A 109347-nucleotide genomic window follows, 5' to 3' on the forward strand; every position below is an offset into this window, starting at 1 on the left:
CGCGGCGCGCAGGGCATCGCCGGCGACATCGGCCACATCCCCGTCTCGCGAGGTGCGGGCATCGCCTGCCGCTGCGGCAACACCGGCTGCCTCGAGGCCGTCGCCTCCGGGCCGGCGATCGCCGCCGGTCTGCGTCGCGAGGGCGTCGAGGCGGCATCCGGATCCGACGTGATCGAACTCGTCCGCGGCGGCGACATCGACGCCGTGCGGGCCGTCCGGCAGGCAGGGCGCGACATCGGCGAGGTACTCACGACCTGCGTCAGCCTCATCAACCCGTCGGTGATCGCCATCGGGGGGTCGATGGCGGAGGCCGGCGAGCATCTGCTCGCGGGGGTCCGCGAAGTCGTCTACTCGCGCTCGATGCCGCTCTCGACCGAACACCTCACCATCGTGGCCTCGCGGGCGGGCGACGACTCCGCGATCCTCGGCGCCAGCATGCTGGCCATTCACTACGCGCTGTCGCCGTCCGGCCTCGACACGCTCGCCGCCTCCTCCTGAATCTGCCCCTCGATCGCCTTTCGTCGAGAGACAATGGTCGGGTGACCCTCGTTCAGCCGACCCTCTCCCTGTGGGACGAACCGGCTGAGCCCACCCTCAACCACAGGCAACGCGTGCTCGCCGACTCGACCGATCGCGTCGCGTGGCTCCGGGCTCGGAGCCGCGGCATCACCGCCACCGACGTGGCCCGGCTGTCGAGCGCGGCAGCCGTCCAGGCCGTCGTGCTCGACAAGCTCTACGGCAACGGCTTCCGCGGCAACGACTACACCGACCACGGTCGGGCCCGTGAGCCCGTGATCGCTCGCTGGGTGAGCCGCAACCACGCCATCGAGCCGAGCAGCCTCCTCTTCCATGCGCAGGGCCAGAAGCTCCATCTGGCCACACCCGACGGCGTCGCCGAGCGTTCCGACGGCACCGTGGTGCTCTGCGAGATCAAGACGACGTCGAAGGCCTGGCGAAGCATCCCGCGCTCGTACCTCCGTCAGGTCTGGTGGCAGCAGTACGTCCTCGGTGCCGAGCGCACCCTCGTCGTGTGGGAACAGCACGTCGACTTCGTCCCACTCGCCGGCCCGCCGGAGTGCCAGTGGGTCGAGCGCGACGACAACGAGATCCACCAGCTGGTGAACCTCGCCGATCAGGTGCTGGAGACGCTCGCCCGCTCCTGACGAGGCAGGTCGGAGTCGGGGCGCAGGATCCGCAGGCGGCTGACCCAGATCACGAGCGCCGACATTCCGACGACGAACGCCGTGATCGCGATGCAGTAGAGCGTCACGGAGCCGGCGCCGATCGTGACGACGTTCAAGAACGGGTACGGCACGAAGTCCTGGCCCCGGAGCAGGATCACGATGAGCCAGATCACCGGGTAGATCAGGAAGTACCAGAGCCTCTTCCACGCGATCGACGAGCGGTCTCCGAACAGGATCCACTGGAGGACGGCCACGACGGGGATCACGCGGTGGAGGATGTTGTTCGACCAGGCCACGTTGAAATCGCCGAGCGGGCCGTTGGCCAGCAGGAGGTTGTAGACCACTCCGGTCGTCGCGATGTACGTGATGGTCGCGGCGTGGGCGACGGTCAGCCATCCCGGCTGCGAGCGGGAACGCAGCCCATACGCCGCCGCGACGAGGAAGACCGCGCCGACGAAGATGTTGCTCTGGATCGTGAAATACCCGAAGAAGTTCACGAAGCGGTAGCCGGGATCGTTCTGGCTCTCGATCCACTGGGCCGTGATGGCCACGATGATTGCCACGGCCGCAGCCACGCGGAGAAGTGCGAAGAGTTGTCTCACACGCCCGAGGGTACCGAGCAGATGGATAGTTTCCCGAGCAGTGACACCCCTGAAACACAGCGGACTCATCGTCCGCCTTTACTGAGAGGAGCAAAGGCGCCTGACCCGACAGCCGCACGAATCGACGATGGAGAGCTCGATGACGACGACGACCGAAAGTCCGGCGATGACCAGCACGATGCGCGCCGTGGTGATCACCGAGAACGGCGGCCCGGACGTCCTGACGCCGGCGGACATCCCGACGCCGGGGCGCCAGGGCTCCGAGGTCCTCATCCGGGTGGTCGCCGCCGGCGTGAACCCGTTCGATGTCGAGGCGCGCAAGGGCCTGGCAGGACGATGCGGCTCACCGGAGCTACCGGCGGTCCTGGGTTGCGACTTCAGCGGAGTCGTCGTCGAGAGCCCGTATGCGGCTCACCCGCTGAAGCCGGGATACGAGGTCTACGGCGTCGCCTCCGTCCCGCGATCACCCGGCGCCTACGCGGAATACGTCAGTGTCCCGGCGCTCCAGGTGGCTCGCAAGCCGAAGTCCCTCTCGCACCTGGAGGCCGCCGGTGTGCCCCTCGCCGCCCTCACCGCGTGGGGTCTCGTCGTCGACGTCGCGAAAGCGCACGAGGGCCAGCGCATCCTGATCCAGGCGGGTGCCGGCGGCGTGGGCCACTTCGCCGTCCAGTTCGCCGCCTACTTCGGAGCGCACGTCATCACGACCGGATCACCGCGCAACGCCAGCTGGCTGCGGCAACTCGGTGCGACCCAGGTGATCGATCACACCACGCACCGCTTCGAGAGCGAGGTCTCGCAGGTCGACGTGGTGATCAACCTCGTCGACGATGCCGACGTCGCGAGCCGTTCGCTCGACGTGATCCGCCCGGGCGGCCTGCTGGTGCACGTGCCCGTCGGAGACATGGCCGGACTCGACGACAGCGCGACGGCCGCGGGCGTCCGGTTCACCGACTACGCGATGGCGCCGGATGCCACGTGCCTGGCCATCATCGCCCGACTGCTCGACTCCGGCGACGTCAGCGTGTACGTCGACGACGTCTACGACCTCGAAGACGTCGCGGATGCGCACCGCCTTCTCGAGCGCGGACACACCCGGGGAAAGCTGGTGCTCAAGATCGCCGAGGACTGATCGCCGGATCGGCAGTCTTCGGGGACGACGAAGGGCCCGCACCTCGTGAGGTGCGGGCCCTTCGTGCAAGCCTTGAGGCCCACCCGAGCGCCGCCGTCGAACGGTGGCGCCTACCGGAGGCTACAGAGCGTTGACGTCGAGGGGGATGCCAGGACCGAAGGTGGTCGAGACGGTGCCCTTGGTGATGTAGCGGCCCTTGGAGGAGGACGGCTTGAGGCGCGTGACCTCGTCGAGAGCGGTGTCGAGGTTGGCGTTGAGCTGCTCTTCGGAGAAGCCGGCCTTTCCGATGACGAAGTGCACGTTGGCGTGCTTGTCGACGCGGAACTCGATCTTGCCGCCCTTGATGTCGTTCACGGCCTGAGCGACGTTCGGGGTGACGGTGCCGGTCTTCGGGTTCGGCATGAGGCCGCGGGGGCCGAGAACCTTACCGAGACGACCGACCTTGCCCATGAGCTCGGGCGTCGAGACGGCCGAGTCGAACGACGTGTAGCCGCCGGCGACCTTCTCGATGAGCTCGTCGCCGCCGACCTCGTCGGCGCCGGCAGCGATGGCGGCCTCGGCCGCAGCGCCCGTCGCGAAGACGATGACGCGAGCGGTCTTGCCGGTGCCGTGGGGCAGGATGACGGTGCCGCGCACCATCTGGTCGGCCTTGCGCGGGTCGACGCCGAGCTTCAGCGCGACCTCGACGGTCGAGTCGAACTTCTTGGAACCGGTCTCACGAGCGACGGCGACGGCCTCGCTGGTGCTGTAGAACTTGCCTGCCTCGATCTTCTCGGCAGCGGCGCGGTACGCCTTTGACTTCTGAGCCATGTGAAATCTCCTGATTTCGAGAGCGTGGTAACGAGCCTGGCCGGCTCTCCCACTGGATGTCTTGGGGGGTGTCGTGCGAGTGGGCGGTGAGGCCTACGCGTCGACGGTGATGCCCATGGAACGAGCGGTGCCGGCGATGATCTTCGCCGCAGCGTCGATGTCGTTGGCGTTGAGGTCGGCCTGCTTGGCGGTGGCGATCTCGCGGACCTGCTCCTGCGTCAGCTTGCCCACCTTGACGGTGTGCGGCGTGGCGGAACCCTTGGCGAGACCGGCGGCCTTCTTGATGAGCTCGGCGGCCGGGGGCGTCTTGAGGATGAACGTGAACGAACGGTCTTCGTAGACGGTGATCTCGACGGGGACGACGTTGCCGCGCTGCGACTCGGTCGCGGCGTTGTACGCCTTGCAGAACTCCATGATGTTCACGCCGTGCTGACCCAGGGCCGGGCCGATGGGCGGGGCGGGGTTCGCGGCGCCGGCGTTGATCTGAAGCTTGATCAGACCCGTGACCTTCTTTTTCGGTGCCATGTTGTTTTCCTTCTTTATGGGTTCGAACTCGTTGCGGTTGCAACGTGCTCTCCCGGACTGGGATGACCCGAAATCCGGTGGTGTGAAAAGCTGTGGTGCGGCCCGGCGGGAACCGGTCGCAATCGGCTCAGAGCTTGGTGACCTGGTCGAAGCTCAGCTCGACCGGCGTCTCGCGCTCGAACAGCGAAACGAGCACCGTGAGCTTACCCGATTCGGGCTTGATCTCGTTGATCGTTCCGGGAAGTCCTGCGAACGAGCCCTCCTTGATCGTGATCGTCTCGCCGATCTCGAAGTCGACCTCTGCGGGGATGACCCGCTGGGCGGCCTTGCCACCCTTCGCTCCGCCCTTGGCGGCCGGTGCGGCCTCCTGCACCTGGACGAGGCTCTTCAGCATGTTGAAGGCCTCCTCGAAGCGCAGCGGCGTCGGGTTGTGGGCGTTGCCCACGAAGCCGGTGACACCGGGGGTGTGACGGACGACCGACCAGCTGTCTTCGTTGAGGTCCATGCGGACGAGGACGTAACCGGGGATGCGAACGCGCGTGACGAGCTTGCGCTGACCGTTCTTGATCTCGACGACGTCCTCCATCGGGACCTCGACCTGGTAGATGAAGTCTTCCATCGTGAGCGAGACCATGCGGTTCTCGATGTTCTGCTTCACGCGACGCTCGAACCCGGCGTAGGAGTGGATGACGTACCACTTGCCCGGCTTGCCGCGGAGCTCGTAGCGGAAGGCCTCGTACGGGTCGACCTCGGTCTCTTCTTCTTCTTCGGCATCGGCCGCGTCGGTCTCGGCGGCCTCGATGTCGGAGACGGCGTCGAACGCGCCCGCGGCGTCGCCCTCGGCCTGGAGGTCTTCTGCCACCTCTTCGGCTTCGTCTTCGGTCGCCTCGACGGCCGCTTCGGCCTCGTCGCTGGAGTCGATGTCGAGAGCATCGTCGACGACCGCGTCGGCCTGCTCGTCTTTCGCCTCGTCGAGACTGTCGAGCAGCTCGTCGAGGTTGACGACGTCGGACGCACCGGACTCGTCGTCGACCTCGAGGGCCTCGTGCTCGGCGGAGTCGACGGACAGCTCGTCGGCCGTCTGCGTCGAGCCCTCTTGGACCTCTTCGACCTCGGAGGACTGCTCGGCGGCGGTGGCGAGATCGATGTCGTCGCGCTCGTTCTTCGGCAAGGGTTCTTCTTTCGGTGGAATGGGGCGGGTCGCCTCGTGGAGTGGGACGCCCGGGGTCGTGATCGGGTGGGCAGGTGGGTCAGGCCGCGAGGAAGGCGACCGACAGCTCACTAGCTCGCATTGACGCCGTTACCGAACACGTACTGGACGAGGAAGCCGAACAGCGTGTCGAGGCCGAACACGAGCGCCATCATGATGACGACGAAGACCAACACGACGAGCGTGTAGCTGACCAGCTCTTTGCGGGTCGGGGTGACGACCTTCTTGAGCTCGTTGATGACCTGGCGCAGGAAGAGCGCGATGCGCGCAAAACGACCGCGGCGCGCTGCACCGTCGGCTCTCGCGATCGCGACGACGTCCTCGCTGGGAACGTCTACGTCTTTTCTCGCCACTGTCGTACTTACCTTCCGAGCTTCGGCCTGGAGTTCTGTTGAGCGCCAGGGCCTTCGTCCAATTCGTACGTCTGCACGAAGCGGGCTGCAGGGCGGACAGGACTTGAACCTGCAACCTGCGGTTTTGGAGACCGCTGCTCTACCAATTGAGCCACCGCCCTTTGGATACCGGAACCCCCGGCCTTTCGGCACGAACTTCGCCCCGCTACCTTCGCAGGGCAGAGAAAAGCTTGGTGGATTCCACCACCGCAGACAAGTGTAGGTGACCCACCTGGGCAAGTAAAGTTGGGCGCCGGGCTCGGCATGTCGCCCCGTGTCACACGGCGAAGCCTCCCGTTAGGCTGTGCGGGTGAACAGCGCCGACTCCCGTGTCCGTCTTCCCCGCCTCTCCACTCGCATCGCCGCGATTGCGGAATCGGCGACGCTCAAGGTCGATGCGAAGGCGAAGGCTCTCCAGGCCGAAGGCAAGCACGTCATCAGCTACGCCGCGGGCGAACCGAACTTCGCCACGCCCGAGCACATCGTCGAAGCGGCGGTCGTCGCCGCTCGCGACCCGAAGAACCATCGCTACACGCCGGCCGCCGGACTCCCCGACCTCCGCGAGGCGATCGCGCAGAAGACCCTGCGCGACAGCGGCACCCACGTGACGGCGTCGCAGGTCATCGTCACCAACGGCGGCAAGCAGGCCGTCTACCAGTCGTTCGCCGCGATCGTCGACGACGGCGACGAGGTGATCCTGCCCACCCCGTACTGGACCACGTACCCCGAGGCCGTGAAGCTCGCCGGCGGCGTCCCCGTCGACGTCTTCGCCGGCGCCGACCAGGGCTACCTCGTCACGGTCGACCAGCTCGAGGCCGCGCGCACGGCCCGCACGAAGGTCCTGCTGTTCGTCTCGCCGTCGAACCCGACCGGCGCCGTCTACTCCGAAGAGCAGACCCGCGCCATCGGCGAGTGGGCGCTGGAGCACGGCATCTGGGTGATCACCGACGAGATCTACCAGAACCTCGTCTACGACGGCGTCAAGGCCGTCTCGATCACGCAGGCCGTTCCCGAGCTGCTCGACACCGCGATCCTGGTCAACGGCGTCGCCAAGACCTACGCCATGACCGGCTGGCGGGTCGGCTGGATGGTGGCGCCCGCCGACGTCACCAAAGCGGCGTCGAACCTCCAGTCGCACCTCTCGTCGAACGTGTCGAACATCTCGCAGCGCGCTGCCCTCGCCGCGTTGACCGGCCCACAAGACTCGGTCGAGACCATGCGTCAGGCCTTCGACGCACGCCGCAAGACCATCGTGGCCGAGCTCAACACGATCCCCGGCGTCGTGACGCCGACACCCCAGGGCGCCTTCTACGTCTACCCCGACGTCACCGGCCTCCTGGGCCGGGAGTGGGGTGGGGTCACCCCCACGACGAGCCTCGAACTCGCCGACCTCATCCTCGACCAGGCCGAGGTCGCGACGGTGCCCGGGGAGGCCTTCGGGCCGAGCGGCTACCTGCGGCTGTCGTATGCGCTGGGTGACGACGCGCTCCTCGAAGGCGTCCACCGCCTCCAACGCCTCTTCGCCTAGCGCGGCGCCCGGGGGCGCGATCTGCCATGACGCCGCACCGCGCTCCCCGCTCAGCGCGGCGCCCGGAGGCGTGAGCTGCAAGGCGGAGGACGCCGCGCATGGCGGAGCCATTCGCAAGGACGACAACGCCGCAGACCGCCCCACCGCTCAGCGCGGCGCCCGGAGGCGTGAGCTGCAAGGCGGAGGACGCCGCGTATGGCGGAGCCATTCGCAAGGACGACAACGCCGCAGACCGCCCCACCGCTCAGCGCGGCGCCCGGAGGCGTGAGCTGCAAGGCGGAGGACGCCGCGTATGGCGGAGCCATTCGCAAGGACGACAACGCCGCAGACCGCCCCACCGCTCAGCGCGGCGCCCGGAGGCGTGAGCTGCAAGGCGGAGGACGCCGCGTATGGCGGAGCCATTCGCAAGGACGACAACGCCGCAGATCGCCCCACCGCTCAGCGCGGCGCCCGGAGGCGTGAGCTGCCAGGCGGAGGACGCCGCGTATGGCGGAGCCATTCGCAAGGACGACAACGCCGCAGATCGCGCCCCCGGGCGCCGCGCTCAGAGGGTGAGGCCGAGGAGGATCGGTTCGGGGTGAAGGACCACACCGAACTCCGCCGCCACCCGGCTCTGCACGTAGCGGGCCAGTTCGGCGACCTCGTCGGCCGTGGCGCCGCCCCGGTTCGTGATGGCGAGGGTGTGCTTGGTCGAGATCGCCGCGCCCGAGCCGGGCAGGTGGAACCCGCGCGCGATGCCGGCGTGCTCGATGAGCCAAGCGGCACTGAGCTTCACCGGCCCGGGGGTGAAGGTGGGCGGAGGCGCGGGTTTCTCGCCCAGCGGGACCACGCGATCCTGCGGTTCCGCCTGGGTCTCCCACCGCGGTGCGTCGGCCGGGACTCCTTCGAGGGCTTCGCGAGGCACGATCGGATTGGTGAAGAACGAGCCGCTCGAGGCGGTGTCGCGATCGGCAGGATCGAGGACCATTCCTTTCGACGCGCGCAGGTCGAGCACGCGGGCGCGCACGTCGGCGAGCGCCACCCGGGCGCCGAGCGGCACGTCGAGGGCGGTGGCGAGCTGCCCGAAGGCCACCGGGGCCGACACTCCCCGCCGTCGGCGAGGAGGAACTCGACGGCCGTGATGACCCCGAGGCGCGCAGGATCCGTGAGCCCCGGCTTGAACACGCTGGTCCGGTAGTCGAGGCCCAGGTTCGCGCGCGGGATGCGGAGGAACTCTGCCGTGTCGGCGTCGAGGAAGTCGACGCTGACGACGGTCTCGGAGACCTCCTGGCCGTACGCGCCGATGTTCTGGACCGGGGCCGCCCCGACGGAACCGGGGATGCCGCTCAGCGCTTCGATGCCCGACCAGCCGCGGGAGACGGTGAGCGCGACCAGTTCGTCCCACGGTTCGCCCGCGGCGACGCGGAGGCGCACCTCGCCCTCGGCCGCGTCGAGGACGTCGACCCCTCGGGTCGCGACGTGGATCACCGTGCCGGGGAAGCCCTCGTCGGATGCGACGAGGTTGGACCCTCCGCCGAGGACGAACCAGGGCTCTTCGGCGACGAACGCCTCGCGGGCCAGGGTGAGGAGCTCGTCGTGCGTCGTGGCCTCCACGAGGCGGGCAGGCGTTCCGCCGACCTGCATCGTGGTGAGCTCGGAGAGCTTCGTCACGCCCAGGCCACGCGCACCTGAGCCTTGCCCAGGACGGTCGCGCCTTCGAAGGTCACGGTGAGGTCGACGCGGGCCGTGTTCGCCTCGGGGTCGACCTGGCCGACCTTCGCGGTGACGGTCAGGACGGCGCCGTGAGCAGGATCGACGACGACCGGTCGCGTGAACCGCACCTGGTAGTCGGAGACCCACCCTCCGGCGGGGACGGCGTCGCCCTCGAGCCAGGAGACGACCGGCTGCACCGCCGTGCCCATGGTCAACATGCCGTGGGCGAGCACCCCGGGGAGGCCGACCGAGGCGGCGACGTCGTCGCGGTAGTGGATCGGGTTGAAGTCGCCCGAGGCTCCGGCGTAGCGCACGAGCGAGTCGCGCGTCAGCGTGAAGTCCTGCTCCGCGACGATCTGCCCGACCTCGAGGCCGGCGACCGCGGCGCTCATTCGTCGCCCCGGACGACGAGGGTCGAGGTGGTCGTGACGACGTGCTCGCCCTCACCGTCGACCATGACCGACTCGGCGGTGACCATCGAGTGGCCGCCCAGCGACTTGACGCTCGCCACGGTCAGGGTCGCGGTCAGTTCGTCGCCTGCGACGATCGGCCGCGAGTAGCTGAACCGCTGGTCGCCGTGCACGACGCGCGCGAAGTCGATGCCGGCGTCGGGAGCGGCGAGGAGCTGCTGGAGGGTGGCCTCCTGCACGACGATCGCGAACGTCGGCGGAGCCACGACATCGCGGAAGCCGGCGGCGCGCGCGGCCTCCGGATCGAGGGACAGGCGGCTCGTCGACGACGTCGCGCGAGCGAACTCGCGGATCTTCTCGCGACCGACGAGATAGGGACTCACGGACGGGAAGGACCGCCCCTGGAGCTCGGGGTTCACAGACACGCGGGCAAGTCTAGGACGTGGTGATCGTGACGCCGGAAATCGGCGGGAATCGAACGGGGCGACCCCTTCTCAGGAGACATTTCACGGCGTAGTATCGCGCTCACGTCTGGGATGGTAACTCGACGTGAGTGCCCGTTCAGATGACGCCGAAGAACGACCCTGGTTCTGATCCGCCGAGGATGCCTACGAGCATCCAAGGGTGCGGCGCCGTCCGGGTACCAGGTGTGCTCCGCCCGAGCGACTCGGTCGGGGCACACCGCCTCGTTAACGGCACGTCGGTGCGTTCGCGCCCCGCCCACCCCTGGGGCGTGTCTCTCGATTGACCGCAGGCGAGTCGAGAGACACGCCCTAGGCTGGGACGATGCTGAACAGAGCCCGGTATCTCGCGCTCTCGTCGCACCCTGGGCCGACGCTCGCTGTCACCGTCCTGTCGGGGCTGCTGGCGGCCTCCCTCGGGTACCCGGTCGCGCGGATCCTGGTGATCGCCCTCGCGATCCTGCTCGGTCAGCTCTCGATCGGATTCTCCAACGACTGGATCGACGCGGGGCGCGACTCCGCCACGGGGCGCACCGACAAGCCGGTCGCGCAGGGCCTCGTTCCGGTGGCGGATGTGCGGCGCGCCGCCGTCTCGACCCTCGTGATCGGACTCGCCGTCTCGATCGCCCTCGGGCCCGCCGCGGCGATCGCGCACGCCGTGCTGATCCTCTCCGGCTGGGCCTACAACGTGGGCCTCAAACGGACGCCGGCGTCCGTGCTGCCGTTCATCGTGAGCTTCGGGCTGCTCCCCGCCGTCATCACCCTCGCCGGTCAGGAGGGCGTGCCGCCCGCGCCGTGGGCGGTGCTCGTCGGCGCCGTGTTCGGGGTGTCGATCCACTTCACGAACGTCCTGCCCGACCTGGCCGACGACGCAGCGACCTCCGTGAGGGGCCTGCCCCACCGACTCGGCGCCCGGATCTCGGGCCTGGTCGCCTTCGGAGCTCTCGTCGTCGCCGCGCTCCTCGTCCTCGTCGGGCCGCTCGTGGCACATCCGGGGACGACCGTGACGCTCGCGTCGGTGATCGGCCTCGTCGTGTCGCTGGCCATTGCAGCGTGGGGCGTGTGGCTCGTCTCGACCCGCCCTCCCGGGAGACTGCTGTTCCGTCTCGTGATCCTGGCCTCGCTCGTGATCGCGGTCGAGCTGGTGCTCAGCGGAACCCGCCTGGCGTCGTAGCGGCCCCTTCGACGAGCAGGATCAGCTCCAGGTCATCGAATAGGACCGAGCCAGCAGGCGCTTGGCCGGGGTCGCCAGCACGAGTCCGAACCCGGCGTCGCGAGTCGCCCGGCGGATGCTGCCCGCGGGTCGCCCCATCGCCATGTTCGCCTCGGCCTGCCGCGCTGCTCGCTTGGCCACGCGCATCCGGCGGACCTCGAAGTCGTCGAGGGCTTTCCTGTCGATGCGATCGCGACCGACGGCCCCGGTGAGGAGCGGCGCCAGCTCGGCGGCGTCGAGCCAGCCCAAGTTCATGCCCTGTCCACCGATCGGGCTGATCTCGTGCGCGGAATCGCCGATCAGGATCACGCGGCCGACCACCATCCGCTCGGCCAGTCGCCGACGGGTGACGAACGCGCTCAGCATCGAGTTGCTCGTGGGATCGACCCGGCTCCCGATCCTCCCGCCGATCAGTTCGGCGAGCATGTCGGCGGTCGGACGCACCATCGGCTCACCGGTGTGCACGACGAAACGCCGCAGGCCACCGGGCAGCGGGAACGACTCGACCACTCCCCGGCCTCGAGGTGGATCACGGCGTCGTCCGCGTCGCCCGTGTCGTCGCGGAAGTCGCCCATCACGAAGGGGTCGTCGTAGATCTTCAGGGTCGCCGGGATCCGCAGCAGGGAGCGAACCGCGCTGCGAGCGCCGTCGGCTCCGACCACGAAGCGCGCCAGCTCGAACACGTCGTGCCCTCCGGAGCGTCCGTGGAGCCGGACGTGGCCGGGGTCGACGTCGTCGATCCCCCGCAGTTCGACGCCACGCTGCAGAGCCTGCGGGTTCAGGGCCTCGAGCCGGGCGCTGATGATGGCCTCGGTGCGGTGCTGAGGGAGGGACGCCACGAAGGGGAACTCCGCCGAGACTCCTGCGAACGACACGGCGCCGAGGGTGCGGCCGGCGCTCTTCGCGACGCCGCGGCTGATGTGCACCGCCTCCCCCACCACGTCGTCGGCGACACCGACGCGCGAGAACGCCTCCAGGGCGGGCGGATGGACGCCGATGGCGCGCGACAGCGCCGAGGGCGAGACGCGCTTCTCCCAGACGGCGACGTCGAGACCCCGCTCGGCGAGCAGAGCCGCGAGGAACATGCCCACCGGCCCGCCGCCGACGATGACGACGTCACGCACGAGCGCCCCCGGGAGTCTCACCGGATTCGTGGGTGAGCAGCAGCCGGAACGGCCACTGCGGCACCACCAGCCACCCGCTCGGCACGGCGGCGGCGAGCTCGGACCGACGATAGCTGCGCCGGATCGACAGGAGACCGTCGTGGTGGATGAACGAGCCCCGGAACGTCGCCGCCGTCGCCACCCCGTACGCCGCGTAGGCGACCCGCCCGCGCGCGATGTCGTTGTGGAGCACGAGCTTCCGGGCAAGACGTTCACTGTCGTGCAGCAGCGCGCCGAACGCCTCGGGGTCGAGGTGGTGGAGCACGTGGTTCGACACGACGAGGTCGAAGGTTCGCCCGGCTTCGACGAGCGTGCGACTCGCCGTCCGCTCGAAGGTCACCTGGGGCACCTGCGGCCGTCCGGACGCGTAGTCGAAGGCGCGGGGGTCCGGGTCGATCGCCGTGATCTGCAGGGGGTGGCCGTCGGCCGCCGACCACCCGGCCAGGGCTCGGGCGACGTCACCGCCGCCCGAGCCGACGTCGAGCACGGTCAGGGGTTCGCGCGAGGCCTTCGCGAGGGGCAGGATCCTGCGCCGGTAGACCGTGCGCCAGCCCGCGACGAGACGGTTGACGAGGTCGAAGTGGCCGTAGGTGGCTTCGAGGGCGCTCTGATCGCACTCCGGGTCGTCCATCAGCTCGAGGCTGGTCGTCTCGCGTCGACGCAGATCGACGCGTCCTCGCGCGGGAGGGGCTTTCTTGCCGTCGACCGGGGCGGTCACGACGTCGGCTGGCGGACGGGCTGACGGTGGACGGCCGGACGTCGCGGTGCGGCGATCGTCGCGGGCTGGCGCCTCAGGGTCATCAGCGCCGACTCGACGGTGAGTCCGGGGCCGAAGGCGAGAGCCGCGACGCGCTCGGGGCCGTCGACGGCCCCCAGCAGAATGCGGCGCAGGACGAACAGGATCGTGGCGCTCGACATGTTGCCGTACTCGCGGAGGACGTCGCGCGAGTCGGCGAGCTGCCCCTCCGAGAGCTCGAGCGCCGTCTGCACCCGGTCGAGGATGCTGCGGCCGCCCGGGTGGACGGCCCAGCGGTCGACCGATGCGGGTGCGCGACCGTCGAGGCGCGCATCGCGCGCGAGCAGGGGCTTCAGGATCTCGCCGATGTTCTGCTCCAGGAGCCTCGGCACGTAGGTGGAGAGCACCATGTCGAACCCCTGGTCGCCGATGGTCCAGGCCATCTCGCTCTCGCCCTCGGGGACCAGCGCGCTCTCGAAGGCGTCGAGCTCCAGAAGGGGTGTTCCGACCGGAGCCGGGCGGGCCGTCACGAGGGCGGCCGCGGCTCCGTCGGCGAACACCGAGTTCGCGACGATGGTGTCGGTGTCGTCGGTGACGTGGAGATGCAGCGAGCACAGCTCGACGCAGACGACGAGGACGACCGCGGCGGGGTCGGCGAGACAGAACTGCTGAGCGGCTCGAAGAGCCGGGAAGGCGGCGTAGCAGCCCATGAAGCCCAGGTGCAGACGCTGCGTCGATGGGGCGAGACGGAGACCCTGCGCGACGGCCAGGTCGACGCCGGGCGCCGAGAAGCCGGTGCACGAGACGGTGATGACGTGCGTGACGTCTTGCGCGGTGAGATCCTGCGCCCCGCTGCTCGCCAAGGTCTTTCGAGCCGCCTCGAGGGCGAGCGGCCCGGCGTGAGCGACGTACGCCGCGTTCCGGGCGCCGGTGCCCGGGGCGGCTGCACCCGGTTCGAGGAACGCAGGATGCTCGGGGCCGGCACCGGGAACGAGCTCGTCGAGCACGGTGTGACGGGTCTCGATGGCCGACGCGTCGAAGGCGGCGGTGACGAGGCGCTTGCCCAGGCGGCCGAAAGCGGGCTGGGAGGCGAACAGATCGCGGAGCGCGTCTTGGCGGACGACGTTCTGCGGGACCGCGGTCTCGAGGGAACGGATGGCGACCATGCGTCATGCTAGCGCCGGGCGCCGACGGGGGCTCAGGAACGGGCAAAAGGCCCTCTGACACGCTCCGAAGACGCGTGAACGGAGGGCCTTTCTCGCTTCCCACCGTCGAACCGGAATCAGACCTCGTCGAAAGTGGGGGGACGGGCTGTCGCTCTCGGGAGAGTTGAGTCAGCCTTTGGGAAGTAGTTTCCCTCCGTTCGGGCGGCTTCGCAAGGGGCGTCTGCCGCCCGGTCCGCCGTGGGCGTTTTGTCGTAGCCATGCTGGCTATTCCTGAGGACCCGCAGCCACTCGCTTGCCGCCGTCGCGAGCGGCACATGGGTTTCGACCCCGCTCGAATCTGCACGGAGGAGCTTCCCGTCCGTAATTCGGCCTTTGTCAAAGAACCCGTTTTGCACCTGCCGGAGCGCCTCGACCGTGCCTCTTTCACGACGGTCGTTCAGGCGTGAGAGGTGTGTGCAGCGGTCGCGCGGCGCAGCGCCAGGACACCGAGCGGGATGAGGCCAAGGACGACCATGACCAGGCCGATCACTTCAGGCGCGGTGACCCCGAGGGGGCCGTCGAGGGCTTCGCTCTCGAGCCACGACGCGATCGCAGTCCCGCCGTTGAACGCTGCCACCGAAAGGGCCGCGGCAAGGGTCGGAGCCGATGGAGCGAACCGAACAGCGAGCCCGGTGGCCACCGGAGGGACGGCCATCCCTACGATGCCGAGCAGGATTACGAGCACAATCGTCGGAACAACGAAGACGGAGAGCCCGAACAGGAGACCCAGCACGGCTGCGACTCCGACGGCCGCCGACACCAAGGTCGTAAGGGGGCGTCGGTCGGCGAAGCGTCCGGCCAGGTTCGTACCGATGACCGCGCCGATACCGAAGCAGACCAGCACGATCGGCACCGACCGCTCGGGAAGCCCCGTGCGTTCCGTCGCCAGCGGGGTCAGGTAGCTGAAGGCGCCCATGTAGGCGCCGGTGATCAGGACAGTGGCGGCGACGAGCAGCCAGGTCTTCCCGTGGGCCAGCGCCTGAAGTTCGGCCACGGCCGATTGCGGTGCACGGTCTTCATCGGCGGGCGCGAAGCGGTGGATGATGACCGCGGCGACAGCTGCCAGAACGGCGAGGCCCCAGAACGCGCCGCGCCAGCCGATCAGCTGGCCGGCGAGTGGCCCGAGGGGAACCCCGGCGACGGTTGCGAGTCCGACACCGCTCATCATCACGCCGAGCGCTCGCGAGCTCCTGGTGGGACCGGCGGCGGTGGTCGCGACGACCGAGGCCACCGACCAGAACGCCCCGGTCGCGACCGCGGTCAGCACGCGAGCGACCAGCACGATCGCAAAGCTCGCACTGAGGGCAGCGATTACATGCCCGAGGGCGAAGACCACGAGCGCGATCACCAGTGTCGACCGGCGCGGCAGGCGCAGGGTGGCGACCGCCATGACAGGCGCACCGACGACCATCCCGATCGCGAACGCCGTGATCAGCAGCCCCACTTGCGCCACGTTGACGTCGAGCCCGGTTGAGATCTGCTGCAGGAGCCCCGCGACGATGTACGCACTCGTGCACATCAAAAACGTCCCGACGGCGAGGAGCGGCACCACGAAGGGCAGGCGCTCCTTCGCCGGCGCGGACGTCGAGCTGGTCGCGGCGGTCGAGGTCACGAGGCGGGTGCCGCCGTGTTGACCTGGGCGAGCGCGTTGAGGGTGCGCGGGTAGCCGATGGAGGGCACGAGCACGGTCAGCACGTCGAGCAGGTCGCCGCGGGTGTTGCCGACGTTCAGGTTGGCGATGACGTGTCCCTTGACCTGGTCGTCCGCGCCGCCGAGGGCGGCGAGCAGGGCGAAGGTGATGAGTTCGCGCTTCTTCACGTCGAAGCCCGTTCGCGTGTAATAGTCGCCGAAGCAGTTGCCCGAAAGGAACTCCTGGAAATGCAGGGCGTCAGCAGGAGCGTTCGCGTACATGCCGTCGACGGCCTCGTTTCCGACGATCTCCTTCTGCCTCGCCGTGCCTACCTCGAGGCGGGTCTCACGCGTCGTGCTCGACTGGCCGGCCAGCGGCAGCTCGACGCCGCGCGCAGTCAGCACCTCGTTGGTGGCCGTCAGGAAGTCGGACACGCGGGCGAAGCCGACATAGGCAACCGCCTGGTAGACGAGTTCCTTCGCCTGGATGGGGGCCACACCGGTATCGAGCGCTGCACCTAACAACGCGTGGAACTCGGTGACGGCGCCGACCGCGATCGTCGCAGCGAGCCGGTAGACGTGGCGGTCTCGGGGTTCGAGTGACGAATGGCTCAGCGTCTCGCGTTCGGCGAAGTTCTCGTAGAAGGCGGCGAATTCCGGGTCGGTGTCGGTGAGGGGCCGCATCAGAATCGCACCAGGGCCTTGATCGCGCGGCGCTCGTCCATGGCCTTATAGCCGTCGGCGATGTCGTCGAGAGACACCTCGAGGTCGAAGACCTTGCCGGGGTTGATCTTGTCGGTCCAGATGAGATCGATCAGCTCGGGAAGGTACTGCCGGACGGGGGCAGGTCCGCCGTGCAGGTGCACGCCCGACATGAACAGCAGGTCTCCCGAGAGCGACACGTCGTGGGAGACGCCGACGAAGCCGACGTGGCCGCCCGCGCGGGTCGAGTTGAGGGCCTGGAGCATCGACTCTTGCGTGCCGACCGCTTCGACGACCGAGTGCGCACCGAGCCCGTCGGTGAGTTCTTTGATCTTCACCACGCCCTCGTCGCCGCGCTCCGTGACGATGTCGGTCGCGCCGAACTCGCGGGCCAGCTTCTGTCGTGATTCGTGGCGGCTCATGGCGATGATCCGGGAGGCACCGAGCTGCGACGCCGCGAGGACGGCGAGCAGCCCCACGGCTCCGTCGCCCACGACGACGACTGTCTTGCCGGGGCCGGCTTCCGCCGCGACCGCGCCGTACCAGCCGGTACCGAGCACGTCCGAGGCGGCCATCAGCGACGGGATCTTGTCAGGCGCCGGCATCTCGGGCGTCGCGACGAGGGTGCCGTCGGCGAGCGGGATGCGGGCGTATTCGGCCTGCGTGCCGATGGTGCCCATCAGGGTGCGGTGCACGCAGTGCGACTGGTAGCCGGCCTGACAGATCTCGCAGGTGTTGTCGGACGACCAGAACGACCCGACGACGAAGTCGCCGACCTTGACGTTCGTGACCTCGGAGCCGATCTCATCGACGACGCCGACGTATTCGTGACCCATCGGCATCGGCTGGTCAGAGGTTTCGACGCCGCGCCAGGGCCAGAGGTCGGACCCGCAGACGCAGGTCGCGGAGAGCCTGATGATCGCGTCGGACGGTTCTTGGAGGGTGGGGCGGTCGCGGTCTTCGACGCGGACGTCGCCGGGGGCATGCAGTACTGCTCCTCGCACGGAGGTGTTCCTTTCACAGGGGCGCGACGATAGAGCCGGCGCAGAATGCACGAGGCATCCCCGCCTGCTTCGTCGCGTGATCGAGAGGGTGGGTTACTTACGGGCGGCGGTACTCGTCGTCGGTGACGGGCTCGAGCCAGGTCGTCGCGGTCGACGGGTCGTCGGGGATGTCCATCATGACGAGGTGCTCCATGAAGGCGTCCGGGCTGGCGCCGTGCCAGTGTTCTTCGCCCGGGGCCGTGTAGACGGTCTGGCCGGGGTGGACCTCGAGGATTTCTCCGCCGCGTGCCTGGATCCAGGCGATGCCTTCGGTGACGTGGATCGTCTGACCGAGGCCGTGGGAGTGCCAGTTGCTGCGGGCTCCGGGTGAGAAGTGCACTCGTGCGGTGCTCGCGCGCTGACCGTCGTCTTGAGGAACGCCGATCATGTCGACCCAGACGTCACCGGTGAACTGCGTGGCGGGGTTCTTGGCGGTGGGTTTCATCGGTTGGAGTTTCATGAGTTATTTTCATTCGTGAGGTCGGCCGCCGCGGAGGCGGCGGAAGTGGGCGGCGTCGCTGCCCACGACGCCAGCAGGCTCAGAGCCTCGGCGGTCGGGGTGCCTGGCGCGGCGGTGTAGATCATGAGGTTGAGGCCGGGGTCGGCGACCAGTTCCGTGCCTTCGAAGATCATGTCCAGCGGCCCGACGAGTGGGTGGATGAAGTGCTTCATCCCGCTCGCGTGACGGCGGACGTCGTGCACGCCCCAACGGGCACGAAACGCGTCGCTGCGGGTCGACAGCTCGCCGATCAGATCTTGCAGGTCTTTGTCGTACGGGTCCTTGCCTGCTTCGGTGCGGAGGATCGCAACGGTCTGGTCGGCGGCGATACCCCAGTCGGGGTAGAAGCGGTCGGCGCGGTCGGGGTCGAGGAAGCAGTGCCGGGCGAGGTTCATGGGCTTGCCGGGCAAGGTCGCCTCGGCACTGTCGTAGAGGTCCGCGTAGACGGCTTTCCCGAGCGCGTTCGAGGCCAGGATGTCGAGCCGCCCGTTTCGCACGAAGGCGGGGCCTCCCGTGATGGCGTCGAGGATGAACTGCAGGCTCGGACGCACGTTCTGCGCCTTCGCGGCGCGACGCTTGGAAGAGATCGGTGACGCGTTCGCCGTCTTGGCCAGGTCGAATAGGTGCGCCCGCTCGTCGTCGTTCAGCAGCAGGGCCTGCGCCAGAGAGTGCAGGACGCCGTCGGAGGCGCCGGCGAGGCTGCCCCGCTCGAGACGGGAGTAGTACTCGACGCTGACACCGGCGAGCAGTGCTACTTCGGTACGCCGAAGGCCGGGCACGCGCCGGTTCGGCCCGCTCGGCAGCTCTACCTGCGCAGGAGTCACGTTCGCCCTGCGGGTCGTGAGGAACTCGCGCACCTCGTCGGAATTGTCCATGGCTCGAGCGTACGAGCGCGCCGTCGCTGGTGGAATGCCCTGCCAGTACACCCTTCGTCAGGGCACCCTTCCGGGAAAAATCCGGGTCATGCTGGCGGCATGACTTTCACGACGACGGCTTCGACGACGCGCGCGGGCCGCACCCTGGCGCTTGCGTCGCTTGGGTTCTTCCTTATCACGCTCGACATTCTCATCGTGAACGTCGCACTGACCAGGATCGGCCGTGACCTCGGCGGCAGCACCTCCGGCCTGCAGTGGGTCATCGACGCCTACACGCTGATGTTCGCCTCGTTGCTGCTCTTCGCGGGAAACCTCTCCGACCGGATCGGGGCGAAGAGGGCGCTCGGGTGGGGTATCGCGGGGTTTCTTACCGCGTCCATCGGGTGCGCAGTCGCACCGTTCCTCGGTGTCCTCATCTTTGCCCGTGTCGTGCAGGGCTCGGCGGCCGCGATCATGCTTCCGGCCTCGATGGCGCTCATCCGCGAGGCCTACCAGGACCCGAAGGAACGGGCACACGCCCTTGGTATCTGGGCCGTCGGCGGTGCTGTCGCCGGAGCCGTCGGGCCTGTGCTGGGTGGCGCCCTTACCACGATCGACTGGCGACTGGTCTTCGCCATCAACCTGCCGGTCTGCGTCGTCATGCTCGTTCTCCTGCGCTCGGTCCAGAAGTCCGCCGCTCGCCCGACCCGATTCGACTGGGGCGGCCAGATCGCCGCCCTCGCGACCCTAAGCGGTCTCGTCTTCGGTCTCATCGAAGGTGGCTCTCTCGGGTTCGCCTCTCCCGTGGTGATTGGCGCGTTCGCGGTGGCTGCCGTTGGCCTGGTGGCGTTTCTCGCGATTCAAGCGCGTATCCGGAACCCGATGATGCCTTTGCCACTCTTCCGCCCCCGGGGCATGCGCATCGCGCTGCTCGTCGGCTTCGCCTTCATGGTCGGCAACTTCGGCACCGTCTTCGTGAACAGCCTGTTTTTACAGCAGCACCTCGGCATGTCGCCCCTCCTCGCGGGCCTCGTGTTCCTGCCGTCCGCGGCTTTCAGCGTCTGCGGCAACATGATCAGCGGCACCCTTGCCAACCGTCATGGCGCCCGCGTGCCCATCGTCTTCGGCCTGCTCACGATGGTCATGGGTCTCGTCATCCTGATCCTCACGGCCCCGCTCGGGTCTCCGTGGGCGGTCCTCATCGGGTCGATCTTCACCGGAGCCGGCGGCTCCGTGGCCATGCCGCCCGTCACCTCCGTCGTCCTCGCCAGCGTCCCAGCCGAACGGTCCGGCACGGCCAGTGCCGTCTTAAACACCTTCCGCCAGGTCGGCGGCGCCGTAGCCATCGCCGTCTTCGGCGTCCTCATCGCCAACCGGACGCACTTCGTCAGCGGCGCGCAAACCAGCTTCATCGTCGCGGGAGCAGTCATCCTCGTAGCCGCGGTCGCCGCGATCTTCATCCGACCGCCGGTCGAGAGCACCGCAGCGGTCGCGTGACGGGTGCCCTGGCAGGGCATCCCCGTCAGCAAGCCCACGGGGTTCGTTTGAAGTCAGACAGATCGAGCGCTCCGTGGTGCTGGGGATGGACGTCGCCTTCACGATCGAGGCAATCGGACCCGATCGACCCGCCGACTCTGACCTGACTGTCGGTGGCGCCGGCAATGGTGTGCGGGCTCCTCCTGTTGGGACTTCCCGTAAGCACGCTCGTTTTCGCTGCCCTTGGGGCCGCTACCGGCCTGCTGGAGGCCGCAACGCCCTGTCTGCACGCCGCTGACGCCGAACCGGCTCGACAGCCTCGCTCGTCATCGCACTCGAGTCGTTCTTGGACAACTCTGAACACCTCCACGATCGAGGTGTTGCGACGACCAGTTGAATCCGCCCTCGCGCGGCTTCACCGGTCCTTCCATCGCCGTTGTCCGGCGACCAGACCGGACGGAGCCACCCGCCAACGAAGCCGTCGTAGTCGACGGTGCCAACATGGCGTCGGAGATGTTGCTGGGCCCGCTGCGCGTCATTCAAGTCGAGCACCGTATCGAGCGGCTTCACTTCGCAGCGCTCGTCGGCCTCGCCACCGATGACGGCGACTGGGAGCGCGACGACCCTCAGGAGACCCACCGCATCGCAGATGACTTCCAGCTGTGCGTCGAAGCCGAAGCCGTTGTCGTGACCGGCCAGATCATGGAGCGGCGCCACCGCGCTTGATCCGCGCGCGTTCTTCGACCGCCCGTCAACGACAAGACCCCTTTCACCCTCACGGGTGTCGGGGGTCTGTCTTTTCGCCAGACCCGCGAGGCGGACTCGTTCAGGAGGCGAACGACTCCAGCGCTCGCGCAATGTCGTCTACCTCAAGGGCACCGGTTGCGGCGTCGACCACGAAGTCGTACGCCGCGTCGACGTCGAAGCCCGGATCAAGCGTCACGCCGTTGACACCGAGGAACACCCACGCCGCCGCCCACGCCGTGCGCTTGTTGCCGTCGACGAGAGCGTGATTGCGTGCCAACGAGTGCAGCAACGCGGCGGCCTTCAGCCAGAGGTCCGCATACGCGTCGATGCCGAAGACGCTCGTGCGCGGCCGAGCCACCGCGGCGTCGAGAAGCCCGAAGTCGCGGACGGCCAATGTGCCACCGAAGGCCGCCGAGCCAGCGGTCAGCACATCGTCGCGGTCAAGGAAGTACGTCGTCACGCGAGACGTGCGTTCAGCTCCGCGGACGTAGCCGCGACCTGCTGCGCCAGCTGAGCCACCAGAGCCTTGCGATTCCGCGCGGCGCTCAGGGCCTGGTCGTGCACGTAGGACTTCAGGGATGTCTCAGCCGAAGCTGTGCGGATCTCTTCGAGCTCGGCTTCTGTGAACGTGACGTTGAGCGAAGGCATGACAGGAGTCTAGAACGCTGGTACCTAATTTGGTACCGCGGGGACGGTACTCAGAGCTCGACCAGCCCCCTTCACCCTCACGGGGGCGCGGCTCTTATCTCAGCACGCCCGGCTAGACGAGCCGCTTCGTCTGCACAGGAACCTCGTCGCCGTCTTCGAACTCGCGGAAGCTCACGACGCGCACTGCGCCGTCGCTCCTATCGGCGAGATCCTCCAGCGCCTCGAACACCTCAGCGTCGATGCTCGCCGCCACCACCGTGAGGACCTGCCGCTAGTTGGCGTCGCCGGGTGCTTCACGCCCGAACATGGAGCCGAAGAGTTCGTCGAGCGTGAAGTCGTCGCGGTAGCCGGCGAAGATGCTCCGGAGTCAGCGGTTTGAGGAGTCATCGATGAGCGCACCAGAGCTTTCACGAAGGCTTGAGCGTCGTTCTGAGCGACAAAGACAGAGCATCTCAACAAGAGAAGGCCCTCCGCCTGGAGAAACCCCAGGTCAGAGGGCCTTACATGTAGCGAAAGCGGGACTCGACTCCCCACCGAGCCGCCGCACCATGCCTCCGCTTCGCTCCGGCAAGCCGCGGACTGCCCGGCGTGGGCCCACGAGCGGCTTCTCGATCCGCCCACCCGACAGACGACGAAACGGCCCGGCCCTGGAGGGCCGAGCCGTTTCGACGTCTGTAGCGAGGGCGGGACTCGAACCCGCGACACCACGATTATCGGCGCTCCTATATCGGGAGTTTCCGCTGACTGCCCGCACCTACCGCTTACGTCTGGATCAAGGGAATGCTGTTTCCTAGGTGGTCCAGCTTGTTCCTCTGAATCTGCGGGGTTTATGCGGGTTTTTCTGAGGGTCGCAAGACGGTTAGCCTCGTTCGACTTCGGCGCGAATCTCACGAACGACTTGATTGACCGCGAGCTGCGTCTCGATCGCGTCCTTAATATAGGCCGGATTGTCGGGAGACTCGGGGGCGTCGAGTTTGGCCTGTAGGCCCGCGTCGTCGTGGGCAATGCGTCGATCCCACTGCCGCGGGAGTCGGTCTCGACCAATCAGGCCGATAAGTGTGAGGGCCTCTGCGCCGAGGCGTTTGCTCTCGGCCGGGTCGGTGCTACCTCCCCGGTTATTGTTCTCCAGCAGCCCGGCAAGAGCGTCCAGCTCGAACATGAGGCGCGCCTGACTCAGTGCGGAAGCCCGATCCTTGACGGCAATGTCGCGGCTGTTCTTGCGCTCGCGGCGCGAGACCTCCAGAGCCACAATCGACGCCCCGACGGCTACGACGACGGCTATGGCCTGAATCCAGAGAGTGACGTCTTGATTAGTCATGGGCACACCCTATGAGATGCCAGCGCGGCGAGCGTCGAACTGTCATTATCGGCTAGTGGCCTTCCAGTTCATCCTCATTGCCCTTGCGACCGGGGGTCTAGTTCTTCCCGTTACGGGTGCCGTGCGCGCCTACCATTCTGGCCGGAGAGCCATTAAGAAAGCTCGCCACGACTCTGAGCGTATCGCCGCGATCCGAGAGAGTTGGGCGAATGAGCAAGGGCAAGAGCGTGCCCGCCTCGGCCAGGATTACGACGGCGAGGTCGTGAATGAAAAATATGCTCGGCTCTTCTTGGCGGAGGAGTTGGTAGTACCGAATTGGGACTATTCGTCTCGCAACGCGGCGGGCGACCTCACGATTGTCCGCGTGCTGGAACTGATCGTCGAGTCGAATCTGAGCAACGTCGGTCTCATCTTCCTCGGGGCAGTCTGCTCATATGTGGCGACCCTCCTCGCGATTCTCTACTCATGAACGCCGACAACGTGTCAGTCGGGGAGTTCTTCTCTAGGGTCAGACGCCCTCGCCGTGAGTGGCCGCGTCAATGACGACCGTGAGCAGTTCGTATGCCTCATCGAGTGCCGCCGAGAGCGTGCGGAAGTCGAGAGTGATGCTCGGGACCGTGAGTACCCCGGCGTAGCGGAATCCAGTGCCGCCGTTATCGAGGGCAGCGAGTAACTTCAGGGTCTCGGCGACGGGCTCGGGGATGACCTCCAGCCTCAAGGCAGCGATGTGCTCGTCGTGCTCTGCGATTAGGCCCGCCATGTTGTGGCCCAGCTTGAACTGGAGACGCTTGTCGACGGTCTTACGCCAGAGTCTCTCGTCGGTCTCGCCCTGCTCGCGTCGCAACGTTGCGAGGTCTCGAATGTTTGCCTTGATCTGGATTTCGATCGCTTGTCGCCACACGAACAGAAACGGCAGGAGCATGACGTCGTCCCATGGTTCGTCGTTGAAGGAGGCTTCGAGGCGATGGGCAGCATCGGCGTAGCCGGTACCTACGAGCCGTTCGCTCGTCCAATGCTCGCGGTACTGGATTTGGTTCGCGAGGCCAGCGTTCGCGTGCGCGGTGAAGAGTGTCTCGTCGGGTTTGCTCACGTCCCAATGATGTCTCTCAGTACGCCGAAACGCGTAGCAAACACGTTCGGGCTGAAATAGCTATCCATCGGACGACCGCGGCCGACGCGATAGCGTCGGGTCATGGTCCTGACTGATTCGCTCGTCGCCCAGCTCAGCGTCGAGGCGCGCGTAACGTGTGATCCGACGGGCCGTGATGGAGTCGTTGCGGTTGCAGGCGATGTGCATGTCGGGACTTTGGCGGCGATCGTGTTGGACCACGCGGCCGAGGTGGTTATGGCGGCTCGGTACTTGGGCACGGTGGCCGCGCCGGGTCGTGCTGCGACACCGCACGAAATCGCGGCGGAGTTGCGTCGTCAGGCCGACGTCTACCGCGTCGGCATTGAATGAGTCGGTTTGGTGCCCGTTAGCGGGTGGCGATAGCGGCTGTCAGGGCGCTGAGTTCTGCGAGGAACGTGGCACGGGCGTCGACTTCCCAGCGGAGAGCCGTGGCGAGGCTTGTGCGCCACTCTGCGAGGTCGGTAGAGGTGCTGTTGAGGTAGCGGTCGAGGTCAGCGTGGACGCGGGCGACGTGGGCCTCGACGGTGGCGGCGAAGACGTGCCGCCCGCTGGTGTCGATGACGACGGCCCGCCCGCTGACGGTGACGGTGGTGTCGAATCCGCCGATGTAGTGCAGCGAGGGGCGGCTCGTGAGCAGGCCCGGCGATCCGGTGAAGGGCACGGTCGTGAGGACGCGCATGCCGGGCACGGGTGTGCTGCGGCGCTCGCCCGGCGACGGGTTAGCGAGGCGTTCGACGACGGTGGCCTCATCAGCTCTCGTCGTCGTCGACTCCCAATCGAAGACGGGCACGACAAGGCCCGCCTGCGCGGCGAGGTCGGCGGCGGGGTCGCGTGGCGTGCCGTCCTCTAGCGGTGCCCACGCTCGGGCGGGCAGGTTCGCGGCGGAGGTGAGAAGCTTGCCGGTGGTGTCGTCCAGGACGTGGGCGAGGGGCGGGCCAGTGAAGAGGCGGCGAGGGCTCATGAGGGGCCTTTCAGAGCGGATCGGTGGGCGGCGTGATTCGTTTGCGGAGCGCTATCAGGGCAGCTCTGGCCCGGTCGCGCTCCGCGACCGTCCAGGACGTGCTCCAGTCGCGCTCTTGGCGCTCCGCCCTGGCAACGGCGGAGACGGCACGACGGAGGCTCAATTCCGCTGTCTTGCGGCAACGCGTGGAGCAGTAGCGGCGGGGCCGGCCGATTCGAGCGGCCGTCTGGATCGGGGTGTTGCAAGTCAGGCAGATGGTCATTTCTCCCCTGTTTCAAGTCCCAGACTCTCGCGCGGAGAGAGATGCAGACCGCGCAGCGATCTATGTATAGGTACCGGGGGCGGGTGGGGCGGCCCCGTGCGTGGTTCCCGTGGTGGTCCTGGCCTTGCTGTGGTCGGCGTGTAGCTGTGTGCGGTTCGACGATGCCCGCCCGCGGGTGTCAGGGCGGGTTCCTGTCGCCTGTGTGAGGCGGTGGTGACCTCGGCGCTGGGGTCGGTCGTGGTGTGGGTGACCGGGTATCCGCTGACCAACGACTAAGTGAGGGCGGATACCCGGTCCGAGTGTCCGTCACCCTGGGACCGGAAGGCTCCCGTGGTGACGGACGGCGGGTGTCGTTCACATCCCACCCAGGATGTGAGACCGACTTGCGGCTGACCAGGCCACCCGCGGTTTGGTGCAGGGGTGGTTAGCCGCCTGCCTTGATCTTGATAATCGCCTCGGGCTGGGGGAAGCCGAAGCCGACGCGGGCGACGCCGCGGATGGCGACGCGGTCGGAGGTGAAGAGTACGGAACTGTCGATCGTGATCGAGGTGTCCTCACGCAGGATCGTGAAGGCGCGCGACTTGGGGATGCCCCACGCGGTACCAGGGAGGACGAACGGCGACACGATGTAGGGCACGCCGTGGATGGTTCGGAGGGTGCCGTTGTTGGCCGTAGGCGACAGGAGAGGCTGGTTGGACCCGTCCGACGACTTCATCTTGGCCAGGGCGGTACCGGTCTGCGGGTCGACCACGAACACGTCGATGGCGACGCCGAGGCCGTCCGCGATGGACATGGCGTCCACGTACGGGTCAAGGCTCGCTGTCGGGTCGGCCACGAGGATCGAGTGAGCGGCGGACTCCAGGCCTCCCTGCTGCACGGGGCTGTCGACGGGTGCCGCTCCGAAGAACGCGAGGTCGATCTTCCGGGCGATGTCGCGGCCGATGCCGTCACCGACGGCTTGGAGAGCCTGCGGGTCGGAGTCGTTGGCCAGCTCGTTGCTCGTGCTCGACAGGGCTGCGATTTTGGTGGGGGTGACGATGACCTCACCACCGGTGGCCTCGCTGAGCGGAATCTCCTGCGACTCAGCGACCCACGCGGCGGACGGGTCCTGGGTGATCTTGGGGATGCGGTAGGTAACGCCCTTGGTGGTGACGACCGTCGTTACGGCGAAGGCCTTGGACTCGGCAGTGATCGGCTCGATGAGCAGCTCACCGGTCTCGTTGATGCCGATGAAGGACTTGAGACCGGCGTTGTTGTTGAAAGGCAATGGGAACTCCAGGAGAGGGGTGAGGGATGTGGGGGTGTGCTCCGCGCGGCGCATGCTGCGGCGGGTGGCCCTCAGGGCCTCTCTGCTGGCGGTCGTCGAGTCACAGACTCAAGACGATCGGGCGTCCCGAGATTAACACACGGGACGCCCGAAAGGGTTGCTACGAGGGTGCTCGACTACGGCTGTCGGGGATTCAGTGCGTTGCCCCAGGTGGGCGCACCCGTAGCCATGTTGGCCAGGCCGCCGCGCGGTGCCATCGAGGCCGTCGCTTGCGCGGCCGACATGCCCGTGTATCGGGCGGGCTTGAGAAGGTAGTCGCGGTCTTCGGTCCCAGCGTCGATAAAGTCGGCCAGGGCCGTCTTGTCGAGGTTGCCTTCGTCGTCGTAGAACTGGTCGGGCGTGCCCTTGAGGAACTCCCACAGGTCGGCGGTCTTGTTGAGCCGCTTGGGGGCGGAGCCGTCCCCTCGGAGGTCGGTCTCCGAGTCGAGGAGGTTCTCGACGAGCTGGCGTCGGTCGTTGCTCCGCTGCGCCAGGAGGCTGTCGCGCTCGGCCTCGACATCGCGGAGCTGTGTGCGGCGCGCTGCGGCCTCGGCGTTCGGGTTCTTCTGGCGTCGTTCTTTCTCGGGGGTCTCGTCCGGCTCCGGGACTGTGGTAGCCGCTGCGGTGCCCTCGGGCTCCGTGTCGTCGACTCCGGGCTGAGGGGTGGGTGTGGCGGTGGTCATGGTGTCTTCCATTTCAAGTCTGGGGTGATGTGCCGCGCTCGGGCGGCTGTTCGGGCGAACGTCGGGCGAAATATTTTTCCCGCTGAGATGTCTTCCGGGGAGCTGGTAAATCAGGTCATGCGGCGGGCGGGGCGAGGGTCAGGTCGCACGTGGGGCACGTGTCCCGGCCCTCTGCCTCGACGACGGGGTGGAGCGGGAATCCGCAGGATACGCAGACAGTCCACTCGTAGGGGTCTGCGAGGAGGTCGGCGCGCCAGGCTGACACGCAGTAGGCGCACACACCCAGACGGTCTGTCGTCTGCCCGCGGTGCTCCAGGCAAGAGACCGCTGGTCGGTCGTCGTCCAGTGAGAGCACCCACCGGTAGGGGCGACCGGGCTCCCGCGTTGGCCAGTCGAGGAGAGCGCCCATCAAGCGGTCCGCCTCAACTGCACTTTGTTGCCGACCTTCTCCACGTGCCTCTCCACCACGGGAACGAGCCCGTCGGGGTCGGCTACACGGACTGTCCCTCGCGGCGCATCCGGGGGTGCCGTGTCTGCTCCCCGCTCTGGAGAAACCTCCTTCGTAAAGGCTTGACCTGGCCTGTCCCTTTCGGTTGGCGAATCGCTTGCCGACTCGCTTACCGATTTGCTTTCCTTGCGGCCAGGCGATTCGGTTAGCGATTCGCTTGCGATGTCCTGCGCCTGCTCGCGGGGCGGTCGTCCCCCTTCTTGCCGTTGCGGGTGTTCGCGCGCTGTTGTTTGAGGACGTCCTCCTTGAGGCGCTGGTAGGTGGCGTGGTGGACGACCGCATACGTGTCGCCGTCGTCCTCCCACCAACCCGCTTCGAGCAGTTCCTCGACGGCCTCGGGACGTTTAGCGAACCGGGCCACGTCCTCTTTGGGGATCACCATGTCGAGGAGTTTGCGGTTGGACCAGATGAGAGCCTCGGTGTGGAGTCGGAAGGCGGCATCGGACAACGACCAGTTGTCGTCTCCGAAGTCGTCAGAAAGCTTGGTCCAGGTCACGAACTCCCCCTCCACGGCGACGACGTGCCACGCGCCGCCGGACAGGCCGGGGTGTGACCTCGGCGCGCTGGGCCTGCTCGCAGTCGTCACAGCGGGGCGGGTAAAGCTCGCCCACATGCTCTTCACAGCGCGCCTCGGGCTCTGCCACTAGCTCCACCCGAGCTTCGGGCGGGCTCCCGTGCCGTTGCTAAGAGCGCTGCGGTGCTCAACCTCCTGGACGTTCCGCAGGAGTGCCACGGCGAGCAGACGGCCCTCCGACGGGAGAAGGCTCACCACGTCGTTCCGTGTCTGCATCAGAGTGACGATCGTGTCGGTTTCCGTGGGGTGTCGACACGAGAGGATGTTGACGCTCGACGTGGAGAGCTGCGCGCTGACTCGATTGCGTGGGAGGGGCACGGGCTGACGGGTGCTCTCGCCCCGGATGGCCTCGTTCAGTCCACGAACCTGCATGGACTCGTCGAGCATGGCGACTACGAGCGCTTCGGTCTCGTCTGGGGCCTGATCCTCGGGAGCCTCGGTGTGGGTCCGCCACTCTCCGGAGCCGACGCTGTGCGACTGGACGGACCAGGTTCCGTCGTCGGCGGTCGTGCCCTCGGTCGAGTGCAGGGGCTCATGTGGGCCCTCGTGGAACCTCGTCCCGCCGATGCAGCCGGGCTTGGAACAGGGTATCGATAGGACACTCGCGGTTGCGCTAGTACTGTCGTGTATTGAGGTCATGACTTCTTCCTGGCAGTTGGAGTTCTGGTCTTCGCCTCCGCGGTGTTCAAGCACCTCGGGGGCATCCTTGTCTTCGGCCTGTTGGGCATGCTGCGAACCGGCCATGAGCGCCGCCCACGGAGACGTAGCCGTGACGACGTGGCCGCACGTGCATGTGAGCACAGCGCCCTCTAAGACCGCGATCTCGTGCTCGTCGCCGCTCATGCCGAGGCAGCCATCTGCTGAGCGAGCCACTCCAGAACATCGGCCTTCGCGTAGCGAACGGCAGTTCCCCCGAGTTTTGTGATGCGCGGGCCTTTGCCCTCGACTGCCCATCGGGCAAGTGTCTGGACGGCGATTCCGGTGTACTCGCTGAGTTGCGAGCGATCGGGCCAGTCGGGAAGGTCCTCGACGTGGCGGATCGGCGGGCTCTTAGCCCCGGTGACGAGCGTCATATTTCTCCCTCTGCGGCTGCCTCACCGTGAAGCAGTTGGCCGCAAAAGGAAGCTAGCACACGTTGAGGGAAGTTGTCGCACCGTGATGCAATTGAAAGGTAAGGTGTTCGCATGCCCCGTGAGCCCCGCGAGTATTCTCAAACCCCTTTGGGCCGTCGACTGGCCGAGTTCCGCATCAGGCGTCGATTTTCCGCCGCGGGCCTAGCGAAGAAAATCGACGATCCAACCATCACGCGCGCCGTGATAACGAACATCGAGACTGGACGTAAGGCTGACCCTCCCTTGTCGGAGGTCATGAAGATTTGCGACGCGCTCGGAATCTCACCCCTTGCGCTCATGATCGACACCTCCTCCCCCTGGGCTCCACTCGATACGCCCGGTTTAAGTACCGGACGGCTTAGGGAGGTAAGCGCCATCGAGTACGCTCGCGCCGCGACGCTCTACGGTCCGAGCGGGTTTAGAAATGGCGGTTTCAGCAGCGACTTGAGCAGCTTCCTGGAGGCTCTAATCGAGTCGGAAGTTCAGGTCGAGCGCGCTAAATTCATTTCGAACCTTCTCATGGGTGGCGAACCTCTCGACCAGGAGGCCTCCTATTCAGGCGAGACCGAGGCCTACGAACCGTGGTCGGTCAGCGCCCCCGATGTGTCCGAAGAAGGCCTTGAGGAAGCACAAGAGACCGTAGTAGCCGCTTACCGCACAGCCCTTGCGGCGCGAGAACAAGACGCTAGGTGGCCCGGGCAAATGTCGAAGCTCAGTCGACTTTCGCCCCGGTTTGAGCGGCGTCTCGACGAGGTCAGACGCGTGGTCGTCAACATCATCGCCGCCAATGCGGAGATCGACTACGGCCAAGATGGTCGGCGCAGTCTCCGAGGACGCTTTGCGACGCCGCCGCTTGACCCCAAAACAGGACTGGCAATCCGACCGGCGATTGGAGAGCTGGATGGCTAGGCCCCGCACACCATTGTCGGCGCACGGCACAATCTTGGTGCAGCAGCTCGCGCCCGAGCGCTTTCGGGCTCGTGCCCGCTACCGCTTTGACGACGGGAGTTTGCGTCAGGTTGAGAGGACCGCTGAAACGGGCCCGAAGGCGCGGCGGGCTCTCCAAGAGGCCATGACCAAACTCGATCTGTCTGCACGCGGGGAGATAAAGAGGGAGACCCGGCTCTCCGATCTGGCCGTTCGATTCCTCGACTCCAAATCCAGCCGGGCTCCCCGCACCGTCGAGACGTACCGCCAGACCATTCGGCACCTGATCATCCCGGCTATTGGCGACCTCGGCGTCCATGAGGCGACGACACAGCGCCTCGACGCTTTCATCCGGGCAGTGACCGAGAAGAACGGACCGGGTGCGGCCAAGGCCTGCCGCGCCGTCCTCAGCGGCATGCTTGGCTTGGCGGCCCGAGCGGACGCGGTTCGGGTCAACCCCGTGCGCGAGGTGGGACACATCGCGCGGCTGGGGGCGGGGCGGAAGCTATCCCCCTCGACGTGCTGCCGAAGCTCATCTCTGCCGTGAAGCTCGACGAGAGACTCGAGGAACTCGATCAGGCAGACCTCATCATTTTCCTGGCCAACACCGGCTGCCGAGTCGGTGAGGTCTGCGGACTGCGCTGGGATGCTCTCGATCTCGCGAAAGGGACCGCCTCAATCCGGGCAAATGTGGTGCGGGCGACGGGCGTGGGGCTGATCATCCAGGACCATCCCAAAACGAAGGCGGGGGTCAGGACCATAGCCCTTCCCTCGCCCCTGCTTGCTGTCCTCAGGCTGCGCGACAAACGGTCGCCGCACACTGATCATGATCTCGTTTTTCCGACCGTGCTGGGCCACGTGAGGGACCCACGGAACACGGCGAGGGACTGGCGTGAAGCCCGTGGGCGTCTCGGGTTCCCTGACGTCACGACACACAGCTTTCGCAAGACGGTAGCCACCGCTCTTGACCAGGCGGGCCTCACTGCACGGGAAATTGCGGAGTACCTCGGCCACGAGAATCCCTCTCTGACCCAAGACGTGTACATGAGCAAGAACACGGGCGGCAAGAGAGCCGCCGTCGCCCTGGCTGCGATCACTGGCTGATTTCAAAGTGCGGGGTTTACGCGGGGCTCGATGGCTCATATCTCGTCGGAAGTACAAAAAGGCCCGGAGATCATTGATCTTCCGGGCCTGTTGTAGCGAGGGCGGGACTCGAACCCGCGACACCACGATTATGAGCCGTGTGCTCTAACCAACTGAGCTACCCCGCCGCACACCGGCTGAGCCGGCCAGTGCCTCTCTCGCTCGACTGCCGGCCGCGTGAGCGTGCCTTCAGTGTCGTTCGGAGGAACGAGCCCCCTGTGGGAATCGGACCCACTACCTCTTCCTTACCAAGGAAGTGCTCTACCAATGAGCTAAGGGGGCGTGACCATGACTCTCGGCCGAATGTTTTCGGCCGCAGAATGGCACCAGACGAGAATAGCAGGACTCGGCGGCCCCTCATGACACGTGACCCGCCGAGCAACGATCTCCTCGCGCGACGTCGATCCACTCGCAGGAGTGGATCGACGTCGAACCAGTGGATCGGCACCGATTACGCGGGGACGGACGACGACGCAGCCGACAGGGCAGCCACCTCGTCGGCGGCCAGCTCGAGCGTCGCGGCGGCGATCAGGTCGGGAAGCTGCTCGAGGTTACGGGCACTGGCCACGGGGGCTGCGACGGACGGCTGCGCCAGGAGCCAGGCGAGAGACACCGCAGACACCGACGTGGCGTGGGCCTGGGAGATCCGGTCGAGTTCGGCCAGGATCCTGCGCCCTCGATCGTCGAGGTAGGCCGACGCACCACCCGCGCGCGGGCTGTCGACGGAGACGCCGTCGCGATACTTCCCGGTGAGGAAGCCGCTGGCGAGCGACGAGTACGGCAGCACGGAGACGTTCTCGGCGAGTGCGACCTCGACGACCGTCGGGCCGCCGGCACCGACCTCGACGTCGTGACGCTCGACGAGGCTGTACTTGTTCTGGATCGCGACGTACTTCGAGAGGTTCTCCGACTCGGAGAAGCGCAGTGCCTGCTCGAGCCGCTGGCCGGAGAAGTTCGAGGCGCCGATGGTTCGCACCTTGCCGAGCTGAACCTGTTCGTCGAGAGCCTCGACGGCCTCCTCGACCGGACGGTCGGCGAAGTCGACGTGCGCGTAGTACAGGTCGATCCGATCGGTGTCGAGACGGCGCAGGGAGTCGTCGACGGCCCGACGGACGATGTCGCGGGACGTGCCTTCGAGGCCGGTCAACTGGCCGACCTTCGTCGCGATGACGAGGTCGTCGCGGTTGCCGCGCGACGTCATCCACCGGCCGATGATGGCCTCCGAGTCGCCGCCCGAGTTGCCGGGAACCCACATCGAGTACATGTCGGCCGTGTCGATGAAGTTGCCGCCTGCTGCGACGTACGCGTCGAGGACGGCGAACGACGTCTCTTCGTCGGCGGTCCAGCCGAAGACGTTGCCACCGAGATTGATCGGGAAGACGCTGAGGTCGCTGTCACCGAGCGGGACGCGGGGGCGTGGGTCATGGAGGTGCTCCTTGAGAGTTCGAGAGTCGGGTTGCTTGTCAAGACAACACCGACGGGCTCGGAGGATTCCGGAAACGCGTCGATCGACCCGAGAGCCAGGATCGTCGCGCCCGGCCGAGCCGCGGACTCACCCCTGCGACGGGGCCGAGACCCGAGACAGGGCAGCGAGGTCGCCCTCGTCGAGCCGGACGCGAGCAGCCGACAGCAGACCGTCGAGCTGCCCTATCGAGCGGGCGCTGGCCAGGGCTCCCACGACGTTGGCGCGGGACGCCAGCCAGGCCACGGCCACGGCCGCGTTCGAGACGCCGTAGCGATCGGCGATCCCGTCCATCACCTCGAGAGTGGCGATGTTCTGCGGCGTGAGGTAGCTCAGAGCGCGGCTGCCCCGCGGGGAGTCGCCGCGGTTCGTGAGATCGCGGTACTTGCCGGTGAGGAAGCCGCTTGCGAGCGAAGAATGCGGCAGGACCGCGAGACCGAAGTGATCGACGATCGGCGCGACGTCCTGTTCGTACTCGTCGCGGCGGACCAGGTTGTAGCCCGTCTGGACGGCGGCGAACGGGTGGAGGTTCTCGCTGTCGGCGATCGCCAGCGCCTGGCGGAGCCGGGCGCCGGTGTAGTTCGAGGCGGCGGGGTAGCGGATCTTGCCTTCGTCGACGAGCTCGCTGAACGCCGCGACCGTCTCGTCGAGCGGTGTCTGGTCGTCGTCGAAGTGCGCGAAGTAGAGGTCGATGCGGTCGGTGCGGAGCCTCTGGAGAGATGCCTCGACGGCCGCGCGGATACTCGCCCGGCTCAGCCCCGGCGCATCCGGATGCTGCCCGGCCTTGGTGCTGACGACGACGCGATCCCGATTGCCGGGGCGGGCCAGCCATCGCCCGATGATGGTTTCGGACTCGCCGCCGGAGTTGCCCGGCAGCCAGGCCGAGTAGACGTCCGCGGTGTCGATCACTCGGCCGCCGTCGGCCGTGAACTCGTCGAGGATCTCGAGTGCCGTCGGCGCCCCCACGGTCCAGCCGAAGACGTTCGTGCCGAGCGCGAGCGGGAAGGGCGTCGCGTCGTCGGGGAAGAGATCGGGGAGGAGATTCAGGGTGAGCCCATCTGGTCGAGAACAACCACGTTATCCGATCCGAAGACGGGCGCTGCCGCACCCGCCGAAAGCGCATTGCCGAGAGGCCGCGCTGTCGTATCGTTTCAGGCATGTCCCTCGACGAGACCGCCCAGCCGACCGACCCCCTCGACTCCTCCGCAGACACCGACTCCTCCGCAGACACCGACCTCGACGCCGAACTGGCGACCGTGGTCGAAGCCGACTCGGAGTGGTGGCGCACCGCGGTGATCTACCAGATCTACCCGCGCTCCTTCGCCGACAGCGACGGCGACGGGATCGGCGACCTGCCGGGCATCACGCGGCGCCTCGACTCCCTGGCCGATCTCGGCGTGGATGCCGTGTGGCTGTCACCCTTCTACACGTCACCGCAGAAGGACGCGGGCTACGACGTCGCCGACTACTGCGACGTGGACCCGCTGTTCGGGACCCTCGCCGATTTCGACGCCCTCCGCGCCAAGGCCACCGCCCTCGGACTCCGAGTCATCGTCGACATCGTGCCGAACCACTCCTCCAGCGCCCACCCCTGGTTCCAGGCCGCCCTCGAGGCGGGGCCGGGCTCGGTCGAGCGCTCGCACTACCTGTTCCGCGACGGCCGCGGGTCGAACGGTGAACTGCCGCCCAACAACTGGAAGTCGGTCTTCGGCGGCGACGCCTGGAGTCGCGTGACCGAAGCCGACGGGACACCCGGCCAGTGGTACCTCCACCTGTTCGACTCGTCCCAGCCCGACTTCGACTGGACGAGCGAGTGGGTGCGCGAGCAGTTCCTCGGCGTCCTCCGGTTCTGGCTCGACCGCGGCGTCGACGGCTTCCGGGTCGACGTCGCGCACGGGATGATCAAGAAGGCCGGGCTCCCCGACTACACGCCTCCCGCAGACGGCGGCAGCATGGGTGGCGGCCAGAACGAGGGCGAGACGCCGCCGTACTGGGCACAGGACGGCGTGCACGAGATCTACCGGTCCTGGCGAAAAGTCCTCGACTCCTATCCGGGCGAGCGCATCCTGGTAGCCGAGGCCTGGGTCGAGCCGCTGGCGAAGCTCGCGAACTGGGTGCGACCCGACGAGATGCAGCAGGCGTTCAACTTCTCGTACCTCGAGAGCGGCTGGTCAGCCTCGTCGATCCGGCGCGTGATCGATGCCTCGATCGAGGTGTTCTCGTCGGTCGGTGCTCCGTCGACCTGGGTGCTCTCCAATCACGACGTCGTCCGTCACGCGTCACGCCTGGCGCTCACCGCCGACAACCCGCAGGGAGCCGGGATCGGCCCGAAGAGCAAGGGGCTCCCCGACCGAGCGATCGGCCTGGCCAGGGCGCGGGCCGCGAGCGCTGTGATGCTCGCACTCCCCGGGTCGGCCTACCTCTACCAGGGCGAGGAGCTCGGCCTGCCCGAGGCCATCGACCTTCCGGACGAAGCCAGGCAGGATCCCACTTGGTTCCGCACCAGGGGCGAGCGTTACGGTCGCGACGGCTGCCGCGTCCCGCTCCCCTGGGAAGCCGCGTCACCGGCCTTCGGCTTCAACACCACGGGCGAGTCGTGGTTGCCGCAGCCGGCCGACTGGGGAGCCTACGCCCGCGACACCGAGACCGGAGACCCCTCGTCGACCCTCGAGCTGTACCGGCTCGCGCTCGACACGCGCTCGCGTCTGGCGCTGGGTTCGGGCTCGGTCGAGTGGCTGAGCGGCTACGGCCCCGAGGTCGTGGCGTTCCGTAACGGCGACGTCACCGTCATCGCGAACACCGGCGCGATCCCGGTCGAGCTGCCCGTCGCCGAGGAGCTCCTGTCGACGGTGCCCCTGGACGGAGCGGCCCTCCCGAGCGACGCGACGGTCTGGCTGCGCAGCTAGTGACGCGACGGTCTGGCTGCGCAGCTGGTGCTGCCGGATGTCGCCGGTCGCGCGAGCGATCCGTGGCCTCAGGAGCCGGCGTTGGCCTCGAGCCAGGGGTAAGGATCGACCGGGACCCCGTCGATGTGGATCTCGAAGTGGAGGTGCGCACCGGTGCTGTTGCCGGTCGAGCCGACAAGGCCGACGATCTGCCCGACCTTCACCTGCTGACCCTGAGTGACCTTGATCGAACCGGCCAGCATGTGCGCGTAGACGCTGGTGACTTTCTTGCCGCCGATGGTGTGCTCGATCCACACGTTGTAGCCGAGCGCGCCGCTGCCCTGGTCGACCTTCGAGACGGTGCCGTCGGCGACGATCTGGATCGGCGACCCCGCGCCCGGGATGAAGTCGAGGCCCTCGTGGAACGTGGAGCAGAAGCCACAGTTGGCGACCTGCCGCGCGCCGAAGCCGCTGGAGATCGGGACACCGACGGCGAACGGCCACTGCACCGCGGAGGTCGGGTCGTTGCTGAAGGTGCCGGAGCTGGTGTTCTTGATGGCCTGCGTCTTGGACGTGACGGAGTAGCCGTCGCGGTCGAGGTCTTCGGCGCTGGCGGCGCGCGAGGCGACGAACTTCTGCCCGCGGGTGTCGACGGCACCGCCGACCGTGGTGCCCGATTCGGCAGCCGCGGCGAGCTTCACGGCGACGTGCTCGGGGGTGTCGACGTAGTAGGCGTTGGCGGGGACGGACGTCGAGACGATCGTCGCCCCGACGAAGAGCATGGCTCCCAGGACGCCGAACCGGGTGGTGCGCTGCACGACGGTGCGGCGGGGTGCGGCAGGAGAGCCGGCGGTGGCGCGGCGCTTCTCTGCGGCACCGGCGGGGGTGCCGCTCGGACGCCCGGTGACGCCGGGTGCCGAGCTGCGGCGGAGGGTGCCGGCCGAGGCGCGACGAGGCGCCGAGCTCGTCGGTTTCGCGGGGCGCACGGAGCTCGCGGCGGCTGAGGCGCGGCGGCCGGCGCGTTCGGCGGCACGAAGGTCGCGGCGGCCAGGCAGGCGAGCCGGACCGAGCAGTGGTTCGGTGGCGACGGGGTTGACGACGAACGAGGAGTCGACCTGAAGGGCTGCTGCGGCGACCTCGCGTTGTCCGGCCTCAGCACGCTCGAGAGCCCGGGCTTCACGACGGGTGAGCGGCACCGATGCCGCGGAAGACCGCGCTGCCTCGGCCGTCGGGTCGTCGGACGCGCGGACGGCGTCGCCCTCGGAATCGGCGGCGGGGTGGAGCGTCGTCACGGAGTGGAGTCCTCGGGGTCGGGGGCGTGCTGGTCGGGGCTGTGCTGCTGGTCGGTGCTGCTTGGTGCTGCCGTGCTGGTGTGTCTGTCGACGCTCCGGTGCCCGTCGACGCTCAGGTGTTCGTCGACGCTCAGGTGTTCGCGGCACACGTGTTACCCACGACACGAGTGTCGTCGACCTCGTTCGCGCCGTGTGCCGGTCACCCGGGCACCACGTCGCACTGTCGGTCACTGGTAGGTGGCTGTCGCCGGTCTCGAGACGGTAAGACCGGGCCCATAGGGGCGACGACTCTTCAAGTGTAGCGAATGTCGAGCGAGACCGAAAGAAGTGATATTTGCATACGAACGCCGTAGCTCGTTGTCTCCACCGCCGATCCTGCGCTCTAGTACCCCGTCTCGGCGATCGCCGCGCCCAGTTCGGCCGAGACCGCGGGCGACGAGACGAAGGTCAGGTCGCGGCTCGCCTGGGCTCCGGCCGGCGTCATGACCACCGCGCCGGCCTCCTCGGCGATCAGGACGCCGGCCGCGTGATCCCAGGGCTGGAGGCCCCGCTCGAGGTAGGCGTCGAGACGCCCGGCCGCGACGTAGCAGAGGTCGAGCGAGGCGGCGCCGATCCTGCGGATGTCACGGACTCGACCGAGCAGGCCGGCCAGCCGAGTGCCCTGCTCGACGCGGCGAGCGGGGTCGTAGGCGAATCCGGTGGCCAGGAGCGCCTGCGAGAGAGAGGCGGGCGTCGACACGGCGATGGCGCCGCCGTCGAGGAAGGCGCCACCGCCGCGCGTGGCCGTGTACTCCTCGCCGGACGCCGGGTTGAAGACGCACGCCGCCAGCGCGTGCCACCGGAGCGGGTCGGGTTCGCCCTCGACGACCGCGATGCTGACCGCGTACATCGGGATGCCGTAGAGGAAGTTGACGGTTCCGTCGATCGGATCGACGATCCAGGTGAGCCCGGTCGTCGACTCGGACGCACCGCTCTCTTCGCCGAAGAAACCGTCGCCGGGACGCTCTTCTGCCAGTCGGCGCCGGATCAGAGCCTCGACCTCGCGATCGGCGAACGTCACGATGTCGACCTCGCTCGACTTGCGGTCGGCCACCTCGACGCCCTCGGCCCGGCGGCGTGCCGCCAGCACGCCCGCCTCGCGAGCGATCGAACGGGCGGTCGCCAGGAGGTCTTCGTGCGCCATGGGGCTCCTTCGAACGACGAAGGGCCCCGCAGCACGGATGCGCGGGGCCCTTCGAGCGGGTGGCAAGTGAGGGATTCGAACCCCCGAAGTCTAAGACGGCTGATTTACAGTCAGATCCCTTTGGCCGCTTGGGTAACTTGCCATGCGCCCCGAGATGTTCGTCAACCGAAGGCGCCCGTCAACAATACAGCCTCGGCGAGCTCCCGACGACCACGGTGCGCGTCGGTCCATCCCCGGTAGGCTGGCGGGCATGGCAGACAGTTCATTCGACGTGGTCAGCAAGGTCGACTCGATGGAGGCCGCCAACGCGCTCAACCAGGCACACAAAGAGGTCGAGCAGCGCTACGACTTCAAGAACGTCGGCGCGTCCATCGAACAGAGCGGCGAGAAGGTGTTGATCAAGGCCAACACCGAAGAGCGTGCGAAGGCGGTGCTCGACGTCTACGAGTCGAAGCTCATCAAGCGCGGCATCTCGTTGAAGAGCATCGACGCGGGCGATCCCTACGCCAGCGGCAAGGAGTTCCGCATCGAGGTCTCGATGAAAGACGGAATCGACCAGGAGCACGCCAAGAAGATCAACAAGTTGATCCGCGACGAGGGCCCCAAGAGCGTCAAGAGCCAGATCCAGGGCGATGAGCTCCGCGTGCAGTCGAAGAGCCGCGACGACCTCCAGGCGACCATGGCCCTCCTCAAGGGCGCCGACCTCGACGTGTCGCTCCAGTTCGTCAACTTCCGTTAGCCGCACCGCCGTGCGAGCGAGGTAACCGGTGCACTGGGCACCGTGGGTCGCTCCCGCCTTCAGCATCGCGGGGGTGGTCGTCGACATCCTCATCCGGGTGTTCGCGGTCATCTACGTGCCGATCAACCGGCGCCCGCAGACGGCGACCGCCTGGTTGCTGGCGATCTTCCTCATCCCCTACGCCGGGTTCATCCTCTTCCTGCTCCTCGGCAGTTCGCATCTGCCCAGGCGCCGGCGCGAGAAGCAGCAGGAGATCAACCGCTACATCCTCGAGACCACGCAGGGGATCGAGCGCGTTCACCGCGACAACCACTGGCCGAGCTGGCTCGACGGCGCGGTGGAACTCAACCAGCATCTCGGCGCCATGCCGCTCGTCGGTGGCAACGAAGCCGAGATCTTCGACGAGTACGACGAGTCGATCGAGTCGATGACCGCGGCCGTCCACGAGGCGAAGCGCTGGGTCCACGCGGAGTTCTACATCACGAGTCTCGACTCGACGAGCGAGCCGTTCTTCCAGGCGCTCGAAGCGGCCAGGCGCCGTGGTGTGACGGTCCGGCTTCTCATGGATCACATCGCCAGCCGCGGCTACCCCGGCTATCGGGCCACCCGCAGGCGCCTCGACAAGATCGGCGTGCAGTGGCAGTTGATGCTGCCGATCCAGCCCCTTCGCGGCAAGTTCCAGCGGCCCGATCTCCGCAACCACCGCAAGCTGCTCGTGATCGACGGACTCGTCGCTTTCACCGGCTCCCAGAACATGATCGACCGCGGCTACCAGCGGCTCCGCAACCGGCGCCGCCACCTGGCGTGGAAAGACCTGATGGTGCGATTCGAAGGGCCGATCGTCGCGGGCATCAACGCCCTCTTCGTCACGGACTGGTACAGCGAGACCGACGAGCTCCTCCTCCGCGAGGCCGATCCCGTCACCGGCCCCGAAAAGCCCGACATGCTCGACTGCCAGGTGGTTCCGTCGGGGCCGGGGTTCGACGGCGAGAACAACCTGCGGCTGTTCAACACGCTTCTCTACAACGCCCGCGAGCGCATCATCATCACGAGTCCGTACTTCGTGCCCGACGAGTCGATGCTCTACGCCATCACCACCGCCGCCCAGCGGGGGCTCGAGGTGCAGCTCTTCGTCAGCGAGATCGGCGACCAGCCCGTCGTCTACCACGCGCAGCGGTCGTACTACGAGGCGCTGCTCCGGGCGGGTGTACGCATCTTCCTCTACCCCTCCCCCACCGTTCTGCACGCGAAGCACTTCACCATCGACAGCGACGTCTCCGTGATCGGTTCGAGCAACATGGACATGCGCTCCTTCAGCCTCAATCTCGAGATCTCGGTAATGATCCGCGGGCGCCGGTTCGTCAACAAGCTCCGCGAGATCGAGGCGACCTACCGTGCGCTCAGCCGCGAGCTCCTGCTCGACGAGTGGCTGCGGAGGTCCCTGCCGTCGAAGGTGCTCGACAACGTCGCGCGGCTGACGTCTGCAGTTCAGTAGCGTCGATCGACGCGGGCCGATCCCCTCGGCCGGCGCGGATCCCAGAACGTCAGCGGATCGACGCCGAGCGAGGGGATCGACTCGGCCAGGCCGACACACGCCGGGCGACGGCGGCGACGAAGCGCTCGAGCGGGCCGGGGCGTCCGCGCCAGGCGGCGGCGAGGGCGCAGGATCCCGCGACGAAAGCGACCAGGACGCCGGCCTCGCCGACCGCCGTCAGCGACGCCAGGAAGCCCGAGTGGGAGAGCACGGCGATCACGAGCAGATGCGCGGTGTACACCGTGAGCGGCATGGCGCCGACGCCTGCCAGGAGCCGGAGTGGCAGCCCGGCCCTCCGGGGCGCCCCGGCACCCGTGCCGGGCCGAGAAACGCCGCCGCGGCGCTGTTCGTCGGACGCGACCGAGCGGGATGGCGCGACTCCGACGGCACCGGGAGCCGGGGTCGCCGCGAGCCGCGACCGCCACTGCCGTGCCAGCACGCCGCACACGCCGATCACCGCGAGCGCCACACCGGCCGACCCGACCATGTCCACCAGCGTCGACGAGTGCGGCTCGGAGGCGAACACCACGTCGCGCAGGCGCGCCGACCCCGCACCGGTGAAGAGAACGCCGCCGGGGGTCACCGCCTCCCCGCGGCGTACGCCGCCACGGCGAGAGCGGCGCCTCCGCCCGCCAGCCTTGCCAGCACGCGCCGCGAACGGAGGTCGCTCCGCCCCACCGCCAGGCCGACGAGGAGATAGGCGGCGAACGTCACCGGCGGGTACGACAGCAACACCTGGTGCACTGTCGAGCCGGCGTCACCGAGCGCGACAGCGGTGACGGCGAAGACGGGGAGCGCGATCACAGCGAGGGCACCGGCGGACCACAGCAGGGCGGCACGTCGCCACGACAGCGCAGGGAGGAGCACCACGAACAGAATCCCGTACGTGGGCAGAATGACGGCAACGGGCGTCTCGAGCAGGATCAGCCCGAGCCCGAGGACCGCGATGAGGATGCCGCGGACGGTGATCCTGCGCCTCGCTCCGGTGAGAGCCGGGCCGCGCAGCGGGTGATCCCGCCCGGTCACGAGGGCCAGCGACACTCCGGCCAGGACGGCGAACAGCACCGACGAGCGCCCCGCCGCCACCACCCACCAGGTGCCCGGCTCGCCCCAGTCGAGGATCTGCTGGACGTTCGTCAGGTGGGCGGTGAACATGCCGAGCAGCGCGAGCCCGCGCGCCGCGTCGATGCCGACCAGGCGGCCGGGGCCGCTCCCGGAGGGCGTCGACGCGGCGGAAGTCATCGGGTGGAGGTCATCGGGTGGAGGTCATCGGCCGGAACTCATCGCACGAGGGAGGTCACTCGCCGCGCGAGACCTTCACCATCTCGTCGCGCGGAACGACCTTGATGCGCACGCGACCCTCGGGCTCGCCGAGCGCCAGTTCGTGCTGGTCGAGGCGGTGCCAGCCCTCGAGGTCGGTGTACTCCACGCCGCGGGAGGCGAGCAGTTCGTCGACGCTCTCGGGAGAGGGCGAGGTCGGCGCCCACCAGTTCGCCTGGTCGTTCAGGACGTGCTGCACGGTCTCCATGGCGTCGCTCTTGGTGTGGCCGATGAGGCCGACCGGTCCGCGCTTGATCCAGCCCGTCGCGTAGACGCCCGGTACGACGTGGTCGGAGTCGTCGAGCACCTGCCCCTCGTGGTTCGGGATGACGCCGCGCTTCTCGTCGAACGGGATGCCGTCGAGCGGCGAGCCGAAGTAGCCGACGGCGCGGTAGAGGGCCTGGAGCTCGACGGTGCGGAGCTCGCCCGTGCCCTCGACGCCGCCCGCACCGTCGGGGCGGGTGCGCTCGTAGGTGAAGCCGGTCACGCGACCGTCGGTGCCCTCGAGGCGCACGGGCTTGGCATAGAAGTGCAGGTGCAGTCGTCGGGAGGCTTCGCCCACGGACCGCTGACGCCACTGGTTCAGCACCTTGTCGATGACGAAGACCTGCTTGTTGGTGGCGATGGCCGTCTTGGACGCCTCGTCGTAGTCGAAGTCTTCGTCGTGGACGATCATGTCGACGTCGTTCATCTCGCCGAGCTCGCGGAGCTCGAGCGGGGTGAACTTCACCTGAGCAGGACCGCGACGCCCGAAGACGTGCACGTCGGTCACGGGAGACGCCTTGAGACCCTCGTAGACGTTGGCGGGGATCTCGGTGGGCAGGAGGTCGTCGGCGTGCTTGGCCAGGATGCGCGAGACGTCGAGCGCGACGTTCCCGACGCCGATCACGCCGACGGACTGCGCTTCGAGCGGCCAGGTGCGCGGCACGTCGGGGTGACCGTCGAACCAGCTGACGAAGTCGGCGGCGCCGTAGCTGCCCTCGAGGTCGATGCCGGGGATGTCGAGATCGGCGTCTCTGATCGCGCCGGTGGAGAAGATCACGGCGTTGTAGTGCTTCTTGAGGTCGTCGAGCGTGATGTCGACGCCGTAGCGGACGTTGCCGAAGATGCGGATGTCGCCGCGGTCGAGCACGTCGCGCAGCGCGGTGATGATGCCCTTGATGCGGGGGTGGTCGGGGGCGACGCCGTAGCGGACCAGTCCGTACGGGGCGGGCAACTGCTCGAAGAGGTCGATCGAGACGTCGAATTGCCGTTCGGCCTTGAGGATGATGTCTGCGGCGTAGATACCGGCGGGGCCGGCTCCGACGATGGCCAGGCGCAACGTTGTCACGTAGTGGTCACTCTCTGTGGTGGTTGATTTCAGGTACTGCGTGCCGAGGGTTCGGAGCCGGCGGTCAGGACGACCGCTCGACCACGCGCTCGGCGAAACGGGTGAGGGCCTTCTTGACCGGGCCGTGCGGCAGCGGTCCGAGGGCGTCGACCGCGGCCGTCGCCCAGCGGCGGGCCTCGTCGTGGGTGCGGCGGGTGACGTCGTGCTCGCGCAGCTGACGCACCGTCTCGGCGAGGTCGGCCTCGTCGACCTGGCCGCCCGCGGTCGCGGCGCGGACGTTCGCCTCGATCTCGCTCAGCAGAGCGGCCGAGTCGACGTCGGTCTGGGCTTCGCGGCGGAGGTACATCAGCGGCAGCGTCTCGACGCCGGCCAGGAGGTCGGTGCCGGCTCGCTTGCCGGTCTCCTCGGGCTGAGGCGACAGGTCGATGACGTCGTCGACCAGCTGGAACGCGACGCCGATCTTCTCGCCGAACGACGCGACGGGGCCCAGGTATTCGCGAGGGGCTCCCGAGAACATGACGCCGACCTTGGCCGACATGGAGATGAGAGAGCCGGTCTTGTCGCTGAGGACGTCGAGGTAGTGGTCGATCGGGTCGTCGCCCTCGCGAGGGCCGATGGTCTCGTGCAACTGACCGAGGCAGAGCCGCTCGAAGGTCTGGGCCTGGAGCTTTATCGCATCGTGACCGAGATCGGCCACGATGGTCGACGCTCGGGCGAAGAGCAGGTCGCCGGTCAGGATCGCGACGTTGTTGCCCCAGCGGGACTGCGCGCTCGGGACTCCGCGGCGCATCGTCGCTTCGTCCATCACGTCGTCGTGGTAGAGCGAGGCCAGGTGGGTGATCTCGACGGCCTGCGCGGCGGCGACGACCGCGTCGGTGGCGCCGTCGCCGAGCTGCGAGATGAGCAGGGCGAGGGTCGGTCGGATGCGCTTGCCCCCGGCCGACAGGAGGTAGCGACTCGTGACGTCGGCGAGGTCGTCACCGAAGGCCATCTCGACGAGGAGCCCCTCTTCGACTCGGTCGAGACCGGCGTCGATGGCGGCGACGAAGCGTCGCTCGGACGCCGAGGAGAAGAGTTTCTCAGCCAGCCCCAACGACGAGCTCAGGCCGCTGCCACGTCGTGCCGGTGGTGCGCTGGGGTTCACGGAATCACCTTAGATCGGGGACGGGTCAGGCGCCGGCGGCCGACGAGGGACGGCGCGAGGCGGTGGCGGGCTTGCGCCCTCGGTGCAGGGCGACGATACCGGCCGTGAGGTTGCGGTAGGCGACGCGCGTGAATCCGGCGCCGCGAAGCCACTGGCTCAGGACCTGCTGCTCGGGCCACTTCTCGATCGATTCGGCGAGGTACGTGTAGGCGGGCGAGTTGCTCGACGTGACCTTGGCGATGCCCGGGAGGACGTGCCGCAGGTAGGCCTGGTAGCCCAAGCGGAGGCCCGCGATCGGAGGCGTCGAGAACTCGCAGATCACGAGTCGCCCCCGGGCTTGAGCACGCGGTACATCTCGGCCAGCGCGACCTTGGGTCGATTGACGTTGCGGAGGCCGAACGAGATGGTGACGGCGTCGAACTCGTCGTCGTCGAACGGCAGCTGCTCGGCGTCGCCGACGATGAACTCGAGGTGCGGCTGCCGCTTGCGACCGACCTCGACCATGCCCGCCGAGAAGTCGAGTGCGGTGACGGTGGCACCGCCCTTGGCGATCGCCGCGGACGACGTGCCGGTGCCGGCGGCGATGTCGAGGACCTTCTCGCCGGGGCCGGCCTTGATCGCTTTGACGGTCGCGATCCGCCACAGCACGGCGTTGCCGGCCGACAGGATGTCGTTGGTCACGTCGTAGTGCGCGGCCACCCCGTCGAACATGGAGGCAACCTCACTCGGCTGCTTGTTCATATCGGCCTTGGTCACGGCTGCGATCCTACCGGCTCGATCTCCACCCCACCCGAGTGCGGCTGCCGATCAGGCGATGCACGACGAACGCCCAGGTGAACCGGACGCAACCGACCGGGGCCTCGCATCCCGCGTCGATACGATGGCCCGGTGAAAGACCCGGAACTCCACGTCGAGACGACCCGCATCGACGACATCATGCCTCTCCTGGCACATATCGATCCACACGATCCGCTGCTGTTCGTCCGGCGCGGTGACGGCATCGCGGGCATCGGAACCGCCCTCCGGCTGGAGTTCCGCGGGCCGGGTCGGATGCGCGAGGCCGCCGACGCGTGGCGCAGGATCTCGTCCGCGGCCGTCGTCGACGACCCGCTGCGTCTCGCAGGCACCGGCCTGGTCGCGTTCGGCTCGTTCGCGTTCGCCGACGACTCGGCCGACGCCAGCGTGCTGATCGTCCCGAAGATCGTCATCGGGCGCCGCAGCGGTGTCGACTGGATCACGCGGGTCGACGGCGCCGACTTCGAGCGACGCGACTCCTCGGCCCCGACGTCCACCTCGTCCTGACCGAACCCGACTTCGCCGCCGCCGACTACGCGGCCGCGGTCGCCGACGCCGTGGTCGCCATCGAGGGTGGCGAGGTGAGCAAGGTCGTGCTCGCGCGTCCCCTCGACGCCGAGCTGCCCGAGGGCACCGACCTCCGCGTCATCGCCCGCGACCTCGCCTTCGGCTATCCCGACACCTTCACCTTCGCCGTCGACGGTCTCATCGGGTCCAGCCCCGAGACGCTCATCAGGAGCGAGGGCGGCGAACTGACGGCCCGAGTCCTCGCAGGCAGCATGGGGCGCGGCACCGACGCCCGCTCGGACGCCGAAGCGGCTCTCGCCCTGGCCACCTCGCAGAAAGACCTCGACGAGCACGCGTTCGCGCTCCGCAGCCTGCTGCTCTCTCTCGAAGCGCACGCCGGCGACGTCATGACGGCCGAGACGCCGTTCACTCTGAAGCTGCCCAACCTGTGGCACCTGGCGACCGACGTGCGCGGCCACCTGACCGATGGCGCGAGTTCGCTCGACCTGATCGATTCGCTGCATCCCACCGCTGCGGTGGCCGGGACGCCGACCGCCGACGCCCTCCGCGTCATCCGGCGGCTCGAGCCGTTCGACCGGGGCCGCTATGCCGGGCCGGTGGGCTGGGTCGGGGCCGACGGCGACGGCGAGTGGGCGATCGCGCTCCGCTGCGCCCAGGTGACCGGCAGTCGCGTCCGGGCCTTCGCCGGCGCCGGGATCGTGGCCGACTCGGTGCCCGAGCGCGAGGTCGCCGAGACCACGATGAAGTTCATGCCCGTCGCCGACGCCCTGGGCTGACCTTCGTCGTGCGCAACGTGCCGCTCCGCTTCCGATTCGGCGGTCGTTCGCGCACGACGAACGACGACGTCAGCTGGCCGCCAGGCGGGTCTTCTCCGTGGCGACGTCGAAATCGGCGGGCGGCCAGTCGAGGTCGAGCCCCTCGAGGGCGTTGATGACCAGGCGCTGCACGGCGACCCGGGCGTACCACTTGCGATCGGCGGGCACGACGAACCACGGTGCCGTCTCGGTCGACGTGCGGCGGATCGCGGTCTCGTAGGCCTCCTGGTAGTCGGACCAGAGGTTCCGCTCGTCGATGTCGCTCGGGTTGTACTTCCAGAACTTGTCGGGACGCTCGAGTCGCTCCGCCAAGCGCGCCTTCTGCTCGTCGTACGAGATGTGCAGCATCACCTTGATGACGGTCGTTCCGGCTGCTTCGAGCTCTCGCTCGAACTCGACGATCTGGTCGTAGCGCTTCTCGATGGTGTCCGCGGAGACGAGTGACCGGACCCGGGCGACCAGGACGTCTTCGTAGTGCGATCGATCGAACACCCCGATCATGCCGACGCCGGGCAGCTCGTTGCGGATGCGCCAGAGGAAGTCGTGCGCGAGTTCCTCCTCGGTCGGAGCCTTGAAGGCGTGGTGAGCGATGCCCTGCGGGTCGACCGCGCCCACGACGTGCCTCACGATCCCGCCCTTGCCCGCGGTGTCCATCGCCTGGAGGACGAGGAGGACGCTCTTCGTGCCGCCGGCCGCCCGCGAATCGGCGAACAACTTCTCCTGGAGTTCTGACAGGTGCTCGGCACCGGCCGCGAGCGCCTGAGCGCCGTACTTCTTGTCGCCGTCGAACCCCGGCGTGGCGGAGGTGTCGATGTCTCTGAGGCTCACGTCTGTCGTGGCGCGGAGCGATTCGGTCGGTTCGATCTTCCAGGTCTTGGCCATGAGGCGACTCTATTCCTCACCGGTGCCCTTCCTCCCGCCCTCCCTTTCCTCCTGCCTGCACGTCGTCGGTCGTGCGCAGCTGACCGCCGAATCCGGCAGTGTGCGGCGGGTTGTGCACGACCACGGTGGGAGGAGAGCGGGATCAGCGGGCCAGCGGCACCTCGATGAGCACCGGGCCGGCCGACCCGACCAGAGCCTGCTCGAGGGCGCCCCGCGTGCCGGCCAGGACGTACTCCCAGCCGTACGCCGCTGCCAGCGTTTCGAGCGGTACGTGCTGCGGGGTCAACTGCACGCGCGTCATGGCGTCGGCGGGCGCCGCCTGGGCGACCTCGAGCCCGTCGAAGATCGTGCCCCCGTCGTCGTTGCCGACGATCACCTGAAGCCGGGGCTTCGCCTCGCCGTCGCCGAACAGCAGGGAGCCGGCGTCGTGCAGCAGCGTGAGGTCGCCGACGAGGACACGCGTGATCCCCCGCTCGCCGTCTCCCCACTGGAGGTCGCGGGGGCCCGTCGTCCCGCCCGCCTGCGAGGCCAGGCCGATGCCGGTCGCCGTCGCGACGGTGCCGTCGATGCCCGCGAGCCCGCGATTGGCGTGAACGCCGATCTTCTTGCCCGGCACGACGACGTCGGCCTCGCGGATCAGGCGCGAGGCTCCGAGGACCAGACGGTCGTGCGGCCAGGTGACGCGCCAGAGCGCTTCGACGAGGAGCTCCGCGTCACGGGACGCCGGATCACGTCGACCTCGCCACGAAGGAAGGCGGCGCGCACCGCCGGGTCGCCGGAGACCGCCGCCTCGGGATCGGGCGCCACGTCGTCGTCGACGACCAGCGAGCGGCCGGTGTGCACCCAGGAGCCGACCCAGGCGCGGTGCGGACGGTCGGCGGCGGCGGGCCCGTCGGGTGCCGCCTCCTCGGTCACGGACACCCCCTCGACCACGGTCGAAGCCCGAGACGGGTCGTAGGCCTCGGGAACCGCGCCGCGCACGACGACCACCTCGACCCCGGCTCGCTTCAACAGCGCCGGAACCTGCCGGGTGAGCGTGGGGTGGCCGAAGACGATGGCGCGGGCGACCCGGCCGCCGAACTCGGGAGCGTCGAGGAGCTCGCGGTAGTGGGGCACGAGGTTCGGGCCGAAGCGCGCGCCGCTCGACACCTCGGCGACGAGGGGCGCCCCCAGCAGGCGGGCCACCTCTTCGGCACGGGGCCCGGCGGCGTGACCGGCGATGACCACGGTGGCCGGCTCGGCGTCGACCGCGAGGGCGATCGTGGCGGACACCGGGATCGGTGCGTGCTCGAGCGCTGCGCCGCCCTGGGATCCTGCACTCTTCTCGTCACGGTCGGGCAGCGTCGTGATCGGAGCCGAGAGCGGCTCACGGAAGGCCACGTTGATCTGGACCGGGCCCGGTGCGGCCGGACGCCCGGGCGACGCCGAATGCCCCAGCGCGGCCGACATCGCCTCGCGGACCAGCGTCCGCACGGAGTCGCCGTCGACGCCGCTGTCGGCGGGCGCCTCGACGTCTCGGAGGAGGCGCAGCGACTCGCCGAACAGCGCGGGCTGGTGCGTGGTCTGGTTCGAGCCGATGCCCCGGAGCTCGGCGGGTCGATCAGCCGTGAGCAGGATCAGCGGGACTCCCGAGTGGTGGGCCTCGAGCACCGCCGGATGCAGATTCGCGACGGCCGTTCCCGACGTCGTGACGACCGCGGTAGGCACTCCTGCTCGACCGCGAGGCCGAGTGCCAAGAACCCGTTGGAGCGCTCGTCGAGCCGGACGTGGAGGCGGAGCCGGCCCTGCCGCTCGAACTCGACGGCGGCCAGGGCGAGCGCCTGCGAGCGCGACCCCGGGCTCAGGACCACGTCGCGGACACCGGCGCGCTCGAGTTCGGCGAGCAGGACGACGGAGAAATCGGTGGCCGGGCTACCGGACGGAGCAGGAAGGAATGGCACTACTTCAGTTTGCCAGTCGGCCCGTCGTCGTCGTGTTCTGCCAGCTCCTGCTCGAGACGGCGGATGCGCTCGTCGACGGACTCACGGTCGCTGGCGCTCATCGGAGCAGACCGCTCGCCCAGGAAATCGGGGTCGTCGTCGGGAGCGACGACCCGTCGATTCGACGCCCCGCGACTCCGGCGACCGAGTCCGAACCAGAGGAGGGCCCCGACGAGAGGCAGGATCACGATGACCAGCGCCCAGATCGGCTTGTTCAGGGCCCGGAAACGGTAACGCTCGGTGAACAGGCAATCGATCAGGGCGTAGATCACGAACGCGACCGCAGCCACGATCAGGATGAAGAGCCCTTTGACCATGGCTGCACTCTAGGCTCGCTCCCTGTGCGTCGCTCGGGGCGCGATGCCCCTCCGGTTCCGACTCGTTCACGCCCCCGGGCGGCTCGATCCACGCCCCCGACGGCTCGCGTGACGCCCCCAGGCGGCTCGCTTAGACTGCCTGACGTGAAAGCAACCCTCTTCTACACGCTGCCCCGGATCGGCATCTTCGTCGTGCTCTTCTTGGTGCTCCGGCTGACGCCGCTCAACGTGTATCTGGCGGCCGTCTTCGCGGCCGTGCTGGCCCTGCTGATCTCGTACATCTTCTTCGGCAACCTGCGCCGCGGCGTCGCCGACACCATCGTCAAGCGCCGCGCCGCTCCCGAGCGCGACGACGATGCCGACCTCGAAGACTCCGTCCTCGACGGCTCCGGCGCCACGGTGCGGCCGGCGCCGCGCCGTCAGGCTCCGCCCGCCGAAGACGACTAGCTCGGCTCGCCGGGCCTTCTCCGCCGCGGTGCGCTGCGACCGGGCGTGCCGGTCTGCGTCGGCGGGCTCTCGCGGCTGTCGGCGGGTGCGCGCGCACGCGCCCACAGCCGCCAGCACCCGCCGACACCGGCAGGCACGCGCCCGCGAGCGCATGGTGCCGGCCGAGCTACAGCAGGAAGAACAGCACTGCGGCGAGCGCCAGCGAGAACAGCAGGGCGGAGAACGACGACAGCTTCAGCGCCAGGATCATCTCGGGCGGGGTCTTCGCCGTCACCCCGATCAGGATGGCGGGCGCTGTGAGGATCGCCGAGAAGTAGACGTAGCCGGCGCCGAAGTAGAGGAACGCGAAGTACACCAGCAGCACGTACGGGAGGCCGAGGAACAGCGCGTACACGACGCGCGAAAGCCGCTGACCGAGCACCACGGCGAGTGTCCGCTTGCCCGCCTGTCGATCCTGGTCGATGTCGCGGATGTTGTTGATCATCAGGACACCGCAGGAGAAGAGGCCGATCATGATCGCCATGATCCAGCCCGCCTCGGACAGCTGGTGTCGCTGGACGAACTCGGTGCCGAGCGTCGCGACGAGGCCGAAGAAGACGAAGACGAAGATCTCGCCCATCGCGTTGTAGCCGTAGGGGCGCTTGCCGCCGGTGTAGAACCAGGCGGCGACGACGCAGGCCGCGCCGACGAGCGCCATCCACCAGAACTGGGTGATGACGATGACGGCGATGCCGGCGGCGGCCGCCACCGCGAACGACGCGAACGACACGTTGCGCACGATCCTGGGGTTCGCGACGCCGCCGCCGGTGAGGCGGGCCGGGCCGACGCGGTACTTGTCGGTGCCGCGGATGCCGTCGGAGTAGTCGTTGGCGTAGTTGACGCCGATCTGCAGGAAGAGTGCCACCACGAGGCACAGCACCGCGAGGGGCCAGTCGAAGCGGTTCGTCTCGCTGGCAGCGGCACTACCGAGGGCGACGGGAGCGACGGCGAGCGTCAGGGTGCGGGGACGGGCACCGGAGATCCAGTCGGAGACGGTCGCTTTGCGAACCGGGGTCTTGCCCGGGCGTCCGCCGGGCCTGCCGCTCTTCTTGCTGCTTCTGGAGCTTTTGGTTCTGCTGGTGGCCACCCGACGAGTTTAGTCGGCGGAAATCGAAGGGGATTCTCCGCCGGGCGGCGCATTCACGGGCCTGCCAGGGGTCGGGACGAAAATCCCCTTCGATTTCGGGAGGGCAGAGGAGCGGAGGAGGGAGAAGGAGCAGAAGGGAGAGCGAGAGCAGGATCAGCGCGGGGCGACGAGCCGGGTCAGCGCCTGGCGGTCGGGCTTGCCGCTGGCGAGGAGGGGAAGCGCGTCGACGGCGACGAGCGCGTCCGGTGCCGCAGCGCGACCCGCGACCGCGGCCACGGCCTCGCGCACCTCTGCGAGAGAGAGGAGGGGCGCCACGGCCACGACGACCGGCACCTCTCCCCACCGCTCCGAGCGGGCTCGCACGACGACGGCCGACTCGAACCCGGGCAGCTCGCGGACGGCCCGCTCGACGAGTCCCAGCGACACTTTCAGGCCGCCCGAGACGATGACGTCGTCGAGGCGCCCGGTGACGGCCACCACGCCGTCGGCGGAGACCGTGCCCGCGTCGCCGGTGCGGTACCAGCGAACCCCGTCGCGCACGACGAAGGCCGCCTCCGTCCGGGCCGGGTCGGCCAGGTAGTACTCGGCCAGTGTCGGGCCCGAGAGCTCGAGCTGGCCGTCGACGACGGCCGCGCGCGTGACACCGACCGGAACTCCGTCGTACACGCAGCCGCCGCAGGTCTCGCTGGACCCGTACGTGCGCACCACGTGGATTCCCGACCGCGTCGCCCGTTCGAGCAACGTGGCGGGCGTGGCCTGTCCGCCCACGAGCACGGCGTCGAATCGACGCAGGACCGTCGCGGAGGCCTCGTCGGTCGAGGCCAGGTCGAGCAGACTCGTGAGCTGGGCCGGCACCAGCGAGGTGTAGCGGACCGCGTGGGTCAGTGACTCGGCGGCCGCGACGAAGGCCGCGGGATCGAAATGACCGGGAGGCAGGATCACGGGCTCGGTCGACGCGGCGATGGACCTCACCAGCACGTTGGTGCCCGCGACGTAGTGCGCCGGCAGAGCGAGAACCCACTGGCCCGGGCCGGCGAGGGCGGAGTCGGCGGCCGCCGCCCCGGCGAGCAGGGCCGCGGACGAGAGCGCGACGCGTTTCGCGTGCCCCGTCGAACCGCTCGTCTCGATGACGAGGGCGATCTTCTTCTCGACCTGGCGCGGAGGGTCGGGGGCCGGCGCTCCGGGCGGGAACGGCAGGATCGCGGGCCCTCCCGAGAGTCCGTCGCGCAGCGCCCTCAGAACGTCGGCCGGGTCGCCCGCATCGACGGTCAGCAGCTCTTTCACGGGGTCGTCAGACCTGCCAGGGATACGGCGCCCAGTCGGGTTCGCGCTTCTGGAGGAACGAGTCGCGGCCTTCGACGGCCTCGTCGGTGCCGTAAGCGAGACGAGTGGCCTCGCCCGCGAAGACCTGCAGCCCCGTCATGCCGTCGTCGGCCGCGTTGAAGGCGAACTTGAGCATGCGGATCGACGTCGGCGACTTCGTCATGATGATGCGCGCCCAGCGCAGGGCCTCCGTCTCGAGTTCGGCGTGGTCGACGACGGCGTTGACCGCGCCCATCTCGTAGGCGCGCTCGGCCGAGTACTCCTGCGCGAGGAAGAACACCTCGCGGGCGAGCTTCTGCCCGATCTGCCTGGCGTAGTAGGCGCTGCCGTAGCCGCCGTCGAACGACCCCACGTCGGCGTCGGTCTGCTTGAACGTGCCGTGCTCGCGGCTCGCGATCGTGAGGTCGCAGACCGCGTGGAGCGAGTGGCCACCGCCGGCGGCCCAACCCGGAACCACGCAGATGACCACCTTGGGCATGGTGCGGATGAGGCGCTGCACCTCGAGGATGTGCAGTCGGCCGTTGCGAGCGGGATCGGGTTTCAGGGCCTCGTCGCCCTCGTAGCGGTACCCGTCGCGCCCCCGGATGCGCTGGTCGCCCCCGGAGCAGAACGCCCACCCGCCGTCTTTCGGGCTCGGGCCGTTGCCGGTGAGCAGGACCACGCCGATCGCGGGATTCAGCCGGGCGTCGTCGAGAGCGCGGTAGAGCTCGTCGACCGTCTTCGGGCGGAACGCGTTGCGGATCTCCGGCCGGTCGAACGCGATCCTGGCCACCTGCCCGCGGACATCGTGATGGTACGTGATGTCGGTCAGCTCACCCGCCCCGGTGGCCTCCCGCCACTCGGTCGGATCGAACAGGTCGGAGACGGAGTCAGGCATGCCTGCAAGCCTATCGAGAGGGCGCTGGTGGAAGACTCGGAGAATGCTCCCCGACGGACCAGCCCTCCCCGCTCTCGACGATCTCCTCCGCGACGCTCACGTCGTCGCGCTCCCCCTCCGCAACCGTTTCCGGGGCGTCGAGGTGCGCGAGGCGTTCCTCGTCGAGGGGCCGAACGGCTGGACCGAGTTCAGCCCGTTCCTCGAGTACGGGGCCGCCGAGGCGTCCGCGTGGCTCGCTGCGACGATCGACTTCGGCTGGGGGCCCGAGCCCCGGCCGTTGCGCGAGCGGGTCGACGTCAACGCGACGCTTCCGGCGGTTGCGGCCGGCCACGTGCCCGAGATACTGCGCCGGTACCCCGGTTGCCGCACGGTCAAGGTCAAGGTGGCGGAGCCCGGCCAGACCCTCGCCGACGACGTGGCGAGAGTGGCGGCGGCCCGCGCTTTCGTCGGGGCCGAGGGCCGCGTGCGCGTCGACGCCAACATGCACTGGTCGGTCGACGAGACGCTCGCGGCCCTCCGAGCCCTGGCGCCGTCCGACCTCGAGTACGTCGAGCAGCCCGTGGCGACCGTGCCCGAGCTCGCGGAGGTCCGACGCAGGATCGCCGACGAAGGCCTGTCGACGCCGGTCGCCGCCGACGAGAGCGTGCGCAAGGCCGCCGACCCGCTGGCGGTCGCCCGGGCCGGCGCGGCCGACCTCCTCGTGGTCAAGGCCCAGCCGCTCGGCGGAATCACGCCGGCGCTCGGCATCGTCCGGGAGGCGGGACTCCCCGTGGTCGTCTCGAGCGCGATCGACACCTCCGTCGGGCTCAGCATGGGTGCCTTCCTCGCCGCCTCGGTTCCGGAGCTGCCGTACGCGTGCGGTCTCGGCACTGCCGCGATGCTCACGTCGGACGTCACCACAGAGCCGCTGCTGCCCTCCGAGGGAACGGTCGACGTCCGTCGAATCGACGTCGACGTCGATCTCCTGCGTCGCACTGCAGCACCGGCCGAGCGCCGAGCGTGGTGGCTGGATCGCGTCCGTGCCTGCTACGAGCAGCTGGCGCGTTCTCGAGCGGCGACCGGAGAGCCGTGAATGGAACCGCTTCCAAAAACCACAGCATCAGCAGTACAGTCGCTTGCGAACCCCACTTCACCACCAGCAGGGACGCTCTCGTGACCGTTGTCGACTCCTCCGCCCGCCTCTCGCTGGAGTGGGGCAACGACCTCATCCGCCTCTTCTTCGAGGACGACATCGACTCGCCCGTGCGGCTCGTGGCGATCCGAGAAGCCGGCCTTCCTCTCCGCGAGGGCGATCGCCGAGTGCCTCTCCAGCCGCTCGTCGAGGTGCTGTCCCCGGCCCACGGCCGCAGCAACAACAGCTACCGCTACGACGGAACCGCGCTCGGTGCCCGACTGCGATTCCAGGGTGCCGAGACGTCGACGACCGACGGCGTCGAGCGACTCGAGATCACCCAGGAGGACCCGGAGTCCGGCCTGGTCGCCGTGAGCGTGTTCGAGGCCGTCGCCGGCGTTCGCGCGGTCAGGACCACGACCACGGTGGACGTGCGCGAGGGCAGTGCTCCGCTTCCTGTCTGGGCCGTGACGAGCTTCGCGACCGGGGCGGTGGTGTCCGACGCCCCCAACGACGTCGACCTGTGGCACGCCGACAGCGCCTGGTCGGCCGAGAACCGCTGGGTCTCGCAGCCGCTCCGCTCCCCGGACTGGCCCGGACCGATGCCACGGCCCGCGGCGAGACGTCTCGCAACAGGCTGGCGATCTCGAGCCTCAGCACCTGGTCGTCGGGGATCGCCAACCCGATCGGAGCCGCCCGGAACCGGGCGACCGGCGCGACGCTGGCCTGGCAGATCGAGCACAACGGGGCGTGGACCTTCGAGCTCGGCGAGCTCCCGGCCTGGGGCGCCGGCGGAGTCCCGCTCGAGGATCGACTGCGCAGCGACGTGCCGTTCGGGCCGCCCCGCGGAGACCACTCGCACGACGGAGCCTACGTCGCTGTCCTCGGGCCGACCGACACACTGCACCAGTGGTCGATCACGCTGTCGGGAGACGCGCCGTTCACGACGGTGCCCGTGACGTTCTCCGTCGGCGCCTCCCTCGACGACGCGTTCGGCAACCTCACTGCGGCACGGCGAGCCACCCGACGCGCGAACCCGCAGAACGAGACGTTGCCGGTGATCTTCAACGACTACATGAACACCCTCGAGGGCGACCCGACCGAGGGCAAGCTGCTTCCGCTGATCGACGCGGCGGCGGCCGTCGGTGCCGACTACTTCTGCATCGACGCCGGGTGGTACGACGACACGGCCGGCTGGTGGGCGAGCGTCGGCGACTGGAAACCGTCGACCCTGCGCTTCCCGTCCGGGCTGGGCTCCGTTCTCGACCGCATCCGCGACCGCGGCATGGTCCCCGGCCTCTGGCTGGAACCGGAGGTGGTCGGCGTCACGTCGGCGGCGGCGTCGTCCCTGCCCGACTCCGCTTTCCTCCAGCGCGGCGGCGTGCGGATCCGCGAGCACGAGAGGTTCCTGCTCGACCTGCGATCGGAGGCCGCCCGCGCGCACCTCGACGAAGCCGTCGACCGTCTCGTGTCGGAGTTCGGCGTCGGGTTCTTCAAGCTCGACTACAACGTCACGCCCGGCGCCGGCACCGACCACGACGCCCCGTCCGTCGGGGCAGGCCTGCTCGACCACAACCGGGCGCTCCTCGCCTGGCTGAACGACGTGCTCGACCGGCACCCGACGCTGGTGCTCGAGAACTGCGGATCCGGCGCCATGCGAAGCGACTTCGGGATGCTCGGCACCCTGCAGCTGCAGTCGACCTCGGACCAGCAGGATCCGCTGCTCTACCCGGTCATCGCCGTCGGCGCTCTCGCCCACGTCCTTCCCGAGCAGGCCGGGAACTGGTCGTATCCGCAGCCCGACATGGACGACGAGCGCATCGTGTTCACGACCTGCACGGGTCTGGCGGGGCGGCTCTATCAGGCCGGCGTCCTCAGCGGCATGGACCGGCACCGACTCGACCTGGTCGCCGCCGGCGTCGCCGCGCACAAGGCGACGCGGCACGAGCTCGCGCGCTCGACGCCGCGATTCCCGACCGGTCTGCCCTCCTACGACGACGGCTGGGTGACGGTGGCGTTCGAGGTCCCGGCCACCGCGTCGGAAGCCGGATCGACCTACGTCATCGCGTGGCGGCAGGAGTGGGCCGACGAGACGGTCGACCTGGACCTGCCTCACCTCGGCGGCGTCGCCGCGTCGACCGTCGACCAGGTGTATCCGCCACTCGGGGTCGGAGCCGCCTGGGCCACCGCGGCCTCGGCGACCGGGCTTCGGCTGAGCGCGCCGACCGGCGTCGCCGCCGCGCGCATGTACCGGCTCGGCTGACGCGGGCGAGAGCGGTGGCGGACGCCACGGGCGAGTCGCGCAACACGGTTGACTTTGGTCAACGAACGCCAGCCACGGGAGGAGAATCGTCGGGTGACTCATGATCTGATGACCCCCGAGAAGAACGTCGAACGCATCATGTGGACCGGCACGATCTGGTTCGTCGGCGTCGTCGCCGCGATCGCCGTGGTGCTCGGTCTGCTCCTCTCCTCCGGCTGGCGCCCGTCGGTGCTGTCGACCGGTCTGGCCACGCTGTGGTGGATCGGCGCCGGGCTCGTGGCCCTGAGCGTCGGCCTCATCGGCTGGTCGGGCTGCCCCATCCTCGAGGTGAGCGTGCCCATCGCCGATCGCAACAAGACGCGCACCATGCAGCTCGGAACGCTGATCTTCATCGTCGGCGGCGCCGCAGCGCTGCTCGCCGTGCTGCTCGGCCCGGCCCACTAGCCGGCGGCGGCGGTTCGGCGGCGGTTCGGCGGGCTGAGGCAGGTTCGGGCGGGACGCCGGCGACCCGCCGACGCCTGCTCCCTCCCGCCTACGCCCGCACGGGGCCGCGCGCGCCGTCAGGTGCGCGCCGGCGGACCCGAGCTCTCGCGGACGACCAGCGACGCGGGCAGCTCGACATCGGGCGACGACACGAGCGACCCCGCACCGGTGATCGATCGCAGCAGTCCGTACGCGGCTTCGCCGAGACCGCGGAAGTCCATCCGCACGCTCGTGAGCGACGGAGACGACACGCTCGCGACCGGGACGTCGTCGAACCCGACGACGCTGACGTCGCGGGGCACGTCGAGACCGCGCGCCCGCACCGCGCGCACGGCGCCCAGCGCGAGCTCGTCGTTGAAACAGAAGAGCGCCGTGGCGCCGTCGTCGAGGAGCCGGGCCGCCGCCGCCTCCGCGGAGCCGGGCTCCCAGGTCACCTGCTCGATGGTCGGCACGCGCGCGCCGGCCGCTGCCAGGGCGGCCAGGTAGCCGTAGGTCCGGCCGTGACCGGAGACGGTGGGGTAGTCGACCGCGAGGTGGTGGACGGTCTCGTGGCCGAGCCCGAGGAGGTGCTCCGTCGCGATCCTGCCCCCGGACTCGTCGTCCATGTGGCTGTGCGGGAGACCCGACAGGTGGGTTCCGACCAGCGAGGCGCTCACCGCGGTCAGCGACGGCGGCAGCATGCCGAGGGCGGTCGAGACCGACGACTCGAACTCGATTCCGATCACGCCTCCGAGGGGCTGCGTGAGCAGGATGTCGACGAGCCTTCGGATCGCCCTTCGCCGAGGCTCTCGCACGCGGGCCACCGTGACCAACACACCGTGTTCGAGGGCGGCGTCTTCGATGCCCTGGATCGCGGAGGCGAACCCGTAGAGCGTCGTATCGCCCGTCAGGACGGCGATGACCCGGCTGCGGCCCGAGGCGAGAGCTCGAGCCGTCTCGTTCGGCCGGTAGCCGAGGGTCTCGATGGCCTTGAGCGTCGCCGCACGACGTCGATCGCTGACCTGCGCGGAGCCGTTGAGAACCCGCGAGACCGTCGTGACCGACACTCCCGCGAGCCGGGCGACGTCGTCGATGGCGGGAGGGCGATCACCCATGGGTAGCGACCGGAGCCGGACCGGCCGGTCTACAGCCCCGAGTAGGCGTGCAGCCCCTTGAAGAAGAGGTTGACGACCGAGAAGTTGAACATGACCGCGGCGAAGCCGACGATCGACAGCCAGGACGACCGGGCGCCGCGCCAGCCGCGCGTCGCGCGAGCGTGGATGTAGCCGGCGTAGATGACCCAGATGATGAAGGTCCAGACTTCCTTCGTGTCCCAGCCCCAGTAGCGGCCCCACGCCTTCTCCGCCCAGACGGCGCCGGCGATGAGGGTGAAGGTCCAGAGGACGAAGCCGACCAGAGCGATGCGGTAGGCGAGGTCTTCGAGCCGATCGGCCCCGGGCAGCGTGTCGAAGAGCTTGATCCCCGCGTTCTTGGACGTCTCGCGCCGCGCCTGCACGATCTGCGCAGCGGACAGGCCGCCGGCGATCGCGAAGAACGCCGTACCGAGGCAGGCCACGAAGACGTGGATGACGAGCCAGTACGACTGGAGAGCCGGGACGAGCGGGCTGACCGCGACGTAGAAGTTGACGACGGCGACGCCGAGCAGGATGAGGTTGAGGCCCATCACGTAGGCGCCCAGGTAGCGGAGGTCGACCAGCAGGTTGACGATCAGGAAGACGGCGACGATCAGCGCGGTGCCGGTGAGGCCGAACTCGAACATGTTGGCCCAGGGCACCCGCCCCGCTGCGAGACCGCGGAGGACGACCGAGACGATGTGGACGAGGAGACCGAGGGTCATCATCGACATACCGATGCGCTCGAACTTCGACGAGCGGCGCTGCGGTGCGTCGAAGACGGGTACGTCGGTGCGCTCGAGGACCGCGACACCTCCGGAGGAGGATCCGCCGACCGAGGCGACGGAACCCGCGGCTTCGGCCTGCGCCTGGCCGGTGAGCTGCCTGGCCTGCGCCTTGAGCGCCGCCGTGGCCGCCACCTGTGCGTCGCCGGACCGCTTGGCCAGGTCGAGCGCGAAGGCGATGAACGAAATCACGTAGATGCCGATGGCCGAGTAGGCGGCATAGAGGCAGTAGGTCGAAAGGTCAGCAGGGCTCACGAGGACACCTTACGTCGGTCGGAGCTCACGGGAGACCCCAGGGTGGACAGATGTTTTTTGGCGAGGTCGTCGACCGCGCGTTCGAGGGTGGGATCTTCGCCGCGAGCCAGGCCCGCGTACTCCAGACGGAGGCCGTCGTCGCCCTGGACGGCCTTGACCCAGACTCGGCGCCGAGGGACGAACAGGCCGGTCAGGAGACCGAGGACGATCAGGATCGCGAACACCAGCACGTAGACCTGCGAGGGATCGTGGTGCACGTCGAGCGACACGAATCGCTTGACGCCGTTGAACTGGACCGAGCCCAGGCCGTCGGGCAGCGTGGCCGTCTGCCCCGGCTTCAGCACCAGGGGCGCCTCGAGAGGCTGCGCCGACCCGGCCTTCGGCGTGCTCGCGATGGGCTTGAGCCCGTCGAGGTCGAGGTTGTAGACCGAGCGCGGCACACCGTCGTTGAGCCCGAGGTTGCCCGAGTAGACGTCGAGGGTGAGCTTCGGGTTGATGGTGTCGGGGTAGTTCGACGTCAGGGCGCCGGTCCCGAGCGACGTGGCGCTCGGGTAGAAGAAGCCGATCATGCCGAGCTGCGTCGGCAGGGCGTCCGGCACCTTGATGACGCCCAGCGACGTCAGGTTGGAGTCTTGCGGCAGGAATGGGACGCTGTCCTTGAAGGCGATGTTCCCTTGCCCGTCGCGCACCGTCACGTCGACCGCGTAGCCGTTGCCGAGGAGGTAGACCTGGGTACCGCCGATCTCGAGGGGATCGTTGACCCGCAGCTTCGTGCTCTTCGCCGTTTTGCCCTGGACTTGCTCGGTCACGTCGGCCTGGTAATCGATCGGGGTGCCGAGCGCGTCGGCGATCTTCGTCTCGTACTTCGCCGTGAACTTGTCGATCTTGATGTTGTAGGGCACCAGATTGGTGTCGCGGAAGAAGCGCCCCGGGTTGAAGGAGTCGTACGAACCGAGGTTGTTCGAGAAGGTCTGCCCCTCGACGACGACGCGCTGGCCGGTATAGCCGAAGCCTCCGCCGATGCCGACGGTGATCAGGACACCCAGAAGCGCGATGTGGAACACGAGGTTGCCCGTCTCGCGGAGATAGCCGCGTTCGGCGCTGACCGAGTCACCGTAGACCTTGGTGCGGTAGCCGGCTCGCCGCAGCTGCGCGCGGGCGGTGCTGATCGCGATCTCGGCGGACGCGGGAGCCTTCCTCCCGCAAGGTCGTGCTTCAGCGGGTGCGACTGGAATCCGGCGAGGCGCGTCAGCCGCGCCGGGGTCTTCGGCGGCGCCGAGCGCAGGGCCTCGAGGTGGTGCTTCACCCGCGGGATGATGCAGCCGATCAGCGAGACGAAGAGCAGCAGGTAGACGGCCGAGAACCACGGGGTCGAGAAGGTGTCGAAAAGCCCGAGCTTGTGCAGGATCGGATAGAGCTCGGGGTGGTCGGCCTTGTACTGCGCGACACCGTTGGGGTCGGAGGTCGTCTGCGGCACGAGGGAGCCGGGCACCGCGGCGAGCGCCAGCAGCATGAGGAGGAACAGCGCGGTCCGCATGCTGGTGAGCTGCCGCCAGAAGAAGCGGACGTAGCCGAAGAAGCCCAGCCGGGGCTGCGTGATCCCGTCGTCGCCACCTCCGGCGCCGCCCGCCGCGGTCGTCGGCGGGACGTAGTCGATGTGGTCTTGTGGCCGAAGCGGATCGGCGTTCTCGTCGGTGCGATCGGCGTCGGGCGCCTCCGGAGGCGACTGCACGCCGTTCTTCGTCGACCGATCGCGGCCGTTCTTGTCGTCAGACGACGGTGCCATAGTTCGCGATCACCGCCCCCAGGCGCGACATGAGGTCGGTCCAGACCCCGGCGACCATGAGAACACCGATGAGCACGAGAAGGCTGCCTCCGAGAAGGTTGACGGCACGGATGTGCCTTTTGACGAATGCGATGGACCGCGACATCCAGCCGAGTCCGAGAGCCACGAGGAGGAACGGCACGCCGAGCCCGACGCAGTAGAAGAGACCGAGCAGGAGGCCCTGCCAGGCGGAGCCGGAGTTGTAGGACAGCGCCGTGATGGCGGACAGGGTCGGCCCGAGGCACGGGCTCCAGCCGAGTCCGAAGACGAGGCCGAGCAGGGGCGCCCCGATCAGGCCGGTCTTCGGGCTGATGGAGAGCTTCGCGGACCGCTGGAAGAACGGGAAGTTGCCGATGAAGACGAGACCCATCAGGATCACGACGATGCCCATCAGACGCGTGATGAGCGACCGCCACTCGAGGAACCAGAAACCGAGGGCTCCGGCTGCCGTGTTGAGGGCGACGAAGACGACGGTGAAGCCGAGGACGAACAGGACGACGCCGAGGACCACGCGACCCCGATCGATCCGGCGCCCCCTGGCATCCTGCGCGTTTCCGGTCAGCCCGCCGACGTAGCCGAGGTAGCCGGGGACGAGCGGAAGGACGCACGGCGAGATGAACGAGATGATGCCGGCGAGGACGGCGACCGGAAGGGCCACCGCCATCTGGCCGCTCGTGACCGCCTGGAAGAACGGGTTGTCGGCGTACACCTACTTGCCCTCTTTGAGGGTGTCGGCTATCAGGGTGTCGAGGACGCTCTTGTTCACTTGACCGAGGACGCGGGCGGCGACACGCCCCTTCTGGTCGAGGACCATCGTCGTCGGGGTCGCGTTGGGCCCGCGCTGACCAGCGAGCGCCAGTTGGACCTTGGCGTCGGTCGCGTCGACGACCGAGGGGTACGGCATCGTGAACGAGCGATCGAATGCGCGGGCTGTGTCGGCCTCGTCGCGCACGTTCACGCCGATGAACTGAACGCCCTGCGAGTCGTATTTCTTACTCAGCGACGCGAGGTCGGGCGCCTCGACCCGGCAGGGCGGGCAGGAGGCGTACCAGAAGTTGAGGACGACGACGCGGCCGTTGTACGTCTTGCGCGAGATCGACGTGCCCTGATCGGTCTTCGCGGTGAACTCGACGCTGTTCGATCGGTCCGCCGGTTTGATCTCGGTGACCGTGCCATCGCCGGAGATGTAGTTCTTGTTGTCTCCGCTCTGGTACTGCGAGAGGAGGTTGTTGCTGGAGCATCCGGTGACGGCGACAGCCACGACGGCTCCCATCACGGCGAAGCGGACGAGGTTCTTGAATCGGGCGGTTTTCACACGGCTCCAGTGTCGACGGCAGTGGATTGCAGGGCGCGAGCGGGCTCGCGATAGTCGACCTCGACGAACGCGTCACCGCGACGAGCGAGGGTGGTGATGCTCGAGAGCGTGCATCGCCTCCTGCGAGGATCGTGGAAGAGCCGCTGGCCGAGAAGGCTGCGGTGGACCATCCAGATCGGGAGTTGGTGACTGACGAGGACGACGTCGCCGTCGTCGACGCTGCGCCAGGCCGAGTCGACCGCGGCGAGCATGCGAGCGGCGATGCTCACGTAGGCCTCGCCCCAGCTGGGCTTGAGAGGGTTGACGATCCACGGCCACTCGGCCGGGCGCACGAGCGACTTCTTGAAGTCGCCGCGGCGCCCTTCGTACTTGTTGGTGGGCTCGATCAGTCGCTCGTCGGTCTGGACCTCGAGACCGAAGTCGGCGGCCCAGGGCGCAGCCGACTCCTGCGTGCGCTGGAGCGGGCTGGCGACGAGAGCTCGCACCGGCGCGGCTTCGGCGCGGAGGAAGTCGGCCGAGGCCTTGGCCATGCGGTGGCCGAGGGTCGACAGACCGAACCCCTCGATGCGTCCGTACAGGACGCCCTCCGGGTTTTCGACCTCGCCGTGACGGACGAGGTGGATCTGGTCTGCGGGCACGCATTCCAGTGTAGATTGCGCGACCGCGCACACCTCCCACCTGGCTTTTCCACAGGGTGAGGGTCTCTCGGTGCCGAGAGAACCTCCGCTCTCTGTAAACTCGGGCAGCGTGACCAACCGCACTCTCATCAAAGACCTCGCTTCTTCCTCCGACGGGCCCGTTTCGGTGTCCGGGTGGGTCGAGACGGTGCGCGATCAGAAGAAGGTGCAGTTCGTCGTGCTCCGCGACGAGACCGGCGCCGTCCAGCTCGTCAACCCGCGGGCGACGGACGCCGACGGCGCGATCGTCGCGACCGACGTGTCCGGCACCATCACCTCGCTCTCGCAGGGCTCGTTCCTCACGGCGACCGGCGACCTGAAGCACGACGAGCGCGTCAAGCTCGGCGGCGTCGAGATCAAGCTCGAGACCCTCGACGTGACGACGATCGCGATCCCCGAGACGCCCATCGCCGACGACTCCGGCATCGACAAGCGGATGGACTGGCGGTTCCTCGACCTCCGCGTGCCCAAGAACGCCCTCATCTTCAAGATCCAGACGACTCTCGAGCACGCCTGGCGCACCTACTGGGTCGAGAACGACTTCGTCGAGATCCACACGCCCAAGCTGATGGCGTCGGCGAGTGAGTCGAAGGCCGAGCTGTTCCGCGTCGACTACTTCGAGGGGTCCGCGTTCCTCTCGCAGAGCCCGCAGTTCTTCAAGCAGATGGCCCAGTCGGCCGGCTTCGGCAAGATCTTCGAGGTCGGGCCCGCGTTCCGCGCCGACCCCAGCTTCACCAGCCGCCACGCCACCGAGTTCACGTCCGTCGACTCCGAGATCAGCTGGATCGACTCGCACGAAGACGTCATGAAGCTCCACGAAGAGCTTCTGGTCGCCGGTTTCCAGGCCGTGAAAGACAAGCACGGCGCTGAGATCGAGGCATTGTTCGGCTTCGAGCTCGTCGTGCCGACCATCCCGTTCCCGCGCATTCCCCTGGCCGAGGCCAAAGAGATCGTGGCCTCGCGCGGGTACGAGGTTCCGCGCGCCGACGACGACATGGACCCCGAGGGCGAGCGCCAGATCGCGGCCTACGTCAAAGAGACGTACGGTCACGAATTCGTGTTCCTGACCGACTACGCCTCGAGCATCCGGCCCTTCTATCACATGCGTCACGCCGACGACCCGTCGCTGACCAACAGCTACGACCTCATCTTCAACGGCGTCGAGATCTCCACCGGTGCTCAGCGCGAGCACCGCGTCGAGATCCTCGAAGAGCAGGCCCGCTCGAAGGGGCTCGAGCCAGAAGAGCTGTCGGGGTACCTCGACTTCTTCCGCTACGGCGTCCCGGCGCACGGCGGGTTCGGCATGGGACTCTCGCGCGTGCTGATGCTGATGCTGCACCTGGCGAACCTCCGTGAGACGACGTACCTCTTCCGCGGGCCCACGCGACTGGAACCCTAGGGTGCGTCTCCCCCTCCGCCGGAGGTCGCCCGCGGCCTTCACAGAACCCGCCGCCGCGCGATCCTGGCGACGCACGACCCGCGGTGAAGTGAGAGACACTCCGTAGCTCCGCAGCGACCTCACGAAATCCGCCCTCCGGCTTCTGCGGGAGGGCGGATTTCGTTCCTCCGGCACCGCGCCGCGGCCGACAGATGCCTGCGGCGGGTCAGGCGATGTGCGGCAGGGTGGGGCACCGTGCGGCAGGGTGGGCCGGCCCGGGGCGGGTCAGGCGCCGTGCGGCGGGTGGGGCGCGGCCGCGCGGAGGGCCGTGCGAAGCCGGTCCGGTTCGACACGCCAGATGGTGTGGACGCGGCCGTCGATGAGGACGACGGGGATCTCTTCCGAGTATTCGTCGGCGAGCGACTGGTCGTCGAGGATCGACAGCTCGTCGTAGTCGCGGGCCCCCGCGAACTCGACTTCGTCGAGCACCGCCTCGAGCGCCTCCCGCGCGTCATCGCAGAGGTGGCAGCCGGGCTTGGTCAGCAGGGTGATGTGGGGCACGGGCACTCCCCCAGAGTACTGCGCGCCTCCACCGCCGGCCGAGTCGCGCTGAGGTCGCGAGTGGGCCTGCCGGTCGCGCCGGTGGCGCGGGGGCTGCCTGTGCCGCCGGTGGCGCGGCCACACCGCGATCTCGCGCCCCGAGTCTCCGTCGCAGCCAGAGAGCGCAGGTGCCACCCCGAGCACGCGAGGCGCCAGACCACCACGGAAGGAAGAAGACAAAAACGGCCGGCAACCGAAGGGTGCCGACCGTTTTTGTTTGCCTACTTCTTGTTGCGGCGCTGGTGACGCGTCTTACGAAGCAGCTTGCGGTGCTTCTTCTTCGCCATGCGCTTGCGACGCTTCTTGATAACAGAACCCATAGGGCACCTCACAGATTTTTGAACAGGACCTTTACGAACCGGGTCCATTTCAAAGAACCGCGGAAAAATACCTTGGTGGAGTCTACCGGGGTCGGCCTGGAAAGACGAACCGGGGCAGCAGGATCAGCCGACGTCGGCGATGCCGCCGCGCAGAACCGCCGCGACAGCGGAATCCGGGACGCGGAACGAACGTCCGAAGCGGATCGCGGGCAGCTCGCCGGAGTGGACCATGCGGTACACGGTCATCTTGGACACGCGCATCATGTCGGCGACTTCCGCCACCGTGAGAAAGCGAACGTCTGTCAGGTCGTCCGACATGATCCTGCCTCGGGTTCGGGCCGGGCTCACCTGCGCTGTCGACCAACGCGGTGTGAACCGGCGACTTGGGACCGGCTGAGTGTTACTCGTGTGCCCCGTGGCTACTTTAGGGGCGCATGTGACTCGCTGGCAAGCTGCCGCGTCACCCCTGTTCGCGGTGCCCGAGTCGCTTCTTGATGGGGCCGGGGATGCGGCTCTGCGCGCCGGCGACGACACGGCCCAGGGTGGTGCCGACGTCGCCGACGTCGGGCAGGTTCTCCGCCGCGCGGCGGAGCGGCGCCGGCATCGAGACGCCCGGACCGCGAGCGGGCACGGCGGCGAGCTGGGCGCCCGCGGACGCGGGGGCGACCACGAACGGACTCAGCCACTCCTGGACCTCGGTGAGGGGTTCGGCATCGACGCTGTAGTAGCGGTGCTGCCCCTTTTCTCGCACGCGGACCAGACCGGAGTCGCGCAGGACTCGGAGGTGCTTCGACACGGTCGGCTGGCTCAGCCCGAGCGCGGTCACCAGCTCTCCGACGCTGATCTCGCCTGGGCGGCGCAGCAGGAGGACTCTCAGGAGCTCTCGACGAGTGGGGTCGGCGATCACGGTGAAGATGTCGGCCATACGCGCAAGGCTACTGATGGATGGCCCGGAGTACCATGACGGTTTTCGGGTGAATTCGTCAGAGGTACGGGGAGGTCGGGTGGCGTCAGCACCACCTCTTCTGAGACCGTCGGCGTCGGGTCGCCGCCCCACTCGTCCGCTGGCGCGGCTGCGAGAGGCGATCGACGACGCGAGCCGCAAGTCTCCGGCGCGCTTCGCGATCCTGATCTTCACGACGCTGATCCTGCTCTTCACGGCGATCTTCATGCTCCCGATCAGTTCGGCCGACGGCGAGATCACCCCGGTGGCCGACTCCTCTTCTCCGCCGTGTCCGTCATCTGTGTGACCGGTCTGGCGACGGTCGACATGGCCACGCACTGGTCGCTCTTCGGCCACGTCGTCATCTTCGTCGGCGTGCAGATCGGCGCGATCGGCGTGCTCACGGTGGCGTCGATCCTCGGCCTGGTCGTCTCCCGCCGGCTCAGACTGCGATCCCGGCTGATGGCCGCGAGCGACTCGAATCCGCTCCGAGCGCACGCCGGGCCGGTCCCCGAGGGGCAGGCCGTCCGGCTCGGCGAGGTGGGCGGGCTCCTGACCACGGTCGCCGTCAGCGCCCTCGCGATCGAGCTGGTGATCGGGATCCTGCTCGTCCCGCGCCTGCTGATCGACGGCATCCCTGGAAGGACGCCGTCTTCGACGGCTTCTACTACGCGGCGATGGCCTTCACCAACACGGGGTTCACCCCGAACGCGGCGGGCCTCGCGCCGTTCGAGGGCGACTTCTTCTTCCTGGGTCTGCTGATGGTCGCGGTGTTCCTCGGCAGCATCGGCTTCCCGGTCATCTACGCCATCACGCGCAATCCGCTGCACCCGCGGCGCTGGTCGCTCCACGTGAAGCTCACGCTCGTGACGACCGCGATCCTGCTGGCCGCCGGAACCGTCCTCTACATCGTCCTCGAGTTCGACAACCCGCGGACCTTCGGCGCGAAGGACGCCGGCACCACGATCTTCGAGTCGCTCTTCCTGAGCACGATGTCGAGGTCCGGCGGCTTCTCGACGATCGACATCGCGCACCTGCACGACTCGAGCCTGCTCGTCACCGACATGCTCATGTTCATCGGAGGCGGTTCCGCGTCCACGGCGGGAGGCCTCAAGGTGACCACGCTGGCGGTGCTGTTCCTGGCGGCGTTCGCGGAGGCCCGGGGCAAGCAGAGCATGGAGGCGTTCGGACGCAGGATCCCGTCCGACGTCCTGCGCCTGTCGGTGAGCGTGGCCCTCTGGGGCGCGACGATCGTGGCCGTGGCGACCATCGTGATCCTGCAGATCACGAAGGCCTCTCTGTCGCATGTCCTCTTCGAGGTGATCTCGGCCTTCGCGACCTGCGGCTTGTCGACGGGTCTGACCGAATCGCTCCCGGACAGCGCGAAGTACGTGCTGGCCGTCACGATGTGGATGGGCCGCGTTGGTACAGTGACACTCGCCGTGGCCCTGGCCAACAGCCAGCGGCGGCAGCTGTTCACACGCCCCGAAGAAAGGCCCATCGTTGGCTGAGCGAATCCCCCACGACGCGCCGGTCCTCGTCATCGGCCTCGGGCGGTTCGGCGCTGCGACGGCGGGTCAGCTCGAGCGGCAGGATCGAGACGTGCTCGTCGTCGACACGGACGTCTCACTGGTTCAGAAATGGGCCGATCGAGTCACCCACGCGGTCCAGGCGGACGCCCGCGACATCGACGCCCTTCGTCAGATCGGGGCGGCCGACTTCGCCATCGCGGTGGTCGGCGTCGGTTCCTCGCTCGAGGCCAGCGTGCTCATCACGGCGAACCTCGTCGACCTCGAGGTGCCGCAGATCTGGGCGAAGGCCGTCTCGAAGTCGCACGGCAAGATCCTGACCAGGATCGGCGCCACGCACGTGATCTACCCGGAGGCGGAGGCCGGCGAGCGCGTCGCCCACCTGGTCTCCGGCCGGATGCTCGACTACATCGAGTTCGACGACGAGTTCTCGATCGTCAAGATGTACCCGCCGAAGTCGGTGCGTGGTCAGAGCCTCGGCGAGTGCACGGTGCTGCCCAAGTTCGGGGTCACCATCGTCGGGGTGAAGAGCCCGGGAGGCGCGTTCCAGGAGGCACGCCCCGAGACGGTGGTGGGCGACCACGACCTCATCATCGTCAGCGGCACCGAGGTCGATCTCGAACGCTTCTCGGCCCTCGAGTCATAGCGCCGCCGACGCAGCGCCCGTCGCGCGCCGGTCTCGCGCTCGGGTCGCGGCCGCGTCGCGCGCGGTACGGAGCTACTCGCTCGCGATCTCCGTTGCGCGGGCGAGAGCGGCCGCGGAGGCCCGGTCGAACAGACCCTTCAAGTCGGCCGCCTGCAGCACCTCGACGGCCTTCTCGGTGGTGCCGCCCGGGCTCGTCACCCGGCGGCGGAGCTCGTCGGGCGCGATGACGTCGTTCGCGAGCAGTTCGGACGCCCCGCGAAAAGTGCCCTGCACCAGGACGGCGGCCTGGTGCTCGCTGAAGCCGAGGTCGACCGCGGTGCGCGTCCACTCCTCGATCAGGTAGAAGACGTAGGCGGGGCCGGATCCGGAGATGGTCGACAGCGCATCGATCTTGTCCTCCGGAATCGTGACGACGTCGCCGACACAGGCGAACAGGCTCCGCGCCACGGCGAGGTCGGCGTCGGAGGAGCGGGTTCCGGCGGCGAGGCCGGTCACGCCGAGGCCGACGACGGACGGCGTGTTCGGCATGGAACGCAGGACCGCGACGTGATCCGGAAGGGCCTCCTCCATCGCGGCGATCGTGATGCCGGCAGCGAGGCTGACGACGATCGTCCCGGCTTCGAGCACCGGGGCGATCTCGCGGAGAAGGTCGACGACCATGTACGGCTTGACGCCGATGAGGACGATCTTCGCGCCGGTCACGGCCGAGGCGTTCGCGGCGGGATCGGCCTCGGTCGCCAGGGAGGTGACACTGCCGTGGCGGAGGGGCGCGGCCTTGGCCTCGGTTCGGTTCGTGACGCGGATGCCGCCCTCGACGGTGACGTCGGGGCGGAGGAGGCCGTGCAGGATCGCGCCCCCATCGAACCGGCTCCGAGAATTGCTGTCGCGGGGAGGGTCGTGGTCATTCGTCCATCCTAGGATTGGCGGCAGCGAACGGGGCGCAGGGGTTCCGCCCGCGAAAGGACGAGAGAAGCTCATGACCGAAATCACCGGTGCCGACGGTTCCGATCACTCAGGCGTCCCCGCCGAAGCCACGGGGCACGGCGGGCACGGAACGAAGGCGATCCTCGCGGCGCTGGGCGCCAACCTCGGCATCGCCCTGGTGAAGATCATCGCCTGGGCCGTCTCGGGTTCCGCGTCGATGCTCGCGGAGGGCGTCCACTCGATCGCCGACTCCGCCAACCAGCTGCTCCTGCTGCTGGGTGGTCGCAAGGCCCGCAAGGCCGCCGACGAGGAGCACCCCTTCGGATACGGTCGCGAGCGCTACGTCTACGCGTTCGTGGTCTCGATCATCCTGTTCTCCATCGGCGGTGTCTTCTCCTCTACGAGGGCATCGGAAAGATCCAGCACCCGCACGAGCTCGAGAACGCCTGGCTTCCCCTCGTGGTCCTCGTCATCGCGATGGGCCTCGAGGGTTTCTCCCTCCGCACGGCCCTGCGCGAAGCCCGACCGCACAAGGGCGACCAGGGCTGGTTCCGCTTCATCCGCCGCGCCAAGGCGCCCGAGCTGCCCGTGCTCCTGCTCGAGGACACCGCCGCCCTCACCGGCCTCGTGCTCGCGTTCATCGGCGTCGGCCTCACCGTGCTGACCGGCAACAGCCTGTTCGACGCGCTCGGAACGGTTCTGATCGGGGTCCTGCTGATCCTGGTCGCCATCATCCTCGGTGTCGAGACCAAGAGCCTCCTCGTCGGCGAGGGCGCCTCGAGCGAGGACACCGCCGCCATCAGGAACGCGATCACGGCAGGGCCCGAAGTCGAGTCGATCATCCACATGAAGACGCTCTACCTCGGCCCCGACGAACTGCTCGTCGCCGTGAAGGTCGCGATGGGCGGAAAGCAGCTGCTGGCCGACGTCGCGGCGTCGATCAACTCGGTCGAGGCGCGGGTGCGCGCTGCGGTGCCTCTGGCCCGCGTGATCTACGTCGAGCCCGACGTCTGGGTGGAGCCCGGTTCGCCGCAGCCCACGACCGAGGCCATCGTCGTCCGCTCCGTCGACTAGCGGGGGCTGCCGTAACGCGTTTTGCGGACATCTCGACGTGCCGCGGCGAGTTGAAATGTCCGCAAAACGGGTTACGGCAGTCTCTGTCGGCCTAGCGGCGGGCGGTGAAGAAGTCGTCGAGAAGGGCAGCGCACTCCGGCCCGCGGACGCCGGCGTACACCTCGGCCCGATGGGGCAGGCGACGATCCCGCAGGATGTCGTACACACTCCCGGACGCCCCCGCCTTCTCGTCCCACGCCCCGAAGACGACGCGGGGCACCCGCGCAGCGAGAATCGCCCCGGCACACATCGGGCACGGCTCGAGCGTGACCACGAGCGTGCAGCCGGTCAGGTGCCAGTCGCCCAGGGCCGCCGCGGCGTCGCGCAGGGCGAGGACCTCGGCGTGGGCCGTGGGATCCTGCAGCTTCTCGCGTTCGTTGTGCCCGCGGCCGATCACGAGGCCCGCAGGATCGAGGACGATCGCCCCGACCGGGACGTCGCCGGATGCCTGGCACAGCGCTGCCTCGTCGAGTGCCACGCCCATCCACGCGTCGAACTCCTCGGGCATGCGTGGCACGCGGCACACCTCCTCGGCTCGACTCCGCTAGCTTTGAGCCTATGCGAGTGCACGTTGCGGACCACCCCTCATCACCCACAAGTTGACGGTGCTCCGTGATCGCGAGACGAAGTCTCCGACGTTCCGCGCGCTGACCGAAGAGCTGGTCACGCTGCTCGCCTACGAGGCGACGCGCACCGTCCGCACCGAGCCCGTCGACATCGAGACGCCGGTCGGCCCGACGACGGGTCTGGCCATCTCCAAGCCTCGTCCGCTGGTCGTGCCGATCCTGCGCGCCGGCCTCGGCATGCTCGAGGGCATGACGAAGCTCGTGCCGAGCGCCGAGGTCGGGTTCCTCGGCATGATGCGCGACGAAGAGACGCTCGAGCCGACCACGTACGCCGAGCGTCTGCCCGACGACCTGTCGAACCGGCAGTGCTTCGTGCTCGACCCGATGCTCGCCACCGGCGGCTCGCTGATCGCCGCCATCGACTTCCTGCTCGCGCGCGGTGCCGTCGACGTGACCGCCGTCTGCATCCTCGCATCGCCCGAGGGCCTGGCCGCGGTCGAGAAGGCCATGCACGGGCGCGAGGTGACGATCGTGCTCGGCGCCGTCGACGAGCGCCTCAACGATCAGGGCTACATCGTGCCCGGTCTCGGCGATGCCGGCGACCGCCTCTACGGCCTGGCCTGACCTCCCCTCCGCCGCCACCGCCCCGGTCGCGCCGCCCCTCCCGCGAGCGCCGTGGTCGTACACGACTCGCCGGTCACGATCGGCCGTCCCGTGCGCACGATCGAAGAACCGCGACCGGGAAACAACGGGTGTTGGTTGACACGGCATCAACTCCTGCGACACAATCGGACTCATGACTGCTCACACGCACGCCCCGATCGCCCAGGAGGCCGGTGTCGTTTCGACGACGCGCACCTCCCGAGGTCTCGTGGAGCGAGCCGGCATGATGATGCCGACCGACGCAGTCATGTGTTGTCGAATGTGTGCCTGACCGGCACCTGACCCGCCGAGTCTCCGCTGGTCCGCAGGCCTGATACAGCTGCCCTGCCGATCGCATCGTCTCGATCACATCCTTGATCGAGGCGACTGACTCCGGATGCATCGTCCGCCAACACCCCGGCGGCGCATCCCATCCCGTTCCACGTTCCTGGGCCTCATTCCGCTCGAACGTGCGAGCCTCGCGGCACACACCGGAGAATCGCGTTCCTTCTCCGCACTCGACAGCGCACCTGAAGTCGAGTTGGCGGACGAACGGATCTCCCCACGTCCCAAGGACTCCACTTCCATGTCTCTCGCTTTCGATACCCAGACCACCAGCACCACAACCATTCAGGCCCCGGCCCAGCGCCACCTCACCGCCGTCGCCCCCGAACAGCCGGCGACATCACCTCGCCTCCGTGCCGTCCCGGCCGGCACCGAAGCCCGCGGCTTCGTCCTCTACGTCGGCATCGACGAGCTGAAGGCCGCCGATGCGGGCACCAGTCTCGGCGAGATCGTCTCGCAGCTCCGCGCCCTCACCGCCCAGCTCGCCCCGGCCGCCGAAACGCACGCGGCCGTCGCCCTGGCCCCCGAAGGTGCAGGCGGACGCGACGTCGACGTCGTCCGACTCGCGCTGCAGGATCCTGCCGCCCTCGCGAAGCACCGCCACACCGAGGTCGACGAGGAGCCGGGCGCCCGCGGCGGAGTCGTCGTCGACATCTCGCGGAAGCGCCTCCTCCTCGACGGCGACGTCGCCCCGCTCACCTACAAGGAGTTCGAGCTGCTGCAGTACCTCGTGCTCCGCGAGGGTCGTACCATCGACCGCGCCGAGCTCATCTCGAGCCTCTGGTCGGCCGGCGACGACGAGGTACCGAACGAGCGCACCATCGACGTCCACGTGCGCCGCCTCCGCTCGAAGCTCGGCGCCTTCGAGGACATCGTGCGCACCGTCCGTGGCGTGGGCTACCGGTTCGACCGCCACGCCGACGTGTCGATCCGCCAGGCTTCGACACCCAGCCCCGACGTCTTCTGATCCCCCTCCCGATATCGAAGGGGATTTTCGCCGGCGACCCGTCCCGAAAGGGATCGCGGCAGCAAGCGGCGAAAATCCCCTTCGATTTGTGGCGAGCAGGATCACGGTGTCCCCCGACAGAGGGACAGGCTGTCCCCCGTCATCGGGAACGGCAACGATCCTTTCGGTTTCTTCTCAGCAAAATAACGATTCGGTAACTAGACCCCGTTACCAAGCCGTTATAGATTGTTGTCACTGAAGTTGTTTGCTGTGGCAACGTCAGTGGAATGTGATTGCAGGACACTCTTGGTGCAAGGGAGAGGGTCGGTCGCTAGCCTCTGCGACCGGCCCTCAGTCCGTTAATCGGTCTTTTGTCGGACGTCGTTCGTAGACTGGTGGCCAGTCATCCGGCGAGGAGCAGCAATGAAAGACAAGGGGACGAGCCAGAAGAGTCTGGCCGTCAGCGCTTGGGAGTCGCTCTTCCGAGCTCAGGTCACCATCATGCGCGAGCTGACCGCCTGTTTCCCGACGGGTGAGATCTCCTTCAACGAGTACGACGTCCTGTTCAACCTGTCGAACCAGCCCGAGCGGCGCGCCCGCCTCAAAGAGCTGACACAGCACCTCCTCCTCACGCAGCCGAGCATCAGCCGTCTCGTCGACAGGCTCACCACCAAGGGCGTCGTCGAGAAACTGAGCGACCCCGGCGACGGCCGCGGCATCATCGTCGCCATGACCCCACTCGGCTCCGACATCTTCCGCAGCACGGCCGTGCGTCACGCCGAAGCGATCTCGCGCCGCGTGGGCGGCACCCTCGACCACGACGAGCTCGAACAGCTCATGGCGCTCTGCACCAAGCTCCGCCTGGGCCCGACGATCGCCGACGTTCCCGAGGCCGAGGCGTGCCCGGTTCTGAGCGACGACGAGACCGACGACAGCGCGGTCGCACCGTCCGGATCGACCGCCGACCCTCTCGTGGCCGGCCGCTGAGTGGTCTCCCGAACCCTGGTCTGGCTGCGCGACGACCTTCGCGTGGCCGACAATCCAGCACTGCACCACGCGATCCAGCGCGGGGGCGAGGTCGTCGTGGCCTATGTCCTCGACGACGAGACCACCGCAATCCGCCCGCTCGGGGGCGCCTCCCGCTGGTGGTTGCATCAGAGCCTCGCCGCTCTGTCCGCCGAACTCGAGCGACGCGGCGCACGTCTGACCCTCCGTCGCGGCGCGGCGGCCGATGTCATTCCCTCCCTCGTCGACGAGTCGGGCGCCGACGCCGTGTTCTGGAACCGCCGGTACGGCAAGGCGGCGCGCGACGCCGACGCGGCTCTCAAGTCGTCGCTCCGCGATCGTGAGCTCGACGTGAGCAGCTTCCAGGGCAGCCTGCTGTTCGAGCCCTGGACGGTTCAGACCGGCCAGGGCACCCCGTTCAAGGTCTTCACGCCGTTCTATCGCGCCTGTCTCGAGCAGCCCGAGCCTCGACACCCCTTCCCAGCGCCGAGCGACATCCCCTCCCCCGCGACGGCCCTCCCGAGCGACGACCTCGACTCCTGGGCTCTCGAGCCCTCTCGCCCCGACTGGGCGGGCGGGCTCCGCGACCGGTGGGAGCCCGGGGAGAAGGGGCGCACCGCACCCTCGAGGCGTTCATCCGCGACGATCTCGCCGACTACGCCGACCGCGACTTCCCGGCCGACGACACGACGAGCCACCTCTCCCCGTTCCTCCGCTTCGGCGAGATCAGCCCCTTCCAGGTCTGGCACCGCCTGCGCGGCAACGTCCCGCAGAACGCGAAGGGGCAGGTGGGGGCTTTCCTCCGCCAGGTGATCTGGCGCGAGTTCAACCACGTCGTGCTCTTCGCCAACCCCGACCTCGCCACCGCCAACTACCGGCCCGAGTTCGACGAGTTCGAGTGGCACGAGCCCGAGGCCGACGTCCTTCGCGCCTGGCAGGAGGGCCGCACGGGCATCCCTCTTGTCGACGCGGGCATGCGCGAGCTCTGGCAGACCGGGGTGATGCACAATCGCGTGCGGATGGTCGTCGCCAGTTTTCTCATCAAGAATCTCCTGATCGACTGGCGCCTCGGTGAGCAGTGGTTCTGGGACACCCTGGTCGACGCCGACGAAGCGAACAATCCGGGCAACTGGCAGTGGGTCGCCGGGTCAGGCGCCGACGCGGCGCCGTACTTCCGCGTCTTCAACCCCGAACTACAAGCCGACAAGTTCGACAAGCAGCACGAGTACGTCGGTCGCTGGGTGCCCGAGTTCGGCACCGACGACTATCCGGAGCCGATCGTCGACCTCAAGGAGTCGCGTCGGCGCGCACTCGACTCGTACGACACCATGCGACGAAAGGCCGGGCTCGCGTGACCATCGACCCCTCCGATCTTCGGGCCGCGGTCAGCGGCGTCGACTCCCTCTTCCGGGCGCGCGTGGCCGAAAAGCGCGCCCCGAGCGCGGCCTACGGGGTGTTCACGCGCGACGGCCTCGTTCACACGGGCTCCACCGGCGACGTCGCCGGGGCAGCGCCCACCGCCGACACGATCTACCGCATCGCGTCCTGCACGAAGAGCTTCACCGCCACCGCGCTGCTCGCCCTCCGCGACGCCGGCGCGCTCGACCTCGACGCACCCGTCACCGATTTCGTTCCGGCGTTCGGCGACGTGACGCTGCCCACGGCCGATTCGCCGATCCCGACTGTCCGCATGCTCCTCACCATGTCGGCCGGCCTGCCGACCGACGACCCCTGGGGCGACCGCCAAGAGCCGATCACCGACCGAGAACTCGACACCCTCCTGGGGCGAGGACTCCGGTTCGACAGCGTGCCAGGCACCCGGTTCGCCTACTCGAACCTCGGCTACGCGCTGCTGGGCCGGGTGGTGACCATCGCGGCGGGGCGCCCTTACCGCGAGGTCGTCAGCGAGACGATCCTGCGCCCTCTCGGCCTCGAGTCGACCGGCTTCGAGCGCCCGAACGGCGACGACGACCGCCTCGCCATCGGGCACCGATTCCTCGACGACGCGTGGCAGCCGCTGCCGTTCTCCGGCCCGGGCGGATTCTCGTCGATCGGCGGCCTGTTCAGCACGGTCACCGATCTCTCGCGGTGGGCGCGCTGGCTCGCGTCCGCCTTCGATCCGGCCGGCGACGAATCGGAGGCACCCTCCGCAGGATCACGCGCACCGGGTGACCACGACGGCATCCTGTCGCGCGCGTCGCGGCGCGAACTGCAGCAGCAGTACCGATTCGTCCCGGCTCTCGCGGCTCAGCCCAGCGGCTACGGCTTCGGTCTCTTCGTCGAGCAGCAGCCTGGCCTCGGCGAGATCGTCTCGCACTCCGGTGGCTACCCGGGCTTCTCGGCGCACATGCGCTGGCACCCTGCTTCCGGCATCGGCGTGGTCGCGTTCGAGAACGCGACCTACGCCCAGGTCTCCGTTCCCGCCGCGACCGCACTGCACGGGATCCTGCACGATCTCTCCGCCGAACCCGTCCCAGCTGTGTGGCCCGAGGTCGTCACCGCCAAAGCGCTCGTCGAGAGCGCCCTCCACGGGGCCACGCTGCCGGCCGACACGGTCTCCGAGAACGTCGAGCTCGATGTCCCGTTCACGCATCGCCGCGCCGCCTGGGCTCGGGCGATCGACGAGATCGGCGGCTTCGACGGCAGTGGTACGGCGTTCGCCGCGGCCGGTGAACGTCCGACGGGTCCACGATCGCCGCTGGTCCCGATCGACGTCGACTCCGGTGAAGAGTCCCTCGCCCCGTCACACCTGGTCTGGCGGCTTCCCGGCCGCTCCGGCCGGCTCCGCGTCGAAATCCGTCTGACTCCCGAGCTGCCTCCGCGCATCCAGACGCTCACCGTCCGCACCGAACGGCTCGGCTAGGGCGCCGTCTACCGCCCGGGCTACCGCGCGGGCCGGCCGCCCACGACGCCCAGAGCCAGGGCCGCGGCCTTCACGCCCTTCCGGCTGGCCATCGCGAGGCTCGGCGATTGAAGCCACGCGCACAGGAAACCCGCGCTGAACGCGTCACCCACGCCGATCGGGTCGACGAAGCGCGACGCGACCGGCGGCGAGTGGACGAGCTTGCCGGTTCGCCGCCCGGCGACGGACGATCCGTCGGGGAGGGCGAGGGCTACGACGCCGAACCGGGCCGCAAGGGCTCGAACGACATCCTCCGGCTCCTCCTCACCGCTGAGCAGGCGGCCCTCGTCGAGGCTCGGAAAGAACAGGTCGGCTCCCTCGACGATGTCCAGGAAAGCCTGCGGACCGTAGTCGGCGATGAAACCCGACGACGCGGGATCGATCGACACCAGCGCTCCGGCGGCGCGGATCCTGCTCACGAGTCTCCGGTAGGCGACCGGACTCCGCGAGGTGACCACGGTGTAACCGGTGAGGTGAACCGCCGCGACTCCGCGCAGGAGCTCGTCCGTGATCTTGTCGAGGACGAGGCCGGCGCTCGCACCCCGATCGGTCAGCATCGTGCGGTGGGCTCCCTCGACCGTGATGACGACGGTGCCCGTGTGCTCGCTGGTGGCGTGGCTCAGATGCGGGACCACGCCGGCATCGGCCAGCAGCTGCGTGTGCCGCTGCACATCGCCGACCCCGACTCGGCCCACGAAGTCGGTGCCGATGCCGAGAGTCCCCAGCCACGCCGCCGTATTGGCCGCCGAACCGCCGGCCCGATGCCGGATCCTGGCGTCGGTGTCCGTGTTGGTGGTCGGACGCTTGGCCGGCATCACGATGATGTCGTCGAGCACGTCGCCGAAGACCAGGACGCGCGAGGTGGTCTCCGCTTTCGGCAGGCTGATGAGAGTGGGTGAGGTTCGGGGCATGGCGGACAGGGTTCGGAACGACGACGATGTTCGACGGGCCCTCGGCGAAGACCGCTTACCAGCGCACCACGACCGAGCGCCGCTGCCCCGGTCAGAGCAGCAGAACCATCCGTCCAGAGGGCGTCGTTCACCCGCCAGTCACCCGAGTCGGCCGCCGGACCCCGGAACGCTACTGTCGAAGGATGACGGTCACGCACCAGGAATCGCTCACCTCCGACCTCGATCCCGTCGTCCTCTACGAGATCCTGCGTCTGCGCGTGGATGTGTTCGTGGTCGAGCAGGGTTGCGCCTACCCCGAGCTCGACGGCCGCGACGTCGAGCCGACGGCCCGCCAGTTCTGGTCGACTGATGACGACGACGTGGCGGCGACGCTCCGGCTTCTCCACGACGGCGAGGACCGCCGGATCGGTCGTGTGGCGACGGCCCAGGCGGCTCGCGGGCGAGGCTTCGCGGGCGTCCTGATGCAGAGAGCGGTCGACGAGTGCGGGGGTCGCGCGATCCACCTCGACGCTCAGGAGCGTCTCGAGGGCTGGTACGGCCGCTACGGTTTCGAACGCTCCGGCGAGGATTTCGTCGAGGACGGCCTCGTGCACATCCCGATGACGCGAGCAGCGCGCTGACGCGACGTCGGACCGAACCAGCTCTTTCGGCCCGCCCTTCCGCCGTACGCTCCCGCAGCCATACACTCGGAAAATGGCACGCCGAGAGACACCGCCCCGCGAGCGCATCCTGCTCGCAGCCCACACCGAATTCGCCGAGCGCGGATTGGCCGGGGCGCGGATCGACACGATCGCCCGCTCTGCCGAGGCCAGCAAGGAGCGCCTGTACGCGCACTTCAAGACCAAACGCGAACTCTTCGACGCCGCTCTGGGCGCGAGCATCGATCGCTGGGTCGCGGCCGTTCCCCTCGACGCTCGTGATCTGCCCGGCTGGGCCTCACGGCTCTACCTGCACTTCTCCGAGCACGTCGACGACGCACGCCTGCTCCTCTGGGGTCAGATCGAGGGTGTGACGCTGGCCAGCCCCGGTGTCGTCGACCACGCCGAACTCGAGGCCCGACGCGACGGCGTCCGCCAGGCGCAGGCGGAAGGCCTCATCGCGACCGACTGGCGGCCCGACGAGGTGCTGACGATGTCGTTCGGGCTGGTGCTCGCGTGGTTCGTGACACCGGTGACCACCAACGTGCACCTGGGCGACACGGAGCGCCGCGCCATCGTCGTCCAGGAGGCCGTGACCCGATTGCTCTCGGGTGGGCCCCTTCCTCCCGAAGCGTCTCCGGGAGAGTCGGCGGTCAGCCAGGCCTGACCGCCCGACGGCCGTCATCCGCTCGATCCGAGACTCCTCGGAGTAACGTCGCAGACGATGACTCCCGACACTCTCACCCCAGCACTCCGTGATCTCCTGGCCTCCGTCCCCGAAGCGCCGGTGACCTCCGAAACCGTCTCGTTCACGGCCGGCGACACCGAACTCGAGGGGTACGTCGCGCGCCCCGGCGACGACGGCCCCGCTCGACCCGGCGTGCTCGTCCTGCACGACTGGTTCGGAATGACCGACCACGTGAAGGTTCGAGCCGAGATGCTCGCGCGACTCGGCTACGTCGCCCTCGCCGGCGACATCTACGGCGTCGACTCGCAGCCGGCCGACGGCGACGAGGCCGGGGCGCTGGCCGGGAGATTCTATGGCGACGTCGACCTCTTCCGCGCGCGGGCCCTGGCCAACCTGGAGCGGCTGCGGGCCGAGCCCGGCGTCGACTCCTCGCGGATCGCCGTGATGGGGTATTGCTTCGGCGGCTCCGGCGCACTCGAGGTGGCGAGGTCGGGCGCGGACGTGGCCGGTGTGGTGTCGTTCCACGGCAATCTGCGGACAGGTGCCCCAGCCGAACCCGGCAGTGTCACCGCGCCCGTGCTGGTCCTGACCGGAGCGGACGACCCCGTAGTACCGCCCGACTCCGTGACCGCCTTCGAGGACGAGCTGCGAACCGCGGGCGCCGACGACTGGCAGGTCGTCAGCTACTCCGGAGCCCTGCACGCGTTCGCGGTCCCCGGCACGAACTCGCCGGAGCACGGTGCCGCCTTCCAGGAGACCGCGAATCGGCGATCCTGGGTGGCCATGAAGGACTTCTTCGCCGAAGTGCTGGCTTAGGCGAGGAGGGCGGCGGCACCGAGCGCCCGCAGGGTCAGCACCGTCTGCACGGCGGCCGACGCCGCCTCGTCGCCTTTGTCTTCTTTCGAGCCTTCGAGGCCTGCGCGATCCAGACCCTGCTGCTCGTCGTCGAGGGTGAGCACACCGAACCCGACCGGTTTGCCGGTGTCGAGGGCGACGCGGGTGAGCCCGGCGGTGGCGGCGTCGGAGACGAAGTCGAAGTGCGGTGTCCCTCCGCGGATGATGACGCCGAGCGCCACGACGGCGTCGGCCCCGTTCTCGAGGGCGGCCTTGGCGACGACGGGAAGCTCGAAGCTCCCGGGGACGCGGATGACCGTGACGCTGGCGTTCATCGCGTCGAGCGAGCGCAGCGCCCCCGCGAGGAGGCCCTCGGCGATGACGGTGTGCCAGGTGCCCGCCACGACGGTGACGCGAACGCCGGTTCCGTCGATCGAGGTGGTCTCGGGTGCTCCTTCGCCGCTCATGCGGTCGCTCCTTCTGTGGACGCGGCCGTCGAGGCTGCCGCTGTTGTCGGTGTTCGTGCCGGCGACGCCGACCCGGTCGTGGTCGCCGGCGCGTGCTCGTCGAGCCAGGCGATGAGCTGCGCGATCGTGATCACCGGGACACCCTCACGGTCTCCGAAGCGGAGCAGCTCGGGGAAGCGCATCATCTCGCCGTCGTCGGCCACGATCTCGCTGATGACTCCCACGGGGCGAAGCGATGCCGCGATCATGAGGTCGACCGCCGCCTCGGTGTGTCCGTTGCGCGCACGAACGCCGCCGGGAACGGCTCGAAGCGGCAGGACGTGCCCGGGCCGGTGGAGATCGGCACGCACCGACGCGGGGTCGGCAAGGACGCGCAGGGTGTGTGCCCGGTCGTGGGCGCTGATGCCCGTCGTCACCCCCGCCGCAGCATCGACGCTGACCGTGTAGGCCGTCCCGCGCGTGTCTTCGTTGTGCGCGACCATGGGCGGCAGGTCGAGCCGGTCCGCGATCTCAGCGGTCATCGGGGCGCAGACGAAGCCGGACGAGTAGCGGACCAGCCAGGCCAGCCACTGCTGGGTCGCGAGCTCTGCGGACAGGATGATGTCGCCCTCGTTCTCGCGCGACTCGTCGTCGGCCACGATCACGGGGCGCCCGAGCCGCAGGTGCTCGAGGGCCGCCTCGACCGTGTTCGCCACCGTCGCCGTCATCACAGGTCGACCGTCGCGATCGGCGAGGCGTCGAGAGCCGCGGTCGCGACTTCGTCGAGGCGGAGCATCCTGCGGACGTGTCGGGCGATCACGTCGGTCTCGACGTTGACGCTGTCGCCGACCTCCTTGACGCCGAGGGTGGTGGCGGCGAGCGTCTCGGGGATCAGCGACACCTCGAACCAGCCCTCGTCAGCACCCGCTTCGCTGATGTCGCTGACCGTGAGGCTGACGCCCTCGAGCGTGATCGAGCCCTTGTCGACGAGGAGCGGAGACAGATCGTCGGAGAGACGGAAGCGAAGTCGGCGCCAGGCGTCGCCGGGGTGGATCTCGAGGAGGGTCGCCGTGCCGTCGACGTGCCCCTGGACGATGTGGCCACCGAGGCGGTCGCCGACGCGAGCGGCGCGCTCGAGGTTGACCGGTGATCCGGCCACGAGATCGCCGATCGTCGACATGATGAGCGTCTGCTTCATGACGTCCGCCGTGAAGGACTCGGTGTCGCTCGCAACGACCGTGAGACACACGCCGCTGACGGAGACGGAGTCGCCGTGGTGGACTCCCTCGACGGCGAGCGGGCCGTGGACGGTCAGACGAACGGAGTCTCCGTTGTCGACGATCCGGTCCACGCGGCCGAGTTCTTCGATGATTCCCGTGAACACGTCAGCTCACCGCCCGCGTGGTGGGCTCGTGGGGTGTGCGGCTGCGCGTGATGCGGCTTGCCATGTCGTTCTCCGGTTTCGCTCTTCGAGAGCTCCGGGGAAGGGTCGGCCGACGGCCGCCGCCCACACGCTGAGGAATAACTCGTACGCGTGGGCACGCGCTGCCTCCTATCCGGACTTTCACCGTCGGTACTGGAATCACACCAGTTCAGCCACTCGTCTCGCCTCCGACCGTGAAGTCGGGGCGTTCGAAGCGGGTCGCGGACTATACCGCCGGTTCAGAATCTCACTGACCCCGGAGCGCGTTGCTTGTTCTAGAAACTATCACCGGTTCGATTCGAGTGGCTTAAGCGTTACGTCCGTTGACATTGCGCCGCCCGCGATGCCCCGCCGGGCCCGGCTCTCTGCGGCTCGTGGGGCACCCGGGCCGGATCACTCGACGATCACGCCGTGCTGAGCCGCGAAGAGCGGTGCCAGGAGGGTCAACTGTTGGTCGTCGATGATCGCGCCGCGCAGGCCGGGGATGCCGTCGATGCGATCGAAGGTCGTGGTGCGGAGGTCGACGGACGACAGTTCGGCCGAGGTGACGTCGAGTGTTCCGACGCGGCAGTCGACCAGGGCCACTCGCGTGGCGCGAACGCCCCCGAGATCGAGTTCGCCGATCGCGCAGTTCTCGATGACGACGTCTCGGAGCGTCGACCCGCGCAGGTTGAGGAAGTCGATCTTGCCGCCGGAGAGGCGGACCGACTCGAGTTCGGCGTCGAAGAGCTCGGCAGAACCCCACCGCGGCCGGTCGACCCGGACGGTGCGCCACGTCGTCCGCGCCGCCGAGAACTCGGGGGCGAACGGATCGACGAACACCGACTCGACGAAACGACTGCCGCGGAGGCGCGTGGCTCCGAACGTGATGCCCTCGAAGACGCACTCGGAGAAAGTCGACCCCTCGAGGTCGTACTCGGTGAGATCGCCGCCGTCGTAGCGCTCGGCATCGTGCGACTCGCGCGAGCGGAGCTCTTCGGCCGGAGCATCGGTCAGGTCTCGGGGATCCGCCTCGTCGACGCGCGGCGCCTCGAGGCCCTTCTTCGTCTTCGCCATGCGAGAACGGTACCGTCGACCCATGACACTTCCCGTTCTGCTGATGCTGCTCCACGACGCCTCCGGGGTCGTCTCCGTCGACGAGCAGGACCCCTCCGCACCGCAGGTCTCCGTTCTCGACCTGGGAGTCACGCGCGGTGACGGCATCTTCGAGAGCATCGGCGTGATCGACGGTCGCGCGCAGGCCCTCGAACCCCACCTCGCGCGCCTGGCGAAGTCGGCGGCCATGCTCGACCTGCCGGCACCCGACCTCGATGTCTGGCGTGCCGCGATCCTGCGCAGCATCGAGCTCGCAGGATCGGCCACGGTCGGCTCCGAACTGCTGGTCAAGGTGATCCTCACCCGCGGCATCGAGGACGGCGACTCGGCGACCGGGTGGGTCTACTGCTTCGACGCCGGACACTACGACCGCGAGCGGGAAGCGGGGATCGCCGTCGTCACCCTCGATCGCGGTTACCGCAGCGACGTGGCCGAGACGTCGCCGTGGCTCTTGCAGGGGGCCAAGACGCTCTCGTACGCGATCAACAAGGCGGCGCTCCGCGAGGCGGCCCGGCGCGGTGCCGACGACGTGATCTTCGTGTCGACCGACGGCTTCGTGCTCGAGGGTCCGAACTCGACGGTCATCGCCCTGATCGACGGCGCCTACGTGACGACACCTCCGTCGCTCGGCGTACTCGAGGGGACCACGCAGGGCGCGTTCTTCGCCGATGCGCAGGCCCGCGGAGCCTCGGTGGAGTACCGCGCCTTCACGGTCGACGAGCTTCGCGGTGCCGATGCCCTCTGGCTGGCGTCGAGCGGTCGCCAGATCGCTCCGGTCGTGACGCTCGACGGGCAGCCGGTGTCTGCCGATCCTGCCTTCACCGCCGGCGCCGTCGAGCGACTCCTGGCCCGCTGAGTCACTCGAGGGCGGGCTCTCTGCGGAACCGGTCGGTGATCACGGGCGGAACAGGCGGGCGGCCGTGTTCACGATGAGGCGTCGGCACCTCCCGAGGTGGTGAAATCGGCCCGCGAGCGGGTTCCGTCCCGCTCGAAGAACACGGCCTCTTCGACCATCCACTTCTGCCACACCTCCCGGTGATCCTCACCGTCTCGAGCCAGCCCGCGCTCGAGGCGAACCGCGGCGGGCGCCTCGACCCAGACGCTGCACGCCAGCCGATCGGCAACGGCCCTGCGCGATGAGGTGACTCCTTCGATGACGACCACGGGGGACGCGGGAACTCGTCGCCAAGGCCCGAGGCGGTCACCGAACTCGTCCCCTTTCCAGTCCCGCTGCTGATACACGGCGTCGTGTCCGGTCAGGAGGGGCTCGAGGACCTGAGCCTCGAACCTGGGCCACCAGCCGGCGAAGTCGTTCCAGGAGACGAAGTCGTCGATCGGGACGAGAGGCGCTCGCAGCCGATCCGCCAGCGGACCGGCGAGCGTGCTCTTGCCCGAGCCCGATGGACCGTCGACGGCGACGAGGCGAGTGCCTGACATGACGAGACCCTCGACCCGCGTTGCGATGCGTTCGACCGTCGAATCCTCCGCGGACCGGGCTGGTCGCGTGACACGGGTCACGCGTGACCCTCCGCGAGCGCCCGTGCGCGAGCGTCGGGAACTCCCAGGACGAGAAGGCTCGTGACCGTTGCGGCGTCGGCGCCGATGAGGGCGTCGGGGAGGCTGCTGTCCGCGACGGCAAAGACGGCGGAGAAGGCGATTTGACTGAGAACCGGTGCGGGGAGGTGCCGGCCGAAGACTTCGGCGTCCTGCCCCCTCTGCACGAGGTCGGCGAGGGACTGGTCGACCGGCTCCAGGAGAGCGTGGATCTCGTGACCGTATTCTCCGCGACGGAGTGCCACCAGCACTCGGTAGCGGTGCGCCAGTGGCCAGAGGCGCGCGAGGAAGTCGACCCAGACTCGTTCCGGTGATCCGGCGGAGGCGTTGATCTCGGAGAGGACGGCTGCGATTTCGTCGACGGCCTGACGGGCGAGGGTCCGCACGAGGTCGGCGCGCGTGGGGAAGTAGCCGTAGACCGTGCGGCGGACCACCCCCACCGCGGAGGCGATCTCGCCCATACCCGCATCCGGGTCTCGACCGAGGGCTTCGAGAGCGCCGTCGAGGATGCGCCTCCGCGTGTCGTCCGCGGCGCCTGCACGGGCGGATCCGGTCTGCATCGGCCAATCATTGCACAACTGTGTGCAACGGCGTAGGGTGCACAACCGTGTGCATTGCACACACGTGTGCAATGGATCGTTGCACCGCGTCACACCCAACCGGAGGACAGACCATGACCGCAGCCGACCCGGCATCCGCGACCCTCATCCGCCCCTTCGAGGTCGCCGTTCCCGACGCCGACATCGACGACCTGAAGCGACGACTCGCGCACACCAGATGGCCGGATCCGGAGACCGTCGCCGACTGGTCGCAGGGCGTGCGCGTGGAGAATGCCAAGGCCCTCGTGGCTCACTGGGAGCGAGAGTACGACTGGCGCCGATTCGAGCGTGAGCTCAACGCTCTGCCCCAGTTCGTGACGCCGATCGACGGCGTCGACATCCACTTCATCCACGTGAGATCGAAGAACCCGAACGCGCTGCCGCTCATCCTGACCCACGGCTGGCCGGGATCGTTCGTCGAGTTCCTGAAAATGATCGGCCCGCTGACCGACCCGGAGGCGTTCGGCGGACATGCGGAGGACTCCTTCGACGTCGTCGTTCCGTCGGTCCCCGGATTCGGCTTCTCCGGTAAACCGACGGAGACGGGATGGAACGTGTCACGCGTCGCCCGCGCCTGGGGTGAACTCATGACACGCCTCGGCTACGAGCGGTGGGCCGCCCAGGGCGGTGACTGGGGAGCCGTCATCACCACCGCTCTCGGCGCCATGCAGCCCGAGGGCCTTCTCGGAATCCACCTGAACACGCAGTACGCCTTCCCCGCGCAGATCCCCGACACGCTGTCATCCGACGAGCGCCGCGCAGTCGACACCCTCGCCCTCTACACCGGGTATCTCGGCGGATCGAACCACCTCCAGTCCACGAAACCCCAGACGGTCGGATTCGCTCTCGCGGATTCTCCCGCGGGCCAGGCAGCCTGGATCTACGAGAAGTTCCAATCGAAGACCGACAACGACGGGCTGGCCGAGGATGCGCTCAGCACCGACGACATGCTCGACGCGATCTCGCTGTACTGGTTCACGAACAGTGCCGCGTCGTCGGGCCGCATCTACTGGGAGAACAGCTCGGGCAGCCTCGCCGGTCCCACGCTCGCGCTGCCGGTCGCGGTGACGGTGTTCCCGCGCGACATCCCCCTCCTCCCCCGCAGCTGGATCGAAGACACGTACACCGACCTCATTCACTACGGCGAGGCCGACAAGGGTGGGCATTTCGCTGCTCTCGAGCAGCCCGGGATCCTGGTCGATGAGATTCGCGCCGGGCTGCGGAGCGTTCGCTAGCGGACCGGTTCGCCGGCGACGGCTCTTCCGGCGTGCCCCGGCGCCCGTCGGCTCCGCGCCAGGCCTAGGCTCCACGCCATGACGACCAACGAGCGCCTCCAACCGCTCCTCGAACAGTACGACTGGGCGACGGAACGCCTCGAGTCCCGGCTGGCGGGGCCCACCAGCAATTCGGGCGACGGGAACGATGTCGAGGTCCCGGCGCTGACGGACGCCGAGTACCTCTGGGAGCCGGTGGCCGCGTGCTGGTCGGTGCGGAAGCGCACCGACGGTCCCGGTCCGGGCGCGACGAAGCTCATCGGCGCTGGAGAGTGGGGGCGCGACGGTGCCCCCGAGAGCCCGTGGCCACCCCCGCTCACGACGATCGCGTGGCGACTCGACCACCTCTCCGAAACCCTGTCGGGCCGGTCGAACCATCTCGGGGGCGATCGGACGTTCGATCGCGCGACGTACGAGTCGTGTCCCGATGCGGCCGGCGCCGTCGCCAGGTTCCGCGAGGCTGCCGCCGACTGGCGCCGGGTGCTGATCGGTGTCGATGAGTCCGACTACGACCGGACCGGGCTGAGCAGCTACCCGTACGGCAGCGACGCCGACGAGACCTTTCTGACGATCGCATGGTGGGAGAACCAGGAGATCCTGCACCACGGAGCGGAGATCGCGCTGCTCCGCGACCTCTACGTTCACCGCGCTCAGTAGCGACGAGGGCGCGCGGCGACCGACTCAGGCGACTCCGGAACGTTCCTGCTGGTGCCGACCGTCGCGGAGCCGGCCGATGAGTTCTCCGTCGCCGCGCGGCTCACGGAGGAGTCGGGCCGTGCGACGGTAGCGCAGCGAAGGCGACTCCGAGGAGCTCGGCAGGAGTCCGCTGCTCCCCTGGCACCACCCACGCGGTGAGAGCGACGTCGAAGCACGCGAGCGCCGTCTGCACGAGGACCTGCGCTCGGAGCTCGGCGTCGGAGCCCCGGAGTCGAGCCGCGACGACCGGAGTCAGCAGCGAAGCCCAGAGAAGGTGCTTCTCGTGGTTGCGCGCGCGGAGAGCCGGGACACTCGTCATGACGCAGAGCGCGGCCTTGCCTCGGATGTCCTGGCCACCGTGGTCGAGCAGCACCGTGAATGCGGCGCGGAGAGATGACAGAACGGATTCGTCCGTCGAGCGGGCGAGGAACGCGTCGCGGACGACCGAGCCATACGCCGTGGGGTCGCCGACGACCAGGTCTTCCTTCGCCGGGAAGTACCGGTGCACGCTGCGTGCCGAGATGCCCGCGGCAGCAGCGATCTGCTCGACGGTGACATTGTCGAAGCCGTGCTCGGTGAACAGGTCGATCGCGAGTTCCGACAGGTGCGTGCGGACGGCGTCGCGGGTGATCGCCCGGAGGCCTCCTGGCGACGCGGTCTGTGTGTCCATGCAGGCAGCGTAGCAAGCCGCACTTGTCAGAGTCTGACAGTTTGGGCGTAGAGTGTCGTCGAGCGTTCAGGACGAACGCCACGAAAGGATGACGACTATGCAGCAGCGCACACTCGGCACGCAGGGCCTGACCGCCTCCGCGATCGGCTACGGCGCGATGGGGACCGCCTACGCCTACGGAGCCTCGGACGACACGGAGTCGATCGCCGCTATCCGCCGTGCGCACGAACTCGGTGTCACGCACTTCGACACGGCCGAGCTCTACGGCTGGGGCACCGGAGAACGTCTCCTCGGTTCCGCCCTGGCCCCGATCCGCGACGAGGTGACCATCGCCACGAAGTTCGGATTCACGCCGGAGACCTACCGGCCGAACTCGCAGCTCGACCACATCCGCGAGGTCGTCGACACCAGTCTCCGCAACCTGAACGTCGACTCGATCGACCTCCTCTACCAGCACATCGACGATCCCGAGGTCCCGATCGAGGACGTCGTCGGCGTCATGCACGAGTACGTCGACGCCGGCAAGGTGAAGTACCTCGGCCTGTCGAACACGTCGCCCGAGCGGCTCCGGGCAGCGCACGCCGTTCACCCGATCTCGGTCCTCCAGACGGAGTACTCGCTGTTCGCACGGGACTCCGAACTCTTCTTCCCGGTGCTCGAGGAGCTCGGTATCGGACTCGTCGCCTACTCGCCGCTCGCCCGCGGGTTCCTGAGCGGCGCCGTCCGACCTCGTGCCGAGTACGACGCCGACGACATGCGGCACCTGCACCCGTGGTGGGCGCCCGAGCACTTCGACGAGAACAAGGCGACCGCCGATGCGCTGGCGGAGTTCGCCGCCGGCAAGGGGATCTCCCTCTCGCAGCTCTCGATCGCGTGGCTCCTGGCCGAGCGGCCCTACATCGTTCCGATCCCCGGCTCGAAGAACGCTGACCGCGTCGCGCAGAACGTCGGCGCCGCCGACGTGGCGCTGACGGAGGACGACCTCGCCGCGATCGCCAACATTGCACCGACCGGCGCCGCCGGCGTGCAGATGTGGACGCGCGAGTAACGTCGCCAGGGCGGGTCTCCCACGCGGCCCGCGGTGAAGTGGGAGACACGCCTCACGGCACCAGCACGACGTAGTCCAGCCCCGAGGTACGGGCGGCGAGTTCGATCGCGGCATCGGGATCGTCGAGCTGCGCGGGCAGAATCGTGAACGCCTCGAGATCGAGCACACCCGTCCGCACGAGGTCCCAGACCATGGCGACGGTCGACGGCGTCGCCGTCCACGAGCCGCGGAGCGTCAGCCGCCGGTGCTCACCGGGGCCTCGAACTCCGACTCGACAGCCGAACCTCGGGCACTCCCGTCGGCCCGCTGCGATGCGGCCTTGAGGTCACGAGGGGGATCGGATCTGCGCGACCTCGTTCAGGATCCGGCAGGGGAGCGATGTATCGTCAAGCGTTGTCGTCGGTCCCGAAAGGACACCTAGCCATGCGCGCATCTTCCTCCCCGATTTCGACCTGCGGAAGGCGCTCGACAGTCTTCGGGAGAGATTCGCCCCCACCACCACGACGGGCAACGACAACGACCGCAGAGAACCGCGCGACATTCGCGCGGCCATTCTGAGAGAGCTCAGCGACGAGCCGATGCACGGCTACCAGCTCATCCGTGCGGTCGAGGCTCGCTCCGGCGGAACGTGGACACCGAGCCCAGGATCCGTGTACCCCACCCTCCAGTTGCTCGTCGACGAACAGCTCGTCGAGGGTGCGCAGGTCGGTGAGCGCAAGGTCTACACGCTGACCGAGGCCGGACGCCGCGCCGCCGCGGAAGCGACCGTCACGGAGCATCCGCAGGAGAAGCCACGCGATCACGGCCGCCCGAGTGCCATTGCCCTGACGAAGTCCGGCGTCTCGCTCGCCCAAGCGCTCGCCCAGGTCGCGCAGACCGGGACTCCCCATCAGTCCGAACGCGCGATCTCCATCGTCGACGACGCGCGCCGCAAGCTCTACGCGATCCTTGCCGAGGACTGAGAGCATGCCGCAGGCCGGCGGCACGCCTTCTGCGCCGCAGACAAGCCGAGCATCCCGAGCGCGCTACCGAAAAATCGTGCGGTTCGCGGCGATCTTCCTGGCGCAGGCCTGGTGGTACGAACTCTTCCTCCCGCGCATCGGCCTCCGCCGATTCTCCGCTCGCGGACGGACCGCGAGACTGCAGCACCTCGCCAGCCGGTTCCGGGCCCTCGCGATCGACCTCGGCGGGCTCATGATCAAGGTCGGCCAGTTCCTCTCCGCGCGACTCGACATCCTGCCGCCCGAAATCACGCGGGAGCTCGAGGGGCTCCAGGACGAGGTCGCCGCGGAGCCATTCGACAGGATTCGTGAGCAGACCGAAGCCGAACTCGGGATGCCGTTGGCATACGCCTACGCCTCCTTCGACGAGGTGCCTCTCGCCGCGGCCTCCTCGGCCAGGCGCATCGCGCGCGCTTGTCACCCACTCTCGGTGCCGACCTCGGCTTCGACGACGTGATCGTCAAAGTCCAGCGGCCGGGCATCGACGAGATCGTCGCCGTCGACCTCGCAGCGCTTCGCCGCATCGCCCGCTGGTTGTCGCGCGTACGCCTCGTGTCGAAACGGGCCGACGCACCCGCGCTCGTCGAGGAATTCGCTGCGACGAGCCTGGAGGAGATCAACTACCTGCACGAGGCCGGCAACGCCGAGCGCTTCGCCGACGATTTCGCCGACGACCCACTGGTGGGAGCGCCTGTCGTGGTGTGGGAGCGCAGTTCCCTCCGGGCGTTGACACTCTCCGATGTGACCGCGATCAAGATTTCGGATGTCGAGGCGCTCACGCGGGCGGGCATCGACTCCGCGGCCGTCGCCAACCAGTTGGCTCGCGTGACGTTCCAGCAGATCTTCGTCTCCGGGTTCTTCCACGCCGACCCGCATCCGGGAAACATCTTCGTCACCCCGCTCCCTGACGGCTCGGAGTCAGACACCGGTGAGAAGTGGCGCCTGACCTTCGTCGACTTCGGAATGATGGGCGAAATCTCCGACGAACTCCGTGCCGGCCTGCGAAACTTCATCCTCGCCGCCGTCGGGCGGGACAGCCGAGCCCTGGTCGCCTCGCTCGAAGAGCTCGGAGTGCTCCTGTCGACGGCCGACACGGAAGAACTCGAACGCGCCATGACCGCGCTCTTCGAACGATTCGGCGGCATGGGAATCGCCGAGATACAGACCATCGATCCGCGAGAGCTGGAGGCCTTCGGCCGCCAGTTCGGGGAGACGATTCGCGGTCTGCCCTTCCAACTGCCCGAGAGCTTCCTCCTTTTGATCCGCACCATCTCCCTCGTGTCGGGAGTGACGAGCGCCCTCGATCGCGATTTCAACATGTGGGACGCCGTCGACCCGTTCGCGCGCACCATCCTGAGTTCCAATGGCCAGGATGCGCTCCGCGACCTGCCGCAGCAGGCGCTTGCTCTCGGAGCCACCATCGCCCGACTCCCCCGGAGGATGGACGAACTCGCCTCACGCATCGAGCGTGGCCAACTCGCCGTCCGCACCCCGGAGGTCGACCGGAGCCTGCGCTCCGTCGAGCGCTCGGTCAACCGACTCGGATCGGCAATCGTGTTCGCCGCCCTTCTCGTCGGAGGCGTGCTGACGCGCCCGACCGACGAGGTGCTCGGCTGGATTCTCCTGGCGGCGGCCGCTGTTCCCCTGCTGCATCTCGTGGTGACGTTGCGAAGGCGGTAGCCGATGGTTCGAGGCTCGACCCACCGGTCGGCACCCCATCGTTCGGCCGCCGCGTCCGCGCGGCGTAGCCTCGGTCGCATGAGTTCCACGCAGTACGTCTCCGCTCTCGATCTGTTCTCGGTGGGGATCGGGCCGTCGTCGTCGCACACGGTCGGTCCGATGCGGGCCGCGAGATCCTTCGCCCGAGAAGCCGTGGCATCCTGCGCACCGTCGGCGATCGACCGGATTCGCGTGACCCTCTACGGGTCGCTCGCCGCGACCGGACTCGGACACGGGACGCCCGACGCGGTGCTGGCAGGGCTGCAAGGCCTCGAGCCGGAGACCTGCGACCCGGCGATCGTCCGCGGTCTCGTCGGGCGGATCGAAGCCGCCGGATCGCTGCCGCTCGCCGGCGAGCTCGACGTCGCGTACACCCGAGGCGACCTCGTGCTGGCTCCCCTCACACGGCTGCCCCAGCACCCCAATGCCCTGAGCTTCGAGCTGTTCGACGCGGCGGGAGCAAGCCTGGTCAGGCAGGTCTTCTTCTCGGTGGGCGGCGGTTTCGTCGTCCGGGAGGGCGAACCGGATCGCGCCCTGCCCGAGCAGGAGGCTCCGCTAGGCTTCGACACGGCGGCAGACCTCCTCGCCGTGTGCGACCGCGACGGCCTGTCCATCGCCGACATCGCCTGGACCAACGAGTGCGCGCTCGCCGGCGTCGACGCCGTCGAACGCGGGCTCGAGCAACGGTGGTCGGCCATGGAGTCGTGCATCGAGAACGGCCTTGCCGGCGAGGGTGTGCTCCCGGGCTGGATGAAGGTGCCCCGCCGCGCCGCCGACGTCGCCGCCAAGCTGCGGGCTCAGCCCGAGGCTCCCGACACGGCGGCGCAGTGGTTGCAGGCCTTCGCGCTCGCCGTCAACGAGGAGAACGCCGGCGGCGGCCGCGTGGTGACTGCGCCGACGAACGGCGCCGCGGGCATCATCCCCGCCGTGGGCCTGTACGCCCTGCGTTTCCTCGGGGTCTCGCGCGCGGCGATCCTGCGCGACTACCTGCTCACGGCAGCCGCTGTCGGGTCGCTCTACAAGCGCAACGCCTCGATCTCGGGAGCCGAAGCGGGATGCCAGGGCGAGGTCGGCACCGCGGCGTCCATGGCCGCCGCCGGACTCACCGCCGTGCTGGGTGGCACTCCGCACCAGATCGAGAACGCGGCCGAGATCGCGATGGAACACCACCTCGGCCTGACCTGCGACCCGGTCGGCGGATTCGTCCAGGTGCCGTGCATCGAACGGAATGCCATCGCCGCCGGTACGGCCGTCTCGGCGACCCGGCTCGCTCTGCTCGGCGACGGCGCGCACTTCGTCAGCCTCGACACGGTCATCGAGACCATGCGTCAGACGGGTCGAGACATGTCGTCGAACTACAAGGAGACCTCGGCTGCGGGCTTGGCCGTCAACGTCATCGAGTGCTGACTCCTGCCGCGAGCGCCGCCGCCGAACGGTGACGGCAGCCCTCAGCTGAGCGGTGCGGCTGGATCGGGCTCCGAGGCGGTGCGGGCCTGCTCCCCCATCGCGACTCCCATGTCGCCGAGGAACCGCGTGACCACGTCGAGCTCGTCGGCCGTGTAGCCGGCCATGACGTCGTCGGTCAGTCGGCCGAGCGGGGCGAAGAAGCCGCGCGCGACGCGCTGGGCGTGCTCGCTGTAGTGGACGCGGACGATCCGGCGGTCGTGCTCGTCGCGTCGACGTTCGACGTGACCGGCCCTGACCAGGCGGTCGATCACGCCGGTCACCGCGCCCGAGGTGAGCCCGAGGGCGTCGGCGATGCGGCCCGGGGTCGCCGGGGTCCCCGCGGCTTCCTCGTGCATGACGAACAGGAGCGCGTCGAGGTCGGTGTGGGCGAGATTCTGCGTCTGCGAGAACGCCTGGGCGACGTGGCGGGACTCCGTCGTGAGGACCTGGAGGCGCGTGACGATCTCGGCGCGCAGGCGGCGCCGGGCGTCTTCGGGTGTGGTGGGCATCGGTTCTCCTCGTTGCAGAATCTACCGGAACCGGGTACAACTCTTAGTGACTAAGAGATCTATTCACTAAGGAATCATCATCCGCGCCCTCTCCGCCGCCTTCCGTTCCCGTCGCACCTCGTGGCTCGTCCTCGGGCTCACCGCCGTCGCGGTGGCGCTGCTCTTCGCGTTCCTGCCCGCAGGCAAGAGCGACTCGTATCCGGCCTCGGGTCTGCCGGCGTCCGCCGAATCGGCCAAGGTGACGGAGCTGCTCAAGCAGTTCCCGTCGGCCGACACCACCGTCGGCATCGTGGTCTTCGATCGGGGAGATCGGGCACTGACCAGCGCCGACCGCTCGGCTGTCGCCGATCGCGCCACAGCCCTAGCGGCCGAGTCGACGGCGCCGCAGGTGGTGCGTCCCCAGTTCAGCGACGACGGCACCGCCGCGATCCTCGCCGTTCCGCTGTCGAGCAAGGCCGTCGCCGACGACGTCGCGAAAACGGCCACGACCCTCCGCAGCACGGCGTCCACCGACCTCCCGGCGGGCCTCACCGCTCAGCTCACGGGGCCGGTCGGGTTCCAGGACGACGTCTCCAACTCGTTCGCCGGCGCCGACTTCCGGCTCCTGCTGGTCACCGTGATCGTGGTCGCCGCGCTCCTCATCATCACCTACCGCAGCCCCGTGCTCTGGATCGTCCCGCTCGCCGTGGTCGGCGCCGCCGACGGCCTCGCCGGGAAGGTCGTCAAAGCCCTCGCCGAGCCTCTCGGGCTCACCATCGACGCCTCCATCTCCGGCATCCTCTCCGTGCTCGTCTTCGGCGCGGGCACCAACTACGCCCTCCTGCTCGTCGCCCGCTACCGCGAGGAACTCACGCGCACCGACGACCGCTTCCGGGCCATGCGCACGGCCTACACGAGCGCCGGACCGGCGATTGCCGCGAGCGGCGGCACGGTCGCTCTCAGCCTGATCACCCTGCTCTTCGCGTCGCTCTCGAACAACCGAGCCCTCGGATTCGCGTGCGCCGTCGGCGTCGTGGTCGCGATCCTGTTCGCCCTGATCGCCCTTCCCGCCGCGTTGGCGGTCTGCGGTCGCGGGCTGTTCTGGCCTTTCGTCCCGAGGCCGGCCGGCGCCGCCTCCGATCCTGCCGGAGCGGGGAGCCTCACCGAGGCGGAGGCCCACGGATTCTGGGCGGGGCTGGGTCGCCGCGTCGCCGCGCGCCCCGTCGTCGTGACGGTCGCCGCCGTCGCCGGGCTGGCCGTCCTGACCCTCGGCCTGTCGGGCTACGCCGTCGGCCTGTCTCAGACGGCACAGCTGCTCGGAAACCCCGCCAGCGTCTCGGCGCAGAAGGTGATCGACCGGTCGTTCTCGGCCGGGCTGACCAGCCAGACCACGGTGCTGGCCACGACCGCCGTCGCGGACCGCGCGACGGCCGTGGCCAGGTCGACGACGGGTGTCTCGTCGGCGACCGCCGGAGAGGCGCACGACGGGCTGACGAACATCGCGGTCTCGCTGAAGGCCGAGCCCGAGAGCGATGCCGCCTTCGCGACCATAGACCGCCTTCGCAGCGCGTACGCCGACGCCGGCGGACCCCTGGCGAAGACGCTGGTCGGCGGCACCGACGCGACCGCCCTCGACACGCAGAACGCGTCCGCGCACGATCAGGATCTCGTGATCCCGATCATCCTGGCCATCGTGTTCGCCGTGCTCGCGCTCCTGCTGAGATCGCTGGTCGCTCCCGTCCTGCTCATCGCGAGCGTGCTCGCCACGTTCTTCGCGGCGCTCGGAGTCTCGACGTTCGCGTTCACCCACCTCCTGGGCTTCCCGGCGCTCGACACGAGCGTGACACTGTTCGCCTTCCTGTTCCTCGTGGCCCTGGGGGTCGACTACAACATCTTCTTGACCACCAGGGCCCGCGAAGAGACCGGAGGGCACGGAACCCGGCAGGGCATGATCCGGGCCCTCGCCTCGACCGGAGCCGTCATCACCAGCGCGGGGATCCTGCTCGCCTCCGTGTTCGCCGTGCTCGGCGTGCTGCCCGTCGTCGCTCTGACGCAGGTCGGCGTGATCGTCTGCATCGGCGTCCTGCTCGACACCCTCGTGGTGCGGACCGTGCTCGTACCCGCGCTGGTGTTCCTCACCGGCGACGCGTTCTGGTGGCCGTCCAAGCCGCACCGCTCACGCCACGCGGCGTCGGATCACGCCGCGACCGAGAATGCGAGCCCTCTGCCGAGGTAGCGCGCGTACTCGGCGGCGCGCCGCTCGGTCGACGCGAGCGTCGAGCGGGCGAGGGGCGCGAACGGCTCGACCGAGACCTCGACCGTCGGCCGGTCGCGCGAACCGCCGAGGGCGCGGCGCCAGACGCCGACGACCCGGCCGTCGACGGTGAGCGTCGGGCTGAACAACCCGTTCGAGTAGGGGACGACGCGCGCGACGTTCTCGGTGGCGAGCGACGCGGTGCGGTCGCGGTAGCCCAGCAGAAGCTCGTCGAACGGGGGCAGCAGGCGGACGTCGGTGCGACGGGCCGACACCGGCGCAGGATCATCCGCGCTCACCAGCAGGCCGCCGGGCACCTCCACGAGCGCGTCGCCCGCGAGGGCCACCGCCCGCCGTGCGTCGGACACCGTGAGCCCGCTCCACCAGGCGAGGTCGTGAGCCGTTGCCGGACCGTGCCCCGCGACGTACCGCTCGGCCAGCCGCTCCAGCGCGTCGTCCCGCTCGAGGCTCTCGGCTTCGGGCACCCACTCGTCGAGGAGGGCGAACGTCTGCTCGGTGCCGCGCGGCGGACCGAAGACGATCGTGCCCTCGCCCGCGATCCGGCGGATGAGGTGCGAGCCGCGACCGCCACCGGTCTCGACGCCCCTCGCCTCGAACGCGGCGAGGAGCGCCGCACGAGAGAGGGCCGCCCCGTCTCCCAGGACGTCGCGGGCCGCGGCGGCCGCACGGTCGAAGTCGCGCTCGACGAGGCCGGCCGCCCGCCAGACACCCGCGCTGGCCGCGAACGACCGAGGTGCGAGCAACTCGGTGAGCCAGCGCGAGTCGGCTCGCGCCATCATCATCAGGGTGCCGCGCATGGGCCAGCTGCGCACCACGGCACCGCTGGTCAGCGCGGCGTCGACGTCGGCCTCCTCCCCGTCGACCGGAGGGCAAGTGCCCACTTGGCCCCGTGGAAGTCTTGCGCCTGCGTCGCGAGCTGCGCCGCCGCGGCGGCCTCGATCGTCGAATGTCTCTCGCCGGTGACCGCCTGCGACGCCAGGCGGCGCAGCACGAGCTCTGCGTCGTCCATGCCCTCACTGTCCCATGAACCACCGACGCGCCGCGAAGCTGCCAATCCGCCTGCGCGACCCCATGGCGGCCGAGGACCCGCGTAACCTCGGGGCCCACGGAACCGAGTGGTTCCGAAAACGGAAGGCACCACCATGGCCGAGAAATCCGCACGCAAGGACAACGCCAAGCCGGCGGCTCGCACGCTCAAGGAGAAGAGGGCCGACAAGAAGGCGAAGGGCTCTACCTCCAGCTACTCTGAGGACATCGTCGCAAAGGTCAAGAAGCGCTGACCTTCGGGTTCCGCTCCGAACCCAGACCTCCTCGACGCGTGACAGATGTGACTGATGTGACTTATCCTCGGTCCACACAGTCGTTCGCAGGGGAGGTCTCGTCATGTCCGCAGCCATGAGCCGTGCCTGGAGGTCGCGACGCCGAGTCGTCGCCGCCGCCGCCGGGATCCTCGCCGCCGGCCTCGCGCTCGCGCTGACCGGGCCCTCCGTCGGTCCCGCCTCGGCCGCCGAGGCGAACACCTGGGGTACTTTTTCCGTCGACGGGGCCGCCCGTGCCTACACCGGCACGATGACGCTCCCCGGCGGCTTCCCCGCGACGAGCTTCACCAGCACGTCACGACAGGCCACCGTCGTGAGCGGAGCCTCCACCTGGCAGTCCGCCGGCACCCCGGTCGGAGCGGTCTACGGGTCGAGCAAGGGGCGCCCGTACCTCAACCAGCGGCCCAACGCCGACAACCCGACCTCGCCCGCGATCACGACCTACACCTTCGCGACCCCGACCCCCGCGAGCGGCTGGTCGTTCGTGCTCGGCGACATCGACGCCGACCAGGCCACCGTCTCGGCCACCGCCGCCGACGGATCGGCCGTGCCCGTCTCGGATCTCGGCTTCCAAGGCGTCTACAACTACTGCCACCAGGCGGGCGGCCCGTCCTGCGACGCCGCGAACCTGAACGACCTCCCGACCTGGTTCCCCGCCACGGGAGTGCTCCGGGGCAACACCGCCGGCGACGACACCGAGGGCGCCTCGGGCTGGTTCAGCCCGAACGTCTCGCTCAAGACGCTGACGATCAGCTACCAGGAGCGCAAGGGACTTCCCGTCTACCAGACCTGGTTCGCCACCAAGACGTTCTCCCCGTCGGGGACGGTCACCGTCGACGGCACCCCGACGGGCGGCATCCAGCTGACCGTCCGCGACGCCTCCGGCGCGGTCGTCGGCAGTCCGACCACTGCCGACGACGGCACCTGGAGCCTGCCGGGGCTCGTCTCGACCAGCGGCTACACGGTGTCCGCCGAGACGCCCCCGGGCGCGACCGCACTCGACCCGCTGGCCTTCGACACGCTCGACGCCGACACGCCGGGACTCGACTTCGCATTCACGGCTCCCACGGTGGCAGTGACCGGCACGATCGAGACCGACACCGGAGAACCGGCCAGCAATGAGACCGTGGTGTTCACGCCGGACGCCGGCGACCTGCCCGCGACGACGGTCACCACCGACGACGCCGGCGCGTTCACCGCCGACCTGTTTCCGTCCCAGCGCTACACGGCCGTGATCGGCGACGCCACGGACCAGCCCATCAGGTTCACGGCACCTGCCGCCAGCGGATCGCTCGACGCTCCCCTGGTGCAGACCCCTCCCCCGGTGACCTCGACGCCCACGCCGACTCCGACGACCACTCCGAGCGTGACGACGGCCGCCGACCCCTCGGTGCCCGAGCTGGCCATGACGGGGTCCTCGCCCGCGGGGCCGATCGGTCTGGGAGTCCTGCTCGCCCTCGGCGGTGCCGGCCTCGTCGTGAGAGCACGCCTGCGCGCCCGCCGCTGAACCGCCTCGCGGGAGTAGGTTCGGCTCATGAAGCACTCCACTCTGGGAACGGGTGACGCAGGCCTCGCCGTCGCGCGAATCGGCCTCGGCTGCATGGGCATGTCTGCGTTCTATACGGGCAGCGGCACCGATGACGCCGAATCGATCCGCGTGATCCACCGGGCCATCGATCTCGGCGTCACCCTGTTCGACACGGCCGACATGTACGGTCCTTTCACCAACGAGAAGCTGCTCGGCCGGGCCCTCGCCGGAAAGCGGGACGGCGTCGTCGTCGCGACGAAGTTCGGAAACGTGACCGATCCCGAGGTTCGGAAGAACCGCCCGATCGACGGCCGCCCCGACTACGTGGCCAAGTCGGTCGACGGATCGCTCGAGCGCCTGGGCATCGACTACATCGACCTCTACTACCAGCACCGCGTCGACACGCAGGTGCCGATCGAAGACACGGTCGGAGCCATGGCCGAGCTCGTCGCAGCGGGCAAGGTGCGGCACCTCGGCCTCTCGGAGGCGGCCCCGGCGACGATCCGGCGAGCTCACGCCGTCCACCCGATCACGGCCCTCCAGACCGAGTACTCGCTGTGGTCGCGCGAACCGGAGGCGGAGATCCTGCCGACCGTCCGCGAGCTCGGCATCGGCTTCGTGCCCTACTCGCCGCTCGGCCGCGGCTTCCTCACCGGCACGATCCGCAATGTCGACGAGCTCGACGAAGACGATTTCCGTCGGTTCAACCCGCGATTCCAAGGCGACAACCTGTCCGCGAACATCGCGATCGTCGAGGCGGTCGATGCGGTCGCTCACGACCTCGGCGCCACGCCCGGGCAGGTCGCACTCGCCTGGCTCCTCGCCAAAGGGGACGACATCGTGCCGATCCCCGGCACCAAGCGCCTCGCCTACCTGGAGGAGAACGTTGCGGCAGACGCCGTCTCGCTCTCGGCGGACCAGGTGGCGTCGCTCGACGCGATCGCGGAGCCCAGGGGCGACCGGTACCCGGACATGTCGACGGTCAGCAAGTAGGCGTGGCAGGCACCGTCGCCAGACGCGTCGTCGTCCGAGGACTCGTGCAGGGGGTCGGGTTCCGGTACTGGACCGTGCGCGAGGCGAGTCGCCTCGGCATCGTGGGCACCGTGACGAATCGCGCCGACGGCAGCGTCGAGGCCGTCGTCGAGGGACCGGCCGAAGCCGTCGAGCGGCTGGTCGGCTGGTTTCGCGACGGCGGCGCCCCGAGCGCTCGAGTCGATGCCGTCGAGGTCGCAGACGCCGAACCAACCGGGGCGAGCTCGTTCGACATCGTCTAGTCGGAGCCGCGACCTAGGGTGTGTCTCTCACGTCGCCGCGGGCCGTGTGTGTCCTGGATCGCGCGATCTGCGGCGACGTGGGAGACACACCCTAACCGGACTGCCCGGTGAGCAACGCGCGCGGGTTCGCCGAGAAGACGGCGTGATTGAACACGCGACCCAGCTCAGGATCACGCGGCTGTCGGAAGGGCCGATCGGAGCCGTGCACGAGGGGCCGACCCCGACGATCCTGGCCATGGCGTCGATCGCGCGCTCGTCGTAGGCGCTGGTCTCGTAGAAGACGTTGGGGTCGGTCTTGGGCTGCCTGCCGCCACGCGACGAAGCCGCCGCGAGCGCGAGCGGGGCGAGCCCGGCCAGGGCGATGAAGGCGATGCGGAGCGCGGGGTGCTGCATGCGCCCGCCCTCGTTCCAGGTCGACCACGCGGCCTTGAGCTGCTCCGCCCTCGGCAGGGTGTCGGAGGTCGCGACGCCGTGATTCGGAGCTGCGACGACGTGGCGCGGGTGCACGAGGACCGGCTTGCGGGCCTCCTCGACGAGAGCCAGAACCGGTTTCAACCGTTCGAGGCCGGAGAGGGTCGCGAGGTGGGTCGCGGGAACCTGGAGCCCTACGACACGCTCGTGCGCCAGGATCTCCTCCAGCCCGGCGAGATCGAACTCGACGACCGGCGTCGCCGCCCAGACGCGGAACGGGTCTCCGAGGGCGAGGGCCGACCGGTGCCAGATGGCGATGAGGTCGCGGGCGTCGTCGGGCGGCAGGTCTTCGACGCGGAGGTTGCCCGGGAGCGACACCAGGACGTGGCCCTTGCCTTCGGCGAGCTCGCGCATCCGCCGTTTCTCGACGTTGTGCGCCGCCGGATTCACGGAGTAGGGCGACTCCCCTCGGTGAGGAGCGTCCACTCGTCGATCAGGCGCGGGACGACCGTTCGACTGCGCAGGGCGTCGAGGAAGGCGGGTGGCAGGAGGTGCTGGTGCAGGTCGATGCGCGTGGCGGCCGCTGCGGTCGGAGCCGCCGGGCTGGCCGGCGGTCGCGAGGTCGTCGTCGTCGCAGTCGTCCCCGCCTCGAGCATGACGTAAGTACACTCCCGGATCGGCCCGGCGGTCAAATCGTCTGTCGGAGGGCGGCCATACGCTTCCCCCATGAACACGGAAGACGACATCGTCACGGGCGACGACGGCCTGGCCAGGCCCCGGTGGGCGGCGACCGATCCGCTTCTGCAGACCTATTACGACACCGAGTGGGGCATGCCCGTCCGCGACGAGCGAGGCCTCTTCGAGAGGCTCAGTCTCGAAGCCTTCCAATCCGGGCTGTCGTGGTCGACGATCCTGAAGAAGCGCCCCGCGTTCCGGGCGGCATTCCGCGATTTCGACCCCGACGCCGTGGCGCGGTTCGACGACGCCGATCGGGCCCGGCTCATGACCGATGCCTCGATCGTGCGCAACGGGCGGAAGGTCGACGCGACGATCGACAACGCCAGGGCGACGGTCGCGCTGCGCGACGAGGGCGGTCTCGCCGACTTCATCTGGTCGTTCCGCCCCGAGACCACGCCCGAGCCCCTGACCTTCGCCGACGTCCCGATCACCTCGCCCGAATCGGTCGCGCTCTCGAAGGCTCTGAAGGCGAAGGGGTTCCGGTTCGTCGGCCCGACGACCATGCACGCGCTGATGGAGGCCGTGGGCATCGTCGACACGCATCTCGTCGGCAGCCACCGCCGAGGCACGTCCGGCGTCTGGTCCTGACCGACGATCCGCCCGGCCTGGTCTTCAGGCCCCCGCGAAGCGAGTAGAACTATCCCGTGACCACCACCGACCGCACGGGCGCCACCGACGCACTCGAACAGGGCCAGCGACCGAAGGCGCGGCGAGGGGCCTTCGCGCCTGGATGCTCGAGGGCGCGACCGATCGCATCGGGAACCACCCCGGTCCGCACGCCCGCGCGGTCGAGAAGACCCACTCGTGGTGGCGGGTCATGTGCCTCACCGGTGTCGACTACTTCTCCACGCTCGGCTACCAGCCCGCCATCGCCGCAGTGGCTGCCGGCCTGCTCTCCCCGTTCGCGACGATCGTCCTGGTGCTCCTCACGATCCTGGGCGCCCTACCCGTCTATCGTCGCGTGGCCCGCGAGAGCTTCAAGGGTTCCGGCTCGATCGCGATGCTCGAGCGGCTGCTGCCCTGGTGGGGCGGCAAGCTCTTCGTCCTGGTGCTCCTCGGATTCGCCGCCACCGACTTCATGATCACGGTGACCCTGTCCGCAGCCGACGCCACGGCCCACGCCGTCGAGAACCCGTACGCCCCGCCGTGGTTCCACGGCGCCCAGATCCCGCTCACGCTGTTCCTCATCGCGCTGCTCGCCGTCGTGTTCCTCCGCGGCTTCAAGGAGGCGATCGGCATCGCAGTGGTGCTCGTCGGGGTCTACCTGGTGCTCAACGCCGTCGTCATCGCCACGGCACTCGGCCACGTCGCCGGCCACCCACAGCTCGTCGGCGACTGGTGGTCGGCGCTCACGACCCAGCACAGCAATCCGCTCGCGATCATCGGCATCTCGCTCCTGGTCTTCCCGAAGCTGGCCCTGGGCCTCTCCGGGTTCGAGACCGGCGTGGCCGTCATGCCGCAGATCACCGGCGACGACACCGACACTCCCGACAAGCCCCTGGGCCGGATCCGGGGCGCCAAGAGGCTGCTCACCACGGCGGCGATCATCATGAGCTGCTTCCTCATCACGTCGAGCGTGGCGACCACCCTGCTGATCCCGCAGAAAGACTTCCAGTCGGGCGGCCCCGCCAACGGCCGCGCGCTCGCCTATCTGGCGCACCAGTACCTCGGCAACGGCTTCGGCACCGTCTACGACGTCTCGACGATCTTCATCCTGTGGTTCGCGGGGGCGTCCGCCCTGGCCGGCCTGCTCAACCTGGTGCCCCGCTACCTCCCGCGCTACGGCATGGCTCCGCAGTGGGCCGCCGCGGTCCGTCCGCTGGTCCTGGTGTTCACCGCCATCGGCTTCCTGATCACGATCCTGTTCCAGGCCGACGTCGACAAACAGGGCGGCGCGTACGCCACCGGCGTGCTCGTGTTGATCACGTCGGCCTCCGTCGCCGTGTTCCTGTCGGCCCTCCGCAAGAAACAGCCGAAACGCACGGTCGGTTTCGCCGCCGCGGTGGCCGTCTTCGGCTACACGACGGTGCTCAACATCATCGAGCGTCCGGAGGGCGTCCGCATCGCCGCGCTCTTCATCGTCGGCATCTTCGTCGTGTCGATCCTGTCGCGAGTCCGTCGGTCGTTCCAGCTGCGGGCGACGAGCGTGTCCCTCGACGACGAAGCCCTGGCGTACCTCCAGGAGGACGCCGACGAGTACGGTGCCATCCGGATCGTGTCGAACGAGCCCGACGACGGCTCACGCCTCGAGTACAAGACGAAATTGGCCGACGAACGCAAGGCCAGCGGCATCCCGATGCGATCGCCGATCATCTTCCTCGAGGTGTACCCGGGCGACTCGTCGAACTTCGAAGAGGACCTCGAGGTCACCGGTGTCACCAAGCATGGCTACCGCGTCCTGAAGGTGCGCAGCGGCAACGTCCCCAACACGATCGCGACGATCCTGCTCGAAATCCGCGACGTCACCGGGGTCAAGCCCGACATCTACTTCGAATGGACCGAGGGCAGCCCGATCTCGAACATGTTCAAGTTCCTCGTGACGGGCGTCGGCGAGGTCGCCCCGGTCACGCGCGAGGTGCTGCGCCGGGCCGAGCACGACCGTGCGCGCCGGCCCGACGTCCACGTCAGCTAGCGCGCCCCAGCCGCCCCGCCCCAGCCGCCCCGCCCCAGCCGCCGCAAAACGTTTCCCGGACAATCAGACCGGCCGCGGCCGGTGGATATGTCCGGGAAACGTTTTGCGGCACCCCGGGGTCAGCCGAGCTGCTTTCCCTCGCCGGCCGCCTTCTCGTCCGCCTCGCGGTCGAGGTTGCCCAGGATGTCCTCCTCGGGAACCGGGGCCAGGCGATCCCAGAGAAAGAACAGCAGCGCCAGCACGATCATGCCGATGCCGGCCCAGAGGTTGATGGCGATGCCACCGGTCTGCTTCAGGTCGGAGGAGCCGTGGACGATCCCCAGGATCGTGCAGATGATGCCGTAGAGCAGGAACAGCCCGCCGAGGAGTCGACGCAGGTCGAACCGGCGAGTGGAGCGGACCAGGCGCGCGCGCTCGGCGGCGTCCGGGGTGGTGGTGGTTTCGGTCATGATCCGATCTCCTTCTAGGACGAACTCAGACGAACGGCAGGTAGAGGACGACGCACAGGATCAGCGCGACGGTTCCGAGCAGGACGGGCGAGCGGTACCAGGCGGTGTCGCCCACGACGGCGTCCATCGACATGTCGATCTTGCCGACGCCGTAGACCAGCCCCTTCAGTTCCGAGACGTCCTTCGGCTTCGTGAACATCGTCACGATCACGCCGACGACCAGCACGGTGACGAACGAGATGATCGCGCCGTAGAGCGTCTCGGCGGTCCCTGTGGCGAAGAGCGACGGGTCGTTGAGGTAGGCGATCCAGACGATGGTCGGCGCCGCGATTCCGGCGAGGTACGACCACAGCGCGGCCGCCGGGCTCATCCGTTTCCAGAGCAGCCCGAGGATGAACACGGCGAACAGTGGCGCGTTGAAGAACGAGAACAGCGTCTGCATGTACGTCATGATGTTGCCGGCGCCTGCCGCGATGAACGCGGTCGCGATTCCGATCAGGACGCCGATGATCGTCACGTAGCGGCCCACCCGGAGGTAGTGCTGGTCGCTCATCTTCGGCTTGATGTAGCGCTGCCAGATGTCGTAGGTGAACACCGTGTTGAAGCTCGACACGTTGGCCGCCATGCCCGCCATGAAGCTGGCGAGGAGCCCCGTCACGGCGACGCCGAGGACGCCCTCCGGCAGGTACATCTGGATCAGCTTGGGGATGACGTCGTTGTACGACAGGTGCGTCGCGTCGGAGGTACCGGCGAGCTGGTTGCCGAGGACGGCGGCGCCGATGAGTCCGGGCACCACGACGATGAACGGGATGAACAGCTTGGGGAACGCGGCGACCAGCGGGGTGCGGCGAGCGGCCGACATGTTCTTGGCGCTGAAGGCGCGCTGCACCTCGGTGAAGTTCGTCGTCCAGTACCCGAAGCCGAGCACGAAGCCCAGGCCGAGGACGATGGCGAGCCAGTTGGCGCCGATCGGGTTGGTGACGTTGCCGATTCCGGTTCCGGCCCAGGCCGACAGGTGCTTGACCGAGTCGGTCTTGGCGAAGGCGTCTTTCAGGCCGCCCCAGCCGCCGACGCGGTGGAGTCCGACGATCGTCAGGGGCACGAGACCGGCGATGATCACGAAGAACTGCATGACCTCGTTGTAGATCGCGCTCGAGAGGCCGCCGAGGGTGATGTAGACGAGGACGAACGCGGCCGAGACGACGATGGCGACCCACTCGGGCCAGCCGAGCATGGCCTCGATCACGATCGCCATGGCGTAGAGGTTGATGCCGGCGATCAGCACGTTCGAGATCGCGAAGGCGAACGAGTTGACGGCGTGCGGAGCCTTGCCGAAGCGACGGAGCATGAACTCCGGGATGCTCCGGACCTTCGATCCGTAGTAGAACGGCATCATCACGAGTCCGAGGAACACCATCGCGGGCACGGCGCCCACGAGGTAGTAGTGCAGCGTCGCGACGCCGATCTGCGCACCGTTGGCCGCCATGCCGAGGATCTCGGTGGCGCCGAGGTTCGCCGACACGAAGGCGAGGCCGGTGATCCAGGCGGGCATCGACCGGCCCGACAGGAAGAAGTCCATCGACGTGCGGACCCGCGAGCGAGCGATGAAGCCGATGCTGATCACGACTCCGAAGTAGACGATGAGCATCAGGTAGTCGACCCAGCTGAGGTCGAGTCTGATGCTGATGTCGGCAGCTCCAGCGAGGGCGGTCGTAGTCATAGGCGTCTCCAGAACGTCGTCGGCAAGAGGTGTTGCAGTGAGCAACACCAGCGGTCCGACGGGGGACGTTACTCCCCGCGCGACGATTGGTGAAATCGACGCGAAGTGCTGTACCTTCAGCGAAGACAACGCTGTCACAGTGCGGTGCGGTGTTGTTGCCCCTCTCACCGGCGGGTACATCCGAAAAACGCAGTGAGGCGTTTCAGGCTCCGAACGCCGGCAGCCCTTCGCACCACGCGAGCATCTCGGGCCACGGTCCGAAGCCGGTCGCCGGGGTGATGTGCCCGGCGCCCTCGAGGTCGACGGTGCGCGCGGCGACGAACGGGGCGATGCCCGCTGCGCCGTGCGGGGCGAAGTCGTCGCCGGTGCCGAAGACGACGAGAGCGTCGCTCGCTCCGAGGTCGAGCGGGGTCTCGTGATCCTGCTCGCTCGGCGTCCAGGCGAACTCGCGCACGGCCGCGATCTCTCCGACGATCGACGCTTCCGGTGGCGAGACCAGCACGACGCGGTCGACCCGCGGCCGCGAGCCTCCCGACTGCTCGCGCAGCCAGAGCATCGCCGACGCGCTGTGGGCGATGACCGTGATCGTGCCCTCGGTGAGCGTCGCGAGGTTGGCCAGAGCGGCCGTCCGCCAGAGTTCGAGGTCGGGGTGGTCGGCGTCGGGCAGCTGCGGGTACCGCACGTCGTGCCCGCGCGCGGTCAGCTCCAGTGACAGCCAGCGCTGCCAGTGCCCGGCCGGCCGATGGTTCTCGTAACCGTGCAGGATCAGGAAGCTCGACGGGACAGGGACGACCACGGGTCAGACCTTCCGCAGCGGACGCACCGAGACGACCTCGGCGACGGCAGTGTGCGGGAGGTCGACGACGAGCCGCACCGCGTCGGCGATGTCGTGGGCAGCGAGGTAGAGGTCGGTGTCGTACTCCCCGCCCTGCTTGGCCACGAGCCCGCGCTGCATGTCGCTGTCGGTCCGCCCGGGGTGCACCGAGCTGACCCGCACGCCGTTCGCGCGCTCCTCTTCGCGGAGTGCGTCGGCGAGCGCCCGCAGCGCGAACTTGCTGGCCGCGTAGACGCCGCCGCCCGGACCGGCCGCGAACCCGGAACCGGAATTGATCAGGATCACGGTGCCCTCGGCCTTCCGGAGCGCCGGCAGCGCCAGCCGGGTCACCTCGGCCACCGCGACGACGTTGACCTCGTAGACGGAGCGCCACACTGCGCGGCTCGTGTCGGCCACGGCACCGCCGTCTTCGACGCCGGCCGAATGCACGACGACGTCCAGGCCGCCCTCCGGCACGGACGACAGGAAGCCGTCGAGCGGCTCGTCGCCGGCCAGCTCGACGGCCCAGGTCGACGCGGAGGTCAGCTCTGCGGCCAGCGCGTCGAGCGCGGCCTGATCGCGCCCGGCCAGGATCACGTGGTGGGTGCGGCCGAGGTCGAGGGCGATGGCTCGTCCGATGCCGCGGGTCGCTCCCGTGACGAGTGCGGTGGGAAGGGGCGACGTGTCGCCGAGAGAGGCAGTGCTGTCGAAGACCATGCGACCATTCTGGCGGCTGCACCCACCGAGTGCTTCTCCCGAAAAACGGACGTGAAACCACTGCCCGCTGTGGTTTCACGTCCGTTTTTCGGGAGAAGGCTACTTGGCGCCGGCGCCGGCGCCGGCGCCGGCGCCGCGACCGAAGCCGCCTCGCAGCGCCGTGCCCTCCGAGATCGTCGTGGCGCTGATGTCGCCGCCGCTGCCGGCCGTGCCGATGGCCGTGATCGTCTCGCCGGACTTCAGCGCGCCGACGCTTGACGTGGCCGACCTGGTCACCTTGGTGCCGGACGTCGTGTCGATCGTCACCTGCTGTCCGGCAGCGGTCTTGACGACGACTTTCGATCCGGAGACCGAGACGATGGTTCCCGAGGTGAAGCCGCCGCCCGCGAAGCCGCCCGTACCGGCGGTGGCTGTCCCGCGCCCCGGGAGCTCGCCGCCACCGGTGCCGCCGCCGGTGCCCCCGCGCCGAAGCCCCCGAACTGGCGCCCGCTTCCGCTCGACGCCTGGGACGACGAGGCCGTGTGCTGGCCGATCGCGATGCCGCCGACCAGGCCGATGCCGATGGCGACCACTGCGCCCAGCGTGGGAAGCAGCCACTTCGCGGTGCGTCGGCCGGGCGAACCAGGGCCACCGCCCGCGGCGGGGGCACCGGTGGGCGCCGGGTACGGAACCTGCTCGGGAGTGGGAGGAGTGACGTCGTTGCTCATGCGAGAGCCTTTCGTGAGAGGAACGGGAGGGCGAAGAAGCGCGGTCAGATCGAACGGAGCGCCTGAATCGGGCGCATGGCGGCTGCGCGCGCCGCCGGGTAGACGCCGAAGAACACGCCGATCGCGACGGAGACGCCGAGGGCGAGCGGAATCGAGAAGCCCAGGATCACCGGTGTCGTCCCGTCGATCGTGAACTGCGCTCCGATGACTGCCAGCACGACGCCGAGGATCCCGCCGATCAGCGTGAGCATCGCGGCCTCCACCAGGAACTGGCCGAGGATCGCCGGCCTCGTCGCGCCCAACGCCTTGCGGATGCCGATCTCGCGGGTGCGTTCGGTGACGGTCACGAGCATGACGTTGGTCACTCCGATCCCGCCCACCAGGAGACTGATCGCCGCGACCACGCCGAGGAGGACGGTGAAGCTCTTCGCGCTGGCCGCCTGCGTGGCGAGGAGGGTGCTCGCGCTCGACACCGTGAACGGCTCGTCGGCGGTCGTGGCCCCGAGCAGCTGGTTCAACTCGATGGTCGTCTCGTCCTCCGCCGCCGTGACGTCGCCCGACGACTTCGCCGCGACGAGCAGGCTCGACACGGCGCCGTAACCGCTGAACGACTCCTGCACCCGGGTGATCGGCGCGATCAGCTCGGAGTTCGGGTCGGTGAAGCCCGTGCTGGACTGCTCCGAGAGGATCCCGGTGACGGTGAACGGCGACCCGTCGACCGAGATCGACCGACCGAGGGCGGTGCCGGTCGGGAACAGCTCCGTCGCCAGAGTCTGGCCGACCACGGCG

General features: G+C 68.8%; 119 protein-coding genes, 4 tRNA genes, 9 pseudogenes and 1 riboswitch (2 of these 133 cut by a window edge). Of the genes and pseudogenes, 47 read left to right on the forward strand and 85 right to left on the reverse strand.

What is annotated here, in order from left to right:
• Together QUE79_RS18890 and QUE79_RS18895 are read left to right on the forward strand one after the other, a co-directional pair.
• Positions 1-498, forward strand: the final stretch of a protein-coding gene (locus QUE79_RS18890) for an ROK family transcriptional regulator (protein ID WP_286344407.1). The gene continues 693 nt to the left of window position 1, outside the view; only the last 498 of its 1191 coding nucleotides appear in the window; the start codon falls outside the window, past its left edge; its stop codon occupies positions 496-498.
• A gap of 68 nt (positions 499-566) precedes the next feature.
• Positions 567-1163, forward strand: coding sequence for a YqaJ viral recombinase family protein (locus QUE79_RS18895; protein ID WP_286346775.1), 597 nt, complete (start codon positions 567-569; stop codon positions 1161-1163).
• Here the strand turns inward: QUE79_RS18895 and QUE79_RS18900 are convergent.
• Entirely contained in the window at positions 1133-1747 is a 615-nt protein-coding gene (locus tag QUE79_RS18900; protein ID WP_286344408.1) for a Pr6Pr family membrane protein, read from the reverse strand. The two genes, QUE79_RS18895 and QUE79_RS18900, sit on opposite strands and share 31 nt — an antisense overlap.
• Positions 1748-1925: 178 nt before the next feature.
• Between QUE79_RS18900 and QUE79_RS18905 the strand changes: the two genes are divergently transcribed.
• A complete protein-coding gene (locus QUE79_RS18905) occupies positions 1926-2915 on the forward strand; it encodes an NADP-dependent oxidoreductase (RefSeq protein WP_286344409.1) in 990 nt (329 codons plus the stop codon).
• A 120-nt stretch (positions 2916-3035) separates the two neighbouring features.
• Here QUE79_RS18905 and rplA read toward each other — a convergent pair whose 3' ends face one another.
• The 5 genes from rplA to QUE79_RS18930 form a co-directional block, all read right to left on the reverse strand.
• Positions 3036-3725, reverse strand: a complete 690-nt coding sequence (gene rplA, locus QUE79_RS18910) for a 50S ribosomal protein L1 (RefSeq protein ID WP_286344410.1) — start codon at positions 3723-3725, stop codon at positions 3036-3038.
• Between the two features lie 93 nt (positions 3726-3818).
• Positions 3819-4250 carry a 50S ribosomal protein L11 gene (rplK, locus tag QUE79_RS18915; protein ID WP_286344411.1) on the reverse strand — a complete coding sequence of 144 codons (432 nt, stop codon included), beginning with the start codon at positions 4248-4250 and terminating at the stop codon, positions 3819-3821.
• Positions 4251-4377: 127 nt separating this feature from the next.
• Entirely contained in the window at positions 4378-5421 is a 1044-nt protein-coding gene (nusG, locus tag QUE79_RS18920; RefSeq protein WP_286344412.1) for a transcription termination/antitermination protein NusG, read from the reverse strand.
• A gap of 110 nt (positions 5422-5531) precedes the next feature.
• Positions 5532-5813: a preprotein translocase subunit SecE gene (secE, locus tag QUE79_RS18925; RefSeq protein WP_286344413.1), complete on the reverse strand. Its 282-nt coding sequence runs from the start codon at positions 5811-5813 to the stop codon at positions 5532-5534.
• An 88-nt stretch (positions 5814-5901) separates the two neighbouring features.
• Positions 5902-5974, reverse strand: a tRNA-Trp gene (locus tag QUE79_RS18930).
• Between the two features lie 188 nt (positions 5975-6162).
• On the opposite strand from QUE79_RS18930, the gene QUE79_RS18935 reads away from it, so the two are divergent.
• Positions 6163-7380 (forward strand): pyridoxal phosphate-dependent aminotransferase, encoded by a 1218-nt coding sequence (locus QUE79_RS18935; protein WP_286344414.1) that lies wholly within the window; start codon positions 6163-6165, stop codon positions 7378-7380.
• Positions 7381-7924: 544 nt separating this feature from the next.
• Here the strand turns inward: QUE79_RS18935 and QUE79_RS18940 are convergent.
• The 3 genes and pseudogenes from QUE79_RS18940 to QUE79_RS18950 form a co-directional block, all read right to left on the reverse strand.
• A pseudogene (locus tag QUE79_RS18940) lies at positions 7925-9003 on the reverse strand (UDP-N-acetylmuramate dehydrogenase).
• A 23-nt stretch (positions 9004-9026) separates the two neighbouring features.
• Positions 9027-9464, reverse strand: coding sequence for a MaoC/PaaZ C-terminal domain-containing protein (locus QUE79_RS18945; RefSeq protein WP_286344415.1), 438 nt, complete (start codon positions 9462-9464; stop codon positions 9027-9029).
• The gene (locus QUE79_RS18950; RefSeq protein ID WP_286344416.1) at positions 9461-9907 is read right to left on the reverse strand and encodes an FAS1-like dehydratase domain-containing protein; all 447 of its coding nucleotides are present in this window, start codon (positions 9905-9907) and stop codon (positions 9461-9463) included. The genes QUE79_RS18945 and QUE79_RS18950 overlap by 4 nt, the downstream gene beginning before the upstream one ends.
• Before the next feature lie 361 nt (positions 9908-10268).
• On the opposite strand from QUE79_RS18950, the gene QUE79_RS18955 reads away from it, so the two are divergent.
• A complete protein-coding gene (locus tag QUE79_RS18955; protein WP_286344417.1) occupies positions 10269-11117 on the forward strand; it encodes a UbiA family prenyltransferase in 849 nt (282 codons plus the stop codon).
• A 21-nt stretch (positions 11118-11138) separates the two neighbouring features.
• Here QUE79_RS18955 and QUE79_RS18960 read toward each other — a convergent pair whose 3' ends face one another.
• The 9 genes from QUE79_RS18960 to QUE79_RS19000 form a co-directional block, all read right to left on the reverse strand.
• A complete protein-coding gene (locus tag QUE79_RS18960) occupies positions 11139-11603 on the reverse strand; it encodes an FAD-dependent oxidoreductase (RefSeq protein ID WP_286344418.1) in 465 nt (154 codons plus the stop codon).
• A complete protein-coding gene (locus QUE79_RS18965; protein WP_286344419.1) occupies positions 11567-12280 on the reverse strand; it encodes an FAD-dependent oxidoreductase in 714 nt (237 codons plus the stop codon). The genes QUE79_RS18960 and QUE79_RS18965 overlap by 37 nt, the downstream gene beginning before the upstream one ends.
• Positions 12273-13037: a class I SAM-dependent methyltransferase gene (locus QUE79_RS18970; RefSeq protein ID WP_286344420.1), complete on the reverse strand. Its 765-nt coding sequence runs from the start codon at positions 13035-13037 to the stop codon at positions 12273-12275. The genes QUE79_RS18965 and QUE79_RS18970 overlap by 8 nt, the downstream gene beginning before the upstream one ends.
• Positions 13034-14221, reverse strand: coding sequence for a type III polyketide synthase (locus tag QUE79_RS18975; RefSeq protein WP_286344421.1), 1188 nt, complete (start codon positions 14219-14221; stop codon positions 13034-13036). The genes QUE79_RS18970 and QUE79_RS18975 overlap by 4 nt, the downstream gene beginning before the upstream one ends.
• Positions 14222-14657: 436 nt before the next feature.
• Positions 14658-15872 carry an MFS transporter gene (locus QUE79_RS18980; protein ID WP_286344422.1) on the reverse strand — a complete coding sequence of 405 codons (1215 nt, stop codon included), beginning with the start codon at positions 15870-15872 and terminating at the stop codon, positions 14658-14660.
• Positions 15869-16573, reverse strand: a complete 705-nt coding sequence (locus QUE79_RS18985) for a carboxymuconolactone decarboxylase family protein (RefSeq protein ID WP_286344423.1) — start codon at positions 16571-16573, stop codon at positions 15869-15871. The genes QUE79_RS18980 and QUE79_RS18985 overlap by 4 nt, the downstream gene beginning before the upstream one ends.
• On the reverse strand, positions 16573-17595 hold the full coding sequence (locus tag QUE79_RS18990) for a zinc-dependent alcohol dehydrogenase family protein (RefSeq protein ID WP_286344424.1): 1023 nt from the start codon (positions 17593-17595) through the stop codon (positions 16573-16575). The genes QUE79_RS18985 and QUE79_RS18990 overlap by 1 nt, the downstream gene beginning before the upstream one ends.
• Positions 17596-17692: 97 nt before the next feature.
• Positions 17693-18079 (reverse strand): (R)-mandelonitrile lyase, encoded by a 387-nt coding sequence (locus tag QUE79_RS18995; protein ID WP_350271589.1) that lies wholly within the window; start codon positions 18077-18079, stop codon positions 17693-17695.
• 11 nt (positions 18080-18090) lie between these two features.
• Entirely contained in the window at positions 18091-19008 is a 918-nt protein-coding gene (locus QUE79_RS19000) for a helix-turn-helix transcriptional regulator (protein ID WP_286344426.1), read from the reverse strand.
• A 99-nt stretch (positions 19009-19107) separates the two neighbouring features.
• On the opposite strand from QUE79_RS19000, the gene QUE79_RS19005 reads away from it, so the two are divergent.
• Both QUE79_RS19005 and QUE79_RS19010 read left to right on the forward strand, forming a co-directional pair.
• The gene (locus QUE79_RS19005; RefSeq protein ID WP_286344427.1) at positions 19108-20484 is read left to right on the forward strand and encodes an MFS transporter; all 1377 of its coding nucleotides are present in this window, start codon (positions 19108-19110) and stop codon (positions 20482-20484) included.
• A 480-nt stretch (positions 20485-20964) separates the two neighbouring features.
• Positions 20965-21189: a hypothetical protein gene (locus QUE79_RS19010; RefSeq protein WP_286344428.1), complete on the forward strand. Its 225-nt coding sequence runs from the start codon at positions 20965-20967 to the stop codon at positions 21187-21189.
• Positions 21190-21289: 100 nt separating this feature from the next.
• On the opposite strand, the gene QUE79_RS19015 is transcribed toward QUE79_RS19010, so the two are convergent.
• The 4 genes from QUE79_RS19015 to QUE79_RS19030 all read right to left on the reverse strand — a co-directional run bounded on the left by QUE79_RS19015 (position 21290) and on the right by QUE79_RS19030 (position 23176).
• A complete protein-coding gene (locus tag QUE79_RS19015; RefSeq protein WP_286344429.1) occupies positions 21290-21670 on the reverse strand; it encodes a type II toxin-antitoxin system death-on-curing family toxin in 381 nt (126 codons plus the stop codon).
• Entirely contained in the window at positions 21667-21858 is a 192-nt protein-coding gene (locus QUE79_RS19020) for an antitoxin Phd (protein WP_286344430.1), read from the reverse strand. The genes QUE79_RS19015 and QUE79_RS19020 overlap by 4 nt, the downstream gene beginning before the upstream one ends.
• A 112-nt stretch (positions 21859-21970) precedes the next feature.
• On the reverse strand, positions 21971-22114 hold the full coding sequence (locus tag QUE79_RS19025; RefSeq protein WP_286344431.1) for a hypothetical protein: 144 nt from the start codon (positions 22112-22114) through the stop codon (positions 21971-21973).
• A gap of 603 nt (positions 22115-22717) precedes the next feature.
• Positions 22718-23176 carry a hypothetical protein gene (locus QUE79_RS19030; RefSeq protein WP_286344432.1) on the reverse strand — a complete coding sequence of 153 codons (459 nt, stop codon included), beginning with the start codon at positions 23174-23176 and terminating at the stop codon, positions 22718-22720.
• Positions 23177-23231: 55 nt separating this feature from the next.
• On the opposite strand from QUE79_RS19030, the gene QUE79_RS19035 reads away from it, so the two are divergent.
• Positions 23232-23645 carry a hypothetical protein gene (locus QUE79_RS19035; protein ID WP_286344433.1) on the forward strand — a complete coding sequence of 138 codons (414 nt, stop codon included), beginning with the start codon at positions 23232-23234 and terminating at the stop codon, positions 23643-23645.
• Positions 23646-23684: 39 nt separating this feature from the next.
• On the opposite strand, the gene QUE79_RS19040 is transcribed toward QUE79_RS19035, so the two are convergent.
• Positions 23685-24266: a hypothetical protein gene (locus QUE79_RS19040; protein ID WP_286344434.1), complete on the reverse strand. Its 582-nt coding sequence runs from the start codon at positions 24264-24266 to the stop codon at positions 23685-23687.
• 102 nt (positions 24267-24368) lie between these two features.
• Here QUE79_RS19040 and QUE79_RS19045 point away from each other — a divergent pair, with 102 nt between their 5' ends.
• Positions 24369-24635: a hypothetical protein gene (locus tag QUE79_RS19045; RefSeq protein ID WP_286344435.1), complete on the forward strand. Its 267-nt coding sequence runs from the start codon at positions 24369-24371 to the stop codon at positions 24633-24635.
• 16 nt (positions 24636-24651) lie between these two features.
• Here the strand turns inward: QUE79_RS19045 and QUE79_RS19050 are convergent, their stop codons facing one another.
• The 7 genes from QUE79_RS19050 to QUE79_RS19080 all read right to left on the reverse strand — a co-directional run bounded on the left by QUE79_RS19050 (position 24652) and on the right by QUE79_RS19080 (position 29672).
• A complete protein-coding gene (locus tag QUE79_RS19050) occupies positions 24652-25266 on the reverse strand; it encodes a hypothetical protein (RefSeq protein WP_286344436.1) in 615 nt (204 codons plus the stop codon).
• Between the two features lie 10 nt (positions 25267-25276).
• Positions 25277-25429: a hypothetical protein gene (locus tag QUE79_RS19055; protein ID WP_286344437.1), complete on the reverse strand. Its 153-nt coding sequence runs from the start codon at positions 25427-25429 to the stop codon at positions 25277-25279.
• A 523-nt stretch (positions 25430-25952) separates the two neighbouring features.
• The gene (locus QUE79_RS19060; RefSeq protein ID WP_286344438.1) at positions 25953-26795 is read right to left on the reverse strand and encodes a phage major capsid protein; all 843 of its coding nucleotides are present in this window, start codon (positions 26793-26795) and stop codon (positions 25953-25955) included.
• A 176-nt stretch (positions 26796-26971) separates the two neighbouring features.
• Positions 26972-27517: a hypothetical protein gene (locus QUE79_RS19065; RefSeq protein WP_286344439.1), complete on the reverse strand. Its 546-nt coding sequence runs from the start codon at positions 27515-27517 to the stop codon at positions 26972-26974.
• A 653-nt stretch (positions 27518-28170) separates the two neighbouring features.
• Positions 28171-28611 carry a hypothetical protein gene (locus QUE79_RS19070; RefSeq protein WP_286344440.1) on the reverse strand — a complete coding sequence of 147 codons (441 nt, stop codon included), beginning with the start codon at positions 28609-28611 and terminating at the stop codon, positions 28171-28173.
• 57 nt (positions 28612-28668) lie between these two features.
• Positions 28669-29442, reverse strand: a complete 774-nt coding sequence (locus tag QUE79_RS19075) for a hypothetical protein (protein ID WP_286344441.1) — start codon at positions 29440-29442, stop codon at positions 28669-28671.
• Positions 29439-29672, reverse strand: a complete 234-nt coding sequence (locus tag QUE79_RS19080) for a helix-turn-helix transcriptional regulator (protein ID WP_286344442.1) — start codon at positions 29670-29672, stop codon at positions 29439-29441. The genes QUE79_RS19075 and QUE79_RS19080 overlap by 4 nt, the downstream gene beginning before the upstream one ends.
• A 111-nt stretch (positions 29673-29783) precedes the next feature.
• Here QUE79_RS19080 and QUE79_RS19085 point away from each other — a divergent pair, with 111 nt between their 5' ends.
• From QUE79_RS19085 to QUE79_RS19095, 3 genes are all read left to right on the forward strand, one after another.
• Complete coding sequence (locus QUE79_RS19085) at positions 29784-30620, forward strand: helix-turn-helix domain-containing protein (protein WP_286344443.1); 837 nt, start codon at positions 29784-29786, stop codon at positions 30618-30620.
• Between the two features lie 163 nt (positions 30621-30783).
• Positions 30784-31185: a phage integrase central domain-containing protein gene (locus QUE79_RS19090; RefSeq protein ID WP_286344444.1), complete on the forward strand. Its 402-nt coding sequence runs from the start codon at positions 30784-30786 to the stop codon at positions 31183-31185.
• Entirely contained in the window at positions 31158-31742 is a 585-nt protein-coding gene (locus tag QUE79_RS19095; RefSeq protein WP_286344445.1) for a site-specific integrase, read from the forward strand. The genes QUE79_RS19090 and QUE79_RS19095 overlap by 28 nt, the downstream gene beginning before the upstream one ends.
• A gap of 93 nt (positions 31743-31835) precedes the next feature.
• Here QUE79_RS19095 and QUE79_RS19100 read toward each other — a convergent pair.
• From QUE79_RS19100 to QUE79_RS19115, 4 genes are all read right to left on the reverse strand, one after another.
• Positions 31836-31909 (reverse strand) — tRNA-Met (locus QUE79_RS19100).
• Positions 31910-31991: 82 nt separating this feature from the next.
• Positions 31992-32063, reverse strand: a tRNA-Thr gene (locus QUE79_RS19105).
• A 169-nt stretch (positions 32064-32232) separates the two neighbouring features.
• A complete protein-coding gene (locus QUE79_RS19110) occupies positions 32233-33153 on the reverse strand; it encodes an aldo/keto reductase (protein ID WP_286346776.1) in 921 nt (306 codons plus the stop codon).
• Between the two features lie 180 nt (positions 33154-33333).
• The gene (locus tag QUE79_RS19115; RefSeq protein ID WP_286346777.1) at positions 33334-34290 is read right to left on the reverse strand and encodes an aldo/keto reductase; all 957 of its coding nucleotides are present in this window, start codon (positions 34288-34290) and stop codon (positions 33334-33336) included.
• A 110-nt stretch (positions 34291-34400) separates the two neighbouring features.
• On the opposite strand from QUE79_RS19115, the gene QUE79_RS19120 reads away from it, so the two are divergent.
• A complete protein-coding gene (locus QUE79_RS19120) occupies positions 34401-36149 on the forward strand; it encodes a glycoside hydrolase family 13 protein (RefSeq protein WP_286344446.1) in 1749 nt (582 codons plus the stop codon).
• Between the two features lie 68 nt (positions 36150-36217).
• Here the strand turns inward: QUE79_RS19120 and QUE79_RS19125 are convergent, their stop codons facing one another.
• The 4 genes from QUE79_RS19125 to QUE79_RS19140 form a co-directional block, all read right to left on the reverse strand.
• Positions 36218-37420, reverse strand: coding sequence for a M23 family metallopeptidase (locus tag QUE79_RS19125; protein WP_286344447.1), 1203 nt, complete (start codon positions 37418-37420; stop codon positions 36218-36220).
• Positions 37417-37569: a hypothetical protein gene (locus QUE79_RS19130; protein ID WP_286344448.1), complete on the reverse strand. Its 153-nt coding sequence runs from the start codon at positions 37567-37569 to the stop codon at positions 37417-37419. The genes QUE79_RS19125 and QUE79_RS19130 overlap by 4 nt, the downstream gene beginning before the upstream one ends.
• Positions 37570-37802: 233 nt before the next feature.
• Positions 37803-38603, reverse strand: a complete 801-nt coding sequence (locus QUE79_RS19135) for an inositol monophosphatase family protein (protein WP_286344449.1) — start codon at positions 38601-38603, stop codon at positions 37803-37805.
• Between the two features lie 60 nt (positions 38604-38663).
• A tRNA-Tyr gene (locus QUE79_RS19140) sits at positions 38664-38745 on the reverse strand.
• A gap of 108 nt (positions 38746-38853) precedes the next feature.
• On the opposite strand from QUE79_RS19140, the gene QUE79_RS19145 reads away from it, so the two are divergent.
• Positions 38854-39342 (forward strand): YajQ family cyclic di-GMP-binding protein, encoded by a 489-nt coding sequence (locus QUE79_RS19145; RefSeq protein WP_286344450.1) that lies wholly within the window; start codon positions 38854-38856, stop codon positions 39340-39342.
• A gap of 28 nt (positions 39343-39370) precedes the next feature.
• On the forward strand, positions 39371-40837 hold the full coding sequence (cls, locus tag QUE79_RS19150) for a cardiolipin synthase (RefSeq protein ID WP_286344451.1): 1467 nt from the start codon (positions 39371-39373) through the stop codon (positions 40835-40837).
• A 49-nt stretch (positions 40838-40886) separates the two neighbouring features.
• Here cls and QUE79_RS19155 read toward each other — a convergent pair whose 3' ends face one another.
• The 5 genes and pseudogenes from QUE79_RS19155 to ubiE all read right to left on the reverse strand — a co-directional run bounded on the left by QUE79_RS19155 (position 40887) and on the right by ubiE (position 45411).
• On the reverse strand, positions 40887-41459 hold the full coding sequence (locus QUE79_RS19155; RefSeq protein ID WP_286344452.1) for a hypothetical protein: 573 nt from the start codon (positions 41457-41459) through the stop codon (positions 40887-40889).
• Entirely contained in the window at positions 41456-42118 is a 663-nt protein-coding gene (locus QUE79_RS19160) for a heparan-alpha-glucosaminide N-acetyltransferase domain-containing protein (protein WP_286344453.1), read from the reverse strand. Before QUE79_RS19160 ends, QUE79_RS19155 begins: the two co-directional genes overlap by 4 nt.
• Before the next feature lie 55 nt (positions 42119-42173).
• Positions 42174-43526 carry a ferredoxin--NADP reductase domain-containing protein gene (locus tag QUE79_RS19165; protein ID WP_286344454.1) on the reverse strand — a complete coding sequence of 451 codons (1353 nt, stop codon included), beginning with the start codon at positions 43524-43526 and terminating at the stop codon, positions 42174-42176.
• Positions 43527-43590: 64 nt separating this feature from the next.
• Positions 43591-44670, reverse strand: a complete 1080-nt coding sequence (locus QUE79_RS19170) for a polyprenyl synthetase family protein (RefSeq protein WP_286344455.1) — start codon at positions 44668-44670, stop codon at positions 43591-43593.
• Between the two features lie 25 nt (positions 44671-44695).
• A pseudogene (gene ubiE, locus QUE79_RS19175) lies at positions 44696-45411 on the reverse strand (bifunctional demethylmenaquinone methyltransferase/2-methoxy-6-polyprenyl-1,4-benzoquinol methylase UbiE).
• Positions 45412-45558: 147 nt separating this feature from the next.
• Between ubiE and QUE79_RS19180 the strand changes: the two are divergent.
• Positions 45559-45972: a hypothetical protein gene (locus QUE79_RS19180; protein WP_286344456.1), complete on the forward strand. Its 414-nt coding sequence runs from the start codon at positions 45559-45561 to the stop codon at positions 45970-45972.
• The gene (locus QUE79_RS19185; protein ID WP_286346778.1) at positions 45969-46769 is read left to right on the forward strand and encodes an isochorismate synthase; all 801 of its coding nucleotides are present in this window, start codon (positions 45969-45971) and stop codon (positions 46767-46769) included. The genes QUE79_RS19180 and QUE79_RS19185 overlap by 4 nt, the downstream gene beginning before the upstream one ends.
• 69 nt (positions 46770-46838) lie before the next feature.
• Here QUE79_RS19185 and QUE79_RS19190 read toward each other — a convergent pair whose 3' ends face one another.
• The 4 genes from QUE79_RS19190 to QUE79_RS19200 all read right to left on the reverse strand — a co-directional run bounded on the left by QUE79_RS19190 (position 46839) and on the right by QUE79_RS19200 (position 49986).
• The gene (locus QUE79_RS19190; RefSeq protein WP_286344457.1) at positions 46839-47690 is read right to left on the reverse strand and encodes a polyphosphate kinase 2 family protein; all 852 of its coding nucleotides are present in this window, start codon (positions 47688-47690) and stop codon (positions 46839-46841) included.
• 142 nt (positions 47691-47832) lie between these two features.
• Entirely contained in the window at positions 47833-48306 is a 474-nt protein-coding gene (locus tag QUE79_RS25875; RefSeq protein WP_350271590.1) for a thiamine pyrophosphate-dependent enzyme, read from the reverse strand.
• 20 nt (positions 48307-48326) lie between these two features.
• Positions 48327-49397 carry a thiamine pyrophosphate-binding protein gene (locus tag QUE79_RS25880; RefSeq protein WP_350271591.1) on the reverse strand — a complete coding sequence of 357 codons (1071 nt, stop codon included), beginning with the start codon at positions 49395-49397 and terminating at the stop codon, positions 48327-48329.
• 232 nt (positions 49398-49629) lie between these two features.
• Positions 49630-49986 (reverse strand): PLD nuclease N-terminal domain-containing protein, encoded by a 357-nt coding sequence (locus QUE79_RS19200; RefSeq protein ID WP_286344458.1) that lies wholly within the window; start codon positions 49984-49986, stop codon positions 49630-49632.
• A 144-nt stretch (positions 49987-50130) separates the two neighbouring features.
• Between QUE79_RS19200 and QUE79_RS19205 the strand changes: the two genes are divergently transcribed.
• Positions 50131-50433: a DUF4229 domain-containing protein gene (locus QUE79_RS19205; RefSeq protein WP_286344459.1), complete on the forward strand. Its 303-nt coding sequence runs from the start codon at positions 50131-50133 to the stop codon at positions 50431-50433.
• A gap of 166 nt (positions 50434-50599) precedes the next feature.
• Here QUE79_RS19205 and QUE79_RS19210 read toward each other — a convergent pair whose 3' ends face one another.
• The 3 genes from QUE79_RS19210 to QUE79_RS19220 form a co-directional block, all read right to left on the reverse strand.
• Positions 50600-51559, reverse strand: coding sequence for a 1,4-dihydroxy-2-naphthoate polyprenyltransferase (locus QUE79_RS19210; RefSeq protein ID WP_286344460.1), 960 nt, complete (start codon positions 51557-51559; stop codon positions 50600-50602).
• Between the two features lie 153 nt (positions 51560-51712).
• Complete coding sequence (locus QUE79_RS19215) at positions 51713-52843, reverse strand: AMP-binding protein (RefSeq protein ID WP_286344461.1); 1131 nt, start codon at positions 52841-52843, stop codon at positions 51713-51715.
• Positions 52844-52850: 7 nt separating this feature from the next.
• Positions 52851-53759 carry a 1,4-dihydroxy-2-naphthoyl-CoA synthase gene (locus tag QUE79_RS19220; RefSeq protein WP_286344462.1) on the reverse strand — a complete coding sequence of 303 codons (909 nt, stop codon included), beginning with the start codon at positions 53757-53759 and terminating at the stop codon, positions 52851-52853.
• 43 nt (positions 53760-53802) lie between these two features.
• Here QUE79_RS19220 and QUE79_RS19225 point away from each other — a divergent pair, with 43 nt between their 5' ends.
• A complete protein-coding gene (locus QUE79_RS19225; RefSeq protein WP_286344463.1) occupies positions 53803-54831 on the forward strand; it encodes an o-succinylbenzoate synthase in 1029 nt (342 codons plus the stop codon).
• Here QUE79_RS19225 and QUE79_RS19230 read toward each other — a convergent pair.
• A complete protein-coding gene (locus QUE79_RS19230) occupies positions 54786-55400 on the reverse strand; it encodes a hypothetical protein (RefSeq protein WP_286344464.1) in 615 nt (204 codons plus the stop codon). The genes QUE79_RS19225 and QUE79_RS19230 overlap by 46 nt on opposite strands.
• On the opposite strand from QUE79_RS19230, the gene QUE79_RS19235 reads away from it, so the two are divergent.
• Both QUE79_RS19235 and QUE79_RS19240 read left to right on the forward strand, forming a co-directional pair.
• A complete protein-coding gene (locus QUE79_RS19235) occupies positions 55394-57133 on the forward strand; it encodes a glycoside hydrolase family 36 protein (RefSeq protein ID WP_286344465.1) in 1740 nt (579 codons plus the stop codon). The genes QUE79_RS19230 and QUE79_RS19235 overlap by 7 nt on opposite strands.
• A 93-nt stretch (positions 57134-57226) precedes the next feature.
• Positions 57227-57577, forward strand: coding sequence for a hypothetical protein (locus QUE79_RS19240; RefSeq protein ID WP_286344466.1), 351 nt, complete (start codon positions 57227-57229; stop codon positions 57575-57577).
• Between the two features lie 116 nt (positions 57578-57693).
• Here the strand turns inward: QUE79_RS19240 and QUE79_RS19245 are convergent, their stop codons facing one another.
• Genes QUE79_RS19245 through QUE79_RS19275 form a run of 7 tightly spaced genes read right to left on the reverse strand, consistent with a single transcriptional unit; the run spans position 57694 to position 63546 of the window.
• A complete protein-coding gene (locus QUE79_RS19245) occupies positions 57694-58710 on the reverse strand; it encodes a LacI family DNA-binding transcriptional regulator (protein ID WP_286344467.1) in 1017 nt (338 codons plus the stop codon).
• Between the two features lie 29 nt (positions 58711-58739).
• Positions 58740-59768: a c-type cytochrome biogenesis protein CcsB gene (gene ccsB / locus QUE79_RS19250; protein ID WP_286344468.1), complete on the reverse strand. Its 1029-nt coding sequence runs from the start codon at positions 59766-59768 to the stop codon at positions 58740-58742.
• On the reverse strand, positions 59765-60916 hold the full coding sequence (gene resB / locus QUE79_RS19255; RefSeq protein ID WP_491018492.1) for a cytochrome c biogenesis protein ResB: 1152 nt from the start codon (positions 60914-60916) through the stop codon (positions 59765-59767). Before resB ends, ccsB begins: the two co-directional genes overlap by 4 nt.
• On the reverse strand, positions 60802-61554 hold the full coding sequence (locus tag QUE79_RS25885; RefSeq protein ID WP_491018483.1) for a cytochrome c biogenesis ResB family protein: 753 nt from the start codon (positions 61552-61554) through the stop codon (positions 60802-60804). The genes resB and QUE79_RS25885 overlap by 115 nt, the downstream gene beginning before the upstream one ends.
• Positions 61538-62257, reverse strand: coding sequence for a cytochrome c biogenesis CcdA family protein (locus QUE79_RS19265; RefSeq protein WP_286346779.1), 720 nt, complete (start codon positions 62255-62257; stop codon positions 61538-61540). Before QUE79_RS19265 ends, QUE79_RS25885 begins: the two co-directional genes overlap by 17 nt.
• A 45-nt stretch (positions 62258-62302) precedes the next feature.
• Positions 62303-62908 (reverse strand): TlpA family protein disulfide reductase, encoded by a 606-nt coding sequence (locus QUE79_RS19270; protein WP_286344470.1) that lies wholly within the window; start codon positions 62906-62908, stop codon positions 62303-62305.
• The gene (locus tag QUE79_RS19275) at positions 62905-63546 is read right to left on the reverse strand and encodes a histidine phosphatase family protein (RefSeq protein ID WP_286344471.1); all 642 of its coding nucleotides are present in this window, start codon (positions 63544-63546) and stop codon (positions 62905-62907) included. The genes QUE79_RS19270 and QUE79_RS19275 overlap by 4 nt, the downstream gene beginning before the upstream one ends.
• 109 nt (positions 63547-63655) lie before the next feature.
• Between QUE79_RS19275 and aspS the strand changes: the two genes are divergently transcribed.
• Positions 63656-64984, forward strand: a complete 1329-nt coding sequence (gene aspS, locus QUE79_RS19280; RefSeq protein WP_286344472.1) for an aspartate--tRNA(Asn) ligase — start codon at positions 63656-63658, stop codon at positions 64982-64984.
• Positions 64985-65248: 264 nt separating this feature from the next.
• Here aspS and QUE79_RS19285 read toward each other — a convergent pair whose 3' ends face one another.
• From QUE79_RS19285 to QUE79_RS19300, 4 genes are all read right to left on the reverse strand, one after another.
• Positions 65249-65530 carry a glutaredoxin family protein gene (locus QUE79_RS19285; RefSeq protein ID WP_350271592.1) on the reverse strand — a complete coding sequence of 94 codons (282 nt, stop codon included), beginning with the start codon at positions 65528-65530 and terminating at the stop codon, positions 65249-65251.
• Positions 65531-65784: 254 nt separating this feature from the next.
• Positions 65785-65883: a 30S ribosomal protein bS22 gene (locus QUE79_RS19290; RefSeq protein ID WP_003792170.1), complete on the reverse strand. Its 99-nt coding sequence runs from the start codon at positions 65881-65883 to the stop codon at positions 65785-65787.
• A 123-nt stretch (positions 65884-66006) separates the two neighbouring features.
• Entirely contained in the window at positions 66007-66201 is a 195-nt protein-coding gene (locus QUE79_RS19295; RefSeq protein WP_286344473.1) for a helix-turn-helix domain-containing protein, read from the reverse strand.
• Positions 66202-66343: 142 nt separating this feature from the next.
• On the reverse strand, positions 66344-66808 hold the full coding sequence (locus tag QUE79_RS19300) for a metalloregulator ArsR/SmtB family transcription factor (RefSeq protein ID WP_286344474.1): 465 nt from the start codon (positions 66806-66808) through the stop codon (positions 66344-66346).
• 139 nt (positions 66809-66947) lie between these two features.
• Here QUE79_RS19300 and QUE79_RS19305 point away from each other — a divergent pair.
• Together QUE79_RS19305 and QUE79_RS19310 are read left to right on the forward strand one after the other, a co-directional pair.
• Positions 66948-68337: pseudogene (locus QUE79_RS19305) on the forward strand (TrkH family potassium uptake protein).
• Positions 68330-69001 carry a potassium channel family protein gene (locus tag QUE79_RS19310; protein WP_286344475.1) on the forward strand — a complete coding sequence of 224 codons (672 nt, stop codon included), beginning with the start codon at positions 68330-68332 and terminating at the stop codon, positions 68999-69001. The pseudogene QUE79_RS19305 and the gene QUE79_RS19310 overlap by 8 nt, the downstream one beginning before the upstream one ends.
• Before the next feature lie 72 nt (positions 69002-69073).
• Here the strand turns inward: QUE79_RS19310 and proC are convergent.
• Positions 69074-69906, reverse strand: a pseudogene (proC, locus tag QUE79_RS19315) (pyrroline-5-carboxylate reductase).
• Between the two features lie 71 nt (positions 69907-69977).
• Here proC and QUE79_RS19320 point away from each other — a divergent pair.
• Positions 69978-70999 (forward strand): annotated as a pseudogene (locus QUE79_RS19320) (cation diffusion facilitator family transporter).
• A gap of 91 nt (positions 71000-71090) precedes the next feature.
• Here the strand turns inward: QUE79_RS19320 and QUE79_RS19325 are convergent.
• Positions 71091-71546 carry a nucleoside deaminase gene (locus tag QUE79_RS19325; protein WP_286346781.1) on the reverse strand — a complete coding sequence of 152 codons (456 nt, stop codon included), beginning with the start codon at positions 71544-71546 and terminating at the stop codon, positions 71091-71093.
• Positions 71547-71596: 50 nt separating this feature from the next.
• On the opposite strand from QUE79_RS19325, the pseudogene upp reads away from it, so the two are divergent.
• The 5 genes and pseudogenes from upp to QUE79_RS19350 all read left to right on the forward strand — a co-directional run bounded on the left by upp (position 71597) and on the right by QUE79_RS19350 (position 77405).
• Positions 71597-72228: pseudogene (gene upp / locus QUE79_RS19330) on the forward strand (uracil phosphoribosyltransferase).
• 604 nt (positions 72229-72832) lie between these two features.
• Entirely contained in the window at positions 72833-73558 is a 726-nt protein-coding gene (locus QUE79_RS19335; RefSeq protein WP_286344476.1) for a winged helix-turn-helix domain-containing protein, read from the forward strand.
• A 402-nt stretch (positions 73559-73960) separates the two neighbouring features.
• Positions 73961-74524, forward strand: coding sequence for a MarR family winged helix-turn-helix transcriptional regulator (locus QUE79_RS19340; protein ID WP_286344477.1), 564 nt, complete (start codon positions 73961-73963; stop codon positions 74522-74524).
• Positions 74525-75897: pseudogene (locus QUE79_RS19345) on the forward strand (cryptochrome/photolyase family protein).
• Positions 75894-77405, forward strand: coding sequence for a serine hydrolase domain-containing protein (locus tag QUE79_RS19350; RefSeq protein ID WP_286344478.1), 1512 nt, complete (start codon positions 75894-75896; stop codon positions 77403-77405). Before QUE79_RS19345 ends, QUE79_RS19350 begins: the two are co-directional and overlap by 4 nt.
• A 20-nt stretch (positions 77406-77425) precedes the next feature.
• On the opposite strand, the gene QUE79_RS19355 is transcribed toward QUE79_RS19350, so the two are convergent.
• Entirely contained in the window at positions 77426-78355 is a 930-nt protein-coding gene (locus QUE79_RS19355) for a carbohydrate kinase family protein (RefSeq protein ID WP_286344479.1), read from the reverse strand.
• Between the two features lie 182 nt (positions 78356-78537).
• On the opposite strand from QUE79_RS19355, the gene QUE79_RS19360 reads away from it, so the two are divergent.
• The 3 genes from QUE79_RS19360 (at position 78538) to QUE79_RS19370 (ending at position 80497) form a co-directional block, all read left to right on the forward strand.
• Positions 78538-78975 carry a GNAT family N-acetyltransferase gene (locus QUE79_RS19360; protein ID WP_286344480.1) on the forward strand — a complete coding sequence of 146 codons (438 nt, stop codon included), beginning with the start codon at positions 78538-78540 and terminating at the stop codon, positions 78973-78975.
• A gap of 73 nt (positions 78976-79048) precedes the next feature.
• Positions 79049-79660: a TetR/AcrR family transcriptional regulator gene (locus tag QUE79_RS19365; protein ID WP_286344481.1), complete on the forward strand. Its 612-nt coding sequence runs from the start codon at positions 79049-79051 to the stop codon at positions 79658-79660.
• Between the two features lie 57 nt (positions 79661-79717).
• Positions 79718-80497 (forward strand): dienelactone hydrolase family protein, encoded by a 780-nt coding sequence (locus QUE79_RS19370; RefSeq protein ID WP_286344482.1) that lies wholly within the window; start codon positions 79718-79720, stop codon positions 80495-80497.
• Here QUE79_RS19370 and ribH read toward each other — a convergent pair.
• The 4 genes and pseudogenes from ribH to QUE79_RS19390 form a co-directional block, all read right to left on the reverse strand.
• Complete coding sequence (gene ribH / locus QUE79_RS19375) at positions 80494-80982, reverse strand: 6,7-dimethyl-8-ribityllumazine synthase (protein WP_286344483.1); 489 nt, start codon at positions 80980-80982, stop codon at positions 80494-80496. The genes QUE79_RS19370 and ribH overlap by 4 nt on opposite strands.
• A gap of 85 nt (positions 80983-81067) precedes the next feature.
• Positions 81068-81689 (reverse strand): annotated as a pseudogene (gene ribB / locus QUE79_RS19380) (3,4-dihydroxy-2-butanone-4-phosphate synthase); the annotation flags it as partial.
• The gene (locus QUE79_RS19385; RefSeq protein WP_286344484.1) at positions 81689-82345 is read right to left on the reverse strand and encodes a riboflavin synthase; all 657 of its coding nucleotides are present in this window, start codon (positions 82343-82345) and stop codon (positions 81689-81691) included. The gene QUE79_RS19385 and the pseudogene ribB, both read right to left, overlap by 1 nt.
• 154 nt (positions 82346-82499) lie before the next feature.
• A riboswitch (FMN riboswitch) is annotated at positions 82500-82653 on the reverse strand.
• Between the two features lie 124 nt (positions 82654-82777).
• A complete protein-coding gene (locus tag QUE79_RS19390) occupies positions 82778-83440 on the reverse strand; it encodes a pentapeptide repeat-containing protein (RefSeq protein WP_286344485.1) in 663 nt (220 codons plus the stop codon).
• A gap of 22 nt (positions 83441-83462) precedes the next feature.
• Here QUE79_RS19390 and QUE79_RS19395 point away from each other — a divergent pair, with 22 nt between their 5' ends.
• On the forward strand, positions 83463-84335 hold the full coding sequence (locus QUE79_RS19395; RefSeq protein ID WP_286344486.1) for an aminodeoxychorismate lyase: 873 nt from the start codon (positions 83463-83465) through the stop codon (positions 84333-84335).
• Between the two features lie 68 nt (positions 84336-84403).
• Here the strand turns inward: QUE79_RS19395 and QUE79_RS19400 are convergent, their stop codons facing one another.
• Both QUE79_RS19400 and QUE79_RS19405 read right to left on the reverse strand, forming a co-directional pair.
• On the reverse strand, positions 84404-84916 hold the full coding sequence (locus QUE79_RS19400; RefSeq protein WP_286344487.1) for a uridine kinase family protein: 513 nt from the start codon (positions 84914-84916) through the stop codon (positions 84404-84406).
• A 77-nt stretch (positions 84917-84993) separates the two neighbouring features.
• Positions 84994-85593: a TetR/AcrR family transcriptional regulator gene (locus tag QUE79_RS19405; protein ID WP_286344488.1), complete on the reverse strand. Its 600-nt coding sequence runs from the start codon at positions 85591-85593 to the stop codon at positions 84994-84996.
• A gap of 113 nt (positions 85594-85706) precedes the next feature.
• Between QUE79_RS19405 and QUE79_RS19410 the strand changes: the two genes are divergently transcribed.
• Both QUE79_RS19410 and QUE79_RS19415 read left to right on the forward strand, forming a co-directional pair.
• Entirely contained in the window at positions 85707-86867 is a 1161-nt protein-coding gene (locus QUE79_RS19410) for an epoxide hydrolase family protein (RefSeq protein WP_286344489.1), read from the forward strand.
• A gap of 78 nt (positions 86868-86945) precedes the next feature.
• The gene (locus tag QUE79_RS19415) at positions 86946-87563 is read left to right on the forward strand and encodes a DinB family protein (RefSeq protein ID WP_286344490.1); all 618 of its coding nucleotides are present in this window, start codon (positions 86946-86948) and stop codon (positions 87561-87563) included.
• A 100-nt stretch (positions 87564-87663) separates the two neighbouring features.
• On the opposite strand, the gene QUE79_RS19420 is transcribed toward QUE79_RS19415, so the two are convergent.
• Entirely contained in the window at positions 87664-88272 is a 609-nt protein-coding gene (locus QUE79_RS19420) for a TetR family transcriptional regulator (protein WP_286344491.1), read from the reverse strand.
• Positions 88273-88369: 97 nt separating this feature from the next.
• Here QUE79_RS19420 and QUE79_RS19425 point away from each other — a divergent pair, with 97 nt between their 5' ends.
• Positions 88370-89320 (forward strand): aldo/keto reductase, encoded by a 951-nt coding sequence (locus QUE79_RS19425; protein ID WP_286344492.1) that lies wholly within the window; start codon positions 88370-88372, stop codon positions 89318-89320.
• 52 nt (positions 89321-89372) lie between these two features.
• On the opposite strand, the gene QUE79_RS19430 is transcribed toward QUE79_RS19425, so the two are convergent.
• Positions 89373-89513: a hypothetical protein gene (locus QUE79_RS19430; protein ID WP_286344493.1), complete on the reverse strand. Its 141-nt coding sequence runs from the start codon at positions 89511-89513 to the stop codon at positions 89373-89375.
• A 361-nt stretch (positions 89514-89874) separates the two neighbouring features.
• Here QUE79_RS19430 and QUE79_RS19435 point away from each other — a divergent pair, with 361 nt between their 5' ends.
• The 3 genes and pseudogenes from QUE79_RS19435 (at position 89875) to QUE79_RS19445 (ending at position 93447) form a co-directional block, all read left to right on the forward strand.
• Positions 89875-90282 (forward strand): PadR family transcriptional regulator, encoded by a 408-nt coding sequence (locus tag QUE79_RS19435; RefSeq protein WP_286346782.1) that lies wholly within the window; start codon positions 89875-89877, stop codon positions 90280-90282.
• 4 nt (positions 90283-90286) lie between these two features.
• Positions 90287-92001: pseudogene (locus QUE79_RS19440) on the forward strand (ABC1 kinase family protein).
• A gap of 78 nt (positions 92002-92079) precedes the next feature.
• Positions 92080-93447 (forward strand): L-serine ammonia-lyase, encoded by a 1368-nt coding sequence (locus QUE79_RS19445; RefSeq protein ID WP_286344494.1) that lies wholly within the window; start codon positions 92080-92082, stop codon positions 93445-93447.
• A 41-nt stretch (positions 93448-93488) separates the two neighbouring features.
• On the opposite strand, the gene QUE79_RS19450 is transcribed toward QUE79_RS19445, so the two are convergent.
• A complete protein-coding gene (locus QUE79_RS19450; RefSeq protein WP_286344495.1) occupies positions 93489-93995 on the reverse strand; it encodes a MarR family winged helix-turn-helix transcriptional regulator in 507 nt (168 codons plus the stop codon).
• Positions 93996-94146: 151 nt separating this feature from the next.
• On the opposite strand from QUE79_RS19450, the gene QUE79_RS19455 reads away from it, so the two are divergent.
• Positions 94147-96210: an MMPL family transporter gene (locus tag QUE79_RS19455; RefSeq protein WP_286344496.1), complete on the forward strand. Its 2064-nt coding sequence runs from the start codon at positions 94147-94149 to the stop codon at positions 96208-96210.
• Here QUE79_RS19455 and QUE79_RS19460 read toward each other — a convergent pair.
• Together QUE79_RS19460 and QUE79_RS19465 are read right to left on the reverse strand one after the other, a co-directional pair.
• Entirely contained in the window at positions 96171-97130 is a 960-nt protein-coding gene (locus QUE79_RS19460; protein ID WP_286344497.1) for a winged helix DNA-binding domain-containing protein, read from the reverse strand. The genes QUE79_RS19455 and QUE79_RS19460 overlap by 40 nt on opposite strands.
• Positions 97076-97258, reverse strand: a complete 183-nt coding sequence (locus QUE79_RS19465; protein ID WP_286344498.1) for a hypothetical protein — start codon at positions 97256-97258, stop codon at positions 97076-97078. The genes QUE79_RS19460 and QUE79_RS19465 overlap by 55 nt, the downstream gene beginning before the upstream one ends.
• 133 nt (positions 97259-97391) lie before the next feature.
• Here QUE79_RS19465 and QUE79_RS19470 point away from each other — a divergent pair, with 133 nt between their 5' ends.
• The 4 genes from QUE79_RS19470 to QUE79_RS19485 all read left to right on the forward strand — a co-directional run bounded on the left by QUE79_RS19470 (position 97392) and on the right by QUE79_RS19485 (position 100370).
• Positions 97392-97529 (forward strand): hypothetical protein, encoded by a 138-nt coding sequence (locus QUE79_RS19470; protein WP_286344499.1) that lies wholly within the window; start codon positions 97392-97394, stop codon positions 97527-97529.
• A gap of 103 nt (positions 97530-97632) precedes the next feature.
• The gene (locus tag QUE79_RS19475; RefSeq protein ID WP_286344500.1) at positions 97633-99075 is read left to right on the forward strand and encodes a hypothetical protein; all 1443 of its coding nucleotides are present in this window, start codon (positions 97633-97635) and stop codon (positions 99073-99075) included.
• 27 nt (positions 99076-99102) lie between these two features.
• A complete protein-coding gene (locus tag QUE79_RS19480) occupies positions 99103-100089 on the forward strand; it encodes an aldo/keto reductase (RefSeq protein WP_286344501.1) in 987 nt (328 codons plus the stop codon).
• A 2-nt stretch (positions 100090-100091) separates the two neighbouring features.
• Entirely contained in the window at positions 100092-100370 is a 279-nt protein-coding gene (locus QUE79_RS19485) for an acylphosphatase (RefSeq protein ID WP_286344502.1), read from the forward strand.
• Between the two features lie 27 nt (positions 100371-100397).
• On the opposite strand, the gene QUE79_RS19490 is transcribed toward QUE79_RS19485, so the two are convergent.
• Complete coding sequence (locus QUE79_RS19490; protein ID WP_286344503.1) at positions 100398-101195, reverse strand: hypothetical protein; 798 nt, start codon at positions 101193-101195, stop codon at positions 100398-100400.
• Between the two features lie 32 nt (positions 101196-101227).
• Positions 101228-101437 (reverse strand): hypothetical protein, encoded by a 210-nt coding sequence (locus QUE79_RS19495; RefSeq protein WP_286344504.1) that lies wholly within the window; start codon positions 101435-101437, stop codon positions 101228-101230.
• A gap of 70 nt (positions 101438-101507) precedes the next feature.
• Here QUE79_RS19495 and QUE79_RS19500 point away from each other — a divergent pair, with 70 nt between their 5' ends.
• The gene (locus tag QUE79_RS19500) at positions 101508-102107 is read left to right on the forward strand and encodes a DNA-3-methyladenine glycosylase I (protein WP_286344505.1); all 600 of its coding nucleotides are present in this window, start codon (positions 101508-101510) and stop codon (positions 102105-102107) included.
• Positions 102108-102249: 142 nt separating this feature from the next.
• Positions 102250-104151 (forward strand): APC family permease, encoded by a 1902-nt coding sequence (locus QUE79_RS19505; protein WP_286344506.1) that lies wholly within the window; start codon positions 102250-102252, stop codon positions 104149-104151.
• A 119-nt stretch (positions 104152-104270) separates the two neighbouring features.
• Here QUE79_RS19505 and QUE79_RS19510 read toward each other — a convergent pair whose 3' ends face one another.
• The 7 genes from QUE79_RS19510 to QUE79_RS19540 all read right to left on the reverse strand — a co-directional run.
• The gene (locus QUE79_RS19510; protein ID WP_286344507.1) at positions 104271-104600 is read right to left on the reverse strand and encodes a hypothetical protein; all 330 of its coding nucleotides are present in this window, start codon (positions 104598-104600) and stop codon (positions 104271-104273) included.
• 25 nt (positions 104601-104625) lie between these two features.
• On the reverse strand, positions 104626-106320 hold the full coding sequence (locus QUE79_RS19515; protein ID WP_286344508.1) for a sodium:solute symporter family protein: 1695 nt from the start codon (positions 106318-106320) through the stop codon (positions 104626-104628).
• 202 nt (positions 106321-106522) lie between these two features.
• Complete coding sequence (locus QUE79_RS19520; protein ID WP_286344509.1) at positions 106523-107116, reverse strand: RBBP9/YdeN family alpha/beta hydrolase; 594 nt, start codon at positions 107114-107116, stop codon at positions 106523-106525.
• Positions 107117-107119: 3 nt separating this feature from the next.
• Complete coding sequence (locus QUE79_RS19525; RefSeq protein WP_286344510.1) at positions 107120-107851, reverse strand: SDR family oxidoreductase; 732 nt, start codon at positions 107849-107851, stop codon at positions 107120-107122.
• Positions 107852-107950: 99 nt separating this feature from the next.
• Positions 107951-108157, reverse strand: a complete 207-nt coding sequence (locus tag QUE79_RS19530; RefSeq protein ID WP_286344511.1) for a hypothetical protein — start codon at positions 108155-108157, stop codon at positions 107951-107953.
• Positions 108154-108558 (reverse strand): hypothetical protein, encoded by a 405-nt coding sequence (locus QUE79_RS19535; protein ID WP_286344512.1) that lies wholly within the window; start codon positions 108556-108558, stop codon positions 108154-108156. Before QUE79_RS19535 ends, QUE79_RS19530 begins: the two co-directional genes overlap by 4 nt.
• Before the next feature lie 44 nt (positions 108559-108602).
• Positions 108603-109347: the 3' portion of an ABC transporter permease gene (locus QUE79_RS19540; RefSeq protein ID WP_286344513.1), read on the reverse strand. 449 nt of this gene lie beyond the right edge of the window; only the last 745 of its 1194 coding nucleotides appear in the window; the start codon falls outside the window, past its right edge; its stop codon occupies positions 108603-108605.

The organism is Frondihabitans sucicola (assembly GCF_030296615.1).
Classification (GTDB): domain Bacteria; phylum Actinomycetota; class Actinomycetes; order Actinomycetales; family Microbacteriaceae; genus Frondihabitans; species Frondihabitans sucicola.

What these genes read in the sequence shown, in the direction of transcription:
- QUE79_RS18905 (WP_286344409.1), top strand. Translation starts at nt 1,926, where the DNA reads ATGACGACGACGACCGAAAGTCCGGCGATGACCAGCACGATGCGCGCC.
- rplA (WP_286344410.1), bottom strand. Translation starts at nt 3,725, where the DNA reads ATGGCTCAGAAGTCAAAGGCGTACCGCGCCGCTGCCGAGAAGATCGAG.
- rplK (WP_286344411.1), bottom strand. Translation starts at nt 4,250, where the DNA reads ATGGCACCGAAAAAGAAGGTCACGGGTCTGATCAAGCTTCAGATCAAC.
- QUE79_RS18945 (WP_286344415.1), bottom strand. Translation starts at nt 9,464, where the DNA reads ATGAGCGCCGCGGTCGCCGGCCTCGAGGTCGGGCAGATCGTCGCGGAG.
- QUE79_RS18955 (WP_286344417.1), top strand. Translation starts at nt 10,269, where the DNA reads ATGCTGAACAGAGCCCGGTATCTCGCGCTCTCGTCGCACCCTGGGCCG.
- QUE79_RS18960 (WP_286344418.1), bottom strand. Translation starts at nt 11,603, where the DNA reads ATGGTGCGTCCGACCGCCGACATGCTCGCCGAACTGATCGGCGGGAGG.
- QUE79_RS18975 (WP_286344421.1), bottom strand. Translation starts at nt 14,221, where the DNA reads ATGGTCGCCATCCGTTCCCTCGAGACCGCGGTCCCGCAGAACGTCGTC.
- QUE79_RS18985 (WP_286344423.1), bottom strand. Translation starts at nt 16,573, where the DNA reads ATGCGGCCCCTCACCGACACCGACCCGGAATTCGCCGCCTTCTACGAG.
- QUE79_RS18995 (WP_350271589.1), bottom strand. Translation starts at nt 18,079, where the DNA reads ATGAAACCCACCGCCAAGAACCCCGCCACGCAGTTCACCGGTGACGTC.
- QUE79_RS19000 (WP_286344426.1), bottom strand. Translation starts at nt 19,008, where the DNA reads ATGGACAATTCCGACGAGGTGCGCGAGTTCCTCACGACCCGCAGGGCG.
- QUE79_RS19005 (WP_286344427.1), top strand. Translation starts at nt 19,108, where the DNA reads ATGACTTTCACGACGACGGCTTCGACGACGCGCGCGGGCCGCACCCTG.
- QUE79_RS19010 (WP_286344428.1), top strand. Translation starts at nt 20,965, where the DNA reads ATGGCGTCGGAGATGTTGCTGGGCCCGCTGCGCGTCATTCAAGTCGAG.
- QUE79_RS19020 (WP_286344430.1), bottom strand. Translation starts at nt 21,858, where the DNA reads ATGCCTTCGCTCAACGTCACGTTCACAGAAGCCGAGCTCGAAGAGATC.
- QUE79_RS19030 (WP_286344432.1), bottom strand. Translation starts at nt 23,176, where the DNA reads ATGACTAATCAAGACGTCACTCTCTGGATTCAGGCCATAGCCGTCGTC.
- QUE79_RS19045 (WP_286344435.1), top strand. Translation starts at nt 24,369, where the DNA reads ATGGTCCTGACTGATTCGCTCGTCGCCCAGCTCAGCGTCGAGGCGCGC.
- QUE79_RS19050 (WP_286344436.1), bottom strand. Translation starts at nt 25,266, where the DNA reads ATGAGCCCTCGCCGCCTCTTCACTGGCCCGCCCCTCGCCCACGTCCTG.
- QUE79_RS19065 (WP_286344439.1), bottom strand. Translation starts at nt 27,517, where the DNA reads ATGACCACCGCCACACCCACCCCTCAGCCCGGAGTCGACGACACGGAG.
- QUE79_RS19075 (WP_286344441.1), bottom strand. Translation starts at nt 29,442, where the DNA reads ATGAGCGGCGACGAGCACGAGATCGCGGTCTTAGAGGGCGCTGTGCTC.
- QUE79_RS19080 (WP_286344442.1), bottom strand. Translation starts at nt 29,672, where the DNA reads ATGACGCTCGTCACCGGGGCTAAGAGCCCGCCGATCCGCCACGTCGAG.
- QUE79_RS19085 (WP_286344443.1), top strand. Translation starts at nt 29,784, where the DNA reads ATGCCCCGTGAGCCCCGCGAGTATTCTCAAACCCCTTTGGGCCGTCGA.
- QUE79_RS19090 (WP_286344444.1), top strand. Translation starts at nt 30,784, where the DNA reads ATGACCAAACTCGATCTGTCTGCACGCGGGGAGATAAAGAGGGAGACC.
- QUE79_RS19120 (WP_286344446.1), top strand. Translation starts at nt 34,401, where the DNA reads ATGTCCCTCGACGAGACCGCCCAGCCGACCGACCCCCTCGACTCCTCC.
- QUE79_RS19135 (WP_286344449.1), bottom strand. Translation starts at nt 38,603, where the DNA reads ATGGCGCACGAAGACCTCCTGGCGACCGCCCGTTCGATCGCTCGCGAG.
- QUE79_RS19145 (WP_286344450.1), top strand. Translation starts at nt 38,854, where the DNA reads ATGGCAGACAGTTCATTCGACGTGGTCAGCAAGGTCGACTCGATGGAG.
- QUE79_RS19160 (WP_286344453.1), bottom strand. Translation starts at nt 42,118, where the DNA reads ATGACTTCCGCCGCGTCGACGCCCTCCGGGAGCGGCCCCGGCCGCCTG.
- QUE79_RS19190 (WP_286344457.1), bottom strand. Translation starts at nt 47,690, where the DNA reads ATGGCCAAGACCTGGAAGATCGAACCGACCGAATCGCTCCGCGCCACG.
- QUE79_RS19200 (WP_286344458.1), bottom strand. Translation starts at nt 49,986, where the DNA reads ATGGTCAAAGGGCTCTTCATCCTGATCGTGGCTGCGGTCGCGTTCGTG.
- QUE79_RS19220 (WP_286344462.1), bottom strand. Translation starts at nt 53,759, where the DNA reads ATGCCTGACTCCGTCTCCGACCTGTTCGATCCGACCGAGTGGCGGGAG.
- QUE79_RS19225 (WP_286344463.1), top strand. Translation starts at nt 53,803, where the DNA reads ATGCTCCCCGACGGACCAGCCCTCCCCGCTCTCGACGATCTCCTCCGC.
- QUE79_RS19245 (WP_286344467.1), bottom strand. Translation starts at nt 58,710, where the DNA reads ATGGGTGATCGCCCTCCCGCCATCGACGACGTCGCCCGGCTCGCGGGA.
- QUE79_RS25885 (WP_491018483.1), bottom strand. Translation starts at nt 61,554, where the DNA reads ATGGCACCGTCGTCTGACGACAAGAACGGCCGCGATCGGTCGACGAAG.
- QUE79_RS19265 (WP_286346779.1), bottom strand. Translation starts at nt 62,257, where the DNA reads ATGGCGGTGGCCCTTCCGGTCGCCGTCCTCGCCGGCATCATCTCGTTC.
- QUE79_RS19290 (WP_003792170.1), bottom strand. Translation starts at nt 65,883, where the DNA reads ATGGGTTCTGTTATCAAGAAGCGTCGCAAGCGCATGGCGAAGAAGAAG.
- QUE79_RS19295 (WP_286344473.1), bottom strand. Translation starts at nt 66,201, where the DNA reads ATGTCGGACGACCTGACAGACGTTCGCTTTCTCACGGTGGCGGAAGTC.
- QUE79_RS19300 (WP_286344474.1), bottom strand. Translation starts at nt 66,808, where the DNA reads ATGGCCGACATCTTCACCGTGATCGCCGACCCCACTCGTCGAGAGCTC.
- QUE79_RS19325 (WP_286346781.1), bottom strand. Translation starts at nt 71,546, where the DNA reads ATGCCCGAGGAGTTCGACGCGTGGATGGGCGTGGCACTCGACGAGGCA.
- QUE79_RS19335 (WP_286344476.1), top strand. Translation starts at nt 72,833, where the DNA reads ATGTCTCTCGCTTTCGATACCCAGACCACCAGCACCACAACCATTCAG.
- QUE79_RS19340 (WP_286344477.1), top strand. Translation starts at nt 73,961, where the DNA reads ATGAAAGACAAGGGGACGAGCCAGAAGAGTCTGGCCGTCAGCGCTTGG.
- QUE79_RS19355 (WP_286344479.1), bottom strand. Translation starts at nt 78,355, where the DNA reads ATGCCCCGAACCTCACCCACTCTCATCAGCCTGCCGAAAGCGGAGACC.
- QUE79_RS19360 (WP_286344480.1), top strand. Translation starts at nt 78,538, where the DNA reads ATGACGGTCACGCACCAGGAATCGCTCACCTCCGACCTCGATCCCGTC.
- QUE79_RS19365 (WP_286344481.1), top strand. Translation starts at nt 79,049, where the DNA reads ATGGCACGCCGAGAGACACCGCCCCGCGAGCGCATCCTGCTCGCAGCC.
- QUE79_RS19370 (WP_286344482.1), top strand. Translation starts at nt 79,718, where the DNA reads ATGACTCCCGACACTCTCACCCCAGCACTCCGTGATCTCCTGGCCTCC.
- ribH (WP_286344483.1), bottom strand. Translation starts at nt 80,982, where the DNA reads ATGAGCGGCGAAGGAGCACCCGAGACCACCTCGATCGACGGAACCGGC.
- QUE79_RS19390 (WP_286344485.1), bottom strand. Translation starts at nt 83,440, where the DNA reads ATGGCGAAGACGAAGAAGGGCCTCGAGGCGCCGCGCGTCGACGAGGCG.
- QUE79_RS19395 (WP_286344486.1), top strand. Translation starts at nt 83,463, where the DNA reads ATGACACTTCCCGTTCTGCTGATGCTGCTCCACGACGCCTCCGGGGTC.
- QUE79_RS19400 (WP_286344487.1), bottom strand. Translation starts at nt 84,916, where the DNA reads ATGTCAGGCACTCGCCTCGTCGCCGTCGACGGTCCATCGGGCTCGGGC.
- QUE79_RS19405 (WP_286344488.1), bottom strand. Translation starts at nt 85,593, where the DNA reads ATGCAGACCGGATCCGCCCGTGCAGGCGCCGCGGACGACACGCGGAGG.
- QUE79_RS19410 (WP_286344489.1), top strand. Translation starts at nt 85,707, where the DNA reads ATGACCGCAGCCGACCCGGCATCCGCGACCCTCATCCGCCCCTTCGAG.
- QUE79_RS19415 (WP_286344490.1), top strand. Translation starts at nt 86,946, where the DNA reads ATGACGACCAACGAGCGCCTCCAACCGCTCCTCGAACAGTACGACTGG.
- QUE79_RS19420 (WP_286344491.1), bottom strand. Translation starts at nt 88,272, where the DNA reads ATGGACACACAGACCGCGTCGCCAGGAGGCCTCCGGGCGATCACCCGC.
- QUE79_RS19425 (WP_286344492.1), top strand. Translation starts at nt 88,370, where the DNA reads ATGCAGCAGCGCACACTCGGCACGCAGGGCCTGACCGCCTCCGCGATC.
- QUE79_RS19430 (WP_286344493.1), bottom strand. Translation starts at nt 89,513, where the DNA reads ATGGTCTGGGACCTCGTGCGGACGGGTGTGCTCGATCTCGAGGCGTTC.
- QUE79_RS19445 (WP_286344494.1), top strand. Translation starts at nt 92,080, where the DNA reads ATGAGTTCCACGCAGTACGTCTCCGCTCTCGATCTGTTCTCGGTGGGG.
- QUE79_RS19450 (WP_286344495.1), bottom strand. Translation starts at nt 93,995, where the DNA reads ATGCCCACCACACCCGAAGACGCCCGGCGCCGCCTGCGCGCCGAGATC.
- QUE79_RS19465 (WP_286344498.1), bottom strand. Translation starts at nt 97,258, where the DNA reads ATGGACGACGCAGAGCTCGTGCTGCGCCGCCTGGCGTCGCAGGCGGTC.
- QUE79_RS19470 (WP_286344499.1), top strand. Translation starts at nt 97,392, where the DNA reads ATGGCCGAGAAATCCGCACGCAAGGACAACGCCAAGCCGGCGGCTCGC.
- QUE79_RS19475 (WP_286344500.1), top strand. Translation starts at nt 97,633, where the DNA reads ATGTCCGCAGCCATGAGCCGTGCCTGGAGGTCGCGACGCCGAGTCGTC.
- QUE79_RS19480 (WP_286344501.1), top strand. Translation starts at nt 99,103, where the DNA reads ATGAAGCACTCCACTCTGGGAACGGGTGACGCAGGCCTCGCCGTCGCG.
- QUE79_RS19490 (WP_286344503.1), bottom strand. Translation starts at nt 101,195, where the DNA reads ATGCGCGAGCTCGCCGAAGGCAAGGGCCACGTCCTGGTGTCGCTCCCG.
- QUE79_RS19495 (WP_286344504.1), bottom strand. Translation starts at nt 101,437, where the DNA reads ATGCTCGAGGCGGGGACGACTGCGACGACGACGACCTCGCGACCGCCG.
- QUE79_RS19500 (WP_286344505.1), top strand. Translation starts at nt 101,508, where the DNA reads ATGAACACGGAAGACGACATCGTCACGGGCGACGACGGCCTGGCCAGG.
- QUE79_RS19505 (WP_286344506.1), top strand. Translation starts at nt 102,250, where the DNA reads ATGCTCGAGGGCGCGACCGATCGCATCGGGAACCACCCCGGTCCGCAC.
- QUE79_RS19510 (WP_286344507.1), bottom strand. Translation starts at nt 104,600, where the DNA reads ATGACCGAAACCACCACCACCCCGGACGCCGCCGAGCGCGCGCGCCTG.
- QUE79_RS19515 (WP_286344508.1), bottom strand. Translation starts at nt 106,320, where the DNA reads ATGACTACGACCGCCCTCGCTGGAGCTGCCGACATCAGCATCAGACTC.
- QUE79_RS19525 (WP_286344510.1), bottom strand. Translation starts at nt 107,851, where the DNA reads ATGGTCTTCGACAGCACTGCCTCTCTCGGCGACACGTCGCCCCTTCCC.
- QUE79_RS19535 (WP_286344512.1), bottom strand. Translation starts at nt 108,558, where the DNA reads ATGAGCAACGACGTCACTCCTCCCACTCCCGAGCAGGTTCCGTACCCG.